The following is a 115,343-nucleotide window of genomic DNA, read 5'->3' as shown; positions in this document are numbered from 1 at the left end:
AATACATAAATCACAGGGTAAGTATGTGAAGATAGTTTTTGCTCTACTACGCTTGTTTGGGTTCAAATCAATCCCAGCGATCGCCAAACTACTACAAACATACATACCTTTTCCCTTACTTCATTTATATAGAACGTACAAGTATAATCTTTCTACCGTAATAGATCGGCAGCTATCAAATCTTTTCCGAAATCAAGTAGTAACAACTAAAAAGTTAATTGCTAATAGAAAAACAATCTTGTTCTACCCAGAGTTTCCTACTTCTGGGGCAATTTACTATATCTGCCTCTTTCTAGGTTATAACGTCACTAATAACCCCGAAGCAGCTTTCGATCTATGCATTAAGTGGAAAGATGCAACTTTTTCCCCAAAGGATTACGTACTATTTCGATTATCAGTTCAAAATCCAATTCTTAGCATTGTCAATATAAACTGCGAAAATATTAGCAAAACATATGTAGATCGAGTATTTCATACTGTGTTTGGTTACAGCGTCACTGTAGATCCACTGACATATACCGGACAATGCGTGATGAAATCCGACCTAAACGGTCAGCACGACGGCAAGATAATTGCTTGTCCGATTGACACAGTAGAACCAGGTATTGTTTATAACAAACTCATCGATAATGAAGTAGAAGACGGCAAAGTACTACTACTAAGAGTTCCGGTATTTAAATATATAATTCCCTTTGTTTATTTAAAATACTTCCCAGTCGAACATCGCTTTGGTAGATCTTTTGCTCACCTAATTTCGGTACGGTTAGCGGAGGCTCAAGACATTTTTTCTGAAGTAGAAATTAGTAAAATTTTATGTTTTTGCCAAAAATTAGGACTGGATTATGGCGAATTAGACATACTCAGAGATAGAAGAGATCGACGATTGTACATTGTTGATGCTAATAATACTCCCTCTGCCACTATGATTTACAATCCTCTCGATCTACCTCTCGATAAGCAGAAATGTTTTCTGTCTCCCAGCGATCGCCTAATTGCTCTGCAAAAGTTAGCTCAAGCCTTTAAAACAGCACTGTTAAATCCATCAAAATTGTAACTAGGGTATCCTATGATGGACATCCGCCAAAAAGTAGTCAAAGGTGTAGTTTGGTCTGTGATTCAGCACTGGGGTAGTCAGACAATCTCCTTTGCTGTATTTTCTCTACTAGCTCGCTTACTTAAACCAGAAGAATTTGGTCTGGTTGCTTTAGCTAGCGTTTTTATTGCTTTGATGGAAATCTTTCTCGACCAAGGATTATCTCAGGCGATCGTTCAACGCCAGCAATTAGAGCCAGAGCATCTAGATTCTGCTTTTTGGGCAAACTTGACAGTTGGTATATTACTAACTATATGCAGCATCATTTTTGCTAAACCAATTGCTAATTTATTCAACCGTCAACAACTAGCACCAATCTTACAATGGCTGTCGCTGAGTTTTTTGTTGAACTCCTTCAGTTGCGTACAGCAAGCAATTTTTCATCGCGAATTGGCTTTTAAGTTTGTCGCGGCGCGATCGCTCTTGGCAACTCTAGGCGCTGGTACGATTGGCATTACTATGGCGGTTGCTGGCTTCGGTGTTTGGAGCCTTGTCGGTCAAAAGTTAGCGGGTGCTTTAGTAGGAGCTGTGGTTTTATGGAGTGCTAGTGACTGGCGACCAAGATTTTGTGTTTCTGTAAAACACTTCCAGGAATTATTTGCTTTTGGTATTAATGCGATCGGATTAAACGCAATCAATTTCTTTAATCGCCGCACTGACGATTTTTTAATCGGATATTTTCTCGGTCCTGTAGCACTAGGGTATTACACCATTGCCTATCGAGTGTTATTGGTCATGACGCAATTACTAATTACCGTCACTAATCAAGTCGCATTACCTACTTTTTCTAAGCTACAAGCAGAACCAGAACGATTGCAACGTGCGTTCTACGCTGTGACGCAACTAACAAGTCTCGTCGCTTTTCCAACTTTTATTGGTATGGCTGTGTTAGCGCCTGAAGTCGTACAGATCTTATTTGGCAGTCAGTGGCGATCGAGTATTCCAATTATGCAAGTATTAGCATTTGTTGGCATTCTCCACTCAATGTTTAACTTTAATTCCACTGTGATGATGGCTAAAGGGAAACCAGCTTGGAAATTGGGAATAAACTGTCTAACTGCTGTAGTTAATATTCTAGGTTTTGTACTAGTAATTCGTTGGGGAGTTGTAGCTGTTGCGTTAGCTTATGTTATTGGTAGCTACTTGACTTTTCCAATTTCTATATACGTAGTGCGTAAATTAATTCCTTTACAACCGATCGCCTATCTACGTCAATATGCGATCGCGATCGCGGCAACCTCGGTTATGGTAAGTGCTATTTTGGCAGCCAAATATTTTTTGCCTAGTTTGCTCTCTCTACCAGCCTCACTAGCGATCTATACGCTAATCGGTGCTGTTTTTTATGCTCTAACAATTTTCATACTCGCTCCAAAGTTATTTTGGCACATTCTGAGTTTCATGCGTTAGCTGATTCGCTCTGACAGAGAAGGTAATGAGATATGAACGATCGACCTTTAGTTAGTATAATTATCAATAATTGTAACTATGGTTGTTACGTTGACAAAGCAATTGAAAGTGCTTTAAATCAAACTTATTCTCATCTGGAAGTTATTGTAGTTGATGATGGTTCTATCGATGATTCTCGCGAAGTCATCGCTCGTTATCAAGATCGAGTCATTCCAGTTTTGAAAGAAAATGAGGGTCAGTCGTCAGCATTGAACGTCGGATTTAACATAGCTAAAGGTGATATTATTTGTTTCCTTGATGCCGACGATCTGGCTCTATTAGAAAAAGTTTCAGAAGTTGTCAATGTATTTAAAAATAACCCAGATATCGGTTGGTGTTTTCATAGCATTAAGGTAATGGATATGAAAACGGGTAAGTTGCTAAAACGAATATGCCATGACAATGTATATGTAACTATCACAGAGGAAACAAAGCAGTCGCGATCGCAAAAATGCGATTTTAGAGCGTCAATGCTCGAACGAGGAAAAGTCGATTTTATTATACCTCCGACCTCTGGTTTGTGCTTTACACGTTCTCTGCTAAAGCAAATTTTTCCCTTGCCTCAGTATAAAACTCATAAAACCTCAGCTGACCGCTGCTTGAAATTTTCGGCGATCGCGTTAAGTTCAGGTTTTTTCTTAGATCGAGAGCTAACTATTCAAAGAGTACACGATTGTAACGCTTACACTGCTAGGAGCGATCGACAACAATATATGGCAAGATCGATTTTAATTATGGCTAACTGGATGAGAGTTAGATTTCCAGAATTAGCAAAGTTTACTAATAAATCTTTCGCCAAAGGACTTAGCATTTACTGGCGCACTGGCGGAGTGGAAGCATCAGCTAAAGAACTTGTCAAAAAATATCTGGCTTCAATTTCAATTCTAGAAAGGCTGGGAATTAGTTTAAGAGCAGTTTACTATAGTTTAAAAATTTGGGAGCGATAATAATTCATGTGTTCGTTGTTGCAGTCGCTTTGTAGTCGATCCCCCAACCCCCTTCAAAAGGGGGTATTAGTTCCCCCCTTTTTGTTGCAGTCGCTTTGTAGTCGATCCCCCAACCCCCTTCAAAAGGGGGTATTAGTTCCCCCCTTTTTCAAGGGGGTTAGGGGGGATCGAGATCTGAAACTTCGAACGTTTAATTTCTGTATTTTTAATTGCAAATCTGCAAGAAATAAACATCAATTGAACTCAACTCAATAGAAGATGAAACTACAGATTGCTATCCAGAAAAACTTATTTGAAAAAGGATTTGTAGTTTTAGCTCTACTACTTTTCTCAGATGCTTTAATTTCGCTTTTCCGCCGTCAAGAAGGATTTGTACTTGATGCGACTGAAGGCGATCCAGTCATGCAAATTTTTTTATTTGGGGTCTATGCAGTCACCTTCTTCCTGATTCTGCTGCGGTGGAAAAGTGTTATGCAACTCGTACTTAAGGAAAAGCTGTTAATCCTACTAGTCGCGATCGCGCTTTTCTCCGTGCTTTGGTCTGTTGCACCAATAGTCACTCTTCGCCGTAGTGTAGCACTCGTCATGACAACTTTATTTGGGGTGTACTTAGCGACGCGCTACAGTTTAAAACAGCAATTGCAGTTGCTCGCGTGGACTCTAGGTATAGCAATAGTACTCAGTTTTCTGTTTGCGATCGCCCTGCCAGCTTACGGAGTTCACCAGGAAGGGGGACACATCGGTGCTTGGCGAGGAATCTTCGTGCATAAAAATGCTTTGGGTCGAGCTATGGGTTTAAGCGTGGTGTTGTTCTCGCTTTTTGCTCTTTATAGCTACAGATATCGATGGATTGCATGGACTGGTTTTGCACTTTCAGTTGCCTTAATGCTGCTGTCAACGTCAGCAACACCCTTTTTGTCTTCCCTAATTGTTCTCGCTCTATTGCCACTCTACAGCCTGTGGCGGTGGCGCAATCCTCTATTCATGCATTGTGTTGTCATGACAGTGACGCTTGGTGCAGCTATGGTTCTATGGCTTTTGAGTCAAGTGGAAGCAATTCTCGCTGCTACCGGACGGGATTTAACTTTTACCGGACGCACAGAATTGTGGTCTGTTTTGCTGCAAGCAATCCAAAAATATCCCTGGTTGGGTTATGGATATAGTGCCTTCTGGCTGGGTTGGCAGGGCGAATCTGGAAGGGTATGGAACGTACTGATTTGGGAACCTACATACGCTCACAATGGTTATTTACAATTAGGACTCGATTTAGGCTTACTAGGTATTGCAGTATTTGTATTGGGATTCTCGATTTACTTTGGGCGATCGCTGATCTGGGCGCGTACTAACCAAACTGCCACAGGAATGTTTCCATTAGCATTTTTGACATTCTTGTTGCCGTATAACATGACCGACAGCATTATCTTGCAGCAAAACAATATTTTTTGGATTTTTTATGTTTCAACGGTTTTCTCAATGACGATTCAGCCTCAGCCAGCTAAACCGCCTGCAACTCGGAAATTTTCAGCATAGGAAAACAATCAAATATGCTTCACAAACCTGTTGTCCTAATTTATAGAAATAATCTCCTGCCTGCCTCAGAAACCTTTGTGCAAAAACAAGCAGAAGCCTTACGGGATTTTATTCCTTATTACGTAGGCTCTCGTCTCGTACAAGGTTTGCAACTTCCTCAAGAGCGCCGGATCGCCCTCAACCAAGGTGGATTGTTAGGCTTGACAAATGAGCTGTCTTATAAGTTATGGGGGAAAACATCTGTCGATTTTGTGCGATCTTTACAGCGACTTCATCCCGCACTGATTCACGCTCATTTTGCCCCAGATGGGGCGATCGCTTTGCCACTAGCGCAATGTTTACAAGTCCCGCTCGTAGTTACGTTCCACGGTTATGACGCTACTATGCACGATAAGTATGCAAAAGCCTCCTTCTGGAGTCACCGCGTTTATCTGCGTCGTCGAGAGCTACTAAAGCAGAAGGCACGGCTATTTATTGCGGTTTCTGAGTCTATTAAGCGGAAGTTACTAGAGCAGGATTTTCCGTCAAATAAAGTAGTTGTACATCATATTGGTGTCGATACAGAAACTTTTCAACCCGATCCATCCGTGCAACGTCGTCCAATCGTGCTGTTTGTGGGACGGCTAGCTGAGAAGAAAGGGTGTAAATATCTGATTCAAGCTATGAACCAAGTACAAGCAGTAATGCCAGATGTGGAGCTGGTGATAATTGGTGATGGACCCTTAAGGGTTGATTTAGAAAACATGGCAGCGATAAAACTACGTCGCTATCGTTTTCTCGGAACGCAACCGCCACAAGTCGTAAAAAACTGGATGAATCAGGCGCTTTTGCTGGCTGCACCAAGCATAACGGCTGCTACAGGAGATTCAGAGGGGCTTCCTATTGTTCTCATCGAAGCTCAAGCAATGGGTTTGCCAGTTGTCAGTTCGATGCATTCTGGTATCCCTGATGCTATATTACACGGTCAGACAGGTTTCCTGGCTAGAGAACGAGATTGGAGGACACTAGCTGAATATATTTTGCTCTTACTTAACGACCGAACCTTATGGCAGCAACTTAGCCAAAACGGTCAAGCACGAGTCCGCACCCGATTTAATCTTCGCAGTCAAACTAGTATTTTGGAAGATATTTACTACACTACTTTGCGACCCAAGGTAAGCACACAAATAGTTCATAACTCAATCTCGCAATCCTAACTTTTCCCAATTTGTTACCTTTTTGTTCCTAGTTTGACACTTTTGTTGTTGTAAATTAAACATCAAGGTTGAAGATAACAGCTTCTGAGATTTACTATCAGGTTTGCCAGTTTATTTTCACCGAAAAACATCGAGTTGGATGTAACACTCTTCCCACCATGTAGTAGGGTGGGCATTGCTCACCTTTCCCTAAAGCTTAAATTGCTAAACACTAGTATTAACCATCTATAGCATTCCGATCGAACTGTACAACACGCAAAATGAATGTCATTACTCGTTTGTGATTTCGTAATGACAACTTACGACTTACAACTTCCAAATCTTATGCATCGATCGCAAGTGCTATAGATAAAAAGGAGTGAAAATGATGATGAAACTTATCAATCTAAAAGAACTAGTTTGTTCTTGGTTGGATGGAATTGAGATTCGTGACTCTAAAAAAGCCCATTTATTGTGTAAGGCAATTCCATCCAGTTGTCCGTTTGAGCGCGAAATCAAGTTCTTCAATCGCATCCTAGTTCATATTCCGCCCCTATGCAAGTTAAATCCTTTTTACGAGCAAGTGGTAAATCTTCGCTTTAAAGCCCTATGCTATCTAGCGGACGAATGCGGAGAGGATATAGCAATATATTGCTAGTACTTAACGCTGTCAAAAAATTAGTTAAGCAGTCATTGCAATTTTTGCAGAATTTAAGGGCTAATGACAGTGTTTTAGAACTGTAAATATGGAACGCAAAAGTGTGATACGCAGGCTTGGCTACTTATCTGCTGCCCCACGAGCCTCTACTCGTCCTGACGCTGAAGCAGGCGGACCGCGATCGCATATGTTGGGAGTGATGAGAGCTTTTGCAGCTCTCCAATGGCAAGTTCATCCTTTTATTGTAGGCGATCGCGTCCCGCGTAGTTGGGTGACAAAAGGCTCGGAGCGCGCCGTAACAGCAGGATTTGTTCGGACTCTTGGATCGGATTTAATCCGCTTGTACATGAGTAACCTCAATGCAAGACGAGCTTGGCAAGAATTAGCTCAAAAGGTAGATTTGGTTTACGAGCGTCGTGCTGCGTTGCAGTCTCTAGGTTGGATCTTCAAGCAGCACGGTATTCCCTGGATCTTAGAAACTAATTCCCCTTTGTTCTACGAAACAAAAGCAGAGCGAAAGAATGTTGTTTTAAGCGATCTCCAACGTCAATTGGAAATTCAAGCCTACCGAGAGTGCGATCTGCTGGTCTGCGTCACCCAAGCACTCAAAGAGATTATCATTCGAGAAGCAGAGATTTCACCAGAGAAAGTCATTGTCTTACCCAACGGCGTAGATACTAGCGTGTTTGACTCCGAGGGTCGTCATCCCAAACGCATATTCGATAACTTCACAATTGGATTTGTCGGTAATCTTTACCCTTGGCAGGGTTTAGACGATTTGCTAGAAGTCCTTAACGATTTGCAAACGGATGGCTTCGATCTGTCTCTGGTCGTTGTAGGAGACGGTCAGATGCGACAAGAGTGGGAATCTCAGGCTCGTAGTTTAGGTTTATCAAACCGGGTCGAGTTTGTCGGTCAAGTTTCCTGGGACGAAGTACCCGATTATATCGCCGGATTTGACTTAGGATATTCCGGTCATGTCAAATTACAAATCGGTACAATGTATCATTCGCCGCTCAAAATCTATGAGTACATGGCGATGGGCAAACCAGTTTTAGCTTCGGCTTTTGAGGATGCCAAGTTCACGCTGCGAGATGGAGAAACCGGATTTTTGTTTCCTTCTGGCGATAAACAAGCGCTCAAATTGGCATTGGTCAGAGCTTATGAGTCGCGGGTAGCGTTACCAAACATGGGAGAGCTAGCTCGTCAAGAGATCCTCACTTACCACAGTTGGACTGCCCGCGTTCGGACATTAATTGAAACAGTTGAGCAAATCTTTAGGGATAGGGAACAATGAAGCAGTCCTATTACCTACTTGGAGTGTGGGTGAATGCATTGACAATCTCGGATCTCAATCGCCTCATTGCCGAGGCTGTTAAGCATGACGAACGATGGATTATTGCCAATCACAATTTACACAGTCTTTGCATCTACCACAAAGACCCAAAGATGCGTGCCTTCTACGATCGCGCTGACTACATACATGTTGATGGTATGTCTTTAATTTTGCTGGGGCGGTTGCTGGGCTTGCCTCTTAGACGAGAGCATCGAGTTACATATGTAGACTGGACAGATCATTTGATGGCGGTAGCCGCGCAGCAAGGTTGGCGCATATTTTATTTGGGAGGTCAACCAGGAGTCGTCGAGCGGGGTGCTAGTATACTACGACAGCGATTTCCTGGCTTGCAATTAGCTACAGCTCACGGTTATTTTGACGTACATCCGAGCAGTTCAGAAAACAGAGCCGTTTTGGACGCGATCGCCGCTTACCAACCGCACGTACTGATGTTGGGTATGGGTATGCCTCGACAAGAACACTGGATACTAGATAACCTCGATCGACTGTCTGCCAATGCGATTTTGACTGCTGGAGCTGCTATGGACTACGTAGCAGGAGCCGTACCAACTCCCCCTAGATGGGCGGGACAATTCGGTCTAGAGTGGTTGTTTCGCTTGCTGGCTGAACCGCAACGGCTCTGGCGGCGCTACTCAATTGAGCCTTGGTTGATCTTGAGGCTATTTGCCACTGAGTTATTAGTTAAAGAACGATGACTGGCAGACGTAGGTTTTTATTAGGTTTGGGCGCTTTGGCAGGTATAGGTGCTGGCGCTAGTCAAGCTCAGGCTGGGTACGATCGGCAGATATTAACGGCGGATACAGACGCAGCGATCGAGAATGCTTCTTTACGCGAATGGGCAGCAGCGAAGGGATTAATCTATGGAGCTGCTACGCAAGAATACATGCTGTCATCCAATCCGCAATTTGCCAGCAGCTTTGTTCGAGAGTGTGCCATGCTCGTGCCAGAAGATGAATTGAAGTGGAAAAGTCTTCGCCCTAGTCTAAACCGTTTTGACTTTACGCGCAGCGATCGCCTAGCTCAGTTTGCCAAAACTCACAATCTACTTTTTCGCGGACACACCTTGTTATGGCACGCCCGATTACCATCATGGTTTAAATCGACGGTCAACCATCGGAATGCCAGACAGATAATGCTGGAACACATCACAAAAGTTGCTGGGCATTATGCCGGACAGATGCATTCCTGGGATGTGGTCAACGAGGCAGTTTTTCCCGAGGATGGACGGTCTGATAGTTTGCGAATTACGCCGTGGTTGAGGTTTTTGGGTTGCGATTATCTCGATCTAGCGTTTCGCGCCGCATCTACAGCAGACCCGCAGGCATTACTAGTTTACAACGATTATGGTATGGAGTATGACACGCCTAAAGATGAAGCAAAGAGAACTGCTGTTTTAAAGTTACTAGAGCGTTTGAGATCTCAGGGAACTCCCGTGCAGGCTCTTGGTATTCAAGCTCACTTATGGGGGGGAGAAACTCGTTTTAATCCTGGCAAGTTGAAGGCTTTTCTAAAGGATATTGCAAGTCTCGGTCTGAAAATTCTAATTACCGAACTGGATGTGACAGACAAACACCTGCCATCAGATATTCATCTCCGCGATCGCCTAGTTGCCGGAATTTATCAAGAGTATCTGTCCGTGGTATTAGATGAGCCAGAGGTCATTGCCGTCATCACTTGGGGACTGAGCGATCGCTACACTTGGCTGTCTCAGAGGCAAGCACGCCGAGATGGGGAAGCGGTACGTCCCTTACCACTTGATGCAAACATGAGACGCAAGGAGGCGTGGAAGGCGATCGCCCGTGCTTTTAAGCAAGCGACACCTTTATAGGAGGGTCTCATTCTCAATTACAGTTGGTGCTGGCTTTGTCACATCCAACTTGCTCGATAATCCCGCACGAACTCTTCCATACTAATAGGCGATCGCTGTAACAAATGTCTGACATCTTCGGTAACTTTTGCTGCCAATCCCAAACGTGCTGTAGTGTAAATTCCCAGCATTACCACAATCAATCCAGGCTGTAACCCTCGAACATACATTTTTCGGGCAAATTTTAAGAAAGAAGGATGAGTGTAAACGATTTGTCTTCCTAAAACATTTGTAAAGATCTCGGCGACTTCATAATAGTCCAGTGCCTCGCTTCCAGTCAGCGGATATGCTCGATCCTCATGTCCTGGTTCAGTCATCACTTTTACGGCGATAGCGGCAATGTCCCGCACGTCAATAAAACTTGTCTTACCTTTACCTGCTGGGACAAAAATCTCGTTGCGATCTCTAATATCCTGACAATGCGTTGTACTCAAGTTCTGCATGAAGAAACTTGCCCGCAGAAAGGTATACACTAGACCAAGAGATTTAATGTAGGCTTCGATCTTAGCGTGGGGAACGATCGCCATGCGTTCTGCTCCCAGGAGAGATAGAAAGACAACGCGATCGACACCTGCTGCTTGGGCTATTCTCAGCGCGGGATAGATATATTTCTTTACCTGTGAAATCGCAGGTGGTCTGACCAAGAACAATGTATTAATCCCCCGAAAAGCAGGCTCAAAGCTTTGGGGTTGCTCAAAATCAAAAGCAACAGACTCTACACCAGAAGGTAGGTGAATGCGCGAATCAGAATGACTTCGTACAGCAGCTTTGACTGAATATCCCCGTTTGCTCAGCAAACGCACAACTTCAGAACCAACATTGCCTGTAGCGCCCGTTACCAAGATGTTATTACTCATTCCCGCATTCTCTCAAATGTTTGGAGAAACTGCAAATGATGATGTGTTGTCTTCACAGCATTAAACTTTGGAATGTCTATAGTAAAAATATTGAAGATTGCATTACTTTCCTATTGAAAATTCAGTAATTGGATTGTATTTATCTATTGAGTAAGTTGATATTACTCATAGTGCAATTTTGTCTTGCACTATGGTTATCTTTCCTATCATTTAAATTCGATTGCACGCGGAGAAGAAAGCAAAAGAATGCGAACTTACTCCGAAAGATTTAGCCTTGCGATCGCTTTTTATAAACTCTAAACTTCTGAAAAGAAACAGCACTGTATGAGCGTTATACCGTTGTGGCTCAGGAGCGCGCATTGAAGGAGAGCGATGTCAAATGTGCGAACAGTGCAAATTAAGGACATCGATGGTGTGGAGTTTTTATCGCTTCCTCCACTTTGTTACCATCGAGGGGAGGCGCAATCCTCCATCAGAGCGGTCTTAGATGGTTTACGTCGAGTGTCCTCCTTCATTAATCGTTAAAAGCCGAAAAGATTACCTTGCTGACTGGAAGCAAGCGATCGGATTCCATTGGAATCTCCCTGAACAGTTTTGCAACATTTACTGCTGACGAGATAGACCCTGGTTAACTGCTCGTACAGCAGTTTGTTTGTTTCGGTCGGTAGGTAATCAAGGTAATAAATTTCAAGTTCGCTGCGGAATTCTTCATATATTGCAGTCGAACTTCAATTGAGTCTTCAGTTCTTTTAAATCTTTAGTTCTATAGGAATCCGGTTTGATTATCGAAAAAACCTCAATATGGGTAGGGTGTGTTACGCGCTTGCTTAACACACCAAAAACTGAGAGTGATGCGTCACGCCAAAGGCTAACGCATCCTACGTAGATTTCAAAAATTAAATATGAGTCCTATAGTTATCTACTTTTTGTCTTTACTGTATACCGCATACAGTCAAAAGAATGCTAACTCACTCAAAAAGTTTCACCCTAGCAACCTGACGCTTCCTATCTTAAGATTTTTTTAAGATTTAATTTGCACTCTTAAATGTGTAGTGTAAAAATTCTGCAAACATGAGGATAAACTGATGAAAACTAATTTAGTTACGAGTACCAGTCTGCTTGCTGCCGTGAACGACAATAACCTCGAATTAGCAAAAAAATTGATTGCTAGCGGAGCGGACGCTAACCAAACGGACAGTTATGGAAATAGCCTGCTCATAATTAGTGCTGCCAATGGTGACTCTGAAATGGTCAGGCTGTTGCTTAACTCTGGTGCTAATATTCGTGCGGTTGACTCTAGCATGAAAGGAACTGCACTTCACGCCGCTTCTTATCTGGGGTATCCAGCAGTGATGAAAGTTCTAATTGAATATGGGATCGATCTCAATGCTCAGGGTCCTTACAACGGGTATTCTGCTCTCCACGATGCGGTTGTGCAAAATAATATTGAAGGGGTCAAGCTACTCGTAGATGCGAGCGCACAGTTAAATACTAGAAGCAAGTATGGGGATACCCCTTTGGAGCTAGCAATGAAATGTAGGCGTAGAGAGATTGTTAGCATTCTCGCATAGGTAAAAACCCAATCAATTCTCGAATGGACAACTGTTAACTACTCTCAAAGATACGTCGCCATTCCAGCAAATAGACATAGTATTAATGGAATGTCAGCTAGTTGAGAGAATTCTACCTCGACACTCTCCAAAACCAACTCTGGCATAGCCTTCCTGCTCGCAGTATCCGCGCAGCTCAATTTCATCTCCGTCATTTAGGTAGGAACTTACCTCGCCTGTTGGCAGTTGAATCAACTTTGAGCCACGCTGAGTGATTTCGAGTAAACATCCTTGCGTTCCTGCTTCAGCACCAGAAACTGTGCCACTGGCTAGCAAATCTCCAGAGCGGAGATTGCAACCATTACTTGAGTGGTGAGCGAGCATCTGAGCTAAAGTCCAATACATCGATTTGAAAGAAGCGCGACTTAGGCGCAACGGCTGCATTCCCATAACACGCATTTGCTCTGAGCAGACTAGTGCTTCTACCGTAAGGTCAATGCCACCTAGTTTAGTATCATGTGCTGAGGAAAGATAAGGCAGTGGTAGCGGATCTTCCTGGGGACGTTGAAAAGATGCACAACGGAATGGTGCTAGAGCTTCTAGGGTTACTACCCAAGGAGAAATTGTCGTTGCGAAGCTTTTGGATAAGAAGGGACCGAGGGGCTGATATTCCCAAGCTTGAATATCTCTTGCCGACCAATCGTTCACCAAGCAAAGCCCAAATATGTGTTCCTCCGCATCATCAATTGAGATGGGGTGACCTAGCTGATTTCCATTACCAATGAAGAAACCAACTTCCAGTTCGTAGTCCAAATGTTGAGAAAATCCGAAACTTGGCACTGACTCCCCAGAACTTCTCCTCTGACCCTTAGGACGCGCGATCGCAGTTCCGCTAGGCACGATGGAAGAAGCACGACCGTGGTAAGCGATCGGGACGTATTTGTAGTTAGGCAGGAGTGGATTGTCGGGACGAAACAACTTACCAACATTAGTGGCATGAAAGATCGAAGCGTAGAAATCAGTATAGTCGCCTATATCCGCAGGTAATAAAAGTTCTGCCTCAGACATCGAGTAAAGAATTTTGCTTTCTAAGGGGGGATTTTGGGCATCGGCTCGTAAGAGCTGACTCAAGCGATCGCGCAATGCTGAGGCTGCTCTACTTCCCATCGCCATCAATTGATTTAATCTAGGTGCAGTACATGCAGCTTGTAGTTCCTGGGAAAGTTCTTGCAGCAATCCAGTTTGACAACACGCAGTTAAATCTAAAATTCGATCGCCAATCGCCACCCCAATTCGAGAATTATTGCTGTTCCGAGGTCGAAACACGCCAAACGGCAGGTTTTGGATCGGAAAATCAGTGTCCTTTTGATTTGCCGATTCAACCCAACTGCGTAAATTTGGATTGTGGGTGCGATTGATGGGACAGATCATGAGGGAGACAAGGGAGACACGGGGGACAAGGGAGCAATTCAAAATTCAAAATTCAAAATTAAATCGCGCACCACACAATTACCAATTACCAATTACCAATTACTAATTTAAAACATGCTTGAGGTCGTTGACTGGCTCTTGAAAGGAGCAGGAACCGAATGAGCGGAAGAAATGTTGTCGAGCTGCTTCTATCTCTAAAATATCTAAACAGCGATCGCGCCAGCAAATACTATCTTGTTTGAATTGGAAAGTGTTGCTGGATGCTTGGAGAAGTTCTAAGGCTTCTGTTGGCGTGACTTTTTGCCAGTATGCGAGTGCTGCTAAAGTTGCCACATTCAAGAAGCCATGCATTAATGTGGCAGGACTGTCTGGTTCGCTGGTCAAGGGATATTGAGCTGGTAAGGGGTGGTGCAAACCTGCGGTTGCTTTAAAAGGAACTTGGGCTTCGGCAAATGAAAAGATGCATTGGCTCAATTGAGTAACGCTGGGAAAAGCATTGATGGTTGCGCCGCCAGTACGAATTTTAGCTGCTGCACCAGTATGCCGCAGAACCTTTAAATATGGCTTTAAGTCGCTATTAAAGGGAATTTCAAAAAATGCTTCAACTCCAGTAGGAAGAGCGGACGACACTCTTTCTATTTCTGGAGGTGAAAGAGGAGAAAATTCAAGAGCTGCGATCGCTACCTTGTTGCCAATGTGAAGGGATTGCACCTGCTCGATTTCCGATTCCAGTCCCGAAAGAATTACACTGAGCGACCAATGCTTTAAAGAAAACGCCGACAATAATTCCGCGAACTCCGACAAACGGGAAATTGGGATGACAAAGCGACTCAGCATCCAAGCGTAGGGTGATGCCGAGTCTTGGACGTAATTTTCCATTGCTTGTCGCAAGTCAAGCTTTGCTGGGGGAAACAGTCCGGCATAGTCTACAGCTGAGGTGAGAAGTGCTTTTAGTGATGCGAGCATTAGATCTCATTTCCTCCTGACGCTCTGATTTAAAACGCGCCTCTGTTGCTGTCCGCTGCTGTGTAATCTCTACTCTTAAATTATCCCCTACCGCTGGCAGAAGTTATACACGAAGTTATACATCTGATTGAACCCGATCGCAAACAGACAGCTTTCATACTATGAATACTAATCAATAATTGATTAGTGTTCATAACTCAAGGAGCGTAACGCGAAAAAGTGGAGTCAGACCAATTTTTCGAGAGTATGCATCTTGATATGAATAGACTCAAAAAACCAAGCATGATTCAACTGGATTACAAGGAGCGATCGTTATGGTGAAACTTCTCAATCTACGGGATTTGGTTGACCAATGGTTTGATAAGATAGAAGTGCGCGATCGCAAGATTGCCAAATTATTATGCCAGTCGATCCCAGCAAGTTGCCCTTTTGAACGAGACATTAAGCTTTTTGGGCGTACTTTATTTCACATTCCACCTCTGTGCAAGCTAAATCCTTTTTACGAGCAATTGGTTAGCCTGCGGTTCAAAGCTCTGTCCTATCTAACGAATGAATCTGATAAGCATAAAGCACTATATTGCTACTAATGAAAGTGCCTTACGGCAAACAAGTTTTACTAAGCGATCTTTTGAAGCAATAAAGATCTCCCCAAGCTACTGCCGCAATTGTAGACAGTCAGTCGGTAAAACTGGAGTTTAGACTAAATAGCCGAAAACAAAGAAAGATAGGGGATGCACTTGAACACAGTTCCCCTATTAGCAGAATCGCCAGAACAGTATGATGTGCGTTAGCGCAGTTATCACTATTCTTCTGACCCCTACCGCTAATCGAAAAGTCCCAGTTGCTTCACTGGGACTACGCTCGGATTTACCTAATTAGCTGTAGCGTATAGATATAGCCTCAAGCTTTAACTTCAAACGGGTGCTTCATCTTCCCCTAACTGCTGCTCTACTTTACCAATCGCCGCATTAATGCCTGCTAATTTTGTCTCTAGATCGTCTCGCATCCACTTGAGAAACCAAAGCCTACGTTCTAAAAAGCTTTTGCGAGACATAGGTTCGCGCTCCTTTGCAGCTACTACCCCAAAAAGGAAACATAGCTTACCTCAAAAAGTTATTTCTATTTATTATTGTGTCTCTATTCGCACTGCGGCGGGTAGGAAAATCGTAGAGAGAAAACCGATCTATGTCAGCCTGTCCCCATCGTAGCTTCTTCGTCTTCATCGCGATGCCGAGGGTGAAACGCGCTTGTCTCGACCATCGCCCATATACCAGCAGTCTTTCTCGCAGTCCAAACCACCAGAAGGGGGTTTTTGTGGCTCAATAATATATAGCATGACAAGCAAAAATTTTTAATGTCCCCGATCGCTTTTCCCTAATGACATGGAATCAAAAATTGGTAGGATTTTGCTAATAGGAGTGACTGGCGGCACTGGCAAAAACGCAGTCAAGGGATTTCTCGATACTGGAGCGACTGACTTACACGCCATCACTAGAAAAATCGACCTGAGCCGCCCCAATTTGTCAAAGATAAGTGATGCAGGCGTTGAGCTAGTTGAGGCTAACTTGGATGATGAAGCATCGCTTCAAGCAGCTTTGAAGGGAATTTCGGCTGTCTACTGCCACGGTTTGTCTGCCGATGCTGCTAAACCCGATCCACAAGAGATCGAGAGAGCGCACCGACTGGCACGAGCGGCTGTTAATGCCAAGATCCAGCATTTGGTGTATAACTCCGCTGGTGGAGCAGATAGAAATTCTGGAGTCAGCCATATCGAGCAGAAGTATCAGGTGGAGCAAGTTTTCAAACAGGCTGGCTTGCCAACAACTATGCTCAGAGCTTGTCTATTTATGGAAGAGTTTTGGAAGAAGTACACGCGACCATCCATCCTCAAAGGGGTCTTCTCCTTTTCGCTTCAGCCCGACAGACCGCTACATCTAATTACAACTAGGGATATGGGACGCATTGCTGCTTATGTGATGAAAAATGCACAAAAGTACATTGGTCAAGAAATTGAGCTGGCAGGCGACGTGCTAACTCCTTTACAAATGGCGCAGAGCTTCTCTGAAGCACAGTCCATGCCAGTTGTCTACAGAGAAATACCTGCATGGATATTTCTACTTCTTTGGCGATGGGAACTATTTGCCCTGATTAAGTGGTATCGCACGCAAGGCTATCAAGCCGATGTTAGGCGCTTAAGAGAAGCGGAATTTCCCAGACTCCTGACTACATTTAGTGAATTTCTGGCAGAAACTCACTGGGCAAACAAAGAACTTACTTACGAAAATCTGTGAGCAGAGGCGATCGCTTCCTATCCCTTCTAATCCTCTCATCAAGCTTCGGCACTTTCCGCACCGTGCGCGTGGAAGCAGTGGTAGAGGGTTCTGCAAGTGAATTGGCGGATAAGCTAGAACTGACTAGCGAACTGAATCGCAGCGAAGCAGAGAGCGTCGCGCTGTTAAGCGGTTCCTTTATCAATACTTTGGGTAGAGGAAATCCTACACTAGGACTTGCCACAATAGCAGGTTCTACCCTATCCAACTTCCAAGACAATATTACCGAGATTGGTGAGGTTTTAAGCATTGATGAATTACGCTTTCCTACCGCAGCAGTAGAAATTGGAGCGTGGCTTTTTTTGAGACTTATGTAGCAGGTTCGCAGCAATACCGTCCCTATCTGAGTGCTGATTATGCTCGGTCTATTAGTCAAATGCCTTTAACTCTAAGCTTAATACAATCTCTACCTTCAGATAGTTTGACTCAATAAATCAGACGATATCTACCGTTTGGCTGCACCAGTTTTCCACTATTTCTATGTAGGCTCGAAGGGGACATTTGGCTGGTGAGTTACTTGGCATAAATTACTACGCACTCTAAAGAAAAAATTCTTAAAAAAAGTATCAGATAAATGAGCTATTCGGATTCTAAACGCACGGAACCAGAAAATCAAACGATAAAGCAAGAGGATGATGCAGGCTCTCGCGCTGGAAATGTAGTATCAGTCGAAAAAACTGGTGAGGTACAAGACAATTCCCCTCCCGAGCGAGTACGGACAAAATCTTCCTCTAGACAGAAGCGCCAGTGGTTATCAATTATAGGCGCGATCGCTATCCTTCTGGGTGGGGGCTTTTTGGGTTGGCAGTGGTGGCAGCGTCAAGAGCAAGGTCAGTCACCACCAGGACAAAGCCAGCCGCGTGCTGTTCCCGTCAACACGGCAACAGTCACATCTGGCACTATAATTGAAAGCTCGGAATTTATTGCGAATTTGGAGTCGCGGCAGTCGGTGACTCTTTTGCCACAAGTTCAGGGACGAGTCGCGCAAATTTACGTCCAACCAGGTACTCAAGTTAAAGCTGGGCAACCGCTGGTGCAAATCGATCCTGACGAGCAACAAGCCTCTGTATCGGGTGCAGTTGCGGCAGCAGCAGCGGCTCGCGCTCAAGTTGCAACGGCGCAAGCTACATTGCGATCGCTCAGAGCAGAAAGGCAAGCTACTCTATCCGATCTAAGACTGAGCCAAGAGCAGTACAAACGATATTCTGCTCTAGCTGGTCAAGGAGCAGTATCGCGAGAGACAAGAGACCAATATTACAATCAACTGCAAACAGCTCGTGCTAATTTGAATGCGATCGACAAGCAAATCGAAGCGCAGACATCGGCAGTCGCTCAAGCTCAACAAGCCGTACAGCAAGCAGAGGCAAATACTAACCAAGCACGAGTGCAACTGCAATACTTCCAAGTCAACGCTCCCTTTGCAGGTACGGTAGGCGCGATTCCCGTCAAAGTTGGCGATCTCGTCACACCTTCGACTCAACTAACCACCGTGACTCAAAATCAACCTTTAGAAGTGAACGTCTCTATCCCACGCGAACGGGTGGCACAAGTAGAAATCGGTACACCAGTAGAATTATTAAACGAACAAGGAGAGCAAATCGGTACGAGCAAGGTATTTTTTATCTCGCCCCAAGTGACAAACGATACGCAATCGATCTTAATTAAAGCATTATTTGCCAATTCCCCTACCCAACTCCGAGCCGATAGTTTTGTCCGCGCCAGAGTGATTTGGAACCAACGGCAAGGAATTTTGATTCCCACGACAGCAGTATCGCGGGTTGCAGGGCAAACATTTGTCTATGTAGTGCAACAAACAAAATCCCCAGAAGGGCAAACTCAACTAACGGCTCGACAGCAACCAGTGAAGTTAGGAGACATTCAAGACGATCGCTACCAAGTGCGATCGGGATTGCAACCAGGAGACAGGATCGTTACCTCTGGGCTGCTCAACCTCAGAGATGGCGCTGCGATCGCCCCCGTGCCAGAGCAGGGAGCAGGGAGTAGGGAGCAGGGAGCAGGGGAAGAGAGCTGAGCGAGCAGTTTTCTACCAACTACCAATTACCAATTACCAATTACCCCTCATCATGTTCGTAGATTTCTTCATCAAGCGACCTGTCTTTGCTAGCGTTTGTACCATTATCATTCTGTTAGCAGGAGCGATTAGCATTCCCACACTACCTGCTGCTCAGTATCCCGAAATCAGTCCGCCTCAAGTCAATGTCACGGCAAACTACACTGGAGCTAGTGCAGAAATTGTCGAAAATACTGTCACAACTGTATTAGAGCGGGAAATTAATGGCGTTCGCGGTCAGAGGTACATTAGTTCTAGCAGTAATAACGATGGTAGCAGCTCGATTTCAGTCACGTTCGAGCCGACTCGCGACCAAGATTTGGCAGCCGTTGACGTACAAAATCGCGTATCCGTCGCCCAGGCACAGTTACCAGAAGCAGTACAACGCACGGGAGTGACGGTAACAAAGCGGTCTAGCACTCTGTTGTTGGCACTTGGGCTGTTTTCCGAACAGAACAAATACGACCCGATCTTTTTAAGTAATTATGCCGATATTTACCTCGTAGATGCCCTGAAAAGAATCGAGGGCGTTGGCGATATTACAATTTTTGGCGAACGCAGATATGCGATGCGCGTATGGTTAGACCCTAACTTACTCGCCAGTCGCAATCTTACAGCACAAGATGTAGTTGCGGCGCTCAACGAACAAAATATTCAAGTTGGTGCGGGGCGCTTAGGTCAACAGCCGCTCCCTAATAATCAACAATATCAAATCGACGTGCGAGCGCAGAGCCGCCTGCAAGATGTCTCTGAATTTGAAAACATCGTCCTCAAAACTGGTGCAGATGGGACGTTGGTGAGGTTGAAAGATGTCGGACGGGCAGAATTAGGAGCAGAAAACTACGATTCCTTCTTGCGATTTAGGGGACAAGATGCTGTAGGTTTAGGTGTCTATCAGTTACCTGGTAGTAATGCCTTGGAAGTTGCTAGTGCAGTTAAAGCTGAAATTCAAAGACTATCGCAAAGTTTCCCTCCAGGCATGAGGTATGATGTTGCCTTTGACACGACTTTATTCGTGCAAGAATCGCTTTCTGAAGTGGTAATTACGCTATTAATTGCGATCGCTCTAGTTATTACTGTAATCTTCTTGTTTCTGCAAAACTGGCGAATTGCCGTCATTCCTGCGATTACAATTCCTGTCGCTTTGATCGGTACGTTTGCTTTTATTAAAGTCTTCGGATTTTCGATTAATAGCTTGACGCTGTTTGGCTTAACTTTAGCCACAGGGATGGTAGTAGACGATGCGATCGTCGTAGTCGAAGATATTTCCCGCTTGTTGCAACAAGAAAACATGGAGCCGCGTCAAGCTGCATCGGTAGCGATGCACGAACTACTAGGTGCAGTCATTGCCACGTCTTTAGTGTTGATGGCGGTGTTTATTCCCGTAGCTTTCTTCCCAGGCACTACAGGGGCATTGTACCGTCAATTCGCGCTGACTATCGCCTTTTCGATCGCCATCTCTACCTTTCTTGCGATTACGATTACGCCTTCTTTAGCAGGTATTTTACTGAGACGAGAACAAACTACAGGCGGCTGGTTAGGTCGAATTTTCCACCAAATCAATCGTTTTCTTGACTGGTTGCGCCGCGGTTATCAAAAAATTCTCCATCGCCTAGTCAGAATCAAATACATCGTTTTGGCGCTATTTGCTGCTGCGATCGCCTTTACAGCTTGGTTGTTCGTAACTGTGCCTACTGCTTTTTTACCAGAAGAAGACCAAGGATATTTTATTACATTGGTGCAGGGTCCACCTGGAGTTTCTTTAAACTATACAGATGATGTAATGCGGCGAGTCGAGACGCAAATTCTCAAAATTCCCGAAGTGCAATCGACTTTTACTGTCGGTGGTTTTAGTTTTAGCGGCAATACTGCTAATAATGGAATTATTTTTACCTCGCTCAAACCTTGGGATGAACGTCAAGGTACGGGGCAGTCAGTCCAAGCGATTACGCAGAAGTTAGGCGGACAATTAGCAGCAATTCCGCAAGCAAGAATTATTCCCACAAATCCACCAGCAATTCCTGGTTTGGGTAGCATTGGTGGCTTTCAATTTCAATTACAAGACAGAGGCAATGTTGGTTTAGATACCTTATTACAAACAGCTAATCAATTAATCGGTAGAGCCAGTCAAACAGAGGGAGTGCAAAGAGTATTTACAACTTTTACTGCTAATACACCACAGGTAATAGTAGAAGTCAACCGCAACCAAGCTAAAGCACTACAGGTTTCTATTGACGATATTTATAACACGTTGCAAACTTTTTTAGGTTCGCAGTACGTGAATGATTTTAATTTAGAACAGCGCAGCTATCGCGTTTACGTACAAGCAGATGGACAGTTTCGGAATAACCCCGATGATATTCGCCAGCTCTACGTGCGATCGGCACAGGGAAGGATGATTTCCTTGGCTAATTTAGTGAAGATTACTCCGACAACCGGAGCGCAAACAATTAATCGTTACAATTTATTTCGCTCGATTGAAATTACTGGTTCGGCGGCTGAAGGCTTCAGTTCTGGCGAAGCAATTGACAAGATGGAGCAAATTGCCACTGAGGTGCTACCACCTAATATTGGTTATGAATGGTCGGGAATTACAGCGGAGGAATTAGAGTCTGGCGGACAAGCACCGATCGTTTTTGGCTTGGGAATTGTTTTTGTCTTTCTAGTCTTGGCGGCTCAGTATGAAAATTATCTCGATCCGCTAATTATTCTCTTAGCTGTACCGCTAGCTGTTCTGGGTGCATTATTGGCTCTCACTTTACGCGGTTTTCCCAATGATGTTTACGGTCAGGTTGGATTGGTAATGTTAATTGGGTTGGCAAGTAAAAATTCAATTTTAATTGTAGAATTTGCCAATCAATTGCGCGATCGCGGATTGTCAATTACGCAAGCAGCTTTAGAAGCAGCGCAAGAACGCTTGCGACCGATTTTGATGACGGCAATTTCTACTTTGGTGGGAATTTTCCCCTTAGTTATAGCTACCGGAGCGGGAGCGGGTAGTCGTCAATCTTTGGGAACGGCTGTATTTGGCGGAATGCTGGTGGCTACGGTTTTGAGCTTGTTTGTCGTACCAATTTTATATATTACATTTGAGTCAATTGGCGATCGCTGGTTTCATAAAGGTCGCAAGTCTAAACGTTCTCAACAACAATTATCAGATCCAGCACGGGAGTCAGAAGTCACTCGCTAAGTTTTACTTGTTTAATTACCACCTTCAAAGGTAGTCATCCTTCAAAGGTAGTCATTAAGTCTGACAGCAACGTATCAAAACTAACTTAAGAGAAATTCTGAAAATTCTAGTTGTTTACTACTCGATGTTGGGTCATACCTGGAAACTAGCGCAAGCGGTTGCTGAAGGAGCAAGCAAAATTCCTGGAGCTGAAGTCATGCTGCGTCAGGTTCAGGAATTTGAAGCAATCGATCGCATCATTGACTAAAACGAAGCGGCTCGTTAAGTGCGACAGCAACAGCAGGACATTCGATACTTGCTTGAGGCACGACCCTTTCAGCAATGATGCATTACAATTTGCTACAGCCGAGCGTTCAATGATGCACTGCTGTGCGCGACACCTGAAACACGCGAGCTGCAACGGATTTACTCATACCATAATCGATCTGCATTCACGACTCGATACAGCAGTGCTTCTTGTGCTGATTCTGACAAGTGGCGAGCGTCTTTGAGTTTTATAGCATACTCTCGACGTAGCTACACTTACTACCTTAACTAATCTCTACTCTAGCTAGTAAGAATTAAAAGACGTTCAAGTATCTTAAGTAAGAAAGTATTAGTGCTTAGTATTTTTATACGGCTTGGTATCTTAATACCAATTTTTTACTAGCTAATGGTAATAATATTACATATCGTTGTAGATAATTTAAAATTTTGTTACGCTATTTATCATTCGGTTGGACAATATCCTGTGGGGGGGTATTCTAAAAAACAGAAGATATGTACTACCAAAACAAAAAGAAAATTGCTAGTTTAATATATTCATAAGTTAGAATTTCATCACAAGTATCGCTGAAACTTGATTACCGTAATGATTTCTGTTGTCTAACGCCGACAAAAAACAATATAATATGTTATAAAATAAAGACATCAATTAAAAAAATCAAAAACAAACAATAAAAACTTTCTATACTATAGTTGATGTATTGGCTATTTAATTTAGCTACTGGATAGTTTTTAGACAACTAAATACTTTGTCTGAAATGCTTTTTATAATCTAACTAAATTTGCGCTCGTTTTAAATCTGTCTACATGGCTAGGTATTTCGCCAACTAGTCAAATTGATTTTTGCAGATTTTTCATAACTATTCAATTCAACTTAATTTTTATTCCTCATATTTATTGACATATGGCACGACGATCCCTACAAGCATCTACTACAGGTATTGAAAAAGCGAAAAGGGCTTTTAGACATACGCAATGGACGCAAGAAGATCTAGCATGTGAAGTTGGAATTGAAACACGCCAACCAATATGGAAGTTTTTCGCAGGCAAACCGATTGAGCGACAGACATTTCTAGAAATTTGCTTTCGTCTAGGTTTAGATTGGCAAGAGATCTCAGCTTTACCGACTGATACCATATCGGCAAATAAAGAGGATGAGAAAGATGAGAGAGCGAATCTCGATACCTTAGTACGAGCAGCGCGATCGCATTGTCACGATAAAATTCAAGCAGAGTATGGCGCTATACGTTTATTAGATACAGCCCGACCAATAGAGTTGGAAGATATTTATATTAAAGTTGATGTATTCGAGAACGTTACAAGTAACAGACGGTTAGACAAATCTCATTTAAATTGCTCTAGCGTCGAAGATTCGAGCTGCCAGATTTGTAATGAAGTTCGTCAAAAACACGTCTCAGCAGCACAGGTAATTGAAACTTATTCTAAGCTGACGATTCTAGGTAAACCAGGCTCTGGCAAAACCACACTTTTGCAGTACATTGCTATTCAATGCAATCGGGGTGAATTGTTTCCAGATCGGCTACCAATCTTTATCCAACTGAGAAGCTTTGCCGAGGATGCCTGTAAGACTCAAATCTTTAGTTTATTTAGCTATATTAGTCAAGAGTTGTGTAGAATCGGGTTTTCTGAGCCGCAGATTGAAACTTTACTTCATCACGGTCAAGCATTGTTTCTACTAGATGGCTTAGATGAAGTAGAAGAAGAGTATAGAGCAGAGGTTCAGCAACAGATTAGTGTTTTGTCAAAAGATTATGACAAAAATCAGTTTATAGTTTCCTGTCGCACTTCCACACCGTGGTACTGGCTTGAGAAATTTACTGATGTTGAGATAGCTGATTTAAACTTCTCTCAAGTCGAAGCATTCGCTCAGCAGTGGTTTGTAAACGTCAGTAATACCCCCAGAGAACAAGGGTTAGTGCAAGCAGATCGGTTTCTAAAAGAACTAAAGTTGCCTGAAAATCAGTCAATTTATAGCCTTGCTAGAACACCTCTTTTTCTGCACCTAGCTTGTTCTCTATTTCAAACTAATTTAAGCTTTTCTGCTCAACACGCTGAGTTATACAAACAAGCATTAGATATTTTGTTAGTTCGGTGGGATCGCGTGAGAGGAATCAAACCAGATAAAAGCCTCTACCAGTTATCTTTACCTCATAAGATAAAATTACTCAGTCAGATTGCTACTATTACCTTTGAGCAAGACAACTACTTTTTTACACAGAGTAATCTCTTGCACTATATCAAAGACTATCTTCGCGCTTTACCCAATACTCCATCTGATTCAGAAGAACTTTACTTCATTAGTGAAACAGTGCTAAGGTCGCTCTTGGTAGAACATGGAGTCATAGTAGAAAAAGCTCAAGGAATCTACTCATTCTCATATCCCACTTTTCAAGAATATTTCACGGCTAGAAATATTGTTGCTAATCTTGAGCCAGAAGCTTTAAATAGAAATCTGAGGCAGTTGACCGTCCACATGAGCGATCCTCGCTGGCATGAAGTGTTTCTATTCGTTATGGAAATGATAGAAGATGCCGATCCTCTAATTCAGTTAATGCAACAGCGTAGCGATGAACTGGTAGATGCTGATGAGAAATTGCAGCAGTTTCTGATCTGGCTTCAGCAGAAATCTCTTTCAGTCGAAGTACCTTACGAACCTGCCGCAGTTCGTGCTTTTTATCTATCGTTGGAGCTTCACGGCGAATCAGAACCAGTTTACGACTTGTCTCTCTCCATTGAGATCGATCCAAGACTTACGAGTAAACTGACTTACGATCTATATTTGGATCTAGCTTTGAAACGCCTGCTATCCATAGGACTTACTATCTGCGATCGCCCGTCTGAGGAACAAATCCTTGCTATAATCTCTGCTTTTCCCTATAAGATAGACCTCGATTGTCACTCTAAATTGCAAAATTTACTCCAAGACCTTAGAGAACAACTACCCACCCCTCAACAAAGCCAAGAAAAGCTCAAGGAATGGTGGAGTACCAATGGTCAAACTTGGGTTGAGGAGATGAGGTCTCAGCTCCTCTGGGAGCGTAATATCGGTTACCAGTGGCAGTTTAGCGAATATCAGAAGGCATTACTTCAGCAATACTATGTTGCTAAGTACTTAGTAGTAAAGTGCCTTAAAAAGAGTCGTGAAATCAGTTTTACCGTACGAGAAAAAATTGAGGAAACATTACTTTTGCCAGCAGTGCTGAAAGTTTTGCGATAGGGAGTAATCTTCTGGACTTGTTACTGAGTTGTATTCTATTGTTAGAGGTTGCCTTTAGGGCACGTTACAGATAATCAAAATTAGCCGAAAGAACAGAAGCGGCGAGGAATAGAATAGCTCAACTGCTGAAAGCAATAGCGGCAGGGGTAACAACAGTGTATTGTGCATTTTTTAGGTTCTACCTGTCGGTAGTGCTACCTATTGTGTTGAGCCAATACCTAATTCCCCTTGTACACTTCAACAGGGAGAATGTTGACGATATCAAGAGCGAGTGCTGAAAAATTTCGAGAAAAAAGCTCAAGCCTTTGATATAGAACTCATTTGTATTTCTCTGTCTACTGAAGGTTTTTCTTGAAATGCTACAGCAGTAATGCAGTTTTTTGTTACACTCGATACAAAAATTAAGCAAAATCTTCTCTGAAACCGATCGATATTTGAGAATCACTTAACTCAAACAAAAAACAAACAACTCATACAAGTTGTACATAAAGTCATTCACTTTCTGAGACGCGATCGCGAATAGGCTGTTTGCATACTTAATATATAGATGGTTTAGCACCTATAACAAGTTCTCCATCGGAGTACCTAGCAAACTTGATACTTTATATTCATGCGCAAACCTGTTTTAACTATTTTTTATCAGTTTAATCCTTGGCACTCCACTATTGGTGGTATTCAAACAGTGGTCAGTAATTTTATCAAGTATGCCCCAGATGACTTTAAGATTAGGCTCGTTGGAACTAGTAACGATCCAACCCAACCTAATGGCAAGTGGCAAGAAGCCAATCTCGCTGGTAGAGAACTCTGGTTTATGCCTCTTTTCACCTTGCAGAATGATAACTTCAGAAGTCTAGTTCCTACAACCTTAAAATACACGTCAGCACTTCTAGGTCGCTGTTTCGCTTCTGACTTTATGCACTTTCATCGTCTAGAACCAAGCTTAGCAGCCTTGCACTGGATAGGAGATAAAACTTTGTTCATTCATAATGATATTCAGAAGCAGATGCAGTCTCAAGAAGATGCGAATGCAATCCTTTGGAGACGATTTCCGCAAGCATATTTTCTGTTTGAACGTTTATTAGTCAAGCAATTTAACCAAATTCTCTCCTGTCACTCTGAATCTGTTAAATTTTATCAGCAGCACTATCCAATAATTGCTGAACGAGTTAATTATATTAAAAATACAGTTGATAGCGAAATTTTCTACCCGCTTTCTTTAGCAGAAAAACAAGAGAAAAAGGTTGCTTTGACTCGAAAGTTAAAGCTTTTAGAGGATACACAATTTCTTTTGTTTGCAGGTCGCTTGCATCCTCAGAAAGATCCTATTCTCTTAGTCCGAGCTATCTCAGCTCTAGCTGACACAAAGGTGCATCTACTAATTGCTGGTGATGGAGAGTTGGCAGACCAAGTACGTAACGAGATTGAGCAACTGGGATTATCTAAGAGCATCACAATGCTTGGATCGATCGTTCAAACCGAACTGGCTGAGTTACATCGTGTGGCTAGTGCTTTTGTTTTGACTAGTACTTATGAAGGTTTACCTTTGGTTGTTCTTGAAGCGCTTGCTTGTGGAACACCAGTGGTATCAACTGAATGCGGCGAAACTCCGAAACTACTTCCTGCTAATTGTGGAGTTATTTGTCGAGAACGTACTCCATCGGCGATCGCCAATTCCTTGCGTCAAGTACTATTGCACCCAGAAAACTATCCAATTGAGTCATGCGTACGTGTTGCTCAACCATATAGTGCTCGCAGCGTCATTCGCGAAGTCTACAGCAATATGTTGCACCGCTGGGAAGAAAAGCAAATTTTATCTTCTGCTTTATCTTGAGCAAACTTAGTCTCGCTCTTCATCGATTTAAGGAAAAGGATGTCTATGAAAATAGCTGTAATTGGTGCGAAAGGCTTACCCCCAAAACAAGGAGGGATAGAACACTACTGTGCAGAGGTTTATCCTCGTATGGTTGCACAAGGTCACTCTGTAGACTTATTTGCCCGATCGTCTTACACTGACTTATCTTGGCGCAACGAATATGATTTTAAAAGTGTACGGGTGATTTCTCTGCCTTGTATGGGTTTGAGAGGAATGGATGCCTTTAGTAGTTCGGCACTTGGAGCAATTGGTGCTATTGCTGCTAATTACGATGTGATTCATTTTCACGCCTTAGGTCCAGCTTTGTTTAGCTGTTTACCTAGAATTGCTTCCTCAGCGAAGGTTGTTGTTACGTGTCAAGGGTTGGATTGGCAGCGTGCCAAGTGGGGGAATCTTTCCAGTCGCCTGATTAAGTTGGGAGAGAGTACCGCAGCCCGCTGTGCGCATGGAATAATTGTGGTTTCAGAAGAATTGCGTTCTTACTTCTTACGTACTTACGATCGTGAGACAGTTTATATTCCTAATGCTCCTGCAAGTTATCCCAAGTCAGATGCTAATTTTTCCCACGGCACTACACTGGGACTAGAGCAAGGGCGCTACCTATTGTTTCTGGGCAGACTCGTACCTGAAAAACGTCCTGACTTACTGATTGAAGCCTTCCAAGCTCTTAAACCAGCTGGATGGAAACTTGTTTTTGCTGGTGGCGTTAGCGATACCAGGCTGTATGTTTCAAAGTTGTTAAATGCGATCGCCAGCGATCCAAATGTGGTGTTTGCAGGCGAACTTTGGGGAACTCGATTAGCAGAAATTGTTCGAGGAGCAGGATTATTTGTACTTCCTTCAGATGTAGAGGGATTGCCATTAGCAATGTTGGAGGCAATGCGAGAAGGCGTTCCAGTAGTAGCAAGTAACATTCCACCTCATCAGCAGCTTGTGGGTGAGACACGCGGTGTACTTTTTCAAGCTGGAAACTTAAATTCTTGTATTCAACGACTCGGCTGGGCAATCGCTCATCCTCAGAAGATGAGAGTTATGGCTGATAAGGCACAAGAGTATGTAAAGCTCAACTACAACTGGGATCGGATTGCTGCTGAGAACATCAAGCTTTACGAAGCTCTCTCTAGCTCATCGAAAAATTCGATAGTCAGCAAACGAAAAGAATTTGCAATCAAAAGGAATTAGGATTTCAAGCATTGACTTGAGATCGGACATGGTAGCGAACAAAAAACCGTCAATTCTGTTTTCTTCTATTTACTACTTATGAAGTATCCAAAGCACACCACAACTATAGATTCTAGAGAACCTGAAGAAATAGATTTTCAGAAAGGCTGGTTAACGATTAAACGTCACTGGAAGCCTGCTCTAGGCATTTTTGGAGTAGTTTTCATCATTACAGGCATAGGAGTTTTGATGAAATCTCCTTCTTATACAGCATATGGAAAGCTCTTGTTCAGAGTAGATACAACACCTTTTCTAATAGGAATTAAAACAAAAGACGAAAATGTTTCTCCTCTTGTTCCTCTAACTTTTGAAGGTAATCCTTTAAGCACTGAAGCAGAAATTCTTCTTTCCGAACCTCTTATACGAGAAACTATCAGTGCATTAAATTTAAAAGACGAACAAGATAACGCCAGATTAGAGACGAATTTAAAAAAGCAATTTCAAGTGAAAAATATTGCTGGTGCAGACGTAATGCAGATTTCTTATACAAGCAAAGATCCACAAGAGTCAGCATCTGTAGTAAATCAACTTATGAGTATATACATAAAAAATAATATTAGCGCCAATCGCTTACAGGCAGTTGCAGCTCGTAAGTTTATTTCCTCTCAGTTACCCACTTCTGAGGCAGATGTCGTTCGAGCAGAGATGGCTTTACGCAAATTTAAAGAACTTAATCAAGTTGTAGATCTTAATCAGGAAGCAACTTCAACTGTAAAAGTTATTGAAGACTTAGAAAAAGCGATTACTCAAACTCAGGCAGAACTTGCCGAAGTTAATAACTATTATCAAATACTTCAGAACCAAATCCAAAGCCAAATAGGTATGAGCGTGCAAGATGCCTTAGCTAGAAGCACTCTTAGCCAATCTGCTGGAGTACAGGATATTCTGAAAAAAATTCAGCAGGTACAAAGTGAGTTAGCGGTTCAACAAACCCGTTTGAGTAACGATCATCCTAGTATAAATAACCTCAAAAAGCAAGAAACAGCGTTAAAGAGTTTGTTAGAAGACCGAGTGAAAGCAGTTGTTATGCAGCAGCCAATACCCAAAGGAAATTTCCAATTTGGGGAGACGCACCAAAAACTACTTGAAGAACTTGTTAAAACACAAGCGAAAAATTTGAGTTTATCTAGCCGCTTAACTTCACTAGAGAATGCTAAAGTCCGTTCTCAGCGACGGGTATCTAATATCCCTAAATTAGAAAAAGATCAGCGAGAACTACAGAGAAAGCTGGATGCAGCTCAATCTACTTATCAGCTTCTTCTTCAAAGATTGCAAGAGGTGCGGGTTGCAGAAAACCAAAATATAGGGAATGCTCGCATTATAGAATCTGCCTCAATTCCTCGACATGCCTCAGATTTTACTATAAAAATTATAATTTTAGGGTTAGGGGGACTAGTTGGTACTCTACTTGCTACTGCTACTATTTTTGTCTTAGAGCTGACAGATAAGTCCATCAAAAATATTGAAGAAGCACGAAAAATATTTGACTATACATTGTTAGGGGTGATTCCCTATTACGGAAGTTTCGAGAAACATAGCTCTCGGCATAAAGAGATAGAACAGACTGCTTTGAATGTGCATGTTAGAGATAATTCTCGCTCGTTCATTTATGAACTTTACTGCATGATACAAGCTAATTTGAAGTTTCTCTGTTCAGACAAAGCATTAAAAGTTATTGTGATAACTAGCACTGTTCCTAGCGAAGGTAAGTCTACAGTTGCTGCCAATTTAGCAGCGGCAATTGCTCAACTAGGAAAGCAAGTTTTACTAGTGGATGCAGATATGCGCCATCCATCTCAACATACTGCTTGGAATTTAATCAATGAAGTTGGTTTGAGCAATGCTATTGTTAGTCGGGATAACCCTAGAGTAGCTGTAAAAGAAGTCATGTCAAACCTAGATGTCTTGTGTTCTGGCGTTATACCTCCTAACCCATTAGCGCTTCTTGACTCTGACCGAATGGCTTCTTTAATTAGCGACTTCTCTAATAATTATAATTTTGTAATTATTGATACTCCTCCTGTTGTGCTTGCTGCTGATGCCCTGATTTTAGGGGAAATGGCAGATGGCGTTATATTAGTAACTCGACCTGGAGTAGTTGATACTGATAGTGCTCATATTGTGAAAGAAGCTTTGCATCGTTCAGGTTTGAATATTTTAGGTCTAGTAATTAATGGTGTAGTTCAAAAGAACGAACCTAACAGCTACTTCTACTATTCAAATAGATGTTCAGAGCAAAATTCTCAAACCTGTCAAAAGACTACGATGTAAATTAAAGACATATTTAGTTAAGCCAAAAATGAGCGAAGGGATAGATATATCCCTATAGGATAGGATTTCATAGATTTCAAAGTTAGAATAGTTTGGAAGGTTGAAATAATGTTTGGGCAAAGGTTAGTTGAAAAAATATTTGTGGTCTTCTCACTCCTGTTTTTTTCAGGAGCGGTGTCCTACTTTATAGCACCTACAAATCCTTTCTATCTGATTGTTCAGGTTACTGCCTATAGCATTCAGTTAGTGACTATTTTCTTAATAGTTGTGCGGTGGAAGAAAATACTTTCTTTTGTGATTCAAGAAAAGCCTCTATGGATTTTAGTAGGATTGGCTCTGGCTTCAGCTATATGGTCTGTAATGCCATTTATGGTAACTCTATCTCACGATCATGGGCCTGGTACTGGTGTCATACCTTTTATGCGGGTAACTTTATTCGGTATTTATTTTGCTGCTTGTTATGGCTTGAAAGAACAGATGCGATTATTAACGTGGACTTTTGGTGTAGCAGTAATACTTAGCATAGTAGTTGCTTTGGTATTGCCGCATTACGGTGTTACAGGCAGCATGGCACTTGAGGAAGACGTGCGTCATGTAGGAGCCTGGCGAGGGCTATATGCACATAAAAATATTTTTGGCATCATTATGGTGATGAGTGCAATAGTCTTTCGCTTAGTTGATATTAGTTATAAACGTTGGATTGTCTGGGTTGGTTTTAGCCTATCAGTTGCTCTTATTATACTTTCGACATCAAAAACTGCTCTAATTTTATTGCTCACCTTTGTGGCTCTTCTACCTCTATACAAAGCATTACGGTGGAACTACAGCTTGGCTATACCATTTTTTATTGTTGCGATATTGGTAGGTGGAAGTATGGCAGCTTGGTTGGTAGATAATGCCGAAACTATTTTAGGTATTTTAGGGCGAGATATTAGCTTAACTGGTCGCACAAACATCTGGGCTTCTGTGCTAAATAAGATTTGGGAACGCCCGTGGCTAGGTTATGGATATCATGTATTTTGGCTGAGTGTAATAGATGGAAATATAGAAGTTTGGAGTCCAAGTATAAATATTTTTTTGAAGCTTCCACATGCTCATAATGGTTTTTTGGATCTAAGTCTCGATATAGGTCTATTAGGATTATTCTTATTCGTAGTTAGCTATGTGAAAGTTAGTTTTCACGCAATCGAGTATTTACGTCTTAACAACTCATCAGAGGGCATAATGCCACTAGCTTACTTACTCTTTTTGCTACAGTTTAATCTATCTGAGCCTTCCCTGATGAGAGAGGACATATATTGGCTCTTATATGTATCACTAACCTTATCACTACAAAATTTTCTTAACTTGAAAAAATCTAATAGCTTTTCGCAGCAGAAAGTAAGGATAGAAGGACTCGTATCGACAAGTTAAGGATTGTAAAGGTGGAGTAGGGATTTGTAGGAATTCAAGAATTATAAATTAGAGTTTTTATACTCTATTAGAACCACTTTGATCGGTGAATAACTTAAACCGCATGTACTATCAATTTAAGAAGCTTTCAGATATGCCAAAAGTTTCTGTTATTATTCCAGCATACAACGCTATGAAGTATCTTCCCGCAACACTAGGAAGTCTTCTGAGTCAAACTTTTGATGATTTTGAAGCGATCGTTGTTAATGATGGTAGTTTTGATGAAACAGAAAAATGGGTTTCCCAAATAGAAGATCCAAGAGTCAAACTTATCTGTCAACAAAATAAAGGTTTGGCTGGAGCTAGAAATACTGGTATTAATCAGGCAACAGGAGAGTATATAGCATTTTTAGATGCTGATGACTTGTGGGAACCAAGCAAGCTAGAAAAGCAAGTAGCTGTACTTGAAGAAAATCCAGAAGTTGGCTTGGTATATACATGGGGTAGCTTTAGTTGATGAACAAGGTAAACCCACAGGCAGAATCTTCAAAAATAATACGGAAGGTAATGTTTGGAATCAACTCACTCAGCACAATATTGTTGAGTGTGGTAGTGTTCCTCTGGTTCGCCGCTCTTGCTTCGACACTTCAGGCATTTTTGATAGTAATTTACCCTCTGCCACTACGGAAGATTGGGATATGTGGCTTCGTATTGCCTCTCGCTATCCCTTCAAAGTGTTGAAAGAACCCTTAGTTTACTATCGACAAATTTCAACAAGTGGATCTAGAAACTGGAAAGCAATGGAAGAAAGCTTCCATGTGGTTATAGAAAAAGCGTTTTATTCAGCCCCATCAGAATTACTGTATCTCAAAAAACGAAGCTACGGTGTTGCCAATTTATGTCTAGCTTGGAAGTGTTTACAAAGTCTAAATAAGGATTACAAGCAAGCAACACATTTTCTACAAGAAGGTCTTGCTTGCTACCCTCAAATACGCTTTTCTAAGGAACACATTCGTTTGAGTTTAGCGATCGCAGTAATGCGATGGTTAGGACCAGATGGGTATAGTCGGTTTCTAACAGTGGCTTACGCTCTACGTCGGCGCATGGTAGCTCTTGGAAGATGATGCTATATAGGCTCAGAAATTCACTAGATTTAGATAGAAATATGCCACAGCTCTCTGTTATTATCCCAGCTTATAATGCTGAACTCACTATCTTAGAAACAATTGAGTCCGTCCAAAAACAGACATTTCAAGATTTTGAATTAATTGTTATTAATGACGGCTCGAAAGATAGAACTGTAGAACTCGTTAAGAGTATCAAAGACGATCGCTTGAAAATTTTCTCTTATGAAAATGGGGGACTCCCAGTAGCTCGAAATCGCGGTATCTCTCATGCTACTGGAGAGTTTATTGCATTTATTGATGCAGATGACTTATGGACAAAGGATAAGTTGGAACTACAACTGGCAGCCCTAAAGCAGCATCCAGAAGCTGGTGTTGCTTACAGCTGGACTTGTTTTATGGATGTGAATGAACAAAGAGAAGCTATATCTTTTCTCCCATCTCCCCAATATTCGTTTGAAGGAAATGTTTATCAAAAGTTGTTAGTTAGCGATTTTATTCATAGTGGCTCTAATACGTTGATTTGCAAACAAGCGATCGCTTCAGCAGGAGAATTCGATCCTGCACTTAAATCCTGTGAGGACTGGGACTATTGGCTGCGGCTAGCGACTCGTTGGCATTTTGTGGTTGTACCCAAGTACCAAATCCTCTATCGTCGAACTCCTAAAGCAATGTCATCGAAAGTTGAGGTGATGGAGGAAGCAGCCCTAATTGCAATGGAAAAGGCTTACCAAGCCGCTCCACCAGAATTGCAATATCTAAAAAGCTATACCTTGACTAGTTTTCACAAGTATTGTGCTGGTCAGTATTTGGAACATAGCACCGATAGCATTGAAGTAAGAAAAGCTCGGCAACATTTATGGTCGGTAATTCGCCTACAGCCTAAAACTTTACTCGATCAAACAACTCAAAAATTATTAATCAAGTTTTTATTAAAACAAGTATTTTCTCCAAGCACTGCCCGCTATTTATTCAAGCGTATGAGAAAAACCATTTCTATAAGCGATCCGAGACTGGAACTATGAAAAATTTAACTAGTTTGGTATCTTCAAAGCAAAATGATACTAATGAACCACAATTGTTGCCCTCAAGCAACCAATCAGAGCCAGCAATCGCATTACTACACTGCTACGACTTGATCGATGACTTTTTAAATAGCATCAACATTTCATTCGAGACATTCTGTCAAAAGTTTCTTGGTAGCTGGATGTTTGGCTATATTGATGCTCTAAAACAAGTCGGGGTAAGAACAGTACTGTTTTGCATTTCTGCTCGTGTCGATCGCCCATCGCGCTTTATTCATGAGCCTACTGGTACTACGATTTGCGTGCTACCCCCTTCAAAGATTTATCACGTCTATCGTGCTGTACGATGCAGAGCGCTCAACGTTTATGGAGGGAGTGAAGCTTCATCCTTCCAGAAGATTCAAGACAAAAGCCACATCCGCTGTTCTCTGCTGACAGACATTAAGGATTTGGTTAAGAGTGTGGGAACTTATTTATCAACCCCATTGGGATTGTTAGCTCGCGAACTACGGCGTGAGAATTGTCAGGCTATCTTGTGTCAAGAGTATGAGTATGCACGCTTTGATACCTGCGTGCTTTTAGGAAAATTGATGTGTCTGCCAGTCTTTGCAACTTTCCAGGGTGGTAATAAGACTGAAAGTTTTCTCGAAGTTCCTTTGCGGCATGTGTCATTGCGCTCGTGTACGGGTGTAATTATTGCACCGCAAACAGAGACTCAGCGAGTCTGCGATCGCTACAAAATACCATCTCACAAAATAGCTCGTATTTTTAATCCACTAGATGTTGCACAATGGCAAGCTCTCGATCGCAGTGAAGCACGGGCAGCACTCGGTATCCCGCTTGACGCTAAAGTTGTTGTATGGCATGGACGAGTCGAGATAGAGCGCAAAGGACTAGATATTTTATTGGAGGCTTGGAAGCAGATTTGCTGCGATCGCGCTGGCAAAGATCTGCGACTGCTACTAGTAGGAACGGGTAGCGATGCCGATCGCTTTCGCCAGCTTATTGCTGATACGCAGACAAAGGGTGTGATGTGGCTAAATGAGTTTGTGAGCGATCGCGCTGTCATTCAGCGATACCTTTCGGCTGCTGATGTTTATACTCTGCCATCTCGACAAGAAGGCTTTCCCGTAGCGCCGATTGAAGCTATGGCTTGCAGTCTACCGATCGTAGCTGCTGACGCTCCTGGTGTGTCCGACATTTTTGAAGGAGGTGAGGCTTCTGGTGGAATAGTCGTACCGCGTGGCGATGCATCAGCGCTCGCATTAGCACTTGGTCGAGTTTTAGATAATGAAGCTTGGGGTCGAGAGTTAGGTCAAAATGCTCGATCCCATGCAGAGAGTTGCTTTTCACCTGAAGCGATCGGCAAGCAATTGCGTGATGTCCTCTTAAATCCAAGCTTACAGAACAATTTTAATGCTAATCAATAAGCTAAAGCAAATATCATCCGGGCAATTTATTCGCAATGTGGGTTGGCTCGGAGGAGCAGAACTAGCAAATCGCATCTTCCGCTTAGGAACGACGATTACTCTAGCTCGGATGTTCAGCGCCCAAGACTATGGACAGATGGCGGTTGTTTATACCGTTTTTGACTTGGCGACCGTTTTCACTCTTAGAGGTGGGATTGGAGCTAAGATTGTCCAGGCAGATCGGGAAGATGTCAAAACTATATGTGATACATCCTACTGGCTTAATTGGATTCTATGTGCCTCTGTCTTTATTATTCAGTGTCTTGCTGCCTTTTCTGTTGCTCAGTTTTATGGAAATAAACAGCTCATTTGGCCCCTGTGTACTAGTGCTTTAATTTACTTAATGATGCCGTTTTACATAGTTCACAGTGCCTTGATTGAACGAGAAAATCGGCTAAAAATTACGGCAATAGCGAATGCTACGCAGTCACTACTCGGCAATATCATTACTGTAACTCTAGCCCTTGGGGGTATGGGAATATGGGCGATTGTTTTGCCTATGGTTTTGACCACTCCAGTTTGGATTGTAATCAACTGGAAGAATCACTCTTGGCGACCACCTAAATTGTTTAGCTTAGAGAAGTGGCAGGAGGTTACCTATTTTGGCAAAAATCTACTCTTAGTTGAAGTTTTGAATAAACTTAGGGGAAACTTGGATTATTTAATAATAGGTAGATTTATAGGAATTGAAGCATTGGGAGTATACTATTTTGCCTTCAATGCTGGCTCGGGAATCAGTATGAATGTTATCAATGCATTTATGTCAGCTTTATTTCCTCATATTTGCACTGCGCGAACAGACTATGAGCAGTTCAAAAAGAGGTATTTTACCAGTCTTAAAAAAGTTTCTTTATTTGTAATTCCTCTTATTATTTTGCAGTCGTCTTTAGCTCCATTGTATGTACCAATCATATTTGGTAAAAAGTGGCTTTCAGCAATTCCAGTCTTGATAATGATATGCTTGTCAGGTATTCCACGTATTTTTGCATGGGCATCTAACCTCCTATTAAATGCTTTAAATAAAACCCATATCACGCTTTATTTAAATATATTCTTCACCATTTTTTTTGCTATATCCATACTAATTGCAGTCAATTGGGGTATTTTTGGAGTTGCTGTAGCTGTGCTAATTTCTCATTTATTTGTGCTACCTGTTTTAACAATATGGACTCATCAATATATATTTAACAAACATTTATTCTCACACAAGTCTTTTCAAATTAATAAACATTAATATCTTAAGGAGGCATCTCTTCATGAAAGCTCTTGTTGCAGGTTGGTTCAGTTTTGAAAGATGTAATACTACAGCTGGCGATTTGATGGCAAGAAACCTTGCCTGCGAATGGCTCGAATATGCTGGTTATACCTATGATGTTGCTCTTGCTGCTCCTTTCGTCGGTGGTGTTGATTGGCGTTCTGTAGATCCCAATACATATTCGCACGTCGTGTTTGTTTGCGGTCCTTTTCCTCTTAAAACATACGCGACTGGATTTTTGCATCACTTCAATAACTGTCACCTCATCGGTCTTAACCTATCAATGATCGAACCACTTAATATTTGGAACCCCTTCGATGTACTGATAGAAAGGGACAGCTCTGTTGCTGCACGCCCAGATATTACCTTTATTTCGCGCCAAGCGAAAGTACCTGTTGTGGGTATTATCTTGGTTCATCCACAGCCGGAATATGGGGACAAGGGCAAGCATCAAGCCGCCAATGATGCAGTTAACCGACTAATTGCCTCCCAAGAAATGGTGGCAGTGCCTATCGACACAGGCTTAGATCCAAACACTACGAATCTTCGCACTGCAGCCGAAATCGAATCCATAATTGCCCGTATGGATGTGGTCGTAACCACACGGTTACACGGTACTGTATTAGCCCTCAAAAATGGCGTTCCTAGTATCTCAATAGATCCAATTTCGGGAGGGGCTAAGATTCTGCTTCAGACAGAAAAGATTGGCTGGCCTATAGCTTTTCCTATTGATAGCTTGTCAGACGAGATGTTGCAGCAAGCCTTTAAATACTGCCTATCAGAGGCAGCAAGAACTCAAGCCAGAGAATGCCGAGACCGAGCTATTAAATTAGTCGAACAAGTACGCAATGAATTTGTTTTAGCTTTGGATTTATCTAATTCATCAAGTGTGAGAGTCCTCTCCGACGAAGTATTCAACAGATATAAATACTTTTCTAGTAAGTGGTCACAGCGATGGGAGCAAGCAATTCTTATAAGATATAAGATATCTGATAGTATAAAGTGTCTCTTTAAGTAGCTTTTATGCACTTAACAACTTAAGCATTCAAAGTTGTTATACAAGGGAAATATATTATCCATGTCTTCATTATTATGAAACGAGCTTTCACTAGATTAGAAGAATGTGAGTTAGGGTGATACACATCTTTGTATTTTAGTATATTCAGTTTAAATTTTATGCCAACTATATCTGCTATCATTCCTTTCCACAATGCTGAACGTACAATTTAGCAACTCTTAAATCAGTTCAGCAACAAACCTTTTCAAGTTTTGAGTTGATTGTAATTAACGATAGTTCTACTGACCGAACTCTAGAATTACTCCAAAGTGTCAAAGATGAGCGTTTGAAAATTTTTTCTTATGAAAATAGCGGACTTCCAGTAGCACGAAATCGTGGTATTTCTCATGCTGCTGGAGAATTTATTGCCTTTCTGGATGCAGATGATATGTGGACAGCTGATAAACTCGAACTGCAACTAGCTGCTTTGCGACAGCATCCAGAAGCAGGGATTGTATACAGTTGGACTTCTTATTTCATTGATGGGCAAGAAGAATCTATATTCCCATATAATCCTATATTCTTTGAAGGTAATGTTTATGATAAGTTGCTGGTCAATAATTTTATTGCCAATGGCTCTAATATTTTGGTTTGTAGAAAAGCTATTGAGTCTGTAGGAGAATTTGAACCTACCCTTAAATCTTGTGAAGATTGGGACTTTTATATACGATTAGCAGCTAAATGGCATTTTGTTCTTGTACCTAAGTACCAAATTCTTTACCGCCAGTCTTCATCTGCAATGACATCCAAAGTTGAAGTCATGGAAAAAGAAGCTCTGAGAGTAGTTGAAAGGGCATATCAAGCAGCTCCACCCGAATATCAATTTCTTAAAAAACAGAGCTTAGCTTGGGTATATGAATACTGTACGCAACAATACTTAAAATATAGTACCGATCTCAGTGGAGTTAATCAGGCTGGACAAAAATTATGGAAGGCAATTTGTCTGCATCCACAAATTTTGTTAGGAGATTATGCCCAAAGTTTGATTAGGTGGCTGCTCAAGAAGTGGATGCTGGAAATGAAGTCAGCAGTGTTGAATAACATTTTCTAGTATCGACTTTTACTTCTACTCTATATTAATATAACCAATTTCATAGAAGTCATCGTTTCCTTTCAACTCATCCTTAAGCGCCAATTCTATTGGTCTTTTTGTCTTATTTCTCTCCTCCACAAGTGCAATAGCTACTTTGTACTCACCCGCCGCTAATGTTTGAGGAACATTCACAGAATAAGTTTCTGCTACAGTAGTTCCTGGCAACCAAGATTTATTATTAGATTCTGTCAGGTATTGAGTGTAAGTCCCGTTGGTTCCCTTCAATGCCAATTTTAATTTATACCTATAGTAAGCAGGAGCAACACCGTGATTTTCCCACTTTAACTTAAAACTGTGCCTGCTTCCCCTCATCAGACTACTGGGAATCTCAATACTTTTAAGAAAGTACCAGTAACCCATCTTATTTGCAAGTTTTCTTGCCAAAGTAGGATTTTCTTTTAACCATTCATCCGCATAACCATGATAACCAACGAAAGTGGCATGAGAGATATCTATAGCCCCCTTTAATAATTCTCCACCCTTAATTGAGCCATCAACTCCTATCCAATCGTTATCCTTCTTTTGTAGATGATAGTGTTGCAATTCTAAAATAGTAGGTCGATGACGAAAGACTTCATTGAATAGTTCAGGGCTTTGTACTGAATAGGTTGAAGGAAATGTATCAACGTAGTACGATACATTCACGCTATCATCTCTAAAAGTAATTTTATTTTGCAGAATGTAATCCTGTAACTGAGAACCGTTGTTGTCTCTCCTATCATTCACCCATCCGTCCGCGATAACAAGAGTACTTTTTAGATAGTACTTCTTGTAAATATCAATATGTTTCTTTAAAACATCAATAGGGAAATATCTTCGACTTGAAAATGAGGTATGTCCTTCTCCCCAATCTCCATAGCTACCGATGGTAATATACTCCAACCAAGGTTTTCCAGCATAGCGTGCTGCAAAGGCTTTGTGAAAATTTTCTAGTTTAGCAAGAAATATGGGATCTCCATAGTCTGGTTCCCAGGCATTGACTCCCCAAGCATCATAATAAGCTCCCTTTGCTCCTGCCTTTTTTACCCATTCTGGGGTAGCATAAACCATATTTGTCTCTTTTGCAGTGATACAAAAAGAGATTGAGTAACCTTTCATTGTCCATTTATTAATAACATTATCTATAACTGACCAATTAAATTTTCCTGCTTGAGGTTCAAGATAACTCCATGCTAATCGAAGATAAAGATGGTTCATACCTGGAAAATTTTCCAAGTCTGAATCAGACTTCGTACCGTATTCCCAAAGCCCGTTATCAAAATAATGGTGATACCAGCCTTTATGAGGATTCTTTAATACTTTTTCTGAATCCCAGCTTTCCGTTAAATCAATTGACTGAGTTGTTCCTAATAAATTTTTACAAGTTGACGTAAAATAAATAATTATGAGGATCGAGATAAGACAATTAAAAAGTATCAAAGTTTTTTTCGTTAACTGATTAACCTTGCCTCTACGCTTTCTTTCAATGGCAGTTGTCATTATATACTCTTCGACTTACTCTGAGTTTACCATCACTAGTGTTGCCTTAAGCTAGTTTTGTAATTGTTTATGGGTACGTAGATATAGATTATCTGAAGACAACTATGCTAAAAGGACAAATACTTATTTTTCTTAATAATAGGTAGATTGTATTTCGGCGATTCTTAGAGAACTATATCAGTAGCTCGTACATTGTATACAAGTCAACCTATTTACATAATTAAATTCTATCATAGCATTTTTACGATTGTGCCCTTGACTGATTAAGTGACAAACAAGTTTAACATTTGTTAATGATTGAGGTTCAATCGAAGCCGAAAAGATAAAAAAGATTTTCTAGAACTTTTTCTCAGTTTGGCTAACTCACACAGAAACGAATACAAATCATACAACTTCTATAGTAAGTCATACCTAGTTTTATACGCGATCGCAAACAGCCTATTTGCATACTTGAATTAGCAAGAACTAATATCTTAAACTTCTTGTGACTTTCAAATAAAATCTATTAACGAATGTTTTAAACACAGCATTTTCTTAGTGTAATTAGGATATAACCTACCTAATTTAGAAAACATAACTATTGTATAGGCTAATAACTTTATGAACAGTAGCAAATATCGTAATTCCAGAAACTTAGCAACAATTATTTCCTTTAGCTTTAATTTCTTGAATTTCAAGAGCTGGAAAATTATTTCTAGAGATAGATATAAGAATAATGAAACAAAAGAGTCAACGACTGAAGCGATCGCCTCATCTTACTTCCCAACTACCTACTCCAATGCTTCTCAGTTCCTAAATAGTAACCACATTGCCCCTATGACTAAAAAATTAGTAGTGCATCCCTCTACTACTAGTCGTATCAAGCGCCTAACTGACATTTTGGGAGCTATAGTTGGGCTAGGAATTACCGCCGTCGTCGCGATTCCGATAGTCGTTGCCATGCAAATAGATAATCCTGGTTCCATCTTTTACAGCCAGATTCGTTACGGCTTGTACGGTCACCCTTTCCGAATTTGGAAATTCCGCTCAATGATACTTGATGCTGAACAATTGCAGCATCTAATCAAAAATGAAGCTCAAGGACAGATTTTCAAAAACTCAAACGATCCACGTATTACTCGTGTCGGTCGTTTTTTGCGCCGTACTAGTTTAGACGAACTACCACAGTTTTGGAACGTGTTGCTGGGGCAGATGAGCTTAGTCGGTACTCGACCACCTACAGTGAATGAAGTCGAACAATACAAACCTCACCATTGGCAACGGTTATGGGTTAAACCAGGAATAACCGGTGAGTGGCAGGTAAATGGACGTTCCAGTGTCAAAGATTTTGAAGCCATCGTGCAGATGGATCTAGATTATCAATCTAAGTGGTCTGTTACTTATGATTTATATTTGTTATTAAAAACAATACATGTTGTTCTTACTAAACGTGACGCTTGCTAAGTAATAGCTTATTATTACTAGTAGCTAAACATCTGCCAGTAAATGCTTTCTTAAATGTAAAACATTGTTGAAGGGTGACAAGCTCAAATATATACTTGAATGCAGCAAAGGACTTTCACAGCATGAAATACGTGTACGTGAACTGCTTTTAGCTTATAACCAAATGTATACCATTGCTTTTTGTTCTGGAGCATAAGGTGTAAAGTGAAAAACATGCAATCCATTATAACTATCCTCGCTACAACCTAATCTATCGATAAAGTAGCATCTCTTTGTGACTTCTCTAAACAAACTTGAAATTCTTCGGCTAGCAATCGAACGTTTGGCTCTCGCATCATGTCTGCATGGAAAACAGGGAATTTATAAAGATAAATCCCATTAGTAACTACGTTACTCCAACCTAATTCAGAGTCGCGATCCAAACCTGGATAAACTTGATTAGAGATAAATAAATGTAATTGACCTTGTAAGGTTTTAGGAATATAGGCTTTGATTGCTTTACTATTAGCTAATTCAACATTCGCAAGGTTCAAAGATGGAAGGTTTTGTTGCAAAAAACGGAGATAAAACTTGTAGACAATATTCAATTTACCTACTCTTAAATGCCATTCAATTTTTTCTCTAAAATAAACTTTTTTGTTTTTGCTACTCAAATTAAAAATATCCTTCATGTAATAACAAAATCGGCTTGCGAATGAAAAGCATTGGTTCGACTTTACTGGATCTGAGAATAATTTAAGAGCATATGCGTTCACACTATCCAATAAAGCTAATAATGCAATTTTATGCCCTTTGCTATTCAATTGTTGAGCAATTTCAAAAGCTACCATACCTCCAAAAGAGTAACCGCATAAGAAGTAGGGACCTTCGGGTTGAATAGCTTGTATCTCATTTACATAGAGAGTCGCCATTTCTATAACTGAAGTAAGAGGAGCCTGTCTTCCATCAATTCCTAATGCTTGTAATCCATAGTAAGGCTGATCCGGCTTTAAATAACGTATTAGATTTTTATAAAATAAGACGTTACCCGAAATATCATGAATGCAGAAAAGAGGAAGCTTTTTGGAGTTACCTTGTTGAAGTGGAATTAGCGAATGCCAAGGCGTACTATTATCATGCTGACGTAGTAAATTAGCTAAATTTTCAATTGTTTGTGTATCTACAAAGATTGATGGGGATAACTGTTTGCCAAAAGCTTTCTCAATTTCTTTTAGCACCTGCATACCTATAACCGAGTGACCTCCCAAGTCAAAAAAGTTGTCTTTGATGCTGATAGGTTGAATGCCTAAAACTTTTTCCCAAATTTTCGTTAGCTTCAGTTCCAATTCATCTTGAGGAGCTACATATGTTTCTTTTGGTTCTTGCCTAACCTGCACTGGCGCAGGTAGTGCTTTGCGATCGACCTTATTGTTTGGCGTGAGGGGAAAAGCCTCTAGCACGACAAAGTTGGAGGGAACCATGTATTCGGGCAATCGAGCGAGTAAGTATCCTCGCAACTGTGAGTTAGCAGGCTGTTGTCCTGGCTGTGGTAACACGTAGGCAACTAGGCGCTTGTCACCCGGTACATCTTCGCGAACCACGATCGCTGCTTCTCGAACTGCCTCGTGACGACTTAAAATTGTCTCAATTTCGCCTAATTCGATGCGATAGCCCCGCACTTTCACTTGAAAGTCGATCCGACCGAGGAATTCTACATTGCCATCTCTGCGGTAGCGTACCAAATCTCCTGTGCGGTAGAGACGGTCTGCCGGATTTTGGCTCAAAGGATGGGGAATAAACCGCTCTTGAGTTAACTCCGGTCGATTCAGATAACCGCGAGTCACACCTTCGCCCCCAATCAGCAGTTCGCCTGCAACTCCCACGGGAACAGGTTGTCCGTTCCGATCTAAAATATACAGCTCAGTGTTAGCGATCGGACGACCGACGGGAACGATTCCATTTACTTGCGTCAGCGTATGAGTTGCCGACCAAATGGCAGTTTCTGTAGGACCGTACATATTGTGAACTTGTCCCGCCACGATCTGCTGGAGTTGGAGCGCCAAGGCTTCGGTCAAAGCTTCGCCGCCAACCATCATCTGACGCAACTGTTTCATCGCTTTGCGAGTAGCAGTATCGGCAATCAACAAACCTGCCATTGATGGAGTGCATTGCAGGTGTGTCACTTGATGGCGCTCGATCAGTCCTGCCACAGAATTATTCTGTGTTGCAACTTCAGTCATAGGCAGATTGGACTGCTCCTTCACGCGAGCGAGTAGTGGCAGTTGGGACAAGACTAGATCGGTGTTAACTGGCACGTCTGCATTTTGGAGCGATAACGGCTTGGCAGCGGTACGCTCTTTCTTGGCATTGTAGATGACGACCTTAAACCCCCGTACCAGTGTCCAAAATAGCTCTAAGACCGAAATATCAAAGGACAAACTCGTGACTGCTAACCAGACTCCAGGTGGGTTATGTTCGATAACTCCATCCATTCCAGTAAAGAAGTTAACTACGTTGCGGTGTTCTACCATCACACCCTTGGGCTTACCTATAGAACCAGAGGTATAGATAACGTAGCTCAAGTTTTCTGGTTTGACTCCACTATTAGGATTGGCGATCGCCTGTTGCTCAATCTCGTCCCACATCGTATCGATGGGGATAACATTGACATGTGGCTCGACAACCAAATTGCTAATTAACTTTTGCTGTGTGACGATAACAGGAGCTTGAGAGTCCTGCAACATGAAGCTGATGCGCTCTGGTGGAAAGTCTGGATCGAGGGGAACGTAAGCACCGCCTGCCTTGTGGATTCCTAGCAACGCCACCATCATTAAGAGCGATCGCTCTACATGCAACCCTACGAGAACATCGGGACCTACGCCTTGTTGTTGTAAATAATGAGCTAGTTGATTGGCTTTGGCATTCAACTCTGCGTATGTCAAATGTCGATCTTCAAAAATTGCAGCAACCCCTTCTGGATTTTGTACTACCTGCTGCTCAAATAACTGATGGATGCATTTATCTCGGGGATAGTCTGTTTGGGTATTATTCAATTCTACAAGTAGCTGCTGTTGCTCTTGTGGATTTAATAGAGATAATTCAGAAATGGGCTGTTGTGCGTTAGCAACTATACTTGCTAGTAAAGTCTGAAAATGACCGTTCATCCGTTCAATTGTGTCTGAATCAAATAAACTAGCGTTATATAACCACCTTCCCCTTAATCCATTACTATTTTGTTTTATCAATAAAGCTAGATCCGCCTTTGCTGTGTTATCTTCTATTCCCCAAAGACTTGTAGCTAAGCTAGAAAGTTCGATGTCTTGTAAAAAAACATTTTCGTTAAAGGTCAATGTTACCTGGAATAGAGGTGAATAACTTGGATTTACCTCCATCTGTAATTTTGATATCAAGACTGAGAGAGGTACAATTTGATGATTTTGCGCTGACAAAATAACTGCTCGTACTCGCTCTAATAATTGCTGAAAACTAGGGTTTCCAGACAAATTTGTGCGAAGAACTAGAGCATTAATAAAAGTTAAGTCTATTGATGAATAATTCTGTTTAACAACAGGGGAACCTACTACGATATCTTCCGTACCTGTATAGCGGTAAAGCAAAGTATTCAATGCCGCTAATAAAGTTGTAAATAAGGTGACACCTTCCTGTCTGCTCAACAAGCTGAGTGCGGTTGTTAGTTTCCGAGACAGCACAAACGATTGAGAACTACCTCGATAAGTTCGATCTGTGCGTCGCGGTCGATCTGTAGGGAGTGATAACAAAGGTGGTAAACCTGCTAATTGTTGTTTCCAGTAGGTTAGGGAAGACTGGATCGAAACCGATTGCTCAAAATCTTTTTTAGTGAACATAATACTTTCTTGACTATGTTGTTTACTCGGTCTTTACTATTTTTAAAATGGTGTATTAAAATGAAAAGTTCACGAAGTTCAGGTATAATCGAAGATGAAACTTAGACACTGATTCATTGCTGTTGCTCGGTGCTTGTTGCTCTGTACGCTACTTATAACAGTATGCAAACCGATTGTTAGCGATCGCGTTCAGGAATATGTATAACTTGATGTATGCGTTGTATGTTTTCTGCTCAAACAGTAAGAATAGGATGCGCGATCGCCCGTATTCGGCAACATTAGGAAGTATCAACTCTTTTGACTTCAGCTACTCAACTTAACTTTCAGCACGAATGGTTTAGCATAAAAGCAAGTGGGACTTCAAAGGTTTGTTAATGGTTCGCGCCCAACCTTCGCTAGAATTTATTCCTCCAGCTCTCAATCCCTTTGTTCTGCGGGGAACTCAACTGCTGTTACCTGTCCTGCTGCGATCGCAAACAGCGATTACTCACATTCAAGCAGAGAATACAGAAGTGTTAGTCGATCTTTATCGCGCTTTTGGGGCTGGTAAAACTCGTTTTATCATGGCGTTCCGGCATCCCAGCCCTGACGATCCATTTTGTATGGCATACCTGCTGCATCGTCTAGTCCCACAGGTAGCACGCCAACAGCAAATATCGCTGCCACGTCCAATTCACGCACATTTTCTCTACGATCGCGGTATTCCTTTGTGGGCGGGAGCGCATGTGAGTTGGTTATTTTCCAACTTGGGTGGCATTCCCATTCATCGAGGCAAGGTCGATCGGCTCGGGTTGCGAACAGCTCGAAATTTGTTCGTCAACGGCAGTTTTCCCATGGCAGTCGCTCCAGAAGGAGCCACTAACGGACACGGTGAAATAGTTAGTCCTTTGGAACCTGGAATCGCTCAATTAGGATTTTGGGGCGTTGAAGATTTGCTGAAGGCTGGACGCGCCGAACAAGTTTTCATCGTGCCAATTGGAATTAAGTATTCCTACGTTCAACCTGCTTGGCAACCTATAGAAAAGTTATTGAGCGAATTGGAAGCAGATAGTGGTTTGAAGCAAGGGGGGGAAAAAGAAAAAATTGCCTCAATGGATGAAGCCCTGCTCTACCAACGACTTTATCGATTAGGCGAACACCTGCTGTCCTTGATGGAAGAATTTTACACTCGGTTTTACCGTCAAACATTGCCAATTTCAGTTAATGCAATTGCTACCGATACAGTGTCAGTAGAAAATACTTCAGGATTAAAACGATCTAGTTCCGAACGAGATTTTGCAGCGCGGTTGCAGGCACTCATGGATGCGGCATTGCAAGTAGCAGAGCAGTATTTCCACTTCCAACCTCAAGGCAGTACAATCGAACGCTGTCGTCGTTTGGAACAAGCGGGCTGGGATTGGATTTATCGAGAAGATATTAAGCAAGTAGAAGCCCTGTCTCCTGTAGAGCGAGGATTAGCCGATCGCATTGCCCAGGAAGCTAACCTGAGAATGTGGCACATGCGACTCGTAGAAAATTTTGTCGCCGTCACCGGCAAGTACGTTCGAGAGAAACCGACGATCGAGCGGTTTGCCGAAACAACTTTGTTGATGTGGGAAACAATCGCCCGAATTAAAGGTAGTAGTACCGTTCGTCGTCCTCGACTGGGTAAGCAATCAGTACAAATGACAGTAGGCGAACCAATTTCAGTTTCAGATCGTTGGCAAACATATCAAACTAGTCGTCGCAGTGCTAAGCAAGCTATTACAGATCTGACAAGAGATCTGCAAACTGCTTTAGAACAAACGATCTAACCTGCTGCTTAAATCTCCTCAAGGCGATCGCTCCTTCAATTTTTACTTTTTATTTCAACACGAGTCGTCTCTGAAAAATATCGATAATTTAAAGATATATCTCTTCTAAAGTCAAGGAGGAGGAGATGGCAGAGCAAGACTCACATTCTAAGTTCTGGAATTCTGATTTTTGGGATAAATCTGTCCGAGCAACTCTAAGCCCGGTCATGCACAATCCCAGGCTGACACCAAAAATTTTATTTCTTTTGGCTGTAGTACCGTTTACCGTTGTTATCCTCGTGTGGGTGTTGACTCTGCTTGAGCAATAGAACCAGGTAAGTTACGAGCTTGGTTGGAGGCGATCGCCATGATGGGATTGGGACTATTTTGGTTTTTTGTGTTCTGCTTTATTGTTCTGATGGGCTTAGCACTTTTAGCGGAAGTCTTGTTTTACAACGAAGAGCAGCACTTTTGATAGCATGTCTAGGCGTTTAAGCCACGCTCCTATGCTTCTACGCCGCTGCGAAGCATTGTACCGTTTTATTTTTTTCGATTTACTGACAAATAACAGAGAAGCTGCGGGAATTTCTTTGACTACTCAGAGGAAACGGGGAAGCAAAGATCGCTTCTACTTGTGGAATTAATTCCTCCCACTCAATTGGCTTGTGGACTATTCCACTCACTAACTTCTGACATTCAACCGAAATAGAATCGCGACGACTAGGTGCAACTAGAATAACTGGTATGCGATCGTTGCGATAATTTTGACGCATACAGCGCGCGACTTCCATCCCATCTATTCCTGGCATCATCAGATCGAGTAAAACTAGGTCAGGCTTTGCTCGTTCTATCTGGGCGATCGCTGCTGCTCCCGAGTCTGCAAGTATAACTTCATAACCTTCAGCCTCCAAGATAACCTGGAGTAACAAGGCGTGGTCGTAAACGTCATCGCAGACAAGAATACTTTTAGTACCGTTCTTTTCAAAACGAGTAGATAAGTCCATCAGATGAAAATCTAGATAAATTTAATGTGTTAAAAACAGGCTTTATTAAACTACGGTCTTTGATATTTAAATTCCGCTATGATTCAATAGCTATAATTACTTACCAATAAAACTTAATATACCTCTTGTTCCAAAGCGCTCTGAGGATAAATTAAGATTATTTTAATAATAGAGCGATGCAGCAGGGCGATCGCCACCTTGGGGTAGTAACCCAATTTTGGCAAATCAGCTCGTAACTGTACTTAAAAAAATAAGTCCGCACCTGCGAACTTATCAACCTTCACTCAAATTGACTTTTTTAATTCATTGCTCTCACGGAAGGTCTATACGAATTGCAATAGGAACTTTTATGTCTACTATTTTTCCTATCTCACACTAGACTCTACATAAGTTTTCCGAGGGCTACGCGCTCCAACAACAGCACCAATCAGCGAGGCAATTAAACCCAGTAACGAACCAAATACGAACCACCACAAGCTTCTAGCAGTAGCATTAGCAATATCACGAGCTTGTTCTGCACTGATATTAGGTAGGTTTTGCGGATTAACCCCTTGGACTTGGTTAGATATGACTCCAGCCGCATTGGAAGCAGCAGAAGCTGCCAAACCAAAAGCTCCCGTGACTCCAGAGGTTACTAGCCAAGAGCTAAGAGCTAAAGTAGTCGCCCAAAGAATTGCACCGTTAAGTAGAGCTGTACTGCGATTCATTGGTCCACAGCCACGAGCTGTCACCCAGCCACCAATTAACAAAGAAATTAACAAACCAATAGCCGACCAAATTCCCACGTTACCAGCAACATCAGCAGCGTTTGTTCTTGGTGCGCCAGAACCCGCAATGCTGGTTGCGCCAATCGCTGCAAATAAAGCACTTAAAATCAACTGAGTTGCTATTGCAATTACGATACCTGAAATAATTGGACCCCAGCGAATGCGATCGTGGTAATCGACAACGGGAGTGTTGGTAACGGTGCGTTCAGAAACAGCATCGTTAGTTGGTCTATTGACGTATGCCATATTCTAATTTACTTCCTCGATCCCTTAGAACTTAATGCTTATTTCTTTTTATGTAATAGGGATGTATTTTTAAATTTAAATTGAAATCTATAACTTTGCTATCTATCAGTAGAAATATCCCTATAGAATTATTCAATTTTTCTATAAAAGATCTTGCTAGCAAGGCTTTGTGCTAGATTGCACAGTGCATTTGGGCAAGAAGATTGACTTATATGAAAGTAAGTCGCGACGTAGTTTTAATTCCCCACTTCAGTACGTATTTCGATTGATACGGTAGCAGTTACTACTTCTATCGCTGGCAGGATGGCTTACCCCAATTATTGAATCATGATGAACGAAATATTGCAGTTGCGTTGTTGAGGCAATCTGTTTGTAAATAGTGTTGCAAACATTGCTCAAACAAGAATTTTTCCAACAGCGCGAATTTACAAAACTGCTATATCCCTCGGTACAGTCTAGCTAGATCGGGAGAAACAGAAAGTCTATGGAAAAAATCCACCCCCGCCGGAAGTGGACGCAGATAATGGCACTGGTGTTAACGGCATTACTGACACTGCCAATTCTTAATGCTTGTGGTGGCAGTCCGAACACGTCTGCACCTCCGCCTCCTGTTGCAGATAATGTTGGTAGAACGCAAACCTATCCTTCAAACCAACCCCAAGCAAGAAAGGGGCTGTCTACGGGACAAAAAATCGCGATTTTGGGTGGGGCTGCTGCACTCTACTACATCTACAATCAGCATAAAAATAGGAAAGGGCAAGGACCGCAAGGACAATACTACCTCTCCAAAAACGGGAGAATTTATTATCGCGATGCTCAAGGTCGTCCTCATTGGGTCACGCCACCACCAGAGGGAATTCGAGTTCCAGAATCGGAGGCGAGGCAGTACCGCGACTTCCAAGGATATAACAACAGATCGACAGGTCGCGACTTGACCGACTTGCAGCCAGCGCCAGCATTGTGACACTCGCGGCAGCAAAGGTATAGAACAGCAAGTGAAATAAAACAGTAGGAAGGAAAAATGAACTTTTTACAAAATATGTTTGGCGGTCAGGATGGAGAGCGAGACTACAGAGACTTCGTGAATCGATACGAACAGGGTTTACCGCACGAAGGCTATTCAGACGACGAAGTTTATAATCGATATCAACAAGTATCCAGACACGTACCTCCTGATATTTACCAAGAGTCCGCACAAGAAGCCTTTAGCCGCATGTCTCCACAAGAGCGGATGCAGTTTGGTCAATATCTTCAGCAGCAGGCGCGGGGGCAAAACTACGATTTTCCCGACCTTAACCAAGATGGCATAGACGATCGCCTCCAAGACCCCAACTATCTCGCCCGCGCAACGGGTAATATTCATCAGCAACAACCAGACCTACTCGGTCAGCTAATGGGTGGTGCTACGGGAGCTATGATGGGTGGTCAAAGAGGTGGTAACTTATTTAGCAATCCGTTAGCAAAAGCAGCGATGGCTGGGATTGCAGCGATTGCTGCCAAGAAGATGATGGGTGGTGGTAGATCGACAGATTACGGACAGTACGGCAATGTCCGCCCCGCTAGCGAAGACCCCTACGGCGATCCAGCGGATTACGGCCAGTACGGGAACGTTCGTCCCGCTAGCGAAGACCCCTACGGCGACCCCGCAGATCGCCGAGGATTGTGGTAGTAACATCACGTCCGTTCAAATAACCATATCACCGTAGGGGCGGGTTTTCACAGAGATTTTCAGACATAGTACCAATATCTCAATAAACCCGCCCTTACAGAATTTACGGTCAATCAACCGAATATGAGATAACAAGCCAAATTTTAGATAATCGAGTAGATGGCGATCGCATCATATTTTCTCCCTTTTGTATTGCTAAAGCCGCCACACATGACGTATTATTCTCCCAGTTAGTAACCATCTACTACAAGCGGTTTTTGCTCGTCGAGCAGTTTTTGTAATAACTGAATACCTGTCGGAGTCCAATAGTACCTTTTTCTTGCATCGGTGTGATAGTGAATGTCGATTGCAAAGTCGGAGGCGTGTTTGGCTTTGGTTTTGGTCAGCCATTCTGGTGAAACTCCTAGACGACGACTGACTTCTTTTGTTGGTAAAGAGTTTGCCGGAATATCAGATAATTTTTTTTGTGATTTCAAACTTTTTTCTGATTTTAGACAACATAATTGCTCGATTCCCGCTTCCATCCAATGCACGATTCCCGCTGTATCTTTGTAGTAGTGAATGTCAGCTAAGAATCGGTCTGGATGCTGGTATCGTTGAGCGTGACACCAACTCAAAGAACACCCCAGTTGAGCGGCGACTTGGGCAGTTGTTTGGGTTTTTGGCTGGGACGGTTGTAGCTGGACGGAGGTTTGAGCGCAATCGATTTTAGGAACAGATGGATTTGCTAATTCAGTTGATGCAGTAGTAACGTAACTCAAGTCAGAAATTTTGCTTTCCTCTTGTCCTCCATTGCGTTTATCGATGATTTTTGGTTGATGAATGATAGGGTTTGTTGGAATTTGAACTCGATTTATTTGTTTCAACCGATTGAATATAGGTGCGATCGCCTGCACAATTGTTGACTTCAAGTTTTGCAACTGCAAGCCTAAATTTCTCAAAAGTGAATGACAGGCTTTCAAGAAATTATCTTTTGTACTATTTACCCAGTTCAGAAGTTTCTCTGTTTTTTGCTTCACCAAAGTTCCAAACTGAGTAGGGATTGACGATATTTTTGTACTAGTATTATGAATTGAGCTAACTGGTTTGATGTATTTTGTATAGTCTGACTTAAGCGATCGCGGGTCCCATCCTCCTATCTTTTTTGGAGATGTAGCTAAAGGCTGAACTGGTTGAATTTCACTTGAAAGCGCAGTTATTTTCACTACTGTTTCTAATCGATCTTCTCCTTGCGCTTCAGGAGATTCTCCCACTGCTAACAAAGGGCGATCGATCGCCCGAGCGACTCCAGGAAATGCTCTCATAGCCCCCCTTTTTAAGGGGAGCCACTTGCGTGCGGAGGTGTCCTCCGTTGAGCAAAGTGGCGTGGGTTGGGGGATCTTTCCTTCAACCAAGAAACAATCGAATTGAGCAGTTGACTAGAACTAGAATGCCGCTCGACTGAATTTTTATGATGCGATTCTACCCACTGTTCGGTGGAGAGAACTGTTTCTAAACTGGGGATATTTTTAAACTCTTTAAATCGGCAAATCTGCTTCATCTTTCTTATCAATTCTGGAATCGGATCGCAGAATTGAGCTAAATATTTGAAAATATCTGCTGTATCGGGATTTTGAAAATCTGACCGTGAAAATAGCAACCCTTCTCTAGCATCTAGTTGATAAACTTCCCAGAGTTTTTTATCTTCTGCCAAAGCCAAAATAGATAAATAGATTGCCAATTGAGGAAAAAAATCAATCTCCAAACATCTTTTTTCTAAAGATTTTCGCAAAGGGTGTTGGTAATCAGACAATCCTTTGATATTATCATCAACTGAGTGGCGATCTTCTGAAAAGTAGAGACTGTCATAATCAATGAGTTTGAGCGAAAACTGTTGAAAAGATTTAACTACCAAAACATTACCATGTTGCAGATCGCCGTGAGCAATACCAGCATCGTATAAGTTTTTACATAATTCACGCCATCGCTCTGCCAAAGAGAGTAAAACATTTCTTTTCCCAAGATTTGCTTTAATAAACTTTTTTAAATTTTCCCCTTCTACCCATTCCATTTTCAAGATTGGGTAGCAATCGCCTTGTACTCTAATTCCTGATTCTAAAAAGGTAGATTCTACAAAATAATTTCGACATGAACTATTTTTTAATCGGATTAAAGCCTGTTTATAGTGATTTTTGACCTCAAAGTTACTCCGGTAGAAACATCTCACTGCCCAAAGTTTGCGAGGTGATGGAGTTTCAAATTTAAAAGCGATCGCGAAACTTCCAGCAGCCGACCAAATATCTTTAGTACCATCAGGCTTAATTCTTTCTACTGCTTTTCCCGCGACCAAGCTTGCATCCAAATCGCGCTCAATTTTGGTTTGAGGATCTTTTTTACGAAAGGCAAATTGAGGATTGCGAATTGCGCTACAGTATTCCGAACGGCTGGGGTATTTCATAATTCAGTTGTCAGTTATCAGTTATCAGTGACTAGTGGCTGGTGACTAGCGACTAGCTGAAGAATTCTACTACTAGCCACTAGCCGCTAGCTACTCACTTTTATTACTACTAATGTCGTATCATCATTTTTAATCAGTTTTTGTTGTCTGAGTTTGTTGATAAAGCGATCGAAATCCTGCTGTTGGTGAAATTGAAACGCTTTTTTCCAGTCTTCTCCTTGGGCTTCATAATCTGATATAAGCCATTGAGATAAGGCATCTGTTGCTAGTAAAAAGATATCTCCGTACTCATACCATCCTGCGGCAAATTGAGGCGGAAATGAAGTGTATTCCGGTAAACTTTCAAAACAGAGTGTTGTGCTTTTAAAATCTCGTGCAGCGGTCATAGGAAAAGTGAGGAGATTGCCAGTCTCCTGCTCTAGTTTAAATAAACAAGTATCTCCTACGGCGACAGCTTGCCATTGGCTTTTGGGAAAATCTTCTAAGTTTTGTAGCTCTAAGTTTTGTAGTTGCAACCCCAAAAAAGTAGCTGAGCCGCGATTTTTGATTTCCGAGCCTCCTTGCCACCATTTACGATTAGGAGATTGAAGTTTAGTTAAGTAATATTGTCGCCAAATTTCTTGAGATGGCTGCAACCAATCCTCATGCGATCGCCGGATACTCTCAATCGGGTTTTCTGCTACATGACAAAAAGATTTGACGAGAATCTCCGCCCATTTTTGCGGGTATAGCGAAGTACTAGCCCCGTCTGCTAGAGCTACTAAACTACCATCGGGGCTGTTCTCAAAGCGATCTTGAATGTTTTGCTCTAGTTCGCCAACTTTAGGTAGAGAGAAATAGCGGATTTCATAAGACATTGAATTTAAGTAGATAATCTACCCGCGAAATTCTGCTTTTGTTCCTATTTCTAATAGTTGAATCAGGGTTTCGAGTTTGGCATTATACACAAAACCTTTAGCATATGGAGTTGGATTCAACCCAGATGCCGCAGCTCGTTCGAGCATATTTGGGGGCAATTCGCTAGAAGTTTCAAATAAAAATTGAGCGTAACTATCTCCCTTGGGTAACTGGGTGGGAGCAGCGGGAAGGACGACTTCTTGTGCTGCATTGCCAGAGATATGAGCGTTGAGTAACAAAGTCTTGCCATCATCCGTTTCTAGTCCTGCGAGTGCCTCAGCTGCTTTGCGGGTTGTGGGTAAGGAGTCGGCTTCACCATCTGTAATATTAATTACAACAGGGGGAAAGCTAGAGGGATGCGTTTCAATCCAGTCTTGGACTAATTGATGCGCCATTTCAAATGCTTCTGTCATAGGAGTTTCTCCCACCGCCGCAGGTTCGATCCAGATCGGAAATTGGTCGTCGATTTCTACTAATCCGCCTGCTCCATCCGATACTTTTCTTTTGATAGTTTCGACTCGCAAGCAATTTTCAGTCAGTTCTTGAATGGTGACAACTGGTTTCGCGGCTAATGTTCCCGAAAAAGCATTGACGGCTGCATCTTTTAGCTTGCCATAGCCCAATACTGAGATGTCGCAGCTATTTTTAATGTCCTCGCCATCAGTACAAGCTAAGACTGTCTCGCGCAATACCCGATTCACAGCCTTAGCGCATTCTTTCGATTTCGTGCCTGCGGAACCAAACGGATAGCACATAGAGAAAGATTGATCGATTAGGATGACTAGGTATCCCGGCGTAGCACGACTAATTTCTTGGGTGTAAGACATAGCAGTTAAGTCCCAAAGATTTGTGGGAGCGATTATACAAAATCTCCCAACTTGGCTAAATGACTGACTGCGCCTGGTAGATTAGTGTTGGCGATCTAAAATCTCTTTTTGGCGATCGCAAAGTTTTAAAGTTGTATTGCCAATAATTAACAACTCAATTACATATATTCACAGGAAATTCATTCTATGCAAAAAATTCGCATCGGTAACGGCTACGACATCCACCAACTAACTACAGAACGCCGTTTAATTTTGGGAGGGGTAGAAATTCCGCATGAATTGGGATTGTTAGGACATAGCGATGCTGACGTACTCACCCATGCAATTATGGATGCCATGCTGGGGGCGCTGAGTCTGGGAGATATTGGCTTGTATTTCCCCCCGTCCGATCCGCAATGGAAAGGTGCAGATAGTTTGGTACTGCTGAGTAAAGTCAACCAATTGATTCAAGAAAGGGGTTGGCAAATTGGTAATATCGATTCCGTAGTCGTAGCAGAACGCCCAAAACTAAAACCTCATATTACAGCCATGCGCGATCGCCTTGCCACCGTTCTGCAAGTGGAGCCAGAACAAATCGGCATCAAAGCGACTACCAACGAAAAATTAGGTCCCGAAGGACGCGAGGAAGGGATCTGCGCCTATGCTGTGGCTTTACTGGTGCAGTAAGGCAGAAGTCAAAAGTCAAAAGTTAAAAGTCAAAACTCAAAAGTAATTCTCCCTGGTCCCTGCTCCCTACTCCCTGCTCTCTGTCAACGCTCCACCACAACTGGAACCGCTCCCAGCCGTGCAGCCGTAACAATAGGGTGCGGTTTGAATTTCATCGATTACGCCTAAAGTCCCTGCTGCCAAAATTTTCGCTACTGTTAAAGTTTTCCCAGCACGAGTTTTGGCAGGTAAATTCATCATTTGATTAAAATCACAGTCGTAGATATTACCTAAGTAATCTACAGAAAGTTCGTCCCGACACATTAAGTGTTCGACTGTATTCGGATTAAAATTAGACTCTAGAAATTCCAAGTATGAAGCGTACAGTTTTTTTCTTTGTAGGTGTAGCAGCGTGCGCCCTACTGGTAAGTTAGTAATTGTAAATAAGTTATTGAATGTGATTCCAAAATGTTCTTGCAAAAAGATTTTATAATCCTTTTCTAGCTTATGTTGGTCGGGAGTCAGAGAGAAGCGATCGCTGACTGGTAGTTGAGGATTATATACCAAGTCGAGAATTAATTCAGGCTCTTTACCATAACCCAACCGATTTAGGGTTTGTATTGCTGCGATCGAAGCGTCGAAAACTCCTTGTCCTCGCATTTTATCCACATTGGTAGCCATATAGCAGGGGAGTGAAGCAACGATTCTCGTTTGATGTCGAGTGCAATATTCTGGCAAATCTTCAAAACCAGGTTCAAAGTAAATCGTTAAATTAGATCTAACAATAACTTGCTTACCATGTTGGCGTGCGGCTTCAACTATAGGTTTAAAACCGTAATTCATTTCTGGAGCGCCACCAGTTAAATCAACAATTTGAATTTCAGGAAATCGTTCGATAACTTGAATTAATTGACTGCAAATTACGGGTGAAAGTTCCTCTGTTCGTTTTGGACTTGCCTCAACATGACAATGAGTGCAAGCCAGGTTACAGCGCTTACCTAAATTTATTTGTAAAACTTTGATTTGACTTTTAGTTAAAGGCGTTTTTAATTTACGGGCGAAAGGTGTAATTGATGTTTGAATCATGATTTGAGCGGTACTTTTCTTTTGCGATCGATAGTTAATGGTCAATTTTCGATTCATCTCAACCATCAACCATCAACCATTAACTATTAACTATTAACTATTAACTAACAACATCCGCCCCCAGTATAGTGCCAAGTTGAATTAGTCACTATAACTTCAGTTGGCATCAAAGCAGCGAGTTTGGCTGCTGTTTTATCGCAGACTGCGGCTGGAATTCCTTGTTGAAGTACGTGTCCGGCTGAGTCATCAAAAAAGGATTCTGTACCAGCATAAATGGCTGTTTTTCCTGTAAAAATACAGGCTCCATCATCTGGGATTGGCACTTTGAAAGATACAGAATCGAGGCTTTCCAAAAGCAAGTTTTCTTCCAGGTTGTATGTATGACAATCTAACAACCGATAGGGACGACGCGCCCGAATTTCAACTTGTCCAAAACCAGCATCTACGATCGTCTGAGTATACTCATCATATGTAAGTGCGCCTGACAGACACATCGCCCGCAGTCTTTCATCTTGTTGCAGGTGTACTGGAATCGGACGAGTGGCGATTGGATCGCTCATTTGCAAGCGTCCGCCTGGTTTTAGCACTCGCCAAGCTTCTTTTAAGGCAAGAGTTAAATCATCTGGCTCAAATATATTAAACAGACAGTTCTGCGCTACTACATCCACAGAGGTATCTGGTACGGGAAGATTAAAAGCATCACCTGCCCGAATTTCGACGAAACTAGGATCGAACCAAGGATTTTCTGTCACAGCAGCTTGTAGGTTCCGTGTAGCTGCTTCGCGCATGGCTGCAACTGGATCGACAGCAATCACAGCACCAGGACGGCGAGAAAAATAAGCGAATTGTAATGCCTCTAAACCACCGCCAACGCCTACATATAGTACTGTCGGCTGGTTAGCTAGTTCGGTAGGGTGGACAGTTGTACCGCAACCGTAGTTCATTTCCTGCATTGCCAGGGGAATTTTGAGTCCGGGTAGTTGCAGGGGACTGCTTTGCACGCAGCATAGACCGATTTGGGGTGTTTCTGCGACTTCGGAGTAAAACTTTGCTGTTGTCTCTAAATAACTCATTGTCAGCTGGAGTAAAATGCCGAGATGAATATGGCGTATTCTTTGGCACTGTGTTCTACTCTAGCGGATTTTTACTCTCGCGAATCCTCATAAAGAAGTAGCGGTTGACATCTTGACGCAGCAGAGATAAGCTGGCGATCGCCCAAGCACAGAAGTTAGAGAAAATCCGTGTCAAAGCGATCGATTTTTTGTTGCTTGTTCTAAAAAATGACGCACGCCTTCGCTCATTTGTAATAAATTAGGTTCGATTTTTTTACCTAAAAAATCCTCAACCACATGGGCTATAGTCCCAGTCAGAAACCAAGGCACTCCCTTCATCTGATGCGGATCGATACTCATTGCTCCCCGACTCTGAATTAAAGTTGTATCGCCCTCAGCAATGAATTGATTTTTCCCACCACAATGTACGGCTTCTGTGAAAGCATGAGTTTTGATTTGCCATTCCAGCGTCAGATTTGATTCATCCCAGGTATTGTATTCCGTCCAAGAGAGCATATCTTCGCTGAGAATTGCTCTAGCTGCGGCAGGAATTTCACCGCCACCATGCCATTCATTTATGGTGTAAACTTTGCCATTTTCTTCGCGCCGAGATTTGATTTGAACCGATCGCACGTTGTGCATGTAGGGAATGAGATCGTTCAGCTTATCTCGGTATGTAGCATAGACAAGGTGACATGGAAAAGGAATGCGGGTATCAGCCGAAATATTTGTCATTTAGTTTAAAGTTTCTTAAATTCAGTTACAACTAATCCTAAAGATTGTCAAAAAGCGATCGCCTTTTTACAATCCGCCAGAGAATTAGCTAACTGAGTATAACCCCTGGTGTAACCCTGAAACTACAGTTTTGTCTCCTTGATAATTTACGCACTTGAAGCTTCAGATCTCGATCCCCCCTAACTTCCATGAAAAAGGGGGAATTTAAAGCCCTGTTTTTATCTCAGTTGGGAGATCTCTTTTAAATTACTTGAATGACTCTAGTTGATCGACTCGCAACCAAATATTCGGAGTTGGTACATGTCCAAATACGACTAACGCATAGTCACCTTTAATATCTAAAACCTCTCCTTTGGTTTCAAAAATATAGCTGGGAAAGCGAGAATCGCTAGCTTGTGCTTCTAGGCTATTTTCTAGCTGTTCGCGCACGGCACGAACCATATCCCCTCTTTTAATCGCCATATGCTGCTCTTTCAGATTGCTAAACTATTTCTTTTCGCATTTTACAGTTATCAGGGAGCAGGGAGCAGGGAGTAGGGAGTAGGGAGCAGGGAATAAGAAATAGGGAATAGGGAATTGATATTAATTCCGAATTCCGAATTCCGAATTCCGAATTCCCTCGCCCCTCATTTCTGGCATTGCGGACAGAAGTGAGCCGATCGCCCAGCTAAACGTAGTTTTAGTATGGGAGTATTGCAGATGCGGCAGGGTTTGCCCGATCGGTTATAAACCCAAGCTACACCGCCATAATTACCGTTAACGCCTTGAACGTTGAGAAAATTACTAAAAGTCGTGCCACCAGCGTTGATACTCGCTTCTAACACTTCAAGAATGGCGGTTCGCAGGCGCGATATTTGTGGCGATCGCAAATCCGCACATAAGGTCTGGGGTTGCACGCCAGCGCGAAACAGCGCTTCATCAGCGTAGATGTTACCGATTCCTGCAACGATTGATTGGTCTAATAAGGCATTTTTGATCGGACGACGGCGATCGCGCAATTTTGTCGCAAAATATTCCACAGAAAAATCTGAAGAAAACGGATCGGGACCCAATGTTGCTAATCCCGTCACGACTGATTCAACCACTCGTTCTGGAGGAACCCACCACATCTGTCCGAAAGTGCGTTGATCGACGAAGCGCAATTCCCAATTCTCAGCCAAAAATAATCGGACTCGCGTATGTTTGTGTAAAGGCTCGTCCTGTGGAAGCCATAACAGCTGTCCAGTCATTCGTAAGTGAACACCAAGAAATTCGGAATTCGGAATTCGGAATTCGGAATTTGGGATTAGTTGTGACTTGCGACTTGCGACTTGCGACTTGCAACTTGGAATTGCTCCCTGCTCCCTGCTCCCTTTGACTAACTCTGCCAGCAGATACTTCCCGCGTCGATGCCATTGGGCGATCGCTTTTCCCGAGATCCCGTTGAGAAAATCTGCCACAGAAAACGGGTAGGCGATGGTGCGATCGAGCAACACATCCCCACCCGTAATTTCTCGATTCAGGGTGACTTGATTTGCACCCCGTCGAACTGTTTCTACCTCTGGCAATTCAGGCACGATTTATCGTTTTTCAGTTCCCTGATTGCCACCACCTTCTACCAGTGGATCGCTACTACCGGATTCTTGTACGGCAGCACCTTTAGCTGTAGATTGTCCAGCTTGTCCTGTTTTGCGGATATCTTCCTGAATTGGAGTTTGCTGACCACCAGAAGCCACAGGCGTAGCCTTCTTCGCTTTAGCTTTTGGTTTTTCTATTTCTAGAAGTTCAAAATCAGCAAAGTTGTTAGTATTTACGCCAGCATAGTTCACTTTATCAAAGCGAACGATGACTGGATACTTGATGCCGCTTTTGTCAACAGAAGCAACAAGACCAACATCTTGATACCAGTAGGATTCTCTTCTTAAGATCCGCACCTTAGAACCACGTTCAACCATGAGTATCTTCCCTGTTATAGATAATTGCTAATCGAGCGGGTTAATAGCATCAAGATACAATGTTTTGGTAATCTCACAATCAACTGTTAAGTTATTTATCTAAAGCGGTCATTGGTCATTCGTGAGTGACTAGTCACCAGCCACTAGTCACTAGTCACTAATAACTAATTCCCGCCAGCGAACTTGGACGAAGTGGGCAGTGCGTCCGGTTTCGTCGCGAACATCTGCGATATTAACTATTTCCAAATTGAAGGGGATAGCTGTCGTGACATGGCGCTGTGCTAGCATTCCCAGTTCGGGAGTTAAATTGGCGGCGGCTGTTGCTGCTACTCCTAACCCCAACATCTGCTCGATCGGCGATCGCGGTAGCAGCAGATGCATACCCATGACTAATCCCAAGCCTAGCAACAATCCTACCGACACATTCGTACCGCAACGGGGATGCAAGGCTAAATTCCACTCTCCATTGGTAAGACGCTGAAGGGCAGCCAGCACTGCCCGCTGTAGTTCGATTTTATTCACCTGACCGTAAATGTAAAAGCCTCGTTCAGTAGATAGACCGCCTAACGATTCGTTGTCTGTTTGCTGGGATGAAAAACGAGGATATGGCGATCGCCCTGACTGGCTTAAGAGCCAAACTGTAGCGTGTTCTAGTGCATGAACTTGCCTCAGCATCAACAGTTCTTTCAACCCGGGAAAAAAGGGAAGATGCTTGACTAAATCCGCGTCTTGGGTAGGTTGAGGAATATTCTCCTCAAAATTGAACCAAGGGATTAACGATTCAAAAACGTTGTCTGGGGCGAAATTGTTCATACCAACACCGCTAGTAGCAGCCCGATCGGAGACTTTTCTCTTAATCTAGCGCTTACTACTTTAAAGCAGTCGAGCCGCGAAATTTCGCGACTCGACTATTGTTAGAAAATTTAATTGCTAGAAAACTTCGCGATCGCCACTCACGGGTAAAGGGCAGCAGTTAACATCGTTAAGACAGACTTTTCCCCACTGTAAAGCCCATCGTACCAAAGATACGCGATTTTCTGTAGCTGTTTTGGTCAAAATATTACTAATGTGATTGTCAACAGTACGCTTGCTGATTTCCAACTTTTCTGCTATTTCCTGATTGGTCAAGCCAGCAGCTACCAAATCGATGATTTGTAGCTCTCTTTCTGACAGGGAAACAGGGTTTTGAGACTCGCCACCAGCCATGAAGTATTTTTTCCTTAGTAGATCTACTCACGCTCCTCTTTCAATTCTAGAGGATTCTTCTAGTGACGATCCTCTATCGTTTTAGAAGTTTGACTAGTATTTTTGCTCTATAAGCTGACATTGGAGCAAAAAGAGAACTGTAATAAATTTAGTAAAGCTTAATTAAGTAATATTTGTTACTTAAAGAAGAAGTAGTGAGTGGCTAGCGGCTAGTGGCTGGTAGAACCAGATTCTTAGTTTCGGTCTAGTCACTAGTCACCAGTCACTAGCCACTGATAACTGACAACTGTTTCTGTTGTAGGGTAATGGTAAAGTCGTACATTCATTAAATGCTGGCTGGAATGAGTAATTCTCGCGTGCTGTGCTTGGGTGAAATTCTGTTCGATCTGATTGCCGATCAACTAGGGCGATCGCTCGAACAAGTTGAGTCTTGGACACCCTATCCTGGTGGCGCACCTGCTAATGTCGCCTGTGCTTTGGTCAAGCTCGGTACAACTTCTAGTTTCATTGGCTGTGTGGGTAAAGATGAACCAGGAAATACCTTAGTAGAGTTACTGCAAACTGTAGGAGTCGATACAACGGGAATTCAACGCCATCCCACAGCACCAACAAGGCAAATCTATGTTACCCGCACTGAGTCGGGCGATCGCATTTTTGCAGGTTTTGCCGACTACGACACGGCAGAATTTGCCGATACGCATCTACAAGCGTCTGCTTTGCCTGTATCCCTATTTGAGGACGCTGATTTTCTCGTACTGGGAACTTTAGAACTTGCTTATCCCGAGAGTGGTGCTAGCGTCCGTCGCGCTTTACAACTCGCAGACCAATACAACGCCAAAATTTTGCTAGATGTCAACTGGCGACCTGTATTTTGGCAAGATCCCGATAAAGCTGTAGCAACAATCTTAGAAATCGTACCGCAAGTCGATTTTCTCAAACTTTCCAAAGAAGAAGCACTCTTGCTGTTCCAAACAGCCGATCCAGGAGCGATCGCCTATCGCCTCAATACCGTCGAAGGAGTGCTGATCACGGATGGAGAAAATGGTTGCGCTTACTGCTTGTCTGAAAATGAAGGCAAAGCCCCTAGTTTTTCCGTGCCTGTCGTCGAAACCACTGGTGCGGGTGATAGCTTTGTAGCTGGCTTCGTCCACCAGTTATGTCAACGGGGTATTCACAGCCTCGCTGATGCCGCAATTGCCAAACAGGTTGTCACCTATGCTAGTGCGGCAGGGGCGCTGACGACAACCAAACCAGGCGCGATCGCCGCCCAACCCACCGCCGCAGAAGTGGAAGCTTTTTTAACAAGGAATGAGGAGTAAGAAAGTGGTGTGGGGAGAATTCGGAATTCGGAATTCGGAATTCGGAATTAATTGCGAGTTGTGAATTGCGAATTGTCTTGCTCCCTCAGCTTCCTCAGCTCTCTTCCCCTGCTCCCTTCCTCAAGGATTTGGCGCTGACTGAGTGTTGCCTGGGGAAGAAGGGGTTGGGAAGGAAGGATTTTGCTGGCTGGTGGGAGCAGGTGTAGTTTGTGGGGCAACGCTGCTAGAACCGCTACTAGGAGAAGCACTCATGCTGTTGCTACCACCCAAGCCGCTAGGAGCGATCGCGCTTTGACTGGGAATTGCTGAGGTATTACCAGGAAGGTTTGTCGCGTTGGAATTAGCGCCTGTCGTTCCATTACCGCTATTCGGGCTGAAGGGGTTGAGATAGGTAAAGTTGTTGCCTTTAGCAGGTTCGAGATTAGATAATCGGGACGATGATGAAGATGTAGACGAGCCACCAGCACCACGACCGTAGGCAGTTGATAAATTACTACTACTGCCAGGACTAGCACTATAGGGACTGTTGCTGATGCTAGTAGGAGACTGGTATCGACCCATTGTCGATTGAGAGTAAGGGTTGTCTACATTATTGGATAAAGAATCGTTCAACGACGCAGGCGATCGCCGTTGATTTGCGACTCTTTCATCTAGCGGATCTGTGGTATCTAGAGTACTACTACCACCGCTACTAGAGGAGTTTGTACTAGTTCCACCAAAAGCAGAGTCGCTACCCAATCCAGTTCCAGCACTGCTATCAGCAGGGAGATCGATGGGATTTGCAGTGTCAAGGGGTGCGACTTGACTCGGTTCGGCGTTGTTTTCCCCTGAAGGATTTTGTCCGCCGTTTGGATTACCAACAGCACCACCTGTACTCACAGCAGGTGGACGAGATGGCTGTAGCGATAATAAAGGAATGCACAGCAAGACTCCACCACCTAAAACTGCCGCGATCGCCATCACAATCTTTTGCTGCGGACTCAAATAATTATAGGTTCTCACTAAATTTCGCAAATTCATTGTAATTTTTCCTGATAACGGTAATGGGTAATGGGTAATAGGCAAGAAGTAAGTAGTAAGAGGTAAGAGACAGAATCTTAACTTACGACTTACGACTTACAACTTACGACTTACAAAAACTCTCTCGGATCGGTGACGTAACCTGTCAAGGCAGAAGCGGCGGCGGTGTAGGGGGAAGCGAGATAAATTTGTGCTGACTTATCACCCATGCGACCAGGGAAATTACGATTAGTCGTAGAAACGCAAACCTCTGGCTTGTTCATCCGCCCGAAAGTATCTTTTGGTCCCCCTAAACAAGCGGCGCAGGAGGGCGCAGTGGGTTCGATACATCCAGCTTGCAGGAAGATTTCTGATAGAGTCTGCCCTTCGTATTTGAGTGTAAACAAGTCGTTGTAAACTTTTTGCGTCGCAGGTACGAGGTAGGTAGGTACTTTGACTTGCTGTCCTTTGAGAATATGGGCGGCGTGGATAAAGTCTTCAGTTTTACCCCCTGTGCAGGAACCAATGTACACGCGATCGATCTTGACATCGCTGCATTCTCGTGCCAATGCGCGGTTATCTGGAGAGTGGGGTTGAGCGACAACTGGCTCTAACTGCGAGACATCGTAACGGCGATCGCTGTAGAATTTGGCATCGGAGTCGGTGTAGACTGGCTCGAATGGTTTATCGGTACGGGCGCGGACGTACTCGAAAGTGGTATCATCAGCCGCGATCGTCCCATTTTTACCCCCAGCTTCGATCGCCATATTACACAGGGTCATGCGGTCTTCCATTGTCATGCGGCTGACGGTTTCCCCAGCAAATTCCATCGTCCGATAGTTGGCTCCAGCAACGCTAATATCGCCAATAATGTGCAAAATCAGGTCTTTTGCCAATAAGTAATTGGGCATTTCGCCATCGAGAACGAATCGCATTGTGGCAGGAACTTTAATCAGTAACTTGCCCGTACCCATAATAAATGCTGCATCGGTATTACCAATTCCTGTAGCAAATTGACCGAAAGCGCCAGCATTACAAGTATGGGAGTCAGTCCCGAATAAGACTTCTCCGGGGCGGGTATGCCCTTCTTGGGCGAGGGCAATGTGACAGACCCCTTTATAATCTGGGTTAGCTTTAAAATTGCTGCGATCGGTGATGTCGTAGAAGTATTTAATTCCTTGTTCGTGGGCGAAATCGCGTAGAATATCTACGTTGCGATTGGCGCGTTCGTCGGCGGTAAAGATGTAGTGGTCTGGGATGAGGACGATCTTTTCAGGGTTCCATACTTTTGTATCTGCACCAAACTCGCGCTTGAAGACACCGATAGTTCCAGGTCCACAAACATCGTGTGTCATCAACAAGTCAACATCCACCCAGATATTTTCCCCTGGTTCGACCGCGTTTCGACCGGAGGCTTTAGCTAAGATTTTTTCTGTCAGGGTCATCCCCATAGCGATCGCATTCCTCTCTTCCGACACATATCTACAGGATCTATGCTACTTCGCGATCGGCGGTTGCGTTTTAAAGATACAGCAAAAAGATACAGCAAAAGGTCTTGCTTGGTTGCAAATATAGTTGAATTTCTGGCTGTTGCTGATGGAGATTAATGCCCACTTTTACATGAGATCCCCCAACCCCCCTTATCAAGGGGGGCTAGGGGGATCTACATAGATTGTTATGGATTGTTTACGGATGCAAAAATTCTATATGCTCCCCAGGGTGCGCTTGCAATTCTGCGATCGTTCCCTGAGCATACATTCTCCCCTGGCGCAGGAAGATAACCCAGTCAGCTAAATTAATTACGCGAGGACGATGGCTGATCAAAATTGTGGTTTTGCCGCGACGATGGTGAAGCAACTGATTTAACACCTGCGATTCACTTGCCGGATCTAGCCCTGCCGTGGATTCGTCGAGAATTAAAATGGGCGGATTGTTAACAATAGCACGGGCGATCGCCAATCTTTGTCTTTGTCCGCCAGAGAGACTCGCGCCAAATTCACCTAAAACTGTTTGATACTTATCAGATAGCTTCGCGATAAACTCATCTGCTTGAGCAATTTCGCACGCTCTGACAATTTGATCGAAGCGAACGTGGGGCATTCCTAACCGAAAGTTTTCAATAATCGAGCGACTCCAAAAATGCGGTTCTTGAGGTACTAAAATTGCTTGTTGTCGCAGGCAGTCTAACGAAATATCTTGAATATTATATCTGCCAATCCGAATGTTACCCGACTGTGGCGTATACAAACCTGCAATCAGTTTAGCTACCGTGCTTTTACCGCAACCTGACTTACCAATCAGCGCTACAACTTGACCCCCAGGAATAGTTAGTGAAAAATCTTGCACGACATCTGTTCTACCAGGGTAATGAAACTCAATTTTAGAACAGGCAATATCGGCTGTATCGGAAATATCTACCCAAGGTTTTTGCTTTTCATCTTTGATTTCTGGTGGATGGGTAATCACTTCTTGCAACCGAGAATTAGCAGTTTCAATCCGAGCGAATTCATCGACAAAATCGAGTGAGGAAATGATAAATGTTGCGACATTACGGTTTAACGTAGTAAATGCTAGTAGCTGACCGAGACTGAGTTCTTTCCCTATGACCAAAGTACTGCCAAACCAAAGTAGAGCTACTCCACCCACGTCTGCAACTAGCCCAGAAAAGGTATTATTGACAATACCGATTTGCATTGTCCCAAATGCAAGATTTGCTAATTGACCGAAACGACTTTGATATTCCTCCCAAAACTGGGGAGCCGCAGCAGTTGTTTTGAGTGTTAGCGCTCCCTTGAATGTTTCTACTAAAATTCCTTGATTTTCTGCTTCCGTAACTAATAGTTTACGAGTTTTTTGCTGCAAGCTTGGCAAAAATAAAATTGTCGATAAAGTCATCGCGCCTGCTAAGAATACAGCAAATACAGTCAGTTTTTGACTATACATTAGCATGAAAATAAAAGAAACTATAGCGACAAATAACTCTCCTGGTAAGCTGATAATAGCTCGCGAGAGCAATAAATTTATTTCTTGAATATCTCGCAGTCTACTAACAATTTCCCCACTGCGCCGTGACTCATAGTAAAGTAGGGGCAATCGTAAAATTTGCCGTCCAAATTCTAGAATTAAACCTAGTTCTATTCTCTGAGCGAAATGAGCGATCAAATTGCTTTGCACCAGTGCCAAGCCACGCCTGACAAAACTCAGTGCGATAACTGCCAGTACTACAGATGTCAGTAGTTGAAGATCGCCCCGAATCAGCACGTCATCTGTCAAGATTTGGAGGAGAAACGGAGTCGCTAAAGACAGTAAACCAACGGCGATCGCGCACCCAACAGCTTCGGCAAGAATGGCGCGATATACCCAAAGTCGCTGTATCCACTGTTCAAATCGATTGTCTTGTTCTCCAACTTGAGCGTAAAAGCGGACGGGATCGGGTTCTAGTAGCAGCAAAATCCAATCTGTCCAGCCTTCTAGCAACTCCATGCGCGACAGATAACGCATTCCAATCGCTGGATCGGCGATCGTGTATTTTTTCCCCTGCTTGCCATACAAAACTACCCAGTGATTGCCTTTCCAGTGAATAATGGCTGGTAAGGGGAGTTGTTGTAGCTTCCACAAAATTTCTGGAGATGCCCTGACAGAACGAGCATTAAAGCCTAAAGCTTCTGCACCTCTGCGCAAACCTAGCAGTGTTGTCCCTTGCGATCCCGTACCTACTGCTTCTCTAATACTATTAATTTTCAGCAGTCGTCCGTAGAATTTAGCAATAGCGGCAAGACAAGCAGCGCCGCAATCTTCTTCACTGTGTTGGAGAACAAGCTTTTGTTTCACGTTTTTTGGTTCTACAATTAAGCTGACTATTTCTCAGACAAACAGATGGAAGCGTTTCTGTTGAAATGTCTAGAAGAATCAAAAATTTGTCTGAATTTGCTCAAGACTTTGTTTGCTCAAGACTCAGATAGTGTAATCAACTGCACAAAGCCGCGATCGCAAATTAATAAACCTTAATGTCTTGAGAACGAATGCAATACTGCTTAATTGTTTGCCTCAATTGCAGGCAACGCTCTCCAATTGCCCGATCGATCTTCGATCGATTTACAACTCAAATAAAGTTGCTGTACAGTAGCGATACTTAAAATTCTAGACTTACAAAAAATATGTTGCAATTTAAACCAAAATTCTTTATGATTTTGCTGCCAATAGCAATTTTGGCATCAAATTACACAAATAAAAATTCTTTTTGTCAGAAAAATTAAGCCGAAAAATCAAGCTAAAAATCAAGAATTATGAACTTTCAATTTGGCAATATTTGGAGTGAAAAAAATAGCTGACACCCACTCCTATCCTCCTTCTTCTGCCCGATGGAAAACTATTTAAGTACTAGCTAATGCAGTCGGAACCAAATAAAAACAGTGTCTTGCGTTTAGTCCGCCAGGACACGCCCAAGAACCCATCACCTGAAGCAAATCCTGCTTTCTTACGCCCAGTGCAGAGTAATGAGTTTCTCCCCCCCGTGAGCCTGTGGACGACTTTAGGTGGGTTGTTGCTACTAGGTACAGTAGCTATAGGGCTGGCTCTGGCTGCTACGATTCATTACAAAGCAATGGTAAAGTCTGCTGCTACTATCCGTCCGGCAGGAGAGACGAGAATAGTCCAAGCCGCGATCGCTGGCTCCATACAACAGATTTTGGTTAAAGAAAACCAATCAGTCAAAAAAGGACAGGCGATCGCAATTATCGATAACGCTCAACTCTTGACAAAACAGCAACAGGTGACGGGCAGTATCAAAAATAACGAATTACAACTGGCTCAAATCGATGCTCAATTACTATCCCTCAAAAGACAGCGTGAGTTTGAGTCAGGCTTAATCGAGCGCAATGTTGCTGCGGCTACTGCCCAATTGCAACGCTATCAACGGGAATATCAGGATCGACAAATCACATCCCAAGCTCAAGTACAAGAAGCAACAGCAGCACTAGAGTTATCGAAAGTCGAGATGGAACAGTTCAAGCAACTGGCAAATACAGGAGCGGTGACGCAGTTACAAATTAAAGAAAAAGAACAAGCATTTGCTGCTGCTGAAGCTAAACTCAAAGGAGCCAAAGCCGCGCTAAATCCTACAAGTGCAGCGATCGCGATGGCAACAGAACAAGTTGCCCAAGAGCGAGCTAAGGGCGAGATCTCCCTAGCTAATTTAAATAAAGACCGAGAGGTGTTGCGTCAACGTCGTCTTGCCCTAGAAAATGAGATCGATCGCGCCGCTAGAGAACTACAGCAAGTCCAGCACGAGCTGAAAAAAGCCGTTCTCTTAACTCCTGACGCTGGTAAAGTCTTGAAACTGGAGTTACGCAACCCCGGACAAGTTGTAAATGTAGGGCAATCGATCGCGCAGATCGCTCCTACTCAAGCGGCGCTAACAATTAAAGCGCGAGTAGCTGCTCAAGACATCAGTAGTATTCAAATCTGCCAGAAAGCGGCAGTTGCAGACTGTAAAACCGGAAGAGTGCAGTTGCGGATTTCTGCCTATCCTTATCCCGATTACGGTATTCTACGAGGTGCGGTAAGGGCGATTTCTGCCGATGCGATCGTCCCCCAAAGTCAATCACCCAATACTGCCTCACCATACTACGAAGTCACGATTCAGCCAGAAAAACCTTATCTAGTCAAAGGCGATCGCACCTACTCGCTCAAACCTGGAATGGAAGTTAATGCAGATATTGTTGCCCAAGAAGAAACCGTGCTGAAATTTTTACTCAGAAAGGCAAGGTTACTGACGAGTTGGTAGTTGATGGTTAATGGTTGTTGGTTGATGGTTATTGGTTGTCGCTCCCTCAGCTCCCTCAGCTCCTCCGCTCCCTTGTCCTCCTTGTCCTCCTTGTCCCAATGCGTGAATTTTGAATTTTGAATCTTGAATTTTGTCTCCGGCTCCCTACTCCCTACTCGAAAGGCTATTTTTAGCAATATCGCGAACTTTGGCTTTCAAATTGGGTGGGGCAGCTTTTTCTGCTTGTGAAAAGAGGCGATTGGCGGTTTGGCGATCGCCTTGTTCGACGCGGATCAGGGCTTTATTGACCAAAGCTGCAACATTGTCTTTTTCTTGTAAGAGGACGCGATCGTAAGTGGATTCTGCTTTTGGCAGTTGTTCGGTTAGTTTGTAAAGCTGAGCTAAATTCAATTGGAGTTCCAGTCTTTCTGGCTCTTGCCTGACGAGTTTTTCCATTAACGGAATGGCTAAATTTGGTTGTCCTTGTTGGATACGTAGGTTTGCTAGCTCGACTAAGGCATCAAAGTTGCCGGGATCGTTTTGTAGAAGTTGCTCGTAGGCTTGAATTTTGCTGTCTGTGTCTGAAGCAGCTTTGGGTGCGATCGCTAGTGGTTTTCCGCCCCACAATGAGGTGACAGCAATTCCTACAACTCCTAAGATACCTATACCTGATAGGATTAGGGGCAGGCTTTTGCTACCGAGCATCTGTTTGAAAATAAACGTTTGCTCAACGGGAGAAAGTAGCTGTTGCTTTAAACCACTGCCCAAATCTTGTTTAGGTTGCGTTTGGTGCAATCTTTTCAACTCTGATACAAGCCATAGAATCGGTGTAGCTGCACCAGTTGGTTTAAGTTGGGGTACGCCTGCAAACGTGACTAGCGGGATGGCAGAGTAAAATTTTTGATAGTTCGTTTTGGCTGCATCTAGACGAGATAGGAGAGGTTGAATTTTTTCCTCAATTTGCAGCAGGCTTAACGGTTCTGGGGCAAGTAAATCGCATTTGGTGAAAACTAGAGCGATCGCGTATTTGATATTATGTTGGTTGACTAAAGAGGCGATCGCTGCCACTTGATCGATCGTTTGCGTTAGTTGTGGTAGGTAAGCAGCATTGTTTACTAACGCTTCTGCATTAATAAACGCACAGCAACCATGAGAACTCAACACGAGTTTTTGATATTTAGGGTTATTAAAGTCGCAAGATTCCCCTGGTAAATCCCACCAACTAAAATCGCAGAGAGTCTTGGTTTTCCACCAACCATGTCGCTTCAAACTAAAGTTGAAACTGGCAATTTTCATTGTGGGGGGCGGATATTGACCTGTTTGCGTAATATAGTTCAGAACTTTTTCAATCTTTTCTTGCTCTTGACTGTTGTGGCTATCAAACCATAATTTTTGCGGGCGTTCTGCTGTGAAACCCGAATGCAGTTCGATGTAGCTGCCAGCCAAAAACACTGTTTTGCCAACTCCTCTTTGACCGATACTCAATAAATTTAATGTCTTGGTGGCACTGCTAGATTGCTGATTCATGTGCTGTAAGATCGTCTGTTTTAGAGTAGTAGCGGTCATGAGGAACTCGGAAGTCATAAGTTAGAAGTTAGAAGTGTATCCTATAACTGAAATTGAACGTATAGCAGTTAGATACATATATTTTTTTACTATTCACAAATAAATTTAAAAATTAAACATATAATCTTGCTATTTTAATATTTAAATTTTGGATGATTTTGATTATCGGTCGCAAGTCAAAAAAAGCAGGCAAAAAATTAGTTCTCGGTAGTTATTATTTATCAATCACCATGAAAGATTGTAAAGATGAAGTCATAGATTTCAATCAAGTTAGAGTTAACTGCAAATTATCGATACATTCATATTTTTAGATCTGCCAAACCCAAATAGCGCACTCCAACCGGAGTTACCTCAAAGCGGCAAGGCAAAACCTCCAAACCTAGTTGCATAGCTTCACGCAACAGGTGACCGTAGACTGGATCGGCAGCATCACCAGGAGCAAACTGCGTACAGTCACCCCGGTTAATAGCATAAAACATGACTGCCCTTGCGTGAGGCAAAAGCGCGCTCAATTCTCGTAAATGCTTTTGTCCTCGTATCGTTTCGGTATCAGGGAACATAGCTAATCTTTGCTGCGCCCATGTCGTGCTTTTAACTTCAATATAAATCGGGCGATCGCCAGTCAATAAAAAGTCTACGCGACTTTTCCGATCTGCACCATAGGGGACTTCACAGCGAATTTGGCTATAGCTACCGAGTTCGGGAAACAGTTTTTGTGCCAGTGCCAGCTTGACAATACGATTGGGTAAAGCAGTATTCACAACTACCCAGGTAGGCTCGTTGTCGTTGACTTCAATCGCCTCCCAAGTATAAGGTAATTTGCGCGTAGTAACCGAGCTATACGACACTAGTACCCGACTTCCAGGCGTACAAATCCCCGTCATCGGACCAGTATTTGCACAATGTGCCGTTACCACTTCCCCCGTTTCCAGCTCAATATCAGCCAGAAAGCGCTTATAGCGTTTGAGTAAAATTCCAGCATGAAGAGGTGGATAGGTGTAAAGCATAAAAGAAAGGGAGCAGGGGAAAAGAGCTGAGGGAGCTGAGGGAACTGGGGAGGCTGGAGGAGAAAAGACAAATTACCAATTACCAATTACCACTAATCACTATGTATCAAAACCAACTCAAACACAAATTACACCAGGGCGAGGTTGTCTTGGGATTATTTACCAACTGCGCCTATCCGGCATTTATCGAAATTTGCGGACATGCAGGTTTGGATTTTGTTGTGATTGATTTAGAACACGGTTCTCTTAATACTCTAATAGCGGAAGATTTATGTCGCGCTGCTGACTGCGTGGAGTTAGCACCAATTATTCGTGTCAGTCAGAACAATCCAGCCCAGATCCAAAAAGCGCTTGATGTTGGTAGTGCGGGGGTACAAGTGCCGCAAATCGAAACGAAAGCCGATGCGGAAGCAGTAGTAAAGGGAGCAAAGTTCAGTCCATTGGGGGCGCGAGGGTTGTCACTCTATACCCGTGCCGGGGTTTACACAGCCGCCGGAACGCAAAGAATCGAGCAGTTAAATGAAACATCTTTAGTTGTCGTTCAGGTCGAAGGCAAACAAGGTATTGATAACTTAGCAGAAATTGCTAGCGTTCCCCACATTGATGTTATCTTTCTCGGTCCTTACGATTTATCGCAATCTTTAGGAATTGCCGGACAAGTAAGAGATCCCCGTGTCGTTGAGTTGATGCGGACTGGAGTAGAAACTATCCGTCAGGCTGGCAAAGCAGCGGGGACATTTGCCGACACTCCAGAAATTGCCCAGCAATGGATTGCAACTGGCGTGCAGTTTGTGGCTTTAGGTGTAGATGTAGGAGTTTTCTTGCGTGCTTGTCAGGCGTTGGTTAAAGCCGTGCGATCGCAGTAAACTTTCATTGATAGTGGTTTGTAATTAGGTAAAACAGACGATCTGTAGGGGCGCACGGCTGTGCGCCCCTACAAATGTCATGCACGCAATCGAGAATTGCTATGAATTAAATTTCATTCAAAGGCAAATAAAAAACGATCGCCCCCAAAAGAGCGATCGCTAACTGATAACAATGTAGAGACGTTACATGTAACGTCTCTACATTGTTATCTACACCAAAACAGATTGCATCAAAGGCTGATCTTGAGGTAGTTTACCCGATCGCAACCACTCTTCCATATCAGCTGGAGCTTGAGCGCGGTTGAGTCGTTCCCGCAGTTCTGCACCTTCAAGAATTTCTTTGTGTAATAACAACTGAGCTGTTTCTTCCAATAACTCCTTATTATTGGACAAGGTAGCCAGCGCGATGTGATGCGCTCCATCAACTATTTCTTTCACCTCGCGATCGATCTCCTCGGCGACTCTCGGACTGACAGAACGGCGAGGATTGCCATATCCACCGAGAAACTCTTGCTGAGTCTTTTCAAACGCTACAGGTCCCAATTCATCGCTCATACCATACAGGGTAACGGCACGCTCTGCCAAGTCAGTAGCTTTTTGAATGTCGTCACTCGCACCAGTCGAGACTTTACCAAAGATTAACTCTTCTGCCGATCGCCCGCCCAATAGCGTAGCAATTCGACCGCGAATTTCATCCTCTATCATCAAAAAGCGGTCTTCTTCTGGTAACTGGAGAGTGTAACCCAAAGCACCAACACCGCGAGGCACGACAGAGATTTTCTCGACTCTACCCGCACCTGGCATCAAAGCGGCGATAATCGCGTGACCGACTTCGTGATAAGCAACCGTCTTTTTCTCGGTTTCATTGAGTACCCGCGATCGCTTTTCTAAACCACCAATAACTCGTTCGATTGCTTCGTTAAAATCCGCTTGAGTAACAGCATCGCGATTTTGTCGTGCCGCTAATAGCGCCGCCTCGTTGACTAAGTTAGCTAAGTCAGCACCAGCAAAACCGGGAGTCCGGGTAGCGATCGTACCTAAATCGACATCCTCGGCTAATTTAACGCTTCTCGCGTGGACTTTAAGAATCGATTCTCGACCGATTTTATCAGGACGGTCTACCACTACCTGACGGTCAAAACGACCAGGACGACGTAATGCAGGGTCTAAGACTTCAGGACGGTTCGTTGCAGCAATGATAATGACACCCGTATTGGCATCAAAACCATCCATTTCAGTAAGTAACTGGTTCAGGGTTTGTTCTCGTTCGTCATTACCACCAGGGAAACCATTCGCACCACCGCGAGACTTACCCAAAGCATCTAACTCGTCAATAAAGACGATACAGGGAGATTGTTGCTTCGCCTGGACGAACATGTCGCGTACTCGCGCCGCACCGACACCGACGAATAGCTCGATAAATTCCGAACCGGAGATACTGAAGAAGGGGACACCAGCTTCACCCGCGATCGCTTTTGCTAGCAGAGTTTTACCTGTTCCAGGAGGACCTACCAACAGCACGCCTTTGGGAATTTTCGCACCTAAACGGGTATATTTACTCGCATTTTTCAGGAAATCTACGATTTCTTGTAGTTCTGCCTTGGCTTCGTCAACCCCGGCTACATCGGTAAACTTCACGCCAGTACTACCTTCAGAGTAGATCCGTGCTTTACTTTTACCAACAGTTAAAGCTGCGGGACCGCCGCCACCTTGACGGTTGAGTAGAAAACCCCAAATCCCAAAGAAAATTAATGGAGGTACAACCCAACTAAGAAGAGTACCGATCCAGCCACTATTACTGGGTGCTGGAGCAGTAAACTTAACATTGTGATCGCGCAGGATCTTAGGTAAATCTAAGTCAATTGCGACTGGCGTAGTCGTGAGAACTTGGTTTGCCGGAAGGCTACTTTCCGGTTGGTTAGGATCTGCTTTAAGAGTAAACTCAATGCGATCGCCCCCTACAATAGCTCTATCTACCCGATTTGCTTCTACTTGTGCAATAAAGTCACTATAAGCAACTTGTGGCTGTCTAGCTCCAAAACTGGGAACAATAAAGTTGAGCAGTAATAGAACAGTCAACAAAATGAGTAAACTGCCACCAAACTGCCGGACTCTAGGCGGTTTGAACTGGCGATTATTATTGGTTTCAACAGGCATTTTGATTAATTTTTATGCATCATTTTGTACGTATTGTAAAGATTTTCTACACTCTAACTGGTTCGGTGACTACCCCATATATCTATCGCAACAGCCGAACTTTTTCAGTTGTCAGTTATCAGTTATCAGTAAGAGCGTGAAGAAAAGGAATAGGAAACAGGAGGTAGAAGAGCAACTACCAACTACCAACTACCAACTACCAACTACCAACTCACTTCATGAAAGATAGTTATATGAATGCTTTTGAGGGATGGAAACAACAGTTAGTATTTATTGCAGAGCTGATGATTATCTCTGCCGTTCTGTCGTATCTGATTAAATATGGTGGTGCTTACTTGCCTTTGAGTGGTACATCAAGCCAAGCACTATTTATAGTATTATTACCTACCGTCGTTATCGCGATCGCGCTCTATTTGCGATATCTATTTCATAAAAAGCAGGGGTAAACAGCGAGAGCAACTACCAACTACCAACTACCCATTACCTATTACCTATTACCAATGAACCTCGGTCAATGGCTCGGTTTATTAGCAATCGTTGCTTCTATTTATATTCTGTGGCAAATTCGCCAAATTCTCTTATTATTATTTGCCGCAGTTATTTTATCGACTGCCTTAAATCGATTAGCCAGAAGATTTCAGCGATCGGGAATGCGGCGATCGCTTGCTGTTGTCTTATCAGTTGGTATATTTCTAGCTGGAGTTATTGGTTTTTTCTGGTTAATTGTTCCACCATTTATCGAGCAGTTCCAAGAGCTTACAGTCAGGGTTCCTAGAGGTTTAGATCGATTCAACATTTGGATAGAGCAATTAGGAACTCGCGTTCCCCAGCAAATAGCTCCATACTTACCAAATGTAGATAGTCTTAGCAAACAAGCACAGCCATTCTTTGAGCGCGTCTTGGGCGGTTCTTTTGCTTTCGTAACTAGCTCTTTAGAATTTATTATCAAGTTTTTACTTGTATTAGTATTAACGGGGATGATGTTAGCTAATCCCCATGCTTACCGTCAGGGTTTTGTGAGATTATTTCCTTCATTTTATCGCCGTAGGGTAGATGGAATTTTACACGAATGCGAGGAGTCGTTAGGCAAATGGCTGACTGGTGCTTTAATTAGCACGAGCGTAGTTGCACTAATGAGTATGGTGGGACTATCAGTGTTGCGAATACCAGCAGCTTTGGCATTGGGAGTTTTAGCAGGGTTTCTCAATTTAATTCCCAACGTCGGTCCCACTATCAGTGTCATTCCACCTATGGCGATCGCACTGTTAGATACGCCGATCAAATCCGTACTCGTATTCGTTCTCTATTTTGTGATTCAACAAATTGAGAGTAATTTTTTGACACCATATATCATGGCGCAGCAGGTATCTTTACTCCCAGCCGTGACTTTACTAGCTCAAGTATTTTTTGCCACGTTCTTCGGCTTTTTAGGTTTATTACTGGCGCTACCTCTAACTGTAGTAGGCAAAATTTGGTTTCGCGAAGTCTTGTTAGAAGATGTACTAGACCGCTGGCAGTGGGGTGGAAAGCAAGATACTACTGGACTCGATTCATTGTGCGGGTTGCACGATGCCAGTATGACAAAGGAAAATCTTTCAAATTCAGATGATGTAACTAGTCAAGAGCGAGCGATTGTAGATGAATCCACAGGAGTAGATAGTAGAGCAGCAGAAGAGCAAGGGAGCAAGGGAGCAAGGGAGCAGGGGAGCAATCCAAAATCCAACAACAAACTCTAAAATTAATTCACGTACCACCTTGAGCGCACCACACACCACTTCTCATCACTCAATTCCAACTTTTGGCTGACGAATCTATTCCTTTTCGTAGGTACGAATTTTTTTCTCTAGAAATATAACTGAAATGTGAAGAGGTTTAAATTATTTTTAATCATTGCACTAAGTTAAGTGAAAATCATTTAAGTTGCGCTACAATTCTATTCCACCCCCGATTTGTAACTGTGCAACAATAATGTAAATCCTAGACTAAGAGCTTGCTAATTAAGTAAGAATACTCATGACAGTCTGGGAAAAGTGACAGATAAAAGACTGGCTACTACTTACTCATTACTTAGTCTTTGATGCTTAATAATCAGTTGGAACAAAAAGGTGAAGTCCAAATGTCACCAGCAAAGTACATGCAGTTTCTGCAATTTCTACAAGAAGACTTATCAATTTCGGCAGCATCGATTGATATGGCTACCCGCCATCGAGAACAAGATCCTGGTCCTTTGCCAATGATCTTATGGCAATATGGCTTAGTCACGCTCGAACAACTAGATCGAATTTATGACTGGTTGGAAAGAGCGTAGCAGTGTCATGAACGATTTAGTCAAATTCAAGCGTGTCACAGTAGAAATTTTAAATAGCAATGCACAAACTAAAATTTCTTTTTTGGCGAAGTTGTAGAAATTTTACTCATAAATTTAAACTTACACAAAGAGAGCGGGATGAATTATCAACCCGCTCTTTTGATTTAAGTTGTCATCTGTCATCTGCCATTTGTTGTCTAGCCAATGACGAATGACAAATGACGAATGACGACTAAGAAGCAAACACGCGAGCTGCTGCTGCAACGCCAGCTCCAGGGGTGAAACCTTCATACCCCAATTCGCGTAAAGCGACTTCTAAAGCACCGATCGCACTAAGAATATCGCGATCGCTCACAAAACCTAAATGTCCGATGCGGAAGATTTTCCCCTTCAAGTGGTCTTGTCCGCCTGCTAGAGCGATGTCAAATTTCTTCTTCAAAATCGAGCGAATTTGTTCGGCATCGACTCGATCTGGTGCTACAGATGTAATTGCCGGACTCGCGCAATTATCCGCTGCAAACAAAGGCAAATTTAAAGCTTTTACGGCTTCGCGAGTCGCTTGAGTCAGGCGTTGATGACGAGCAAAAATTGATTCTAAACCCTCTTCTCTCATCATCTTTAACGTCGCGTGCAGTGCCACAATTAAATTCACTGGCGGCGTGAAGGGAGTCGTATTTTTCGCGGTCGATTTCCGATATTTACCCAAGTCTAAATAGTACTTGGGTAGTTTAGCGGTTTTGTAAGCTTCCCAAGCCTTAGCGCTAACAGCAACAAATCCTAAACCGGGAGGAATCATATAACCTTTTTGCGAACCCGATGCAATAACATCAATACCTAAAGCATCCATCGGGACGTTATACGCACCCAAGCTGGTGACAGCATCGAGAATCATTAAGGCTTCGCCGTGTTCCTTAACGTGACTGACGATCGCTTCTAAGTCGTTAAGTACGCCTGTAGAAGTTTCGCTGTGGGTGAGAATGACGGCTTTAATTTGCTTGTCTTTATCCGCTGCTAATTTCTGGGCAAATACTGCGGGATCGAGGGGTTGTCCCCATTCGGCAGTAATTTTCTCGACTTGAAGACCGTAAGCCTCGGCAACTTCTCCCCAGCGATCGCCAAATTTACCATTGCATCCTACCAAAACGCGATCGCCTGGGCTGAGAAAATTAATGATTCCTGCTTCTACTGCCCCAGTGCCGCTGGCTGTTAGCATCAAAACGTCACTCTCGGTTTGGTGCAGCCATTTTAGATTTGCTGTCACTTCTGCCAAGATGTTACTAAATTCGCTGGTGCGGTGTCCGATGGGATGTTTGGCGAGGGCGAGTAACGCTGCTTCCGGTACTGGCGTGGGACCAGGAATCATCAGCATTAACTTGTCGTTCATCATAAGTTTGTCCTACTATCTATCGAGGTGAATCCATTGGCTACACGTCAATCCAAGCGCGATCTCTATTTCGTGACTTGTGGTTTGCGATCTGTAGTTTATAACTCGTAAATCGATCTTATAGACGAATCTGGCGATTGCAATTGAGGAATCTTGGTTTTTTGTATGAATAAATTTAACGATTCATAAGCTGAATTACGAATTCTTACAGCGTTTGGTTGAGTTTTCCTATCATGGCAGCCTTTCATTTTATCACCCGATCGCCGAAAACCTGCTAAAAAGCGATCGATAAGCCAAGAGGCAGAGGACAGGAAGTAGAACGTTGGACATATACTATTGGTCGCAGGTATCAAATATATCTGAGATGTCTGTATATTTGGTAGATCCAGAACGAAACTTCTGAGTGCGTAACATTTGCAGGGGCGCACAGATGTGCGCCCCTACAGATCGCGTGTTTTACCCAATTGAAAACCGCTATTGACGAGCGAATAATTTGCCATGACAGATCGAGCTTGGGATAAGTTAATACAAGCATTACCAATTGTCTTGGCGGGTCCCATTCTACGACACGTAACTGCCGAATCTGTCACAGTGTGGGTAGCGCTCAAACAACCTGCTGAGGTAGAGCTGACGATTTACGAAACGGCAAATCAGGGTACGGTGCTAGGAACGAGCATACTGCAAGGAAGATACCCGACCGTAGCATTGGGAAAGTCTCTGCATGTGGTGGCGGTGACTGCTAAGTCTAATGGAAACAATCTGAATAGCGATCGCCTCTATGCCTACGACCTTCAGTTTTCGTTCGACGACCCACAGCAAAGCCCAAAAACCTTACAACAAGCTTTACAATCGATCGACTTTCCTACAGTCAACATTAGCTACTTTGCCCATCAAAAACCTACCTTTGTTCTGCCACCGCATCGTTTAGAAGATTTACGCATCGTCCAAGGTTCCTGTCGCAAACCACACGGGGGTGGATATGATGCCTTACCAATTCTTGACAGCTTAATCGAGGATAGAGCTGCTCAACCTCAACACCGTCCCCACCAACTGTTTCTCACTGGCGATCAAATCTATGGCGATGACGTTGCCGAACCTTTTTTGTGGGTTGCTAGTCCTCTGGGCGATGCTCTCTTGGGTTGGGAAGAAAAGTTACCTGTAGGTTGGCGAGAACCCGATGATGTAGAGTACTATACACCGCAACAGCTACCGTTTGGACGACGAGCTGAAGTTGCCACTACTCACGCGGGTTTTACAGCTGGACTCCACAATAAACGTGGTAAGGTCAACAGTCACTTACTGAGTTTAGGCGAGTACTATGCTTGCTATTTGCTAGCTTGGTCGCCGACGTGCTGGCTGATGCAGATTCCCCCAGGAAAACAAATTAGCGATCGCCGCCAAATTAGCCGTCGTTGGGATCGAGAAGCACGGGCATTGCGGCAATTTATCCATACACTATGGAAAGTACGACGCGCTCTTGCCAATATTCCCACATACACGATTTTTGACGATCATGATGTCAGCGACGACTGGAACCTCAATCGTGCTTGGTGCTTGCGCGTTTTGGGACGACCTTTAGGACGCAGGACAGTACAAAATGCACTATTAGCCTATGCAATGTTTCAAGCATGGGGCAACACACCCAAGCAATTTACCGCAGGACAAGCGGGTGCAGAACTCCTGGCTGCTGCTGCCGACTGGTCGTCATCGAGCGGGACTGACACTGTTGCCTACGATCGCATTGCTCGTTATGTCGGAATGCCCCTCATCGACGCACAGACGAATTTACCAACTTTTGTAGAGGATGGTACGGTATTAATCCTCAAACGACATCCAGAAGCGATCGCGTGGCACTATACAGTCAGGAGTCATTGTCATGAAACGATCGTCTTAGATACACGGACGTGGCGAGGCTATCCCATCGAAGAAAAATCGAGCGCACCACCCATGCTATTGTGTCCGACTGCCTTCGAACAACAACTGCGCCTACCGCTGCAACAATCGGCATCTGAAACCCAAATTCAACTCACTTTCGCGATCGCACCGACTAATGTATTTCATCTCCAGGCGATCGATTGGATTCACCATTGGCAATTGCGCCGCAACAAAGTCTTCGCCACAGATGTTGGCGATGCCTGGAACATCAATTTAGAAGCTCTCGCACAACTTTTGATCGTCCTATTCGAGCAACGCCGACAAGTTGTCGTCTTATCTGGAGACATTCACTACAGCTCGATGGTTCGCCTCACCCGTAAATCTAACTTAGGCGAATCTAACTCTGTTTTGACACAGCTAACTTGCAGTGCTTTGAAAAATGAAGAAACTCTGACGCGGATCGTTCACACCCGCTTAAAAGATTGGTTGCTTCCAGAACGAGTCCGCCATTGGAAAGGTTGGAGTAACCCACCAAACATGGTCGAACTTTCAGCGTCACAATCCCGCCGCGATCCCGACTCCCATCCATCGCATCCCCCTGATTGGAACTGTACCCTAGAATGGATACCACGACAAAACGCTCGCACCCCCAGCTTTGGCAACGACGTAACCTGGCTAATTTCACCCAGAAAACAAGCAAACAGCAGCAAGCGTCATTGGCTTCAGCTTCTCTGTTTTTGGCAATCTCCCCTACTTCAAGAAGGACGAGAAGCGATCGGCAGAAACAACCTAGCTTTAGTACAATTTCAACTCGCAGAAACGAGCCATTCCTACACAGCCATCCAAGACATATATTGGTTTTCTACCTGGCAGCCAACCCAAATCGTCTACAGTCGCTTTAAAAGCCATCTCGCAGATCGCCCATCCCTACCAAACAAAGCATAACCTCACAACCGCTCCCATCTACTTCGCGCTCTTCTCTCTTTGCGACTTTGTGTCTAACGCCCTATCGGGCTTCGCTTCGCTGATGCGTGACATTAAACTCACCCTAACTCATGATCGGAAAACCAAACTGTAAAACTCTTACTTCATCCCCAGATGCAACCGCAGTTTGCCCCACAGGAATTATTGCCAACCCATTAGCTTGAGCAAAATTAATCAAATTGCCAGAGTTAAGACTACCGCTAGCGGGCTGAAACTCAAAATAACCATCGATCAAATGCAGCTGTCCCCAAATATAAGTTTCTCGCTTGCCATCAGAACTCAAATCTTGACGCGATCGCGCTTTGACGTAAACCGGTCCCCAATTGTCAGCCAGTCCCGACAACTTCCGTAAAGCAGGTTGAACGAATCGCCAAAAACATACCAAAGCCGAAACAGGATTACCTGGTAGCCCAAAATATAGAACTGGCTTCCGTTCGGTAGCATGAGCAGGAGAAAACTTCGCCACTGTCAGCGGCTTTCCGGGTTTCATCGCCACAGCTCGAACGTGCATTTCCGCCCCCAAAGCCGTTAAGATCTCCTCCACATAGTCATAATCACCCACAGAAACGCCGCCAGAAGATAACACCACATCAGCAGTCGCGATCGCTTTAGAAAATGCTTTTTGCAGCACCAAAGGGCGATCGGGAACGATACCCATCGGTATTGGTTCTGCCCCCGTTTGCGTCACCAAAGCTGTCAACGCATACTGATTTGAATCGACAAGTTGTCCGATTTCCAATGGAGTTTCAGGGTGAACTAGTTCATCTCCCGTCGAGATAATTGCCACGCGGGGACGACGATAGACTTTCAATTGATTGCACTGTGCGGCTGCTAGCACGGCAATTTGAGCCGCCCGCAGCATGGTTCCTGGGGCTAATAAGGTTTTTCCCGCTTGATAGTAGGATGCCTGGTGGCGAACAAAGGCTTGAGGTTGAGGAGCTGTCAAAATAGTGACGCGATCGCCCTCTCGCTGCGTTTGTTCCTGCATCACCACAGTATCAGCCCCTTCTGGCATCACTGCACCCGTGAAAATTCGTGCTGCTTGCCCTGCCTTAATCAACTGCTGTGGCGATCGCCCCGCTGGAATTTCATCAACTATCTCCAAAACCACTGGCTGTTGTGAACTAGCATATTGTACGTCCTCATAACGCACTGCATAGCCATCCATCGCCGAATTATCCCAGTGAGGAAAGTCTAAATGACCGATCGCTGGTGCTGCCAATATCCGCTCGATGGCAATTAACAGAGAAACAAACTCTGCATCTCGTTGTTTGTCCAGGGGTTTCACCAAGTCTAAAATTGTTGCCTCCGCTTGGCTGACTGGCAGCATGGTTCTTAACTCCTCTTTGTTATTCAAGGTTTATGGGTAATTGGTGAGTGACTAGCGGCTAGTAGTTAGTGGTTAACTCCTCTCTAGTCACCAGCCACTAGTCACTAGTCACTGATAACTGACTTGCACAAACCTGATGAAATATATGATAATAAACGTTTGTGTTAAATTTTGGTAAGACCCCAGAGTTAGAAAAGCTATGGCTAAAGGTAAGGGTGTCCGTATTATTGTGACACTGGAATGCACTGAATGTCGCACGAATCCAGACAAGCGATCGGCAGGTGTGTCTCGATATACGACAATGAAAAACCGCCGCAATACTACAGCGCGGCTAGAACTGAAAAAATTCTGTACCCACTGCAACCGTCACACCGTCCACAAGGAAATTAAGTAAGCATGAGTTTCTACCGTCGTCGTTTATCTCCGATTAAGCCTCAAGACCCCATAGACTACAAAGATGTCGATTTGCTGCGGAAGTTTATTACCGAACGGGGCAAAATTCTTCCCCGTCGGCTCACAGGCTTAACCGCTAAGCAACAGAGAGATTTAACTGTAGCTATCAAGCGGGCGCGTTTATTGGCTTTGTTACCTTTCATCAACCCAGAAGGGTAAATTTTTGTCATGCGTCATTTGTCATTTGTAGAGAGATAGATTGCTGGTAGAGTTTGTAGCTGCGGGCAATTCATCTGCGTTTAAATTGACAAATCGAGTATTTTTGCAAATAGTTAGTTTATTTGTATACAGGACAAATGACTAAAGAAAATGAGTAGTAGAAATGTCAATCGCTAATGACAATTGACAAATGACAATTGACAAAGGAATGCTAGTCGAATTTAGGGTGCAAGGCGATCGCCGTTTGGGAGTGGTAGACCGTCCAGATGGTAAAACTCGTTGGTTTGTCATAGACGATCGCGGTCAATCTCACAGCCTTGCCCCGCGCCAATTTACTTACGAAATCCGAGGTCAGTCTTACAAACCCTCAGATATTGCCAACTTTTTAGCAGAAGTACAACCTTATCTCGACCCATCTAGCTTAGAGGTAGCGTGGGAGCTGCTGATAGAAGCAGGAGAAAGCGCCACTCCAGCACAGATGGCAAACTTATTATTCTCCGACCAGAGCCAAGCTCTGTGTTATGCCGCTCACTATTTGCTTTCTGAAGATAAGATATATTTCAAGCAAAAGGGAGATGCTTACGAGCCTCGTTCTGCTAGCCAGGTAGCAGAACGGAAACACCAGCTTGAAGTAGAAGCAACAAGAGCGCGAGAACAGCAGGAATTTCTGTTGCGTACCGAACGAGCGTTGAAGGGAGAAGCCGTAGAATGGCAGCGATACGATCGCCAGCGCCTGGATGCGATCGCCAAGTATGCAATACTTTTAGTTGAAGGAACTCGTCAGGGATTAAATCCAGATGCCCTCGTACGAGCTTATCCGCCACCAGCGATCGTGACGGAGACTATGAGTACTTTGGGGCGTAACGCGACTCCCGTAACAGCATTTCAACTTTTGGTAGATTTGGGTCTGTGGAGTCCGCATGAAAACCTTCACTTGCGTCGCAGTCAAATCCCCGTAGAATTCTCAACCGAGGTTATATCAGTGGCGCAGCAGCGGTTAGAATTTCCACCCCCCGACCCAGACACTCAACGGCTGGACTTAACTCATTTGAAAGTTTACACGATCGACGACCAGAGTACGAGCGAAATTGACGACGGTGTAAGCTGGGAAGTCTTAGCTGATGGGCGAGAACGCTTGTGGATACATATTGCCGATCCGACTCGTTGGCTCATACCAGAGGATGAATTAGATCTAGAAGCGCGGCGGCGCGGTACGACCATGTACTTACCAACAGGTATGAGTTCCATGTTTCCAGTGGCACTGGCGACGGGACCCATGAGCTTAATACAGGGTCAGGTTTGCTGCGCTCTCAGTTTTGGTGTCATTTTGGATGCAGCAGGAGCAGTCCAAGAATATACCATCCATGCCAGTTTAATCAAACCGACCTATCGGCTGACCTATGAAGATGTCGATGAGATGTTGGATCTGGGCGTACAAGCCGAGCCAGAAATCGCCGCGATCGCTAATTGGGCGCGCTGTCGTCAAGCGTGGCGACAGTCTCAGGGGGCAATTAGTATTAGTTTGCCAGAAACCGCGATTAAAGTTAAAGACGACGAAATTACAATTGAAGTCTTAAACGATTCTTCCTCCCGCCAACTGGTGGCGGAAATGATGATTTTGGCTGGAGAAGTTGCCGGACGCTACGGTCAAGCACATAATCTTGCCCTGCCATTTCGCGGTCAGCCGCAGCCCGAGTTACCCCCAGAAGAAGAGTTATTACAACTGCCGGCTGGCTTCGTGCGTGCCTGTGCTATGCGCCGTTGTATGCCTAAAAGCGAAATGAGTATTACTCCTACTCGCCATGCTGGTTTGGGCTTGGAGATGTATACTCAGGCAACTTCTCCGATTCGTCGCTATAGCGATTTGCTGACCCATTTTCAACTCAAGGCACACCTACGGGGTGAAACTCCACCGTTTTCAGCGGAAGCACTTCGTGAAGTGATGCAATCTGTGTTTGCCATGACTCAAGAGATGTCGTTAGTAGAAAGGCAAACCAATCGTTATTGGGGTTTAGAATACCTGCGCCGCCACGCTCAGGATGTGTGGCAGGCAATCGTTTTAATGTGGCTGCGGGAAGATTCGCGCTTGGCGCTGATCTTGATTGAAGATTTAGGGCTTCAGCTACCGATGACATTTAAACGTGGGGTCAGCTTGGGCGAACAAATTTTAATTAAAGTTGCCTACGTCGATCCGCGTCAAGATACGATTCAGTTTCAAGAAGTGTCCTATTCTGAGGCTGTGGCTGCGAATTGAAGCAGTAAGGTGGGCATTGCCCACCCGACGCTTGAACTGACCTTTTCTATAAAATTAGGGTCTTGACAGTTGCGATCGCTGCTGCAACACTACTAACAAAATAAATATTATTTACTGATAATTTTTGCCAGAAATTTTGACTTTCTATTTCAGAATTTAACAGAATCACTGGCTTATTTGCTTTCAAAGCTAAAGCAATTTCTGATATTGTACCTGCACCCGTACCGCAGGTGATAATAACATCACTAGAAAGAACGTTAATATTATTACGAGCGTTTCCCATCCCCGTTGCGATCGCGATATCTACCGCTTCAGAAGCATCATGGCGATCGCTACCAGGCAAGATTCCAACTGTTAAGCCATTTGCAGATTTTGCTCCCCGACTAGCCGCGTCCATCACGCCTACGTTTCTCCCACCAGTAAGCAATACCCATCCTTGTTGGGCGATCGCTTTACCTAATTCATAGGCAGAGGTACAGTCTATGACTGTGGCATTTTCTCCAGCTCCCATAACCCCGATCGCAATTTTTCTCATAATTACAACAACCTTCTGCTTCCTGTTTTCTGCCGTACTTATCTACTTTATTAAGAGTTCGATCGGCTTCTCGCGCAGTTGTTCCACATTTAATTCGGCTACAGGCAGCAGTTACAAGTCTTAATGTAGCTACATTTTCCCTCTTTGACTTCTAACTTTTAACTTTTGACTTGCTAAACAATCTAGAGTATTTCCCTAGCGGGAGGCGATCGGTTTATCCGAGCAGGCAAAATAGGGAAGACAGTGCAGTGAAAGCATCAATTGCACATCATTAAAATTATGAAAGACCTATTCTGCCAGCTTGATTCTAGAAAAAAGCAAGTTCTGATTGTCGATGACTTGCTCGACAACTGTTTGCTTTTGGCAACAATATTAGAAGCAGAGGGGTATGAGGTTGATACCACAGACTGTGGATATAAAGCCATTGCAAAAATCGAAGCAAATCCACCAGATTTGGTTTTATTAGATGTAATGATGCCAAACATCGATGGATATGAAGTCGCGCAGTGGATCTCGCAAAATCAACCTTCAGTCTCGATCGTGCTAGTTACGGCTTATGACACTTTGCCCCAATTAGACCCAAGAAAGGTCAAAATTGACGGCTTCATTCGCAAGCCAATAGATTTAGATGAAGTTTTGCTAAAAGTTGAAACACTTTTGGCAACCAAACAAGAGCAGGCAAAAACACAAAATTTTACAAAGATAATTCCGATTTATTCCCGAACTGATAAAAGAATACTGCTTAAGAAAAATGAAGCAGTAGAGAGGAAGAGTTTCAGCCGATACGATTATTAATGCTCCATGTAAAGACGCAAAATCTCGCGTCTTTACATGTTATCTCTCGTCACACTACGTTAAATTCTAAATCTCTTTGCCCCACGATAGAAGGCTGACCAACTGTCAATTCCATTTGGTCAGCATGAACTGTCAACCAAGGTTGACCGAGATTTAATCCCCCAAAAGGACTTTCTGGGGGAATTTCTAATTGGGAACTCACTAATCCTAAACGAGCCTTTAATTGAGCGGGAAACAGGAGTAGATTAGAGTTTAGACTACTAAAGCTAGATGCACCCAAGGGTATTGGCAGACCAAAGTTCTGCTGATGGTACTTCAAACAGCAAAGAATGCGATCGCCTTGCCTCACAGTCGCGTTACGGTCTGTCCAGGTAAAATCAGCTATTTCCTTTGGTAATCCCCAAATCTCGCGACCACCCGCTACAGAATCAGGGTTATCTACATAAATGTGAGAAACCCAACCGCCAATTTCTCCACCATAGCTGACAAAACCAGCAACAACGATTAACTCGCTGTATTCCAGCACGGAACCAGCACCATAGTTAGATAAATAGACACCGCCAACGGTTTTTCCAGGAAAGACAGAAACAAGATTTAATTCTGAAGGAATTAGGGGACGCACGCGATCGCACTCCAGAAGTTGCAGAGTTTGATAGGCGTAGCCTTGAAGCGTCCAAGGTGCTTGAGGGTAAGACATAACAGTGACCAGTGACCAGTTATCAATTATCAGTTATCGGTGACCAACAACTACCAATTACCAATTACCAATTACCAATTACCAAAATAGAAAAAATCCCCACCTAGCTCGATACTAGTATGGGGACGATCGATTATTTTGACTTTTGACTTTTAACTTTTGACTTGTTTACTTGCTTTCAGTGAAGTCAGCGTCGATTACGTCGTCGCCACCAGGTGCGGAGGTAGAACCACCGTCGCCAGCACCAGGATCGGCTCCACCAGGCGCAGCACCACCAGCTTGTTGATAGAGGTTAGTACCGATCGCGTAGAGTGTTTGTTGTAGTTCTGGCATTACCCGTTGGATCGCTTCGTCATCTTCTTTGCTGACGGCTTCCCGCAGGTCTTTGATTAAACCTTCAACCTTAGTGCGATCGCTCGCTGGGACTTTATCACCCAAGTCTTTCAACTGCTTCTCGGCTTGGTATGACAGAGAGTCAGCTTGGTTCTTGCGATCGACTTTCTCGCGGCGTTCTTTATCTGTCGAAGCGTTTCTTTCAGCTTCTGTCACCATGCGCTCGACTTCATTCTTATCGAGAGTAGAAGCGCCAGTGATGCTGATTGACTGCTCCTTGCCGCTACCCTTATCCTTTGCAGTCACGTTGAGGATACCGTTAGCGTCGATATCGAAAGTTACTTCGATTTGGGGTACGCCACGGGGTGCGGGAGGAATGCCATCTAAGCGGAAGGTTCCCAAGCTCTTGTTATCGCTGGACATCTCCCGTTCGCCTTGTAGAACGTGAATTTCTACATTCGTTTGACCGTCTACAGCGGTGGAGAAGACTTCTGATTTCTTGGTAGGAATCGTGGTGTTGCGAGGAATAATCCTTGTCATTACACCACCAAGGGTTTCTACACCCAGCGACAGCGGCGATACGTCGAGCAACAGAATGCCTGTAACGTCGCCTGCTAGTACGCCAGCTTGGATCGCTGCACCAACTGCTACCACTTCATCAGGGTTGACGCTTTGGTTAGGATCTCTACCCAAAACCCGCTTGACAACTTCTTGTACGGCAGGAATACGGGTAGAACCACCAACTAAGACAACTTCATTGATAGCACTCTTGTCTAGCTTGGCATCGCGCATCGCATTTTCTACAGGAACGCGACAGCGATCGATCAGGTCAGAACAGAGTTCTTCAAACTTAGCACGGGTGAGCGTCATATCCAGGTGTTTTGGACCATCCTGGGTTGCGGTGATAAATGGCAGGTTGATTTCTGCTTGAGTGACGCTAGATAGCTCGATCTTGGCTTTTTCTGCGGCTTCGGTTAAGCGTTGTAGTGCTTGTCTGTCTTTACGCAGGTCGATGCCTTCAGATCTTCTAAATTCTTCAGCTAGGTAGTCAACGATTTTCTTGTCGAAGTCGTCACCACCCAAGTGCGTGTCTCCAGAAGTGGCTAGTACTTCAAATACGCCATCGCCTACTTCTAGAATCGATACGTCAAACGTACCACCACCTAAGTCAAATACGAGGATAGTTTCGTTGCTCTTTTTGTCAAATCCGTAGGCAAGCGAAGCAGCAGTAGGCTCGTTGATAATCCGCAGTACTTCGATCCCAGCAATTTTACCAGCGTCTTTGGTAGCTTGACGCTGAGAGTCGTTGAAGTAAGCAGGTACGGTGATAACCGCTTGAGTCACCGTTTCGCCGAGATACTTGCTAGCATCTTCTACCAGCTTGCGCAGGACTTGAGCGGAAATTTCTTCTGGAGCAAACTGCTTACCAGCCGCAGGACAATCGAGTTTGACATTACCACTGCTATCCCGCAAGACTTTGTAGGATACTTCAGTGGTTTCGTGGGTGACTTCCTCATGTTTGCGTCCGATGAAACGCTTGACAGAGTAAAAAGTATTCTCTGGGTTCATCACCGCTTGACGCTTGGCGATTTGACCGACCAAGCGATCGCCATTCTTGGCATAAGCTACTACAGAAGGCGTTGTGCGAAATCCCTCAGCGTTGGCAATTACAGTAGGCTTACCACCTTCCATCACTGCCACGCAAGAGTTTGTCGTACCTAAGTCAATTCCAACTACTTTTGCCATCGGAGGTTCTGGCTCCCTAACACTAACTACTAAAAACGATTGAATACACTACAGCTAAAAGTTGAACTAGCAGCGCTCCAGCTTCAATACAATGTTTTTGTCTTTTTGTACTGATCTATATACTGATTGTGGGTAGCTACTTGATGAAGGGTGGTTTGCCGAACAAGTGTAAGGACGGTTGGTTTGCGATCGAGCTTGTCGCTTGCGCTTGTAGCTTGTCATGCCGTTTGCCACTGTTCAACCCCTAACATAGCTGCTGTATGCTTTCACTGTGTCTAATGTAGTGAACTCAAGGCTTGGTGGTTATAGGGTGAACCGTAATCGGTTGGGTGTGTTTGCCGTCAAAACTGTTATTCCACTACAATTACAGCAGCTCCGTTAATTTTGCCGCTACGCAGCGCATCTAAGGCTTCATTTGCTTGCACTAAGGGAAAAGGCTGGACTTCAGTACGAATCGGAACTTGTGGCGCTAAAGCTAGAAATTCTTCCCCATCACGGCGCGTCAAATTAGCAACCGATCGCAATACTCTTTCTTCCCATAAAATTTCGTAAGGAAAGGCAGGAATATTACTCATGTGAATTCCCGCACAGACAACCACACCCCCCTTAACCACCGCACGTAAAGCAGTCGGAACCAAAGAACCAATCGGGGCAAAAATAATTGCTGCATCTAAAGGGACTGGTGGTAAATCTTCTGAACATCCAGCCCAGACAGCACCTAAATTTAGAGCAAATTCCTGCCCTTTTACGTCTCCCGCACGAGTAAAAGCATACACTTCTCGCCCTTGGTAGCGAGCGAGTTGAATCAAAATATGGGCGGCTGCACCAAAACCATAAAAACCAATTTTTTCTGCGTCCTCTGCCATTCTATAGGAGCGATAACCGATGAGCCCGGCACACAACAGCGGTGCAGCTTGCAAGTCGGGATAGCCTTCAGGAATGGGAAAGCAGAATTGGGCATCGGCTACAGCATATTCGGCATAACCACCATCGATTTGATATCCCGTAAACTGGGCGTAGTCGCATAAGTTTTCGCGTCCACTCAGGCAATAACGACAGCAGTTGCAAGTATGCCCTAGCCACGGAACGCCGACGCGATTACCTATTTGAAATTGTTGCACCTGTTCCCCTACAGCAGCAACGGTACCAACAATTTGATGTCCCAGTATGAGGGGAAGTTTGGGTTGGGTTAATTCTCCATCAACGATATGCAAGTCAGTGCGACAGACACCGCAAGCCCGAACCCGAATCAGTACTTGTTGCGAATTAGGCTGTGGTATTGGTAGTTCTGCTACTCGTAGCAGTTTACCCTGTGCCTCTAGTATCATTGCTCGCATAGAACATTTATCAGTTATCAGTTATCAGTTATCAGTTATCGATGACTAATAATCATTAACTGACAACCAATAACCCTCTATTTACTGTTTTATACTATAGAAATGAGAAATATTGTATTTGTATAAATAACTTGCGATCGCACAAGATTTTAGAAGTAAAGTTCAAGCGTAGGGTGGGCATTGCCCACCACTCTATTTATTTCTTCTGAATTGCTAGCGAGGCAGCGTAAGCAATTTCATCGGTAGCTGGATCGTCGGTAGAAGGAACTCTATACTCTGCTTCCACAATTTGTATGTCTTTCTGTGTCAGAGTAATTGTAGCAATACCGCGATCGTTTACCGGTACTTCTTTCCCTTCATATTCTACAGTTACATCTGTTACGGGTTTGCCTTCAAACAAGACTTGCACGCGCAACGAGCCACCTGCACCAACATCAAACGGATCTTGTAAAGGTACAATTTCCATTTTCATTCCAAATGGTTGGGTGGCTAAACCCGTAGGCTGGAAAAAAGATTTGGTGTATTTGTATGTGTGAGTAACTTCAGTCGCTTCGTTGTTAGCTGCTAAAGCATCTGGTCGGAAAACATTTGTGTATTCATCGTCATTAGAAACAATGAAGTAACCATTGTTATTGACGGCAGTAATGACAGCAATATCTCCTGGGGAAACTAGGGTTACGCCTTCATATTTTCTTCTAACTTCTAAAGGTTGAGGAAATCCATAACTATTGTAAGCTGTAGCTTCTTGAAATTTGATTGAATCGTATGCTTCTGGTTTATCCTCCTCTGGATGACCGTATAAAACTTCATATTCTCCTTGCTTTTCGCCCTTGATTACCCAGATAACGTGGGCGAAAACTGGCTGACTAATTAATGGTAAAATTGTCAGAGCCAGCATCAATTTACTGAGATATTTCCTCACAATCGCTTCCTCATTTAGTAATTCATGAATTACTATTTCTTACTGCGAAAATACTTGAACATCTGCACATGTATCGAGTAAGAAATCAGTAATTATTAGATAGTTTCAGTAAACTTTTTTTATTGAGAAAAAACAATGCCCCATCTGGGCATCCAAACGAAAATTTTTATTAAAATAAAGTAAATTTTGAGCGGGATCTTATGCAATATCAATAGCGCAACTACACTATTACGTGCTGCTTGAAAATAGTAAAATACAAAACGATAAACAAAGCAAAATTATTTAATGCGAAAATGACAGAGTTCTCATTAGAGCAGAAGGTTAAATAAAAAGTTGGAAGTCGTTCTTTAAATAGATTTATTAAATATAAAATACGATATTTACTCCCTTAGAGTGATGTCAGAAAGTTAATGCATTCTCAAGAGTTTGAATAACGGTCGATCGCAACCAATCTTTCGGCTGATGTCTCACTTCTCGAACTTAATTACATTAATTAATAAAAGTTCAAGATTAATAATTTAAACTCGATATTTTTCCTAGCTTCGATGGATTTGAGCGGAAAAACGAGTCATATAAAGGAGACACAGTGACAAAACTCAAGCCGATCGCGCAACAAGTTGTGGCAATTGTTGGTGCATCTAGTGGAATTGGAAGAGAAACAGCATTAAAGTTTGCTGCAAAAGGTGCAAAAGTTATCGTGGCAGCCCGTAGCGAACCAGGGTTGCTCTCCTTAGTAGAAGAAATCGAAGCGGCAAAAGGGGAGGCGACTTATATTCTGGCGGATGTTAGCGACTTTCAACAAGTCAAAGCGATCGCAGATAAAGCAGTAGCAACCTACGGCAGACTCGATACTTGGGTTCATGCGGCTGCTACAGGTATTCTTGCCCCGTTTGAACAAATTACGCCAGAAGAATTCAAACGTGTCATTGACGTTGTATTGATGGGACAAGTGTATGGCGCAATGGCAGCTCTACCATATTTGAAGCAAGAAGGACGAGGGGCGCTGATTCACATTTCCTCAGTGGAAGGCAGGCGATCGCTCCCTTTGCAAAGTCCTTATTCGTCAGCTAAGCACGGCTTAGAAGGCTTTCTCGAATCTCTGCGCGTCGAATTACAACACGAAAACATCCCTATCAGCGTCACCAGTATCCTACCTGCTGTGATCAATACTCCCTACTACAACAAAGTCAAAACCAAACTGGGAGTAAAACCCACGGGTATACCTCCTTACTACCAGCCGAGCCTGGTTGCCGATGCCATCCTCTACGCTGCCGAACATCCCACCCGTGACTACATTGTAGGAGATGTAGGTAGAGTCCTAGATCTGCTGCAACGGCTATCACCATCTCTAGTAGATACTCTTCTGGTACTGGTAGGTTTTCAAGGACAACGTACTAAGGAAGTGAAGTCAGAAGATGCACCTAACAACGTCTTTGCTCCAATTACAGGCTACGACAAAGTCGAAGGCGATTTCCGCCACTGGACGATTCCCAGTTTTACCGAGTGGCTAGAGAAAATTTTGCCTTAAATGTAGAGAGGTTACATGTAATCTCTCTACATGTAACGTCTCTACAACGTAATCTCTACCCTGTGCTTTGGCACTTTAATTCTCGCGAAAGAGACAAAGCCAAAGCAAATTCAGATATCTTCATAAAAACGCGAACAATAGTAGAGACGTTACATGTAACGCATCTACCGCGATCGCAGCGACAATTTGGAGGGTAAAAAATATGATTAACGATCCAGCCAGACCACCAAAAGAAGACTCGCGGGAACCCGAAGCTGCTGTGAGTCCGACACAACAAGAAGACCCAAGAGCAGCCGAACCTGGGAGAGGTGCGCCAGGAAACGACCACATTGGCGTACAAACCGCTCAAACTACAGCGGTTAATGCACCTGATGCGGTGATTCCAGCTAATACTCCAACCGAACAGAGCAAACAACAACTCGAAGCCTTTAAGCAACAGGAAGAGGAAGAGGGCGAGGGCTTTACGACCACAGATGGTTATGTTGTTGATGAGTCTGGAAGGCTTGATAACTTCGCGATCGAACCACCAATGTATGTAGAGGGTGAAGAACCTCCTACGAAACGATAATAGTTATCAGGAATCGTAGGGGCGGGTTTAGCCCCAAGTCTCAAAACCGTCACCAGAAATCGGCATTCAATACCCGCTCCTACGCTTGGTGTACGGGCGGGCTTAGCCCCAAGTCTCACAACAACCAGAAATCTGCGCTTGTTCTTCTCTTACACCCTATCCCTATATCGCTAAGTTTGCATTTTTCTCGCTAAAAATGGGCAGACTATGAATAACAATTTATAGATATGCTGCCTTAAAACAGTGCCAGAGAAAGAACCACAGCAAACTCAGCATTGGCTGGAGATCGAAGATAACGCAGGTAAGCGCGTAGTCGTTTTGGAGGCTGCCACCTGCACTCTGGGGCGTGACTCTTCTAACTCGATTGTATTGCAGTCTAAGCTTGTCTCTCGCCAGCACGCGATCTTGTTGCGCGTCACAACTCCTGGTACTGCCAACCATTTTTTTCGCATCATTGACGGTAATTTACAAGGCAAGCCCAGCACGAATGGCATTCGCATCAATAAAAAATCTTGTTTCTCGCACGACCTCAAACACGGCGATGAAATTGAATTTGCTGGAGATGTAAGTGCCACTTACTACTGCAATAGCGATCGCGAATCTGATTCTAGTGGACTAAATTCTAGCTCTCATCACAGCCCACCTACGCAAATTATTGAAAATATCGAGTTTGCTAATTCTAAAGAGTCAGTACTCGTTCGCTTGGCTTCATTTCCTGAATTAATATCAAATCCGATACTAGAATTCGATCTCACGGGCGATATTACTTACATTAACCCCGCAGCGGTGGCTCAATTTCCCGATCTGCGGGAAGTGAAACTCCAGCATCCAATTATGGCTGGAATTGTAGAAAGAGTGCAAGACGATCGCGAAACGTTTTTTGTTCGTGAAATAGAAGTTCTTGACAAAATTTTCGAGCAATCCGTCCACTACTTACCTGAAAATGAGCTGGTCAGAAGCTATATCGTCGATATTACCGCGCGCAAGCACACCGAGCTAGCACTGCGAGAAAGCGAAACTAAAAACCGGGCTTTGCTCAAGGCAATCCCCGACTTAATCTTGCGGATCGGTGCGGATGGAACGTATCTGGACTACATACCAGCTAAAGACAGTGAGTTTTCTGCCACCAGCAGTCAAATGATTGGTAAGAACGAGTACGACGTGTTACCAATGGAAGTCGCCGAACAAAGAATGCGCTACGTCCATGCTGCTTTAGAGACAGGTAAACCCCAGCTTTTTGAGTACCAACTACAGGTTAACGATAAAATTCGCGTGGAAGAAGCACGCATCGTTGTTAGCGGCGATCGCGAAGTACTAGCTATTATCCGAGATATTACAGAGCGCAAGCGGGTAGAAACTTTATTACAACAAGCATACGACGAATTAGAGCTGAGAGTAGAACAGCGCACGGCAGAATTAAGATTAGCCAACGAGCAACTACGCAGAGAAATTACCGAACGCCAGAGGGTAGAAGAGGCTTTGCGTTCCAGCGTCGCTACCAATCGCGCCCTGCTAAATGCAATTCCCGACTCCATGTTTCGTCTCAGTCAAGATGGCACTCTCCTCAACTACAAAGCAGCAAAGGATGATTGGCTGATTGCTTCTCACACCGAGCCAGTTGGCAAAAAACTCTCTGACCTATTTGTGCCAGAGATCGCTCGACCATTAGTAGAATGTGTCGAGCAAGCGATCGCTACAGGTGAAATCCAAGTCTATGAATATAGATTGACAATTGCAGAACAACCGCGAGATTACGAAGCCCGCATTGCTTTAAGCGAAGAAGACGAAGTGATGGCGATCGTGCGCGACATCACCGAGCGAAAAGGAGCAGAAGCAGAAATCAGACAAGCTCTAGCAAGAGAAAAAGAACTGAACGAACTCAAATCTCGCTTCGTCACGATGGCATCCCACGAATTCCGCACGCCATTAACGACAATTTTATCTTCAGCAGAGTTATTAGAAGATTACAGTTCCAAGTGGACAGAGGAGAAAAAACGCCATCATTTTCAACGCATCATTACCGCTGTCAAACACATGACTGGTTTGCTGGATGATGTCCTCTTAATTGGCAAAGCAGACGCAGGTAAGCTGGAATTCAATCCATCACCCATAGATCTGATCGAATTTTGCCGCGAACTGGTTGAAGGGATGCAAATCACAACCACTGCTCATAAAATTCTTCTGCGCACGCAGGGAGATAGTATCAATGCTGGTATGGATGAAAAGCTTTTGCGACAGGTACTAGGAAATTTACTCTCTAATGCAATTAAGTATTCACCTAATGGTGGAAGTATTTATTTCGACATTATTTCAAGGGAAGGAGCAGCAATCTTCCGAATTCAAGACGAAGGCATCGGCATTCCGATGGGCGATCGCGATCGACTCTTCCATTCCTTCCACAGAGCTAGCAACGTCGGTAATATCTCCGGTACGGGATTGGGACTTGCTATTGTCAAAAAATCTGTCGATGCCCACGGCGGTCAAATTCACATGAAAAGCGAAGTCGGAGTCGGCACGATCTTTATGGTGAAAATACCTCTTTGTTAGAAATAAGGGGCGAGGAGTGAGGAGCGAGGAGTAAGGGAATTTTGGCTGCGTAGATGCGGGATTCTTTGCACACCTGCTTCCTTGTCCCCCTAGTCTCCCTTTGCCCCCTAATCCCCACTCCCTCCGGTCGCGGGGAAGAGCGAGTTCCCCCTTGTCCCCCTAGTCTCCTCCTTCCTCTCACTCCTCACTCCTCGCTCCTCATCAGGGTGGCTACTACGCCTTTGGCATTACGGCTATTACCAATGCAGAGTTGTACTTGGGAAGGATACATTAACGGAAGAAACTACATAAAAGTTTATGTAGAGAGGGTGAAAGTGAAAACCTCTTCACCTTTTCAAACAGCTCGGTAGAGGAAAGCCCGTTATGTTTGAGCATTTCACTGATAAAGCAATTAAAGCAGTTATGCTTGCCCAGGAAGAAGCACGTCGCCTGGGTCACAATTTGGTAGGAACCGAGCAAATTTTATTAGGCTTGATTGGAGAAGGCACGGGAATTGCAGCGAAAGTATTAACCGAGCTGGGAGTCACCCTTCAAGCAGCCCGCGCCGAAGTGGAAAAAATTATCGGTAGAGGAAATCGTCCAGCGATGGCTGAAATTCCCTTTACACCAAAAGTCAAGCGCGTATTCGAGCAAGCTTTCACAGAAGCACGCACTTTGGGGCATAATTACATCGGTCCAGAACACGTGTTGTTAGGTTTGCTCCAAGAGGGAGAAGGTGTCGCTGGAAAAGTCTTGCAAAACTTGGGGGTCGATCTAGACGAAGCCCGTGGTAACACGATTCGCAAGTTGGGTGAAGTTGCAACTGTTGCTAGTGCTGGTAGACAAGGACGCAAGGGTTTTGGCACAGCCCCCAGCAAAACTTCGACGTTGGATGAGTTTGGGACGAATTTAACGAAGCTAGCGGCGGAAGGTAAGCTAGATCCTGTCGTCGGTCGTGAAAAAGAAGTTCAACGAGCCGTGCAAATTTTAGGTCGGCGCACGAAGAATAACCCCGTATTGATTGGCGAACCTGGTGTTGGTAAAACCGCGATCGCCGAAGGTTTGGCGCAGCGGATTGCTAATAATGACGTGCCTGATACTCTCATAGACAAGCAGCTATACAGTCTTGACATGGGTTCGTTAGTTGCCGGAACTCGCTATCGCGGTGACTTTGAAGAGCGGATCAAATCTGTTTTGGATGAAGTGCGATCGAATAGCAGTGTTATCCTATTTATCGACGAAATCCATACTTTAATTGGCGTAGGTGGTGTCGAAGGCGGAATCGATGCGGCAAATATGCTCAAACCTGCCTTAGCTAGAGGCGAATTACAGTGCATGGGAGCTACTACCCTAGATGAGTACCGCAAGCACATCGAACGGGATGCAGCACTAGAAAGGCGTTTTCAGCCAGTGATGGTAGATGAACCTAGTGTTGTCGAGACAATCGAGATTTTGTTTGGATTGCGCGATCGCTACGAGCAACACCACAAAGTTAAAATGTCAGATCTAGCTTTGGCTGCTGCTGCTCAACTGTCCGATCGCTACATTAGCGATCGCTTCTTACCCGATAAGGCGATCGATTTGATCGATGAAGCAGGTTCTCGCGTCCGCTTCCGCAACTCGAAGCAGTCTCCCGAAACCCAAGCACTCAAGCAAGAATTGGTGCAGGTCACGAAAGAGAAAGAAGCCGCAGTCTCGGCACAAGATTTTGACAATGCTGGTAAATTACGCGATCGCGAGTTGGAAATCGAGCAACAGTTAAAGGCGATCGCTGACAATAGAAAGCAAGAAATCGAAAACGCTAGCGTTCCTGTAGTAGACGAAGAAGACATTGCTCAAATTGTCGCTTCTTGGACGGGCGTACCAGTCAGCAAGCTGACGGAATCCGAATCAGAGTTGCTGTTGCACTTAGAAGATACTCTGCACCAGCGTCTAATCGGACAAGAAGAAGCTGTTACAGCTGTTTCTAAAGCTATCCGCAGGGCGCGAGTTGGATTGAAGAATCCCGACCGTCCGATCGCTAGTTTTATCTTTTCTGGTCCTACTGGTGTAGGTAAGACAGAGTTGGCAAAATCCCTTGCTGCATACTTCTTCGGCTCTGAAGAAGCGATGATTCGCTTGGATATGTCGGAATTCATGGAACGGCATACTGTTTCTAAGTTAATTGGTTCGCCTCCTGGCTACGTTGGCTATGACGAAGGCGGACAGCTAACGGAAGCCGTACGGCGCAAACCATACACCGTGTTGCTATTCGACGAGATCGAGAAAGCACACCCCGACGTGTTTAACATGCTGTTGCAAATCATGGATGACGGTCGTTTGACCGATGCCAAGGGACGCACGGTAGACTTTAAAAACACGCTGATTATTCTCACCTCTAATATTGGTTCGAGAGTCATTGAAAAAGGTGGCGGTGGGATTGGATTTGAATTGGGTGGCGATCGCGCTGACGCACAATACGATCGCGTTCGCAACTTAGTCCAAGAAGAACTCAAGCAACATTTCCGTCCTGAGTTTCTCAACCGCCTTGATGAGGTCATCGTCTTCCGTCAACTCAACAAGAATGAAGTCAAGCAAATTGCTGACATCATGCTTCAAGAGATCTCTAACCGCTTGACCGAGCGTTCTATTACCTTGAAAGTGACAGAGCGTTTTAAAGATAAAGTTGTCGATGAAGGCTACAATCCCAGCTACGGTGCTAGACCGTTACGCAGAGCAATGATGCGGCTGTTGGAAGATTCTTTAGCTGAAGCTATGTTATCCGGTCGCATTAACGATGGCGACACAGCTTTAGTTGATGTTGATGCTGACGGTCAAGTCCAAGTCAGTAAAGTAGAAGCGAAAGAGTTGATGTTGTCTTCTGCTAGCTAGAATGTTTTTGAATAAACCATAAATGTAGGGTGGGCAATGCCCACCCTACTTTGTACTATGAGAGCAAAAATTGAGGATACAATTCTGTTTCTTCACCGCGAGGACGTACCGACTTATAAAAAAGGTGGTTCTGTGGTTCGTAACAGCTATTTTTGGGCGCTGCGTTCCATTGCTGGTAGATCGGTACGCGATCGCGATTGGGAATATGAATCAGAAGTTTGGTTTGCTCTGACGCGAATGCTACTATCCTTCAGTGAATCGGGTTATCTCGGTTTGCGAGAAACCATCCTCGAATTTCCCCCGACTCAAGAAAAAATTCCTGAGATCCTACGTCCTGTGGCTACTTGGGAGTGAGCGGTTGTCAGTTGTCGTAGGGGTGGGTTTTGAGGGCAAATTTCGGCTCGCCAGCGGTGAATCGTTGGCTAAACCCGCCCGTACAAGAGTTGGGAGGAACTACAAATCACTCTGTTGCTGACTCGTAGCTAATTTGGTCGGATTGGCAATTGTGCGGTTCGACGCGGATAGCGACTCTGACCGAACCGTATCGGTCTCGTAACCGTGCTTCTACTTCTTCGGCTATGTAGTGGGCGGTTTCGATGTCAGAAGAGTAGATGACTAAATGCATTTCAATAAAAACTTGCCGACCGACTACGCCACGGGAGGCGATATCGTGACAGTTGATGACTCCTGGTACGGACATGGCGATCGCGTGAATTTCTTCAGGCGCGATCGCGATTTCATCGACTAACCAAGGTAAATTTTCTTTCAGAACTTCCCAGCTACTGCTAAATACTAAAAAAGCGACGGGAAAAGCCAAAATTACATCAAGCCACGGTAGTAGAGGGATACCCGATTCCTGTCCCTGCCAAACACCAATTAACCCCGTCAATACCGTGAGCGTAATCCACCCATCGCTCATCGTATGTTTGGCATCAGCAATCAAAATCGGACTGCCCAATCGTTGTCCTTCACCATCCTCGTAATAGGCAAGAAAAATATTCACGCCCAATACGATCAGCAACAACCACAATTCTGGTGCAGAAACCTTAACTAACTCTGCACCTTTAAGCATTCGCTCTATAGCTGTTTGTAAAATTTCAAAACCTGCAATGCTAATAAAACCCGCGATTCCCAAAGCTCCTATCGCTTCAAATTTTTGATGTCCGTAAGGATGATCGCGATCCGGTTCTGGTGAAGATAGGTTATTGGCAACTAGCCCCAAAATGTTGTTACTACTATCTGTCACGCTATGTAAAGCATCCGAGAACAAGCTGAGAGAGCCAGTCCACCAAGCCAGGATTGCTTTGAGTATTGTCACGCTCAAATTCAGCAGTAAGGTAACGAGCAATACCTTCCGTACTGCTCCACGGTTATCGTTTCCCATACCATTTCATGTTATTTGCTCTTAAGTAGTTGTTGTTTTTGGTCATAATTGACACAAGAGTATACAAAATTACTAGATAATAAAAGACTGCTATTGTCTAGTTTTACTTATTAGCTCAAATCACCTGTTTTTAACCTACGATACGTTGTTATTCCATAAATTGAATCATATGGTTTAAATTCTCTTATGGTAAAGTCCAGTTTTACATACTATTACAATAATCAGTCTGTCTTATTGAAAAAGATTATTGTTTAGCTCGGATTGTAAGGCTAAATTTAACAGCGATCGCACCGCTTTAATAAGTAGAGCTTTTCAAAATTGTGAATTAAATTCAATTTTTGTGAGTGGCTAGTGGCTGGTGGCTAGTGGCTAGTCACTGCTCCCTGCTCCCTGCTCCCTTTCCTCATCAAAGCTAATACTGTTTGACTTGTATCCAGGTGGCTCAACGTGAATTAAAACCCGCACGGGGCTAAATTTCTCTTCCAGTTTGGCTTCTACGGCTTCAGTAATCCGGTGGGCAGTATCCACATCAACAGCATCGACAATTAAATGCATTTCAATAAAGACTTGTCGCCCTAGTAAACCACGGGAGGCGATATCGTGACAGTTAACCACCCCAGGTACGGACATGGCGATCGCGTGGATTGCTTCGGGGGCGATCGCGATTTCATCGACCAACCAAGGTAAATTTTCTTTAATCACCTGCCAACCACTCCAAAACACTAATAAGGCAACGGGAAACGCCAAAATTATGTCTAACCATTGGAGTTGAGGCAGATTTAAAACTCGTCCCTGCCAAATACCAATCAATCCTACTAACACGGTAATCGTCACCCAGACATCGCTCATAGTGTGTTTAGCATCGGCAATCAAAATCGGACTGCCTACCCTTTGACCCTCGCGACGTTCGTAAAAGGTCACGAAAATATTCACGCCCAGGACAATTAGTAGCAACCACAACTCTGATTCAGTAATTTTTACTGGTTGAAGCCCACTAAAAATTCGCTCGATCGCTCCTTGTAAAATTTCAAAGCAAGCAATGCCCAAAAAGGCAGCTATACCTAAAGCTCCTACAGCTTCAAATTTTTGATGCCCGTAGGGATGATCTCGATCTGGTCGGGGAGAAGAAAAGCGGCTGGTAATTAATCCCAAAACGTTATTGGCGCTATCCGTGATGCTATGCAAGGCATCGGCTAATAAACTGAGCGAACCCGTCCACCAACCTATTGTGGCTTTCAACGCCATCACAAATAAGTTGAGCAATAAAGTTATCAGTAAAACCTTACGAACTACAGAACGATTGTCTAAAATCATATATAAAAATTCTGAATTTTAAATACCAAATTCGGAGTCACAAACAATTGAATTATAGGAAATAATCTTTTAATTTGTGGTTTTTATATAGAATTGAGACAATAAAAAAATTGGTAAACTGCATACTTAATGAATAAGATTAGCAATTAATTTTATATCTTTTCGCATTGTTTTGAAAAAGGCTCTTATCAGGGATAAATCAAAATAGCTGCCGAGAGACGAAGGAAGGACGAAAGAATTGCGGAGCAGCTATCAAGTCGTAAGTTGCTCCTTTGCAGTCGCAAGTTGCAAGTCAGAAGTATCTAGCCACCAGCCACTAGCCGCTATCCACGGATAACTGATAACTGTTAACTGATAGAATCAAATTTTAATTACCCGATCGTGACTCCTACACAATTAACCTTAAATTTAGTTGAAGGCTCGGTTTCCTTCAGCTTTTCGCCAACGGCAGCACGGGAATTACAGGCTGCGATCGCTCAGTTGATGGATCGTCTCAAAGCAGTTGCAGTCAAATCTACACCAATTGGCAAAGCCACTCCTCAACCTCCGATGGAATATCGCCACATGGGAGAAGTTTTTCTCGAAGTATTTTGTAATCCTAATATTTGGGCGAGTCCTTTTGCGGCAAAAGTTCTGCTAACCATCAAGGATAGTAACATTCGCATAACTAGCGAAGCCGAACTCACTCGCATCAGCGAAGACTTAGAGCGATATTTAGCAGAAACTGAGGGCTAGAGAACAGATGAGGGAGCAGTCTAAAATCCGCTAAAGTGGTACTAAATATCAAATGCAAGAATTGGAATGTCACCACGTCTTTTACTAGTCGATGATGAACCTGGACTGCGGGAAGCCGTCAAGGACTACTTAGAAGAAAGCGGTTTCGCCGTGCAGGTTGCAAGTAATGCCCGCGAAGGTTGGGATTTATTGCAGCAAAATACTCCTGACTTGGTGATTTCAGATATCATGATGCCCCAGGTAGACGGCTATCAATTTCTGAAGCAAATGCGCGAAGATCCCCGCTTCAAACGCCTACCAGTGGTATTTTTGACTGCTAAAGGGATGACAACCGATCGCATTCAGGGCTACAACTCTGGTGTAGATGCTTATATTCCCAAGCCTTTCGATCCCGATGAGTTGGTGGCAATTGTTGAAAACTTATTAGACCGTCGCCCCGTCAGTCAACCCTTAGCAGAAGGTGAAGCCCCCGACATCGCTGAATTAGCCAATCAAATCGCTCAAATTAAGGCAATGCTAACTCAGCGTAGTGCAATTAATACGACTCCCGCCCCAATAAAAATCGATCTAACCCCGCGAGAACAAAGCGTCTTGAATTTGGTGACAGAAGGATTGATGAACAAAGAAATCGCTCGCCGCCTGCAAACGAGCGTCCGTAACGTAGAGAAATACGTCAGCCGCCTTTTTAGCAAAACTGGTACAAATAGCCGTACTGAATTAGTTCGGTTTGCCCTAGAACATGGCTTGATTGAGTAGGTTGTAACTTATGGCTAGAAAGGCGATTGCCAGTGCGTGAAAGTATTATCCACTACAGTTTTTAGCCTACTCTACTTGAGTAAAAAGAGATAGGTGCGATGCTTCAAGGGGCAAAAAGTTCCTAGCTAACGGAGGAATTCCCTTGCATCTGAACTTGCTAGAGTTATGATGAAAGCTCAATTTAAGTGGATTGCTCCATGTTGCGTAAATTCACAATCTTGTTTTTAACCTTAACTTTATGCTGGACAACTGTAGCTTGTGGAGGACCAAATGAAGCGAATAATCCCCAAGCTACTAGAAATGTAGCCACGCGAGAAAGCGTTTCTAGCCAGCTCGCCGATGGTGAGTATCCCGTACAGCAGGCTGAATATAATGATGTTGATGGGACATATAGTTTAGTCTTACTCAATACCCCTCCTGGCACGCCCCCGGTTTACAATACTCAAAACTTACAAATGGCACGGCTGACCGACGAACAAATTAAAGCAGGTCAAAAGAGTTATTTGAAAGTAGAAAACGGACAGCCAGCTTTATATCTAACTGAAGATTTTCGGATTCAGTACGTCCATAACGTAACGGAGACGCAGACGAATCCGCAAACAGGACAGCAAGAAACCGTAGTTGTCCGCCGAGAAACGAGTTTCTGGACACCATTTGCCGGAGCCTTAGCGGGTAATATTGCTGGTCAGGCGATCGGTAGCTTGCTATTTAGACCTCAGTACTACGTTCCACCCGTCTATCAACCAGGGGTAAGCGTTCTCAGAGGCTATGGCGGTTATGGCAATACTTACGATCGCGCCGTAAGCAGCTATCGCACCCGTTACAACGCAGCCCCAGCAGCAGTTAGAAACAGACAAACCTTCCGTACTACTGGTAGAATTAGAACTCCTTCAGGCAGCACGGTACGCACACCCGCACGCACGACTAACCGTCCCACTGGATCGGGTTACGGTACTAACATTCTGCGCCCATCGGGCAATCGTAACTCCACATACAGAAGACCATCTTCTGGTAGTTTTGGTAGTGGTAGTCGCAGCCGGGGTTCTTTCGGTAGTGGTAGCCGCAGCCGGAGTTCTTTCGGTAGTAGAAGACGCTAGACGTTAAATTTATCTGCGGTAGGGGCGCACAGATGTGCGCCCTGACGAATTTTGGGGATGGGCGTTGCCAGCCCTAAGTTATGTCAAAGCAACAACTGGCGGCTGCCAGCGCCCTACTGCTCTGCCAATAACGCTGAGTTCTTGCATGAGGCGATCGAATCTTTGCGGTGTGAGGGATTGAGGTCCATCAGATAGGGCTTTAGCAGGGTTTGGATGGACTTCTATCATCAGCGAATCTGCACCCGCCGCGATCGCCGCCATTGCCATTGATGGTACGTATTCTGCCCTTCCCGTGCCGTGGCTGGGATCGATCGCGATTGGTAGGTGAGTCAGCGATCGCAATACGGGAATAACCGATAAATCTAGGGTATTTCGCGCATACTGGCGATCGAAGGTACGAATACCCCGTTCGCACAAAATCACGTTAGGATTCCCCGCAGCCATGATATATTCAGCTGCCATCAACCATTCTTCAATTGTGGCTGACATCCCTCGTTTTAAGAAAACTGGTTTGGGTTGCGCTCCCACTTTTTTCAACAGCGAGAAATTTTGCATGTTCCGCGCCCCAACTTGGACGACATCGGCGACTTCTACAATCTTGTCCAAATCTTCCGCGTCCATCACTTCAGTAATGATGCCCAAGCCCGTAGCCTCCCGTGCAGCAGCCAGCAAGCCTAAAGCACTTTCACCATGTCCTTGGAAAGCATAAGGAGATGTCCGAGGTTTGTACGCTCCACCGCGCAACAGTTTAGCTCCTGACGCTTTGACATACTGCGCCGTAGCCACGATCATCTCTTCATTTTCAACCGAGCAGGGACCAGCAATTGTCACCACTGGATGATTTTGACCGATGTGAACTGCTCCGTCGGGCGTTTCGATCGCTACGTCTGTAGGTTGTCCGTGACGAAATTCTAAACTCGCACGTTTGAATGGTTGTTCTACTCGCAAAACTTGTTCGATCCAAGGACTAATTTCTTGCATTTGCAACGGATCGAGGGCGGCTGTTTCCCCTACTAATCCGATCACAACTTTATGTTTCCCCACAATTTTTTCAGGCGTCAGCCCTCGACCGCACATTTCTTCACTAATGCGATCGATCTCTTCTTGTGGCGAACCAACTTTCATCACAATAATCATGCCAAATTCCTTATTCAGTTATCAGTTATCAGTGGCTAGTGAAAGCGTGGCTGGTGACAAGAGTTGAGTCTAACAACTAACCACCAGTCACTAACCACTCACGACTCGCTGCTCGCTAAATAAATACTTAGATGAAATTTTTATATAACGAAGGGATGAAAAGTTAAAGGTGGTGCGATCGCCATGCAAAAGCCCTGTTCGTCTCCTTTTCACCCACTCGCCTCGTTCAAGTTAGGTTAAGTACTAAAAGTTGGTGGCTGACATTTTAGTTAAACATTCTTTTGCCGATTTGCTCGCCAAGCTTCTACCATACGCCCCCAGTTAGTCTGGAACTCTTGTCCGCCCCAGATGCCTCCGATTCTATCTTCATCCCAAGAAGCAGAGAGAATACCGTAGGTAATTCCTAACACGCCTAAGCCAAAACATCCCATGCTTACCATCAACACGGCTATGGGAGGCAATCTCAACCAGCCGTTGCTCACAACTATGTAGCTGACAAAAAATGTAGATACCCCGAAAAATGTTGGTATCCCAGCAAACGCCGCCATCCGCCGTGCCATCCGACTGCTAACAACTTTAGGAATAGCAATTTCTTCCTTTTCCCGCTTCGTTAACTTGCGGTTCGGTTGTGCTTTGGTTTCTTGAGTCGCAGAGGCTTGTACCTTGGGGGGTTTTTGGCGCTTCCTAGCAGGTTCAAACGGGAGGCGATCGCTTTGCTTTTGCGGTTCTTCAGCTGCCATAGTTTCCAACCCCTTCTAACCTCGGATACCGAGACGAGCTAATAAATTCTGATATTTTTGTTTGTCTTCGCTTTGCAAGAAGCTTAACAGCCGCTTGCGCTGTCCGATTAATTTTAACAAACCCCGTCGCGAAGAGTGGTCTTTCTGATTGCTGCGTAGATGCTCGCTGAGACGGCTAATCCGCTCTGTTAGCATTGCTATTTGCACTTCAGTCGATCCCGTGTCGGTATCGTGAACTTGATATTCGGAAATAAGCTCTTGCTTGCGCTGTTGTGTCAGTGCCATGATTTACTCTTTAGTCATAAAATGCCGCGATTTTTCATTGTACCACAGGCTTTTACAGTGACCAGTTATCAGTAGAGAGTGGTGCGTGGTGCGTGAAGTAATGTAGCGCCATCCTTCAGTTCTACAATGGAAGTAAGCCACATTTGAGGAATAAGCCATGATTTGGCGCTACATTCTGGCATGGATTCCTATGGTATTTCTTGGCATTATCAACGGTTTCATTCGGGAGGTGACATACGGGAAATATTTCAGTGAGTTACGCGCCCATCAAATTTCAACTGCTACTGGTGTCTTGTGGTTAGGTCTTTACATATGGGCGATCGCACATCTGTGGGGCTTTGATTCACCCAAGCAGGCGATCGCCGTTGGATTGCTCTGGCTGGGACTTACTGTTATCTTTGAATTTACTTTTGGTCACTTCGTTGCTGGACATTCATGGAGCAAGCTGCTGAGCGACTACAACATTTTGGCAGGACGAATTTGGCTCTTAGTCCTCATCTGGGTTGCGATCGCTCCTTGGTTGTTTTCCCGGTTTCTAGCTTAAGCAACAATACACAGCGCATCCATAAATCAATTTACTTTTTCATGTGTGGTATTTGGTGATAGCAAATTTCTTGCCTTGGCGGAATCAGCTGCAATTTGTGCTTTCAGTTCATCCAGGGAAGCGAACTTTTTTTCCGCTCGGATAAATTCCTCTAATTGAACGGCGATCGCTTTACCATAAAGATCGCCCGACCAATCAAACAAATGTACTTCTACCGTTAGCCCAATTCCGTTAACAGTAGGACGATAGCCAAGATTCATCACTCCAGACGCTAGAGGTAAAAGGCAAGAGGTAAATTCATCGTTTGATATTCCCCCTTGTCTTCCTTGTCTTCCTTGTCCATCATGTCTCTCACCTTCTATTAAAACCCTGGCGGCATAAACACCAAGGCGGGGTAAAAACTTATTTTCGGGTAATTCAATGTTAGCTGTGGGAAAGCCAATGGTTCTTCCTAACTGCTGTCCTTTGACGACCTTACCTTGAAGAGTATAAGGACGAGCTAATAACAACTCGGCGCGTTTGACATTGCCTTCAGTTAATGCTTGTCGAATCGCAGAACTGCTAATCCTCTCGCCTTCACAGTTGTAGTTTGGCAAAATCGCCACGGGAATACCAAATCGAGCCGCGATCGCCTGTAAATCTGTTGCCGTACCGCTCCGCTGCTTGCCAAAGCGAAAATCTTGTCCGATACTAATCGTTTTCGCTTGCAGTTGTTGTACTAATATCTGTTCGACAAAATCTTCAGGACTTAACGCTGCTAGCTCTCGGTTGAAGGGTAGCAACACCAACTGCTCGATCCCCCAACTAGATAACTGCTGGACTTTTTCTGGTAGTGGTGTCAGCAGTTGGCGAGACTGTCCGCTAAAAAACTCCTGCGGGTGAGGGTTAAACGTCACCACTGTTGAATGGAAAGCCGTTAATTCCGAATTCTGACTTCCGAATTCCGAATTCTTCACGACAGGCTGAATCACTTGCTGATGCCCGCGATGCAAACCGTCAAAATTTCCCAGGGCAACAGCAGTTGGAGTTAGAGCGTTAGTAGTAGATTCAGTTATCCACACGCTTTACATTTTGACACAAACTACACTTTGGCACAAATGATTTGCTTGCCGTAAATCGCTCGTGACTTACCGATCGCACCCAGATGGAAAATTTATTTGCCGTTGACTTAATTGTTGTAAACCCGATGCACAAGTCAGGTTATATTGCAACGGCGTGACGGTAATGTAATTTTGGCGAATCGCATCCACGTCGGTAGGAATATTTTGAGGCAAATGCAGATCTGGTTCTGGTTCCACTTCTTCTAATAGTTCCCCTGCCAGCCAGTAATAAGTTTTACCACGGGGATCGACTCGTTTTTCAAAGACATCTACATATCGTCGTATGCCCTGACGAGTGAACGTGACTCCAGTAATCTCTGCTTGTGGCACGGGAGGAACGTTAACGTTGAGTAAAATCAATTGTGGTAGCGGTTCCCGTTCCAACTGCGCAACCAAAGACCGAGCAAAGTTAGCTGCGACTTGAAAATCTTGATGGGTAAAACTAGTAAGGCTAAAAGCAATACTAGGGATGCGCTCAATGATTCCTTCCATTGCGGCAGAAACCGTACCGGAATACAAAATATCAGTACCTAGATTCGCCCCTTGATTGATGCCAGACAGAACCAGATCGGGGGGGGTGTCAAGTAAAGCCCACAAAGCCAACTTCACGCAGTCAGAAGGAGTGCCAGAACACGCCCAAGCTTTAATTTTGGGATGAAAAATCGATTCGATCGGTTCGGCGCGGATCGGCTGATGCAGGGTCAAACCGTGTCCAGTCGCCGATCGCTCGCGATCGGGGCAGACGACAAATACATCGTGTCCCGCCTCAGCTAAAGTATTGGCAAGGGTGCGGACACCAAGAGCGTAAATGCCATCGTCATTGCTGATCAGTAGTTTCATTGGGAGAGTAGGGAGTGGCTGGTGGCTGGTGGTTGGTGGCTGGTGGCTGGTGGCTGGTGGCTAGTGGCTGGTGGTTGGTGGTTGGTGGCTGGCTGGTGGTTGGTGGCTAGTGGCTAGTGGCTGGTGGCTGGTGGCTGGTGGCTGGTGGTTGGTGGCTGGACTCTTTTCTAGTCACTAGCCACTAGTCACTAATCACTGATAACTGCTTTACACTGATAGGATAGACGCAGTTAGACATTTTATTATTGTTAGCAGCTAAAAGAGCATGACCGACCAGCCTAGTAACTTAGTCACTCAACTAGAAACGCTACGACAGGAAGCGCAAACCGCGATCGCTGCTGCCGATTGCCTGGAGCGATTGGAGGAACTCAGAGTAGCATACTTGGGCAAAAAAGGTCAGTTGTCTGCAATTATGCGGCAAATGGGTCAGCTCTCAGCTGAAGAACGCCCGCAATTTGGCTCGATCGCCAACACCGTTAAAGAAGCGGTACAAGCAAATTTAGACGACCGACGTACAAAGCTTCAAGCAGCCCGACTCCAGGCGAAATTAGAATCTGAAACTATAGATGTGACTATGCCTGGGGTTTTTCGTCCCCTCGGTCACGCCCATCCCCTCAATAGTACTACTGACAGAATTATTGATATTTTTGTCGGTCTGGGTTACACCGTAGCGACGGGACCGGAAATCGAATCGGATTACTACAACTTCGAGGCACTCAATTTCTTACCCGACCATCCAGCACGGGATATGCAGGATACATTATATCTCCCCGACGGAAATTTGCTGCGGACTCATACATCAAACGGGCAAATTCATTATATGGAAGACAACGAGCCGCCCGTGCGAATTGTGGTTCCAGGTCGCTGCTATCGGCGAGATACTGTAGATGCTACCCATGCCGCAGTTTTCCATCAGATAGAATTTTTTGCGGTAGATGAAGGTATAACTTTCACCGACCTCAAAGGTACGATCCAAATATTTTTACAAGAAATGTTTGGTGACGTGCCGATCCGCTTCCGTGCTAGTTATTTCCCCTTCACCGAACCGTCAGCTGAAGTAGACGTGCAATGGAAAGGACGTTGGTTGGAAGTTATGGGCTGCGGCGCGATCGATCCGAACGTGTTGAAAGCTGTAGGATACGACCCAGAGGTATACACCGGTTTTGCCGCTGGTATGGGTGTGGAACGGCTGGCAATGGTACTCCACCAAATCGACGATATTCGTCGCTTTTACAGTAGCGATCTGCGGTTTTTGCGACAGTTTTAAATGAATGTCATTGGTTATCCGTCTTTGGTCATTTGTAACTCAGCGAATGACCTAATGACTAGTGACGAATAACACACTCTGTTTCCAAAACTGTAACCGTAGTAGGAAGACTTATCAGAGGTGTCATACTTAGAATTTAAGTTAAGCAACAACATAAAACAGTTGCTGACTGTTTATAAGGGACAAAAAATTTCGCACGCAAAATACTTATGATAGTTATCGAGAATACAGTGAATGACGGACGATTCAACCGCGAACGAGCAAGTTTTTGGCAGAGGCGATATGCTGTTCGTCTAGGTAGGCTTTACGTACAGCTAGCAGCTAACAACGTCTTCTTGAAGTTATTTGAAGGTTCGGATAGAGATCGCCTCAACTGTTCGGCTTCCTAACTCGTTTCGGTACTATGCTATTTTTGTAGGCAGAGCCTCACAGAATTTTTTTTTGGAGACGAAATGATGCGCCCAGTCTCATTTATAACTCTAGCTCTCCTCATCACTAGCGTGCTTTCTACTACAGCACGGGCAGAGAATCGGCAAATAATTACTCAGCTAGAATTGCGCGATCGCACCGTCAAAATTATTTCTGGTTCCCAAGGATTAAACTACTCCGTTTTTTCCCAAGATGGCACGGTGTTGGGTGCAAATTTGAATGAAACCCAATTGGCAGAGAAGCATCCCGAACTGCACGAAAGAATCCGTCCTGCTGTTGCTAAAGATGCTAGTAGTTCTGAGGCAATGCTGTGGATGGGTGAGTTTCCAGATATTTCTAAATAGGTAGACAAGAGAATTCTCGATCTGGCAAAACTCAACAGAATTACCAAAGACAAGCTATTGATAATCTCTCCATAATCTATTGCTGCTAGTCTGAGACACTAATCGACTAGCAGTATTCATATGGAGGATAGTCTGCATGGCATCACCTTTTTATCTGACTATCAAAGGTAAATTTGTCATAGCAGACAAAGAACCAGATGGAGATTCTGTACGCTTCATTGCTGACGATTCAGATTTATATCAAGAACTCCAGCGCAACTATCGAATTAAACCTTCTCGCGATCGCAGCGTTCAATTGCGATTTGAAGGTATAGATGCTCCAGAAGTACATTATGGCAGGTATGCCCAACCTCTAGGGGACGAAACCCGCGATTTTCTTTTAAAAAAGATGGGTTTTGCCAAAATCAAATTTCAAGGCGATCGCGTCCAATCTGCCGATCCCGATACTATATCTGGGGTAATTTTAACTCAGGCTGCTGATGTCAACGGGCGACCTATATCTTATGCACTAATTGGAAAGAATGCCGCACAGCTAGAAAACGGAGACTGGACGCAAGTTGAACCAGAACTTTTGCGCCAAACTCTTAACTTTCTAATGATGGCTGAGGGCAGAGCTTATTATACTGTTTATACTTCTACACCGCGATCGCATCGTCAAGTCCTACGGGAAGCAGCTTTAGCAGCGCGGGAAAAAGATTTAGGAGTATGGGCAGCAGATAGTACTAGTATTTTCAGATTAGTAGACTTCGATTCTATTACTCCTCCCAACGGTCAATTAATTCTACCAAAGTTATTTCGGCGCTGTACAGATTATCTTAAAGCTGTCGCTGACGGTTATAGCGGTAATCTTGCAGATTGGCTAGAAGGTGTTTCTCTCCAGCGATCGCGCAATGAAAATGATGCAGTTATTATTCGCGATCGGACTCAAGTTTCTCTGAGTAGCCTGATCGAACAATATAACAGTCAGATCGCATTTCAAGAAGATTTATTAGATATTACTTTCGTAGAAAAGACGTAACCGATTATCAATTATCAGTGTAGAGACGCTACATGGAACGTCTCTACACGTTGTCAGTGATGCAAGGGAGTACGCGAGCAGCGATCGATAACCATCAACTGTCTCCTCAATTTTAACTTTTGACTTTTGACTTTTAACTTTATTTATCTAATGCGTCATTGCTATTTCTATCCATTTAGGATAAGCATAAGATTTTTGAACTTTTAACTGCGATCCAGTGTAAGTTGTACCTATCAACTCAAATATACTTTGTAGTTTATCCATTTTCTGTGGTTCTGTTCCAAAGGTTTCTAAAGCCAGACTCCACCAGGCATTATTTTGGATAGTTAACTGAGTGAGTTCTAAGGCACAACCGTCATACAGACGTTGCGATCGCACTTTACCGATCCTCACCCAAGATTTTTGGCTCAATACATGCTTTGGTTGAAAACTTTCAGTGGTTGGATCTTCACACAACCATTTGCCCCATTTTTCTAACTTACCCTCCACCCGTTCAAAATGCAAACTCTTTAATTCTGCTTGTCGCCACTTAATTTCCAAACGTCCCTGGCGCAATTTTAATCCCATATATTCGCATTCAGGAACGTAGAGATACACGTCTTCTCTTGTTTCTGGTGCTTGCAATTGTCCGCCTAATTTATCTCGCTCAAACCAAGAGGAAACCTCTAAAGGTAACTCTCCTGAAATAAACCAACGCAGTTCCAAACTATTTAGCATATGTCATCTATTTGGGAACTGTATAACCTGCCTCTTGTGCTGCTAATGTGTTAGGAAAACATCTTAACGGCTCGACCTTATTGTATACGGGAGATTGGGGAGTGAGAGCAATTTTTCCTAATCTTTTGCTATCAATACCTTTGATTGGATTACCATCAGCACAACTTGTTTGTTGTGCTGTATCCTTTCGAGCTGATGGAGTAGATGTAGGTGCAGTATTTGTATTATTTGGTGAGCTTTGGGTATTATTCGTTAACTCACCAGATTGGTTATTACAGCCAGAAAGAATTGCAGCTGCAATAAGGATTAAGGTAGCAGCTGCTCTGCGAGAAGAAATTGAAAGTTTCATCAGCCTCAGCTTTTGTAGTGCGGACGACACTCTTGAAAATGCAACAGTTTATGCTGAAGTTGGTTGGTTAGTTTTGTCTAAGCTCGAACGTCCGCTTAACGAAAGCATTACCCGCGAAATCCCTGTAAACAAAATGCTAGCACCAACTAAAGTACCAATTATCCACGGTGCATTGAAGGGATACTGAAACCAAATCATTCCACCTAAGAT

Annotated in this window: 98 protein-coding genes and 3 pseudogenes (1 of these 101 running past the window's edge); 57 read left to right on the top strand and 44 right to left on the bottom strand. The window is 43.8% G+C overall.

Annotated elements, in window-relative coordinates; translation table 11 throughout:
• The first annotated feature begins 25 nt into the window (after positions 1 to 25).
• From M5J74_RS11300 to M5J74_RS11260, 9 genes are all read left to right on the top strand, one after another.
• Positions 26 to 1,054 carry a hypothetical protein gene (locus tag M5J74_RS11300; protein ID WP_250016678.1) on the top strand — a complete coding sequence of 343 codons (1,029 nt, stop codon included), beginning with the start codon at positions 26 to 28 and terminating at the stop codon, positions 1,052 to 1,054.
• A 12-nt stretch (positions 1,055 to 1,066) separates the two neighbouring features.
• Positions 1,067 to 2,500 (top strand): lipopolysaccharide biosynthesis protein, encoded by a 1,434-nt coding sequence (locus tag M5J74_RS11295; RefSeq protein ID WP_250016676.1) that lies wholly within the window; start codon positions 1,067 to 1,069, stop codon positions 2,498 to 2,500.
• 32 nt (positions 2,501 to 2,532) lie between these two features.
• Positions 2,533 to 3,486: a glycosyltransferase family 2 protein gene (locus M5J74_RS11290; protein ID WP_250016673.1), complete on the top strand. Its 954-nt coding sequence runs from the start codon at positions 2,533 to 2,535 to the stop codon at positions 3,484 to 3,486.
• A 258-nt stretch (positions 3,487 to 3,744) separates the two neighbouring features.
• Entirely contained in the window at positions 3,745 to 5,016 is a 1,272-nt protein-coding gene (locus M5J74_RS11285; RefSeq protein WP_250016672.1) for an O-antigen ligase, read from the top strand.
• A gap of 14 nt (positions 5,017 to 5,030) precedes the next feature.
• Positions 5,031 to 6,212, top strand: a complete 1,182-nt coding sequence (locus M5J74_RS11280; protein WP_250016670.1) for a glycosyltransferase — start codon at positions 5,031 to 5,033, stop codon at positions 6,210 to 6,212.
• 364 nt (positions 6,213 to 6,576) lie between these two features.
• The gene (locus M5J74_RS11275; RefSeq protein WP_106168782.1) at positions 6,577 to 6,849 is read left to right on the top strand and encodes a Mo-dependent nitrogenase C-terminal domain-containing protein; all 273 of its coding nucleotides are present in this window, start codon (positions 6,577 to 6,579) and stop codon (positions 6,847 to 6,849) included.
• A gap of 88 nt (positions 6,850 to 6,937) precedes the next feature.
• Positions 6,938 to 8,146, top strand: coding sequence for a glycosyltransferase family 4 protein (locus M5J74_RS11270; protein ID WP_106215998.1), 1,209 nt, complete (start codon positions 6,938 to 6,940; stop codon positions 8,144 to 8,146).
• Positions 8,143 to 8,901, top strand: coding sequence for a WecB/TagA/CpsF family glycosyltransferase (locus M5J74_RS11265; RefSeq protein ID WP_250016668.1), 759 nt, complete (start codon positions 8,143 to 8,145; stop codon positions 8,899 to 8,901). Before M5J74_RS11270 ends, M5J74_RS11265 begins: the two co-directional genes overlap by 4 nt.
• The gene (locus M5J74_RS11260) at positions 8,898 to 10,034 is read left to right on the top strand and encodes an endo-1,4-beta-xylanase (RefSeq protein ID WP_250016667.1); all 1,137 of its coding nucleotides are present in this window, start codon (positions 8,898 to 8,900) and stop codon (positions 10,032 to 10,034) included. Before M5J74_RS11265 ends, M5J74_RS11260 begins: the two co-directional genes overlap by 4 nt.
• Positions 10,035 to 10,072: 38 nt before the next feature.
• Here the strand turns inward: M5J74_RS11260 and M5J74_RS11255 are convergent, their stop codons facing one another.
• Positions 10,073 to 10,930 carry an SDR family oxidoreductase gene (locus tag M5J74_RS11255; RefSeq protein ID WP_106168779.1) on the bottom strand — a complete coding sequence of 286 codons (858 nt, stop codon included), beginning with the start codon at positions 10,928 to 10,930 and terminating at the stop codon, positions 10,073 to 10,075.
• A gap of 1,085 nt (positions 10,931 to 12,015) precedes the next feature.
• Here M5J74_RS11255 and M5J74_RS11250 point away from each other — a divergent pair.
• On the top strand, positions 12,016 to 12,501 hold the full coding sequence (locus tag M5J74_RS11250; RefSeq protein WP_250016665.1) for an ankyrin repeat domain-containing protein: 486 nt from the start codon (positions 12,016 to 12,018) through the stop codon (positions 12,499 to 12,501).
• Positions 12,502 to 12,594: 93 nt separating this feature from the next.
• Here the strand turns inward: M5J74_RS11250 and fahA are convergent, their stop codons facing one another.
• Positions 12,595 to 13,911 carry a fumarylacetoacetase gene (gene fahA / locus M5J74_RS11245; RefSeq protein ID WP_015154196.1) on the bottom strand — a complete coding sequence of 439 codons (1,317 nt, stop codon included), beginning with the start codon at positions 13,909 to 13,911 and terminating at the stop codon, positions 12,595 to 12,597.
• Positions 13,912 to 14,013: 102 nt separating this feature from the next.
• Positions 14,014 to 14,877: a hypothetical protein gene (locus tag M5J74_RS11240; protein ID WP_250016664.1), complete on the bottom strand. Its 864-nt coding sequence runs from the start codon at positions 14,875 to 14,877 to the stop codon at positions 14,014 to 14,016.
• 314 nt (positions 14,878 to 15,191) lie between these two features.
• Here M5J74_RS11240 and M5J74_RS11235 point away from each other — a divergent pair, with 314 nt between their 5' ends.
• Positions 15,192 to 15,464 (top strand): Mo-dependent nitrogenase C-terminal domain-containing protein, encoded by a 273-nt coding sequence (locus M5J74_RS11235; protein WP_015154194.1) that lies wholly within the window; start codon positions 15,192 to 15,194, stop codon positions 15,462 to 15,464.
• Between the two features lie 326 nt (positions 15,465 to 15,790).
• On the opposite strand, the pseudogene M5J74_RS11230 reads toward M5J74_RS11235, so the two are convergent.
• Positions 15,791 to 15,974: pseudogene (locus tag M5J74_RS11230) on the bottom strand (hypothetical protein).
• Between the two features lie 285 nt (positions 15,975 to 16,259).
• Here M5J74_RS11230 and M5J74_RS11225 point away from each other — a divergent pair.
• From M5J74_RS11225 to M5J74_RS11155, 16 genes and pseudogenes are all read left to right on the top strand, one after another.
• Positions 16,260 to 17,168: an NmrA family NAD(P)-binding protein gene (locus tag M5J74_RS11225; RefSeq protein WP_015154193.1), complete on the top strand. Its 909-nt coding sequence runs from the start codon at positions 16,260 to 16,262 to the stop codon at positions 17,166 to 17,168.
• The gene (locus M5J74_RS11220) at positions 17,165 to 17,524 is read left to right on the top strand and encodes a translocation/assembly module TamB domain-containing protein (protein WP_071925431.1); all 360 of its coding nucleotides are present in this window, start codon (positions 17,165 to 17,167) and stop codon (positions 17,522 to 17,524) included. Before M5J74_RS11225 ends, M5J74_RS11220 begins: the two co-directional genes overlap by 4 nt.
• A 257-nt stretch (positions 17,525 to 17,781) precedes the next feature.
• Positions 17,782 to 19,239 carry an efflux RND transporter periplasmic adaptor subunit gene (locus M5J74_RS11215; protein ID WP_250016662.1) on the top strand — a complete coding sequence of 486 codons (1,458 nt, stop codon included), beginning with the start codon at positions 17,782 to 17,784 and terminating at the stop codon, positions 19,237 to 19,239.
• 52 nt (positions 19,240 to 19,291) lie between these two features.
• Entirely contained in the window at positions 19,292 to 22,468 is a 3,177-nt protein-coding gene (locus tag M5J74_RS11210) for an efflux RND transporter permease subunit (protein ID WP_371934030.1), read from the top strand.
• 124 nt (positions 22,469 to 22,592) lie between these two features.
• Positions 22,593 to 22,685: pseudogene (locus M5J74_RS32640) on the top strand (NAD(P)H:quinone oxidoreductase); the annotation flags it as partial.
• Between the two features lie 951 nt (positions 22,686 to 23,636).
• Entirely contained in the window at positions 23,637 to 25,970 is a 2,334-nt protein-coding gene (locus M5J74_RS11205; protein WP_250016658.1) for an NACHT domain-containing NTPase, read from the top strand.
• A 610-nt stretch (positions 25,971 to 26,580) separates the two neighbouring features.
• The gene (locus tag M5J74_RS11200; protein ID WP_250016657.1) at positions 26,581 to 27,801 is read left to right on the top strand and encodes a glycosyltransferase; all 1,221 of its coding nucleotides are present in this window, start codon (positions 26,581 to 26,583) and stop codon (positions 27,799 to 27,801) included.
• Between the two features lie 45 nt (positions 27,802 to 27,846).
• Entirely contained in the window at positions 27,847 to 29,025 is a 1,179-nt protein-coding gene (locus tag M5J74_RS11195) for a glycosyltransferase family 4 protein (RefSeq protein WP_250016655.1), read from the top strand.
• 78 nt (positions 29,026 to 29,103) lie between these two features.
• On the top strand, positions 29,104 to 31,335 hold the full coding sequence (locus tag M5J74_RS11190; protein ID WP_250016653.1) for a polysaccharide biosynthesis tyrosine autokinase: 2,232 nt from the start codon (positions 29,104 to 29,106) through the stop codon (positions 31,333 to 31,335).
• A gap of 108 nt (positions 31,336 to 31,443) precedes the next feature.
• Complete coding sequence (locus M5J74_RS11185; protein WP_250016651.1) at positions 31,444 to 32,748, top strand: O-antigen ligase; 1,305 nt, start codon at positions 31,444 to 31,446, stop codon at positions 32,746 to 32,748.
• 133 nt (positions 32,749 to 32,881) lie between these two features.
• A pseudogene (locus tag M5J74_RS11180) lies at positions 32,882 to 33,851 on the top strand (glycosyltransferase family 2 protein).
• Between the two features lie 41 nt (positions 33,852 to 33,892).
• Entirely contained in the window at positions 33,893 to 34,876 is a 984-nt protein-coding gene (locus tag M5J74_RS11175) for a glycosyltransferase family 2 protein (protein WP_250016650.1), read from the top strand.
• The gene (locus M5J74_RS11170; RefSeq protein WP_250016648.1) at positions 34,873 to 36,306 is read left to right on the top strand and encodes a glycosyltransferase family 4 protein; all 1,434 of its coding nucleotides are present in this window, start codon (positions 34,873 to 34,875) and stop codon (positions 36,304 to 36,306) included. The genes M5J74_RS11175 and M5J74_RS11170 overlap by 4 nt, the downstream gene beginning before the upstream one ends.
• The gene (locus M5J74_RS11165) at positions 36,293 to 37,579 is read left to right on the top strand and encodes a lipopolysaccharide biosynthesis protein (protein ID WP_250016647.1); all 1,287 of its coding nucleotides are present in this window, start codon (positions 36,293 to 36,295) and stop codon (positions 37,577 to 37,579) included. The genes M5J74_RS11170 and M5J74_RS11165 overlap by 14 nt, the downstream gene beginning before the upstream one ends.
• Positions 37,580 to 37,601: 22 nt before the next feature.
• Positions 37,602 to 38,618, top strand: a complete 1,017-nt coding sequence (locus M5J74_RS11160) for a polysaccharide pyruvyl transferase family protein (RefSeq protein ID WP_250016645.1) — start codon at positions 37,602 to 37,604, stop codon at positions 38,616 to 38,618.
• Between the two features lie 256 nt (positions 38,619 to 38,874).
• Entirely contained in the window at positions 38,875 to 39,708 is an 834-nt protein-coding gene (locus M5J74_RS11155; protein ID WP_250016643.1) for a glycosyltransferase, read from the top strand.
• Between the two features lie 15 nt (positions 39,709 to 39,723).
• Here M5J74_RS11155 and M5J74_RS11150 read toward each other — a convergent pair whose 3' ends face one another.
• Entirely contained in the window at positions 39,724 to 41,229 is a 1,506-nt protein-coding gene (locus M5J74_RS11150; protein WP_250016640.1) for a DUF4832 domain-containing protein, read from the bottom strand.
• Positions 41,230 to 42,045: 816 nt separating this feature from the next.
• On the opposite strand from M5J74_RS11150, the gene M5J74_RS11145 reads away from it, so the two are divergent.
• On the top strand, positions 42,046 to 42,672 hold the full coding sequence (locus tag M5J74_RS11145) for a sugar transferase (protein ID WP_371934029.1): 627 nt from the start codon (positions 42,046 to 42,048) through the stop codon (positions 42,670 to 42,672).
• Positions 42,673 to 42,917: 245 nt separating this feature from the next.
• On the opposite strand, the gene M5J74_RS11140 is transcribed toward M5J74_RS11145, so the two are convergent.
• Complete coding sequence (locus tag M5J74_RS11140; protein ID WP_250016635.1) at positions 42,918 to 46,517, bottom strand: AMP-binding protein; 3,600 nt, start codon at positions 46,515 to 46,517, stop codon at positions 42,918 to 42,920.
• Between the two features lie 374 nt (positions 46,518 to 46,891).
• Between M5J74_RS11140 and M5J74_RS11135 the strand changes: the two genes are divergently transcribed.
• Both M5J74_RS11135 and M5J74_RS11130 read left to right on the top strand, forming a co-directional pair.
• A complete protein-coding gene (locus M5J74_RS11135) occupies positions 46,892 to 48,310 on the top strand; it encodes a 1-acyl-sn-glycerol-3-phosphate acyltransferase (RefSeq protein ID WP_250016633.1) in 1,419 nt (472 codons plus the stop codon).
• Positions 48,311 to 48,435: 125 nt separating this feature from the next.
• The gene (locus M5J74_RS11130; RefSeq protein WP_015154178.1) at positions 48,436 to 48,618 is read left to right on the top strand and encodes a hypothetical protein; all 183 of its coding nucleotides are present in this window, start codon (positions 48,436 to 48,438) and stop codon (positions 48,616 to 48,618) included.
• A 225-nt stretch (positions 48,619 to 48,843) separates the two neighbouring features.
• Here M5J74_RS11130 and M5J74_RS11125 read toward each other — a convergent pair whose 3' ends face one another.
• Positions 48,844 to 49,293 (bottom strand): PleD family two-component system response regulator, encoded by a 450-nt coding sequence (locus tag M5J74_RS11125; protein WP_015154176.1) that lies wholly within the window; start codon positions 49,291 to 49,293, stop codon positions 48,844 to 48,846.
• 365 nt (positions 49,294 to 49,658) lie between these two features.
• Positions 49,659 to 50,306, bottom strand: a complete 648-nt coding sequence (locus tag M5J74_RS11120; protein ID WP_106168296.1) for a hypothetical protein — start codon at positions 50,304 to 50,306, stop codon at positions 49,659 to 49,661.
• A gap of 484 nt (positions 50,307 to 50,790) precedes the next feature.
• On the opposite strand from M5J74_RS11120, the gene M5J74_RS11115 reads away from it, so the two are divergent.
• Complete coding sequence (locus tag M5J74_RS11115) at positions 50,791 to 51,270, top strand: hypothetical protein (RefSeq protein ID WP_041462430.1); 480 nt, start codon at positions 50,791 to 50,793, stop codon at positions 51,268 to 51,270.
• Between the two features lie 57 nt (positions 51,271 to 51,327).
• Entirely contained in the window at positions 51,328 to 51,975 is a 648-nt protein-coding gene (locus tag M5J74_RS11110; RefSeq protein ID WP_250016630.1) for a hypothetical protein, read from the top strand.
• Positions 51,976 to 52,205: 230 nt separating this feature from the next.
• On the opposite strand, the gene M5J74_RS11105 is transcribed toward M5J74_RS11110, so the two are convergent.
• The 4 genes from M5J74_RS11105 to M5J74_RS11090 form a co-directional block, all read right to left on the bottom strand.
• Complete coding sequence (locus M5J74_RS11105) at positions 52,206 to 53,279, bottom strand: hypothetical protein (RefSeq protein ID WP_250016627.1); 1,074 nt, start codon at positions 53,277 to 53,279, stop codon at positions 52,206 to 52,208.
• An 11-nt stretch (positions 53,280 to 53,290) separates the two neighbouring features.
• On the bottom strand, positions 53,291 to 54,412 hold the full coding sequence (locus tag M5J74_RS11100; protein WP_250016625.1) for a hypothetical protein: 1,122 nt from the start codon (positions 54,410 to 54,412) through the stop codon (positions 53,291 to 53,293).
• A gap of 86 nt (positions 54,413 to 54,498) precedes the next feature.
• Positions 54,499 to 55,269: a hypothetical protein gene (locus tag M5J74_RS11095; RefSeq protein WP_015154171.1), complete on the bottom strand. Its 771-nt coding sequence runs from the start codon at positions 55,267 to 55,269 to the stop codon at positions 54,499 to 54,501.
• 18 nt (positions 55,270 to 55,287) lie between these two features.
• Positions 55,288 to 56,136 carry a hypothetical protein gene (locus tag M5J74_RS11090; protein WP_015154170.1) on the bottom strand — a complete coding sequence of 283 codons (849 nt, stop codon included), beginning with the start codon at positions 56,134 to 56,136 and terminating at the stop codon, positions 55,288 to 55,290.
• Between the two features lie 186 nt (positions 56,137 to 56,322).
• Between M5J74_RS11090 and ispF the strand changes: the two genes are divergently transcribed.
• Positions 56,323 to 56,802, top strand: coding sequence for a 2-C-methyl-D-erythritol 2,4-cyclodiphosphate synthase (gene ispF, locus M5J74_RS11085; RefSeq protein ID WP_015154169.1), 480 nt, complete (start codon positions 56,323 to 56,325; stop codon positions 56,800 to 56,802).
• A gap of 66 nt (positions 56,803 to 56,868) precedes the next feature.
• On the opposite strand, the gene arsS is transcribed toward ispF, so the two are convergent.
• The 8 genes from arsS to M5J74_RS11045 all read right to left on the bottom strand — a co-directional run bounded on the left by arsS (position 56,869) and on the right by M5J74_RS11045 (position 62,794).
• Complete coding sequence (arsS, locus tag M5J74_RS11080; protein ID WP_371934028.1) at positions 56,869 to 57,867, bottom strand: arsenosugar biosynthesis radical SAM (seleno)protein ArsS; 999 nt, start codon at positions 57,865 to 57,867, stop codon at positions 56,869 to 56,871.
• 104 nt (positions 57,868 to 57,971) lie between these two features.
• Positions 57,972 to 58,940 (bottom strand): arsenosugar biosynthesis arsenite methyltransferase ArsM, encoded by a 969-nt coding sequence (gene arsM / locus M5J74_RS11075; RefSeq protein WP_106169817.1) that lies wholly within the window; start codon positions 58,938 to 58,940, stop codon positions 57,972 to 57,974.
• Positions 58,941 to 59,111: 171 nt separating this feature from the next.
• On the bottom strand, positions 59,112 to 59,654 hold the full coding sequence (locus M5J74_RS11070) for a hypothetical protein (protein ID WP_015154166.1): 543 nt from the start codon (positions 59,652 to 59,654) through the stop codon (positions 59,112 to 59,114).
• Between the two features lie 246 nt (positions 59,655 to 59,900).
• On the bottom strand, positions 59,901 to 60,116 hold the full coding sequence (locus M5J74_RS11065; RefSeq protein ID WP_015154165.1) for an NAD(P)H-quinone oxidoreductase subunit O: 216 nt from the start codon (positions 60,114 to 60,116) through the stop codon (positions 59,901 to 59,903).
• A 164-nt stretch (positions 60,117 to 60,280) separates the two neighbouring features.
• Positions 60,281 to 61,210 carry a DNA-formamidopyrimidine glycosylase gene (locus M5J74_RS11060; RefSeq protein ID WP_250016620.1) on the bottom strand — a complete coding sequence of 310 codons (930 nt, stop codon included), beginning with the start codon at positions 61,208 to 61,210 and terminating at the stop codon, positions 60,281 to 60,283.
• A 3-nt stretch (positions 61,211 to 61,213) separates the two neighbouring features.
• On the bottom strand, positions 61,214 to 61,588 hold the full coding sequence (locus M5J74_RS11055) for a photosystem I reaction center subunit IV (RefSeq protein WP_015154163.1): 375 nt from the start codon (positions 61,586 to 61,588) through the stop codon (positions 61,214 to 61,216).
• A gap of 150 nt (positions 61,589 to 61,738) precedes the next feature.
• Positions 61,739 to 62,401, bottom strand: a complete 663-nt coding sequence (locus tag M5J74_RS11050; protein ID WP_250016617.1) for a DUF6391 domain-containing protein — start codon at positions 62,399 to 62,401, stop codon at positions 61,739 to 61,741.
• 117 nt (positions 62,402 to 62,518) lie between these two features.
• Positions 62,519 to 62,794, bottom strand: a complete 276-nt coding sequence (locus M5J74_RS11045; protein ID WP_015154161.1) for a LuxR C-terminal-related transcriptional regulator — start codon at positions 62,792 to 62,794, stop codon at positions 62,519 to 62,521.
• A 341-nt stretch (positions 62,795 to 63,135) separates the two neighbouring features.
• Here M5J74_RS11045 and M5J74_RS11040 point away from each other — a divergent pair, with 341 nt between their 5' ends.
• A complete protein-coding gene (locus M5J74_RS11040; RefSeq protein ID WP_041463004.1) occupies positions 63,136 to 64,113 on the top strand; it encodes a carbohydrate kinase in 978 nt (325 codons plus the stop codon).
• A gap of 120 nt (positions 64,114 to 64,233) precedes the next feature.
• On the opposite strand, the gene M5J74_RS11035 is transcribed toward M5J74_RS11040, so the two are convergent.
• The 3 genes from M5J74_RS11035 to M5J74_RS11025 all read right to left on the bottom strand — a co-directional run bounded on the left by M5J74_RS11035 (position 64,234) and on the right by M5J74_RS11025 (position 68,943).
• Positions 64,234 to 65,133: a hypothetical protein gene (locus tag M5J74_RS11035; RefSeq protein WP_250016614.1), complete on the bottom strand. Its 900-nt coding sequence runs from the start codon at positions 65,131 to 65,133 to the stop codon at positions 64,234 to 64,236.
• 110 nt (positions 65,134 to 65,243) lie between these two features.
• On the bottom strand, positions 65,244 to 66,563 hold the full coding sequence (locus tag M5J74_RS11030) for a 3-isopropylmalate dehydratase large subunit (RefSeq protein WP_015154158.1): 1,320 nt from the start codon (positions 66,561 to 66,563) through the stop codon (positions 65,244 to 65,246).
• Positions 66,564 to 66,798: 235 nt separating this feature from the next.
• Positions 66,799 to 68,943 carry a peptidase domain-containing ABC transporter gene (locus tag M5J74_RS11025; RefSeq protein WP_250016612.1) on the bottom strand — a complete coding sequence of 715 codons (2,145 nt, stop codon included), beginning with the start codon at positions 68,941 to 68,943 and terminating at the stop codon, positions 66,799 to 66,801.
• A gap of 556 nt (positions 68,944 to 69,499) precedes the next feature.
• Between M5J74_RS11025 and M5J74_RS11020 the strand changes: the two genes are divergently transcribed.
• The gene (locus tag M5J74_RS11020; RefSeq protein WP_015154156.1) at positions 69,500 to 70,897 is read left to right on the top strand and encodes an HlyD family efflux transporter periplasmic adaptor subunit; all 1,398 of its coding nucleotides are present in this window, start codon (positions 69,500 to 69,502) and stop codon (positions 70,895 to 70,897) included.
• Positions 70,898 to 71,041: 144 nt separating this feature from the next.
• Here M5J74_RS11020 and M5J74_RS11015 read toward each other — a convergent pair whose 3' ends face one another.
• Together M5J74_RS11015 and sfsA are read right to left on the bottom strand one after the other, a co-directional pair.
• Positions 71,042 to 72,442 (bottom strand): tetratricopeptide repeat protein, encoded by a 1,401-nt coding sequence (locus M5J74_RS11015; protein WP_181245255.1) that lies wholly within the window; start codon positions 72,440 to 72,442, stop codon positions 71,042 to 71,044.
• A 299-nt stretch (positions 72,443 to 72,741) separates the two neighbouring features.
• On the bottom strand, positions 72,742 to 73,449 hold the full coding sequence (gene sfsA, locus M5J74_RS11010) for a DNA/RNA nuclease SfsA (RefSeq protein ID WP_015154154.1): 708 nt from the start codon (positions 73,447 to 73,449) through the stop codon (positions 72,742 to 72,744).
• Between the two features lie 101 nt (positions 73,450 to 73,550).
• Between sfsA and M5J74_RS11005 the strand changes: the two genes are divergently transcribed.
• Positions 73,551 to 74,315 (top strand): HpcH/HpaI aldolase/citrate lyase family protein, encoded by a 765-nt coding sequence (locus M5J74_RS11005; protein ID WP_015154153.1) that lies wholly within the window; start codon positions 73,551 to 73,553, stop codon positions 74,313 to 74,315.
• A 210-nt stretch (positions 74,316 to 74,525) separates the two neighbouring features.
• Here M5J74_RS11005 and ftsH read toward each other — a convergent pair whose 3' ends face one another.
• Complete coding sequence (ftsH, locus tag M5J74_RS11000) at positions 74,526 to 76,472, bottom strand: ATP-dependent zinc metalloprotease FtsH (RefSeq protein ID WP_015154152.1); 1,947 nt, start codon at positions 76,470 to 76,472, stop codon at positions 74,526 to 74,528.
• Positions 76,473 to 76,690: 218 nt separating this feature from the next.
• On the opposite strand from ftsH, the gene M5J74_RS10995 reads away from it, so the two are divergent.
• The 3 genes from M5J74_RS10995 to M5J74_RS10985 all read left to right on the top strand — a co-directional run bounded on the left by M5J74_RS10995 (position 76,691) and on the right by M5J74_RS10985 (position 78,780).
• The gene (locus M5J74_RS10995; RefSeq protein WP_106167007.1) at positions 76,691 to 76,918 is read left to right on the top strand and encodes a hypothetical protein; all 228 of its coding nucleotides are present in this window, start codon (positions 76,691 to 76,693) and stop codon (positions 76,916 to 76,918) included.
• A gap of 54 nt (positions 76,919 to 76,972) precedes the next feature.
• Positions 76,973 to 78,208 (top strand): AI-2E family transporter, encoded by a 1,236-nt coding sequence (locus tag M5J74_RS10990; RefSeq protein ID WP_250016610.1) that lies wholly within the window; start codon positions 76,973 to 76,975, stop codon positions 78,206 to 78,208.
• 341 nt (positions 78,209 to 78,549) lie between these two features.
• Positions 78,550 to 78,780, top strand: coding sequence for a DUF2949 domain-containing protein (locus M5J74_RS10985; RefSeq protein ID WP_015154149.1), 231 nt, complete (start codon positions 78,550 to 78,552; stop codon positions 78,778 to 78,780).
• Between the two features lie 232 nt (positions 78,781 to 79,012).
• Here the strand turns inward: M5J74_RS10985 and M5J74_RS10980 are convergent, their stop codons facing one another.
• Positions 79,013 to 80,164: an alanine--glyoxylate aminotransferase family protein gene (locus tag M5J74_RS10980; protein ID WP_106167009.1), complete on the bottom strand. Its 1,152-nt coding sequence runs from the start codon at positions 80,162 to 80,164 to the stop codon at positions 79,013 to 79,015.
• A gap of 498 nt (positions 80,165 to 80,662) precedes the next feature.
• On the opposite strand from M5J74_RS10980, the gene M5J74_RS10975 reads away from it, so the two are divergent.
• Positions 80,663 to 82,984: a PhoD-like phosphatase gene (locus M5J74_RS10975; RefSeq protein ID WP_250016608.1), complete on the top strand. Its 2,322-nt coding sequence runs from the start codon at positions 80,663 to 80,665 to the stop codon at positions 82,982 to 82,984.
• A 103-nt stretch (positions 82,985 to 83,087) separates the two neighbouring features.
• On the opposite strand, the gene glp is transcribed toward M5J74_RS10975, so the two are convergent.
• The gene (glp, locus tag M5J74_RS10970; RefSeq protein WP_106167011.1) at positions 83,088 to 84,353 is read right to left on the bottom strand and encodes a gephyrin-like molybdotransferase Glp; all 1,266 of its coding nucleotides are present in this window, start codon (positions 84,351 to 84,353) and stop codon (positions 83,088 to 83,090) included.
• A gap of 199 nt (positions 84,354 to 84,552) precedes the next feature.
• On the opposite strand from glp, the gene rpmG reads away from it, so the two are divergent.
• From rpmG to M5J74_RS10955, 3 genes are all read left to right on the top strand, one after another.
• Positions 84,553 to 84,747, top strand: coding sequence for a 50S ribosomal protein L33 (gene rpmG, locus M5J74_RS10965; RefSeq protein WP_015154144.1), 195 nt, complete (start codon positions 84,553 to 84,555; stop codon positions 84,745 to 84,747).
• A gap of 2 nt (positions 84,748 to 84,749) precedes the next feature.
• Positions 84,750 to 84,965, top strand: a complete 216-nt coding sequence (gene rpsR / locus M5J74_RS10960; protein ID WP_015154143.1) for a 30S ribosomal protein S18 — start codon at positions 84,750 to 84,752, stop codon at positions 84,963 to 84,965.
• Between the two features lie 196 nt (positions 84,966 to 85,161).
• Entirely contained in the window at positions 85,162 to 87,219 is a 2,058-nt protein-coding gene (locus M5J74_RS10955; RefSeq protein WP_106216051.1) for a ribonuclease catalytic domain-containing protein, read from the top strand.
• Positions 87,220 to 87,265: 46 nt separating this feature from the next.
• On the opposite strand, the gene M5J74_RS10950 is transcribed toward M5J74_RS10955, so the two are convergent.
• Complete coding sequence (locus M5J74_RS10950) at positions 87,266 to 87,754, bottom strand: TIGR00725 family protein (RefSeq protein WP_015154141.1); 489 nt, start codon at positions 87,752 to 87,754, stop codon at positions 87,266 to 87,268.
• Between the two features lie 279 nt (positions 87,755 to 88,033).
• Here M5J74_RS10950 and M5J74_RS10945 point away from each other — a divergent pair, with 279 nt between their 5' ends.
• On the top strand, positions 88,034 to 88,549 hold the full coding sequence (locus M5J74_RS10945) for a response regulator transcription factor (protein ID WP_250016606.1): 516 nt from the start codon (positions 88,034 to 88,036) through the stop codon (positions 88,547 to 88,549).
• Between the two features lie 49 nt (positions 88,550 to 88,598).
• Here M5J74_RS10945 and M5J74_RS10940 read toward each other — a convergent pair whose 3' ends face one another.
• From M5J74_RS10940 to M5J74_RS10925, 4 genes are all read right to left on the bottom strand, one after another.
• Entirely contained in the window at positions 88,599 to 89,246 is a 648-nt protein-coding gene (locus tag M5J74_RS10940) for an acetoacetate decarboxylase family protein (protein WP_127025238.1), read from the bottom strand.
• A gap of 168 nt (positions 89,247 to 89,414) precedes the next feature.
• On the bottom strand, positions 89,415 to 91,325 hold the full coding sequence (gene dnaK / locus M5J74_RS10935) for a molecular chaperone DnaK (RefSeq protein WP_106216028.1): 1,911 nt from the start codon (positions 91,323 to 91,325) through the stop codon (positions 89,415 to 89,417).
• 350 nt (positions 91,326 to 91,675) lie between these two features.
• On the bottom strand, positions 91,676 to 92,662 hold the full coding sequence (locus M5J74_RS10930) for a zinc-dependent alcohol dehydrogenase family protein (protein WP_250016605.1): 987 nt from the start codon (positions 92,660 to 92,662) through the stop codon (positions 91,676 to 91,678).
• Between the two features lie 196 nt (positions 92,663 to 92,858).
• Positions 92,859 to 93,584: a DUF4198 domain-containing protein gene (locus M5J74_RS10925; RefSeq protein ID WP_250016604.1), complete on the bottom strand. Its 726-nt coding sequence runs from the start codon at positions 93,582 to 93,584 to the stop codon at positions 92,859 to 92,861.
• A gap of 586 nt (positions 93,585 to 94,170) precedes the next feature.
• On the opposite strand from M5J74_RS10925, the gene M5J74_RS10920 reads away from it, so the two are divergent.
• From M5J74_RS10920 to M5J74_RS10910, 3 genes are all read left to right on the top strand, one after another.
• A complete protein-coding gene (locus M5J74_RS10920; RefSeq protein ID WP_127025240.1) occupies positions 94,171 to 95,112 on the top strand; it encodes an SDR family oxidoreductase in 942 nt (313 codons plus the stop codon).
• Between the two features lie 202 nt (positions 95,113 to 95,314).
• Entirely contained in the window at positions 95,315 to 95,680 is a 366-nt protein-coding gene (locus M5J74_RS10915) for a hypothetical protein (RefSeq protein WP_106545124.1), read from the top strand.
• A 243-nt stretch (positions 95,681 to 95,923) separates the two neighbouring features.
• Complete coding sequence (locus tag M5J74_RS10910) at positions 95,924 to 98,227, top strand: ATP-binding protein (RefSeq protein ID WP_015154133.1); 2,304 nt, start codon at positions 95,924 to 95,926, stop codon at positions 98,225 to 98,227.
• Here the strand turns inward: M5J74_RS10910 and M5J74_RS10905 are convergent.
• On the bottom strand, positions 98,202 to 98,408 hold the full coding sequence (locus M5J74_RS10905; RefSeq protein ID WP_181824304.1) for a hypothetical protein: 207 nt from the start codon (positions 98,406 to 98,408) through the stop codon (positions 98,202 to 98,204). The two genes, M5J74_RS10910 and M5J74_RS10905, sit on opposite strands and share 26 nt — an antisense overlap.
• Before the next feature lie 182 nt (positions 98,409 to 98,590).
• On the opposite strand from M5J74_RS10905, the gene M5J74_RS10900 reads away from it, so the two are divergent.
• Positions 98,591 to 101,077, top strand: coding sequence for an ATP-dependent Clp protease ATP-binding subunit (locus M5J74_RS10900; protein ID WP_106170267.1), 2,487 nt, complete (start codon positions 98,591 to 98,593; stop codon positions 101,075 to 101,077).
• 57 nt (positions 101,078 to 101,134) lie between these two features.
• On the top strand, positions 101,135 to 101,431 hold the full coding sequence (locus tag M5J74_RS10895) for a hypothetical protein (RefSeq protein WP_106170271.1): 297 nt from the start codon (positions 101,135 to 101,137) through the stop codon (positions 101,429 to 101,431).
• Between the two features lie 106 nt (positions 101,432 to 101,537).
• Here the strand turns inward: M5J74_RS10895 and M5J74_RS10890 are convergent, their stop codons facing one another.
• On the bottom strand, positions 101,538 to 102,461 hold the full coding sequence (locus M5J74_RS10890) for a cation diffusion facilitator family transporter (protein ID WP_106216032.1): 924 nt from the start codon (positions 102,459 to 102,461) through the stop codon (positions 101,538 to 101,540).
• Between the two features lie 369 nt (positions 102,462 to 102,830).
• Entirely contained in the window at positions 102,831 to 103,775 is a 945-nt protein-coding gene (locus M5J74_RS10885; protein WP_106216033.1) for a cation diffusion facilitator family transporter, read from the bottom strand.
• A gap of 381 nt (positions 103,776 to 104,156) precedes the next feature.
• Here M5J74_RS10885 and M5J74_RS10880 point away from each other — a divergent pair, with 381 nt between their 5' ends.
• From M5J74_RS10880 to M5J74_RS10870, 3 genes are all read left to right on the top strand, one after another.
• A complete protein-coding gene (locus tag M5J74_RS10880; RefSeq protein WP_127023049.1) occupies positions 104,157 to 104,510 on the top strand; it encodes a hypothetical protein in 354 nt (117 codons plus the stop codon).
• Between the two features lie 66 nt (positions 104,511 to 104,576).
• The gene (locus M5J74_RS10875) at positions 104,577 to 105,266 is read left to right on the top strand and encodes a response regulator transcription factor (protein ID WP_015154127.1); all 690 of its coding nucleotides are present in this window, start codon (positions 104,577 to 104,579) and stop codon (positions 105,264 to 105,266) included.
• A gap of 197 nt (positions 105,267 to 105,463) precedes the next feature.
• A complete protein-coding gene (locus tag M5J74_RS10870) occupies positions 105,464 to 106,363 on the top strand; it encodes a hypothetical protein (protein ID WP_015154126.1) in 900 nt (299 codons plus the stop codon).
• Positions 106,364 to 106,441: 78 nt separating this feature from the next.
• Here the strand turns inward: M5J74_RS10870 and aroF are convergent, their stop codons facing one another.
• The 3 genes from aroF to rpsO form a co-directional block, all read right to left on the bottom strand.
• Positions 106,442 to 107,500, bottom strand: coding sequence for a 3-deoxy-7-phosphoheptulonate synthase (gene aroF, locus M5J74_RS10865; protein ID WP_015154125.1), 1,059 nt, complete (start codon positions 107,498 to 107,500; stop codon positions 106,442 to 106,444).
• A gap of 269 nt (positions 107,501 to 107,769) precedes the next feature.
• Positions 107,770 to 108,240, bottom strand: coding sequence for a PAM68 family protein (locus M5J74_RS10860; RefSeq protein WP_015154124.1), 471 nt, complete (start codon positions 108,238 to 108,240; stop codon positions 107,770 to 107,772).
• A 15-nt stretch (positions 108,241 to 108,255) separates the two neighbouring features.
• Positions 108,256 to 108,525, bottom strand: a complete 270-nt coding sequence (rpsO, locus tag M5J74_RS10855; RefSeq protein ID WP_015154123.1) for a 30S ribosomal protein S15 — start codon at positions 108,523 to 108,525, stop codon at positions 108,256 to 108,258.
• Between the two features lie 157 nt (positions 108,526 to 108,682).
• On the opposite strand from rpsO, the gene M5J74_RS10850 reads away from it, so the two are divergent.
• A complete protein-coding gene (locus M5J74_RS10850) occupies positions 108,683 to 109,069 on the top strand; it encodes a hypothetical protein (RefSeq protein ID WP_250016602.1) in 387 nt (128 codons plus the stop codon).
• A 26-nt stretch (positions 109,070 to 109,095) separates the two neighbouring features.
• Here M5J74_RS10850 and M5J74_RS10845 read toward each other — a convergent pair whose 3' ends face one another.
• Together M5J74_RS10845 and surE are read right to left on the bottom strand one after the other, a co-directional pair.
• Positions 109,096 to 110,130: a bifunctional riboflavin kinase/FAD synthetase gene (locus tag M5J74_RS10845; RefSeq protein WP_250016600.1), complete on the bottom strand. Its 1,035-nt coding sequence runs from the start codon at positions 110,128 to 110,130 to the stop codon at positions 109,096 to 109,098.
• A gap of 66 nt (positions 110,131 to 110,196) precedes the next feature.
• Complete coding sequence (surE, locus tag M5J74_RS10840) at positions 110,197 to 111,009, bottom strand: 5'/3'-nucleotidase SurE (protein ID WP_015154120.1); 813 nt, start codon at positions 111,007 to 111,009, stop codon at positions 110,197 to 110,199.
• A gap of 265 nt (positions 111,010 to 111,274) precedes the next feature.
• Here surE and pheS point away from each other — a divergent pair, with 265 nt between their 5' ends.
• The 4 genes from pheS (at position 111,275) to M5J74_RS10820 (ending at position 114,067) form a co-directional block, all read left to right on the top strand.
• Positions 111,275 to 112,276 carry a phenylalanine--tRNA ligase subunit alpha gene (gene pheS / locus M5J74_RS10835; protein WP_015154119.1) on the top strand — a complete coding sequence of 334 codons (1,002 nt, stop codon included), beginning with the start codon at positions 111,275 to 111,277 and terminating at the stop codon, positions 112,274 to 112,276.
• Positions 112,277 to 112,485: 209 nt separating this feature from the next.
• Complete coding sequence (locus tag M5J74_RS10830; protein ID WP_015154118.1) at positions 112,486 to 112,665, top strand: hypothetical protein; 180 nt, start codon at positions 112,486 to 112,488, stop codon at positions 112,663 to 112,665.
• Between the two features lie 63 nt (positions 112,666 to 112,728).
• On the top strand, positions 112,729 to 113,049 hold the full coding sequence (locus tag M5J74_RS10825; RefSeq protein ID WP_250016598.1) for a hypothetical protein: 321 nt from the start codon (positions 112,729 to 112,731) through the stop codon (positions 113,047 to 113,049).
• Positions 113,050 to 113,185: 136 nt separating this feature from the next.
• Complete coding sequence (locus tag M5J74_RS10820) at positions 113,186 to 114,067, top strand: thermonuclease family protein (protein ID WP_015154116.1); 882 nt, start codon at positions 113,186 to 113,188, stop codon at positions 114,065 to 114,067.
• A 147-nt stretch (positions 114,068 to 114,214) separates the two neighbouring features.
• On the opposite strand, the gene M5J74_RS10815 is transcribed toward M5J74_RS10820, so the two are convergent.
• The 3 genes in view from M5J74_RS10815 to M5J74_RS10805 are tightly spaced (at most 48 nt apart) and all read right to left on the bottom strand, a layout consistent with a single transcriptional unit that may run on beyond the window.
• Positions 114,215 to 114,784, bottom strand: coding sequence for a hypothetical protein (locus tag M5J74_RS10815; protein ID WP_015154115.1), 570 nt, complete (start codon positions 114,782 to 114,784; stop codon positions 114,215 to 114,217).
• 7 nt (positions 114,785 to 114,791) lie between these two features.
• Complete coding sequence (locus M5J74_RS10810) at positions 114,792 to 115,133, bottom strand: hypothetical protein (protein WP_041462427.1); 342 nt, start codon at positions 115,131 to 115,133, stop codon at positions 114,792 to 114,794.
• A gap of 48 nt (positions 115,134 to 115,181) precedes the next feature.
• A protein-coding gene (locus tag M5J74_RS10805; protein ID WP_192154507.1) for an HdeD family acid-resistance protein crosses the window boundary here: on the bottom strand, positions 115,182 to 115,343 show its 3' end. The gene runs 408 nt beyond the window's last position; the window shows 162 of its 570 coding nt (coding positions 409-570); its start codon lies off the right edge, out of view; its stop codon occupies positions 115,182 to 115,184.

The sequence above is a fragment of the Chroococcidiopsis sp. CCNUC1 genome, assembly GCF_023546805.1.
Taxonomy (GTDB): Bacteria; Cyanobacteriota; Cyanobacteriia; order Cyanobacteriales; family Chroococcidiopsidaceae; genus Chroococcidiopsis; species Chroococcidiopsis thermalis.
This window is presented reverse-complemented; position numbering and strand designations above follow the sequence as displayed.

Excerpts from the sequence above, each read along its gene's own strand:
- M5J74_RS10950 (WP_015154141.1), bottom strand. The coding sequence starts at position 87,754 with ATGAGAAAAATTGCGATCGGGGTTATGGGAGCTGGAGAAAATGCCACA.
- fahA (WP_015154196.1), bottom strand. The coding sequence starts at position 13,911 with ATGATCTGTCCCATCAATCGCACCCACAATCCAAATTTACGCAGTTGG.
- M5J74_RS11070 (WP_015154166.1), bottom strand. The coding sequence starts at position 59,654 with ATGACAAATATTTCGGCTGATACCCGCATTCCTTTTCCATGTCACCTT.
- M5J74_RS11035 (WP_250016614.1), bottom strand. The coding sequence starts at position 65,133 with ATGAATTTGCGAAATTTAGTGAGAACCTATAATTATTTGAGTCCGCAG.
- rpsO (WP_015154123.1), bottom strand. The coding sequence starts at position 108,525 with ATGGCACTGACACAACAGCGCAAGCAAGAGCTTATTTCCGAATATCAA.
- M5J74_RS11250 (WP_250016665.1), top strand. The coding sequence starts at position 12,016 with ATGAAAACTAATTTAGTTACGAGTACCAGTCTGCTTGCTGCCGTGAAC.
- M5J74_RS11195 (WP_250016655.1), top strand. The coding sequence starts at position 27,847 with ATGAAAATAGCTGTAATTGGTGCGAAAGGCTTACCCCCAAAACAAGGA.
- M5J74_RS10810 (WP_041462427.1), bottom strand. The coding sequence starts at position 115,133 with ATGAAACTTTCAATTTCTTCTCGCAGAGCAGCTGCTACCTTAATCCTT.
- M5J74_RS11015 (WP_181245255.1), bottom strand. The coding sequence starts at position 72,442 with ATGACCGCTACTACTCTAAAACAGACGATCTTACAGCACATGAATCAG.
- dnaK (WP_106216028.1), bottom strand. The coding sequence starts at position 91,325 with ATGGCAAAAGTAGTTGGAATTGACTTAGGTACGACAAACTCTTGCGTG.
- M5J74_RS11270 (WP_106215998.1), top strand. The coding sequence starts at position 6,938 with ATGGAACGCAAAAGTGTGATACGCAGGCTTGGCTACTTATCTGCTGCC.
- M5J74_RS11140 (WP_250016635.1), bottom strand. The coding sequence starts at position 46,517 with ATGTTCACTAAAAAAGATTTTGAGCAATCGGTTTCGATCCAGTCTTCC.
- ftsH (WP_015154152.1), bottom strand. The coding sequence starts at position 76,472 with ATGCCTGTTGAAACCAATAATAATCGCCAGTTCAAACCGCCTAGAGTC.
- M5J74_RS11130 (WP_015154178.1), top strand. The coding sequence starts at position 48,436 with ATGGCAGAGCAAGACTCACATTCTAAGTTCTGGAATTCTGATTTTTGG.
- M5J74_RS11040 (WP_041463004.1), top strand. The coding sequence starts at position 63,136 with ATGAGTAATTCTCGCGTGCTGTGCTTGGGTGAAATTCTGTTCGATCTG.
- M5J74_RS10975 (WP_250016608.1), top strand. The coding sequence starts at position 80,663 with ATGACAGATCGAGCTTGGGATAAGTTAATACAAGCATTACCAATTGTC.
- M5J74_RS10990 (WP_250016610.1), top strand. The coding sequence starts at position 76,973 with ATGAACCTCGGTCAATGGCTCGGTTTATTAGCAATCGTTGCTTCTATT.
- M5J74_RS10875 (WP_015154127.1), top strand. The coding sequence starts at position 104,577 with ATGTCACCACGTCTTTTACTAGTCGATGATGAACCTGGACTGCGGGAA.
- ispF (WP_015154169.1), top strand. The coding sequence starts at position 56,323 with ATGCAAAAAATTCGCATCGGTAACGGCTACGACATCCACCAACTAACT.
- M5J74_RS10850 (WP_250016602.1), top strand. The coding sequence starts at position 108,683 with ATGATTTGGCGCTACATTCTGGCATGGATTCCTATGGTATTTCTTGGC.
- M5J74_RS10945 (WP_250016606.1), top strand. The coding sequence starts at position 88,034 with ATGAAAGACCTATTCTGCCAGCTTGATTCTAGAAAAAAGCAAGTTCTG.
- M5J74_RS10900 (WP_106170267.1), top strand. The coding sequence starts at position 98,591 with ATGTTTGAGCATTTCACTGATAAAGCAATTAAAGCAGTTATGCTTGCC.
- M5J74_RS10870 (WP_015154126.1), top strand. The coding sequence starts at position 105,464 with ATGTTGCGTAAATTCACAATCTTGTTTTTAACCTTAACTTTATGCTGG.
- M5J74_RS11150 (WP_250016640.1), bottom strand. The coding sequence starts at position 41,229 with ATGACAACTGCCATTGAAAGAAAGCGTAGAGGCAAGGTTAATCAGTTA.
- surE (WP_015154120.1), bottom strand. The coding sequence starts at position 111,009 with ATGAAACTACTGATCAGCAATGACGATGGCATTTACGCTCTTGGTGTC.
- M5J74_RS11030 (WP_015154158.1), bottom strand. The coding sequence starts at position 66,563 with ATGGGGATGACCCTGACAGAAAAAATCTTAGCTAAAGCCTCCGGTCGA.
- M5J74_RS10820 (WP_015154116.1), top strand. The coding sequence starts at position 113,186 with ATGGCATCACCTTTTTATCTGACTATCAAAGGTAAATTTGTCATAGCA.
- M5J74_RS11105 (WP_250016627.1), bottom strand. The coding sequence starts at position 53,279 with ATGAGAGCATTTCCTGGAGTCGCTCGGGCGATCGATCGCCCTTTGTTA.
- M5J74_RS11200 (WP_250016657.1), top strand. The coding sequence starts at position 26,581 with ATGCGCAAACCTGTTTTAACTATTTTTTATCAGTTTAATCCTTGGCAC.
- M5J74_RS11090 (WP_015154170.1), bottom strand. The coding sequence starts at position 56,136 with ATGTCTTACACCCAAGAAATTAGTCGTGCTACGCCGGGATACCTAGTC.
- rpmG (WP_015154144.1), top strand. The coding sequence starts at position 84,553 with ATGGCTAAAGGTAAGGGTGTCCGTATTATTGTGACACTGGAATGCACT.
- M5J74_RS11285 (WP_250016672.1), top strand. The coding sequence starts at position 3,745 with ATGAAACTACAGATTGCTATCCAGAAAAACTTATTTGAAAAAGGATTT.
- M5J74_RS11275 (WP_106168782.1), top strand. The coding sequence starts at position 6,577 with ATGATGATGAAACTTATCAATCTAAAAGAACTAGTTTGTTCTTGGTTG.
- M5J74_RS11190 (WP_250016653.1), top strand. The coding sequence starts at position 29,104 with ATGAAGTATCCAAAGCACACCACAACTATAGATTCTAGAGAACCTGAA.
- M5J74_RS10890 (WP_106216032.1), bottom strand. The coding sequence starts at position 102,461 with ATGGGAAACGATAACCGTGGAGCAGTACGGAAGGTATTGCTCGTTACC.
- M5J74_RS11290 (WP_250016673.1), top strand. The coding sequence starts at position 2,533 with ATGAACGATCGACCTTTAGTTAGTATAATTATCAATAATTGTAACTAT.
- M5J74_RS11005 (WP_015154153.1), top strand. The coding sequence starts at position 73,551 with ATGTATCAAAACCAACTCAAACACAAATTACACCAGGGCGAGGTTGTC.
- M5J74_RS10940 (WP_127025238.1), bottom strand. The coding sequence starts at position 89,246 with ATGTCTTACCCTCAAGCACCTTGGACGCTTCAAGGCTACGCCTATCAA.
- M5J74_RS11235 (WP_015154194.1), top strand. The coding sequence starts at position 15,192 with ATGGTGAAACTTCTCAATCTACGGGATTTGGTTGACCAATGGTTTGAT.
- M5J74_RS10930 (WP_250016605.1), bottom strand. The coding sequence starts at position 92,662 with ATGCGAGCAATGATACTAGAGGCACAGGGTAAACTGCTACGAGTAGCA.
- arsM (WP_106169817.1), bottom strand. The coding sequence starts at position 58,940 with ATGAGTTATTTAGAGACAACAGCAAAGTTTTACTCCGAAGTCGCAGAA.
- M5J74_RS11165 (WP_250016647.1), top strand. The coding sequence starts at position 36,293 with ATGCTAATCAATAAGCTAAAGCAAATATCATCCGGGCAATTTATTCGC.
- M5J74_RS11260 (WP_250016667.1), top strand. The coding sequence starts at position 8,898 with ATGACTGGCAGACGTAGGTTTTTATTAGGTTTGGGCGCTTTGGCAGGT.
- M5J74_RS11125 (WP_015154176.1), bottom strand. The coding sequence starts at position 49,293 with ATGGACTTATCTACTCGTTTTGAAAAGAACGGTACTAAAAGTATTCTT.
- M5J74_RS11095 (WP_015154171.1), bottom strand. The coding sequence starts at position 55,269 with ATGTCTTATGAAATCCGCTATTTCTCTCTACCTAAAGTTGGCGAACTA.
- glp (WP_106167011.1), bottom strand. The coding sequence starts at position 84,353 with ATGCTGCCAGTCAGCCAAGCGGAGGCAACAATTTTAGACTTGGTGAAA.
- sfsA (WP_015154154.1), bottom strand. The coding sequence starts at position 73,449 with ATGCTTTACACCTATCCACCTCTTCATGCTGGAATTTTACTCAAACGC.
- M5J74_RS11295 (WP_250016676.1), top strand. The coding sequence starts at position 1,067 with ATGATGGACATCCGCCAAAAAGTAGTCAAAGGTGTAGTTTGGTCTGTG.
- M5J74_RS11225 (WP_015154193.1), top strand. The coding sequence starts at position 16,260 with ATGGAATCAAAAATTGGTAGGATTTTGCTAATAGGAGTGACTGGCGGC.
- M5J74_RS11175 (WP_250016650.1), top strand. The coding sequence starts at position 33,893 with ATGCCACAGCTCTCTGTTATTATCCCAGCTTATAATGCTGAACTCACT.
- M5J74_RS11120 (WP_106168296.1), bottom strand. The coding sequence starts at position 50,306 with ATGGCATACGTCAATAGACCAACTAACGATGCTGTTTCTGAACGCACC.
- M5J74_RS10980 (WP_106167009.1), bottom strand. The coding sequence starts at position 80,164 with ATGAACGACAAGTTAATGCTGATGATTCCTGGTCCCACGCCAGTACCG.
- M5J74_RS11280 (WP_250016670.1), top strand. The coding sequence starts at position 5,031 with ATGCTTCACAAACCTGTTGTCCTAATTTATAGAAATAATCTCCTGCCT.
- M5J74_RS11255 (WP_106168779.1), bottom strand. The coding sequence starts at position 10,930 with ATGAGTAATAACATCTTGGTAACGGGCGCTACAGGCAATGTTGGTTCT.
- M5J74_RS11050 (WP_250016617.1), bottom strand. The coding sequence starts at position 62,401 with ATGAACAATTTCGCCCCAGACAACGTTTTTGAATCGTTAATCCCTTGG.
- M5J74_RS11145 (WP_371934029.1), top strand. The coding sequence starts at position 42,046 with ATGACTAAAAAATTAGTAGTGCATCCCTCTACTACTAGTCGTATCAAG.
- M5J74_RS10915 (WP_106545124.1), top strand. The coding sequence starts at position 95,315 with ATGATTAACGATCCAGCCAGACCACCAAAAGAAGACTCGCGGGAACCC.
- aroF (WP_015154125.1), bottom strand. The coding sequence starts at position 107,500 with ATGATTATTGTGATGAAAGTTGGTTCGCCACAAGAAGAGATCGATCGC.
- M5J74_RS10995 (WP_106167007.1), top strand. The coding sequence starts at position 76,691 with ATGAAAGATAGTTATATGAATGCTTTTGAGGGATGGAAACAACAGTTA.
- M5J74_RS11170 (WP_250016648.1), top strand. The coding sequence starts at position 34,873 with ATGAAAAATTTAACTAGTTTGGTATCTTCAAAGCAAAATGATACTAAT.
- M5J74_RS11210 (WP_371934030.1), top strand. The coding sequence starts at position 19,292 with ATGTTCGTAGATTTCTTCATCAAGCGACCTGTCTTTGCTAGCGTTTGT.
- M5J74_RS11115 (WP_041462430.1), top strand. The coding sequence starts at position 50,791 with ATGGAAAAAATCCACCCCCGCCGGAAGTGGACGCAGATAATGGCACTG.
- M5J74_RS10860 (WP_015154124.1), bottom strand. The coding sequence starts at position 108,240 with ATGGCAGCTGAAGAACCGCAAAAGCAAAGCGATCGCCTCCCGTTTGAA.
- M5J74_RS10825 (WP_250016598.1), top strand. The coding sequence starts at position 112,729 with ATGATGCGCCCAGTCTCATTTATAACTCTAGCTCTCCTCATCACTAGC.
- M5J74_RS11065 (WP_015154165.1), bottom strand. The coding sequence starts at position 60,116 with ATGGCGATTAAAAGAGGGGATATGGTTCGTGCCGTGCGCGAACAGCTA.
- M5J74_RS11055 (WP_015154163.1), bottom strand. The coding sequence starts at position 61,588 with ATGGTTGAACGTGGTTCTAAGGTGCGGATCTTAAGAAGAGAATCCTAC.
- rpsR (WP_015154143.1), top strand. The coding sequence starts at position 84,750 with ATGAGTTTCTACCGTCGTCGTTTATCTCCGATTAAGCCTCAAGACCCC.
- M5J74_RS10895 (WP_106170271.1), top strand. The coding sequence starts at position 101,135 with ATGAGAGCAAAAATTGAGGATACAATTCTGTTTCTTCACCGCGAGGAC.
- M5J74_RS11020 (WP_015154156.1), top strand. The coding sequence starts at position 69,500 with ATGCAGTCGGAACCAAATAAAAACAGTGTCTTGCGTTTAGTCCGCCAG.
- M5J74_RS11110 (WP_250016630.1), top strand. The coding sequence starts at position 51,328 with ATGAACTTTTTACAAAATATGTTTGGCGGTCAGGATGGAGAGCGAGAC.
- M5J74_RS11185 (WP_250016651.1), top strand. The coding sequence starts at position 31,444 with ATGTTTGGGCAAAGGTTAGTTGAAAAAATATTTGTGGTCTTCTCACTC.
- M5J74_RS11135 (WP_250016633.1), top strand. The coding sequence starts at position 46,892 with ATGGTTCGCGCCCAACCTTCGCTAGAATTTATTCCTCCAGCTCTCAAT.
- M5J74_RS11240 (WP_250016664.1), bottom strand. The coding sequence starts at position 14,877 with ATGCTCGCATCACTAAAAGCACTTCTCACCTCAGCTGTAGACTATGCC.
- M5J74_RS11045 (WP_015154161.1), bottom strand. The coding sequence starts at position 62,794 with ATGGCTGGTGGCGAGTCTCAAAACCCTGTTTCCCTGTCAGAAAGAGAG.
- pheS (WP_015154119.1), top strand. The coding sequence starts at position 111,275 with ATGACCGACCAGCCTAGTAACTTAGTCACTCAACTAGAAACGCTACGA.
- M5J74_RS10985 (WP_015154149.1), top strand. The coding sequence starts at position 78,550 with ATGCTTAATAATCAGTTGGAACAAAAAGGTGAAGTCCAAATGTCACCA.
- M5J74_RS10885 (WP_106216033.1), bottom strand. The coding sequence starts at position 103,775 with ATGATTTTAGACAATCGTTCTGTAGTTCGTAAGGTTTTACTGATAACT.
- M5J74_RS10815 (WP_015154115.1), bottom strand. The coding sequence starts at position 114,784 with ATGCTAAATAGTTTGGAACTGCGTTGGTTTATTTCAGGAGAGTTACCT.
- M5J74_RS11205 (WP_250016658.1), top strand. The coding sequence starts at position 23,637 with ATGGCACGACGATCCCTACAAGCATCTACTACAGGTATTGAAAAAGCG.
- M5J74_RS11160 (WP_250016645.1), top strand. The coding sequence starts at position 37,602 with ATGAAAGCTCTTGTTGCAGGTTGGTTCAGTTTTGAAAGATGTAATACT.
- M5J74_RS10830 (WP_015154118.1), top strand. The coding sequence starts at position 112,486 with ATGATAGTTATCGAGAATACAGTGAATGACGGACGATTCAACCGCGAA.
- M5J74_RS11265 (WP_250016668.1), top strand. The coding sequence starts at position 8,143 with ATGAAGCAGTCCTATTACCTACTTGGAGTGTGGGTGAATGCATTGACA.
- M5J74_RS11100 (WP_250016625.1), bottom strand. The coding sequence starts at position 54,412 with ATGAAATACCCCAGCCGTTCGGAATACTGTAGCGCAATTCGCAATCCT.
- M5J74_RS11215 (WP_250016662.1), top strand. The coding sequence starts at position 17,782 with ATGAGCTATTCGGATTCTAAACGCACGGAACCAGAAAATCAAACGATA.
- arsS (WP_371934028.1), bottom strand. The coding sequence starts at position 57,867 with ATGATTCAAACATCAATTACACCTTTCGCCCGTAAATTAAAAACGCCT.